This window comes from Xanthomonas sp. GPE 39 (assembly GCF_000963005.1).
Lineage (GTDB): Bacteria > Pseudomonadota > Gammaproteobacteria > Xanthomonadales > Xanthomonadaceae > Xanthomonas_A.
This window is the reverse complement of the sequence record NZ_JZHZ01000007.1, coordinates 1,141,592-1,256,934: the sequence shown is the minus strand read 5'-3', so window position 1 is coordinate 1,256,934 and position 115,343 is coordinate 1,141,592. Positions and strand designations below refer to the sequence as shown.

Annotated in this window: 86 protein-coding genes, 2 tRNA genes, 1 other RNA gene and 2 pseudogenes (1 of these 91 cut by a window edge); 39 read left to right on the top strand and 52 right to left on the bottom strand. The window is 64.1% G+C overall.

All coding sequences use genetic code 11. The features are described 5' to 3' along the window. From XALGPE39_RS05255 to XALGPE39_RS05245, 3 genes are all read right to left on the bottom strand, one after another. Nucleotides 1-841, bottom strand: partial view of a deoxyribodipyrimidine photo-lyase gene (locus XALGPE39_RS05255; protein ID WP_045728987.1) — the 5' portion only. Its footprint begins 581 nt before the window's first position; only the first 841 of its 1,422 coding nucleotides appear in the window; the start codon lies at nt 839-841; its stop codon lies off the left edge, out of view. Between the two features lie 160 nt (nt 842-1,001). Continuing rightward, nucleotides 1,002-2,420 carry a replicative DNA helicase gene (locus tag XALGPE39_RS05250; RefSeq protein WP_045727276.1) on the bottom strand — a complete coding sequence of 473 codons (1,419 nt, stop codon included), beginning with the start codon at nt 2,418-2,420 and terminating at the stop codon, nt 1,002-1,004. A gap of 383 nt (nt 2,421-2,803) precedes the next feature. Beyond that, nucleotides 2,804-3,622: a glycine zipper 2TM domain-containing protein gene (locus XALGPE39_RS05245; protein ID WP_045727275.1), complete on the bottom strand. Its 819-nt coding sequence runs from the start codon at nt 3,620-3,622 to the stop codon at nt 2,804-2,806. Between the two features lie 192 nt (nt 3,623-3,814). On the opposite strand from XALGPE39_RS05245, the gene XALGPE39_RS15515 reads away from it, so the two are divergent. From XALGPE39_RS15515 to XALGPE39_RS05235, 3 genes are all read left to right on the top strand, one after another. Then, complete coding sequence (locus tag XALGPE39_RS15515) at nt 3,815-4,036, top strand: hypothetical protein (RefSeq protein ID WP_152624820.1); 222 nt, start codon at nt 3,815-3,817, stop codon at nt 4,034-4,036. Next, the gene (locus XALGPE39_RS05240; protein ID WP_045727274.1) at nt 4,027-4,812 is read left to right on the top strand and encodes a TatD family hydrolase; all 786 of its coding nucleotides are present in this window, start codon (nt 4,027-4,029) and stop codon (nt 4,810-4,812) included. The genes XALGPE39_RS15515 and XALGPE39_RS05240 overlap by 10 nt, the downstream gene beginning before the upstream one ends. Before the next feature lie 504 nt (nt 4,813-5,316). Further along, a complete protein-coding gene (locus XALGPE39_RS05235; protein ID WP_235429753.1) occupies nt 5,317-6,681 on the top strand; it encodes an EAL domain-containing protein in 1,365 nt (454 codons plus the stop codon). On the opposite strand, the gene XALGPE39_RS05230 is transcribed toward XALGPE39_RS05235, so the two are convergent. Continuing rightward, entirely contained in the window at nt 6,647-7,504 is an 858-nt protein-coding gene (locus XALGPE39_RS05230; protein WP_045727273.1) for a tRNA threonylcarbamoyladenosine dehydratase, read from the bottom strand. The two genes, XALGPE39_RS05235 and XALGPE39_RS05230, sit on opposite strands and share 35 nt — an antisense overlap. 100 nt (nt 7,505-7,604) lie before the next feature. Between XALGPE39_RS05230 and XALGPE39_RS05225 the strand changes: the two genes are divergently transcribed. Together XALGPE39_RS05225 and XALGPE39_RS05220 are read left to right on the top strand one after the other, a co-directional pair. Beyond that, nucleotides 7,605-8,033, top strand: coding sequence for a cytochrome c (locus XALGPE39_RS05225; RefSeq protein ID WP_045728985.1), 429 nt, complete (start codon nt 7,605-7,607; stop codon nt 8,031-8,033). Nucleotides 8,034-8,166: 133 nt separating this feature from the next. Beyond that, entirely contained in the window at nt 8,167-8,634 is a 468-nt protein-coding gene (locus tag XALGPE39_RS05220) for a glycine zipper 2TM domain-containing protein (RefSeq protein WP_045727272.1), read from the top strand. 87 nt (nt 8,635-8,721) lie between these two features. Here the strand turns inward: XALGPE39_RS05220 and XALGPE39_RS05215 are convergent, their stop codons facing one another. After that, a complete protein-coding gene (locus XALGPE39_RS05215) occupies nt 8,722-8,937 on the bottom strand; it encodes a cold-shock protein (protein ID WP_045727271.1) in 216 nt (71 codons plus the stop codon). Between the two features lie 237 nt (nt 8,938-9,174). Here XALGPE39_RS05215 and XALGPE39_RS05210 point away from each other — a divergent pair, with 237 nt between their 5' ends. Both XALGPE39_RS05210 and XALGPE39_RS05205 read left to right on the top strand, forming a co-directional pair. Next, on the top strand, nt 9,175-9,660 hold the full coding sequence (locus tag XALGPE39_RS05210) for a DUF456 domain-containing protein (RefSeq protein WP_045727270.1): 486 nt from the start codon (nt 9,175-9,177) through the stop codon (nt 9,658-9,660). A gap of 133 nt (nt 9,661-9,793) precedes the next feature. Further along, nucleotides 9,794-10,945: a phospholipase A gene (locus XALGPE39_RS05205; protein ID WP_045727269.1), complete on the top strand. Its 1,152-nt coding sequence runs from the start codon at nt 9,794-9,796 to the stop codon at nt 10,943-10,945. A 39-nt stretch (nt 10,946-10,984) separates the two neighbouring features. Here the strand turns inward: XALGPE39_RS05205 and XALGPE39_RS05200 are convergent, their stop codons facing one another. Further along, nucleotides 10,985-12,508, bottom strand: a complete 1,524-nt coding sequence (locus tag XALGPE39_RS05200) for a fumarate hydratase (RefSeq protein WP_045727268.1) — start codon at nt 12,506-12,508, stop codon at nt 10,985-10,987. Nucleotides 12,509-12,662: 154 nt separating this feature from the next. On the opposite strand from XALGPE39_RS05200, the gene XALGPE39_RS05195 reads away from it, so the two are divergent. The 3 genes from XALGPE39_RS05195 to XALGPE39_RS05185 all read left to right on the top strand — a co-directional run bounded on the left by XALGPE39_RS05195 (nt 12,663) and on the right by XALGPE39_RS05185 (nt 15,869). After that, on the top strand, nt 12,663-14,546 hold the full coding sequence (locus XALGPE39_RS05195; RefSeq protein ID WP_045727267.1) for an ABC transporter ATP-binding protein: 1,884 nt from the start codon (nt 12,663-12,665) through the stop codon (nt 14,544-14,546). Then, the gene (locus XALGPE39_RS16190; RefSeq protein ID WP_235429752.1) at nt 14,543-14,977 is read left to right on the top strand and encodes a hypothetical protein; all 435 of its coding nucleotides are present in this window, start codon (nt 14,543-14,545) and stop codon (nt 14,975-14,977) included. Before XALGPE39_RS05195 ends, XALGPE39_RS16190 begins: the two co-directional genes overlap by 4 nt. A 112-nt stretch (nt 14,978-15,089) precedes the next feature. Further along, complete coding sequence (locus tag XALGPE39_RS05185; RefSeq protein ID WP_045727265.1) at nt 15,090-15,869, top strand: ferredoxin--NADP reductase; 780 nt, start codon at nt 15,090-15,092, stop codon at nt 15,867-15,869. A 58-nt stretch (nt 15,870-15,927) separates the two neighbouring features. Here XALGPE39_RS05185 and XALGPE39_RS05180 read toward each other — a convergent pair whose 3' ends face one another. From XALGPE39_RS05180 to XALGPE39_RS05160, 5 genes are all read right to left on the bottom strand, one after another. Beyond that, nucleotides 15,928-16,419, bottom strand: a complete 492-nt coding sequence (locus XALGPE39_RS05180) for a glutathione peroxidase (RefSeq protein WP_045727264.1) — start codon at nt 16,417-16,419, stop codon at nt 15,928-15,930. 240 nt (nt 16,420-16,659) lie between these two features. Next, entirely contained in the window at nt 16,660-17,253 is a 594-nt protein-coding gene (locus tag XALGPE39_RS05175; protein ID WP_045727263.1) for a hypothetical protein, read from the bottom strand. Nucleotides 17,254-17,648: 395 nt separating this feature from the next. Beyond that, a complete protein-coding gene (locus XALGPE39_RS05170; protein WP_045727262.1) occupies nt 17,649-18,155 on the bottom strand; it encodes a MarR family transcriptional regulator in 507 nt (168 codons plus the stop codon). 186 nt (nt 18,156-18,341) lie between these two features. Continuing rightward, nucleotides 18,342-19,070 carry a DUF3298 and DUF4163 domain-containing protein gene (locus XALGPE39_RS05165; protein WP_235429751.1) on the bottom strand — a complete coding sequence of 243 codons (729 nt, stop codon included), beginning with the start codon at nt 19,068-19,070 and terminating at the stop codon, nt 18,342-18,344. Between the two features lie 206 nt (nt 19,071-19,276). Continuing rightward, nucleotides 19,277-19,552, bottom strand: coding sequence for a GNAT family N-acetyltransferase (locus tag XALGPE39_RS05160; RefSeq protein ID WP_045727261.1), 276 nt, complete (start codon nt 19,550-19,552; stop codon nt 19,277-19,279). A gap of 189 nt (nt 19,553-19,741) precedes the next feature. On the opposite strand from XALGPE39_RS05160, the gene XALGPE39_RS05155 reads away from it, so the two are divergent. After that, complete coding sequence (locus tag XALGPE39_RS05155) at nt 19,742-19,942, top strand: hypothetical protein (RefSeq protein ID WP_045727260.1); 201 nt, start codon at nt 19,742-19,744, stop codon at nt 19,940-19,942. Nucleotides 19,943-20,054: 112 nt separating this feature from the next. On the opposite strand, the gene XALGPE39_RS05150 is transcribed toward XALGPE39_RS05155, so the two are convergent. Together XALGPE39_RS05150 and XALGPE39_RS15940 are read right to left on the bottom strand one after the other, a co-directional pair. Then, nucleotides 20,055-20,690 (bottom strand): rhomboid family intramembrane serine protease, encoded by a 636-nt coding sequence (locus XALGPE39_RS05150; RefSeq protein ID WP_045727259.1) that lies wholly within the window; start codon nt 20,688-20,690, stop codon nt 20,055-20,057. An 8-nt stretch (nt 20,691-20,698) separates the two neighbouring features. Further along, nucleotides 20,699-20,857, bottom strand: a complete 159-nt coding sequence (locus XALGPE39_RS15940) for a hypothetical protein (RefSeq protein ID WP_161795323.1) — start codon at nt 20,855-20,857, stop codon at nt 20,699-20,701. 435 nt (nt 20,858-21,292) lie between these two features. On the opposite strand from XALGPE39_RS15940, the pseudogene XALGPE39_RS16395 reads away from it, so the two are divergent. From XALGPE39_RS16395 to XALGPE39_RS05140, 3 genes and pseudogenes are all read left to right on the top strand, one after another. Then, nucleotides 21,293-21,910 (top strand): annotated as a pseudogene (locus XALGPE39_RS16395) (endonuclease/exonuclease/phosphatase family protein); the annotation flags it as partial. A gap of 189 nt (nt 21,911-22,099) precedes the next feature. Further along, nucleotides 22,100-24,268: a glycoside hydrolase family 3 C-terminal domain-containing protein gene (locus XALGPE39_RS05145; RefSeq protein WP_045728983.1), complete on the top strand. Its 2,169-nt coding sequence runs from the start codon at nt 22,100-22,102 to the stop codon at nt 24,266-24,268. 131 nt (nt 24,269-24,399) lie between these two features. Continuing rightward, the gene (locus XALGPE39_RS05140) at nt 24,400-25,272 is read left to right on the top strand and encodes an endonuclease/exonuclease/phosphatase family protein (RefSeq protein ID WP_045727258.1); all 873 of its coding nucleotides are present in this window, start codon (nt 24,400-24,402) and stop codon (nt 25,270-25,272) included. Nucleotides 25,273-25,432: 160 nt separating this feature from the next. On the opposite strand, the gene XALGPE39_RS05135 is transcribed toward XALGPE39_RS05140, so the two are convergent. Further along, the gene (locus tag XALGPE39_RS05135; RefSeq protein WP_045727257.1) at nt 25,433-26,044 is read right to left on the bottom strand and encodes a superoxide dismutase; all 612 of its coding nucleotides are present in this window, start codon (nt 26,042-26,044) and stop codon (nt 25,433-25,435) included. Between the two features lie 373 nt (nt 26,045-26,417). On the opposite strand from XALGPE39_RS05135, the gene XALGPE39_RS05130 reads away from it, so the two are divergent. After that, entirely contained in the window at nt 26,418-26,888 is a 471-nt protein-coding gene (locus XALGPE39_RS05130) for a ribonuclease domain-containing protein (protein ID WP_045727256.1), read from the top strand. Further along, nucleotides 26,885-27,307, top strand: a complete 423-nt coding sequence (locus XALGPE39_RS05125) for a barstar family protein (protein ID WP_045727255.1) — start codon at nt 26,885-26,887, stop codon at nt 27,305-27,307. Before XALGPE39_RS05130 ends, XALGPE39_RS05125 begins: the two co-directional genes overlap by 4 nt. 160 nt (nt 27,308-27,467) lie before the next feature. Here the strand turns inward: XALGPE39_RS05125 and XALGPE39_RS05120 are convergent, their stop codons facing one another. Next, nucleotides 27,468-29,360 (bottom strand): ATP-binding cassette domain-containing protein, encoded by a 1,893-nt coding sequence (locus tag XALGPE39_RS05120; protein WP_045727254.1) that lies wholly within the window; start codon nt 29,358-29,360, stop codon nt 27,468-27,470. A gap of 276 nt (nt 29,361-29,636) precedes the next feature. On the opposite strand from XALGPE39_RS05120, the gene dbpA reads away from it, so the two are divergent. After that, the gene (gene dbpA, locus XALGPE39_RS05115; RefSeq protein ID WP_045727253.1) at nt 29,637-31,013 is read left to right on the top strand and encodes an ATP-dependent RNA helicase DbpA; all 1,377 of its coding nucleotides are present in this window, start codon (nt 29,637-29,639) and stop codon (nt 31,011-31,013) included. 121 nt (nt 31,014-31,134) lie between these two features. On the opposite strand, the gene XALGPE39_RS05110 is transcribed toward dbpA, so the two are convergent. Continuing rightward, the gene (locus XALGPE39_RS05110) at nt 31,135-32,706 is read right to left on the bottom strand and encodes a YdiU family protein (RefSeq protein WP_045727252.1); all 1,572 of its coding nucleotides are present in this window, start codon (nt 32,704-32,706) and stop codon (nt 31,135-31,137) included. A 295-nt stretch (nt 32,707-33,001) separates the two neighbouring features. Here XALGPE39_RS05110 and XALGPE39_RS05105 point away from each other — a divergent pair, with 295 nt between their 5' ends. Further along, nucleotides 33,002-33,895, top strand: coding sequence for an alpha/beta hydrolase (locus XALGPE39_RS05105; protein WP_045727251.1), 894 nt, complete (start codon nt 33,002-33,004; stop codon nt 33,893-33,895). A gap of 45 nt (nt 33,896-33,940) precedes the next feature. Here the strand turns inward: XALGPE39_RS05105 and XALGPE39_RS05100 are convergent, their stop codons facing one another. Then, entirely contained in the window at nt 33,941-34,636 is a 696-nt protein-coding gene (locus XALGPE39_RS05100; protein WP_045727250.1) for a glutathione S-transferase, read from the bottom strand. 192 nt (nt 34,637-34,828) lie between these two features. Continuing rightward, complete coding sequence (locus XALGPE39_RS05095) at nt 34,829-35,068, bottom strand: cold-shock protein (protein WP_045727249.1); 240 nt, start codon at nt 35,066-35,068, stop codon at nt 34,829-34,831. 394 nt (nt 35,069-35,462) lie between these two features. Between XALGPE39_RS05095 and XALGPE39_RS05090 the strand changes: the two genes are divergently transcribed. From XALGPE39_RS05090 to XALGPE39_RS05080, 3 genes are all read left to right on the top strand, one after another. After that, nucleotides 35,463-36,008 (top strand): YaeQ family protein, encoded by a 546-nt coding sequence (locus tag XALGPE39_RS05090; RefSeq protein WP_045727248.1) that lies wholly within the window; start codon nt 35,463-35,465, stop codon nt 36,006-36,008. Next, complete coding sequence (locus tag XALGPE39_RS05085; RefSeq protein ID WP_045727247.1) at nt 36,005-37,201, top strand: NAD(P)/FAD-dependent oxidoreductase; 1,197 nt, start codon at nt 36,005-36,007, stop codon at nt 37,199-37,201. Before XALGPE39_RS05090 ends, XALGPE39_RS05085 begins: the two co-directional genes overlap by 4 nt. Nucleotides 37,202-37,694: 493 nt before the next feature. Further along, nucleotides 37,695-39,767 carry an EAL domain-containing protein gene (locus XALGPE39_RS05080; protein WP_045727246.1) on the top strand — a complete coding sequence of 691 codons (2,073 nt, stop codon included), beginning with the start codon at nt 37,695-37,697 and terminating at the stop codon, nt 39,765-39,767. Between the two features lie 57 nt (nt 39,768-39,824). On the opposite strand, the gene htpX is transcribed toward XALGPE39_RS05080, so the two are convergent. After that, nucleotides 39,825-40,709 carry a protease HtpX gene (gene htpX, locus XALGPE39_RS05075; protein ID WP_045727245.1) on the bottom strand — a complete coding sequence of 295 codons (885 nt, stop codon included), beginning with the start codon at nt 40,707-40,709 and terminating at the stop codon, nt 39,825-39,827. A gap of 104 nt (nt 40,710-40,813) precedes the next feature. On the opposite strand from htpX, the gene gluQRS reads away from it, so the two are divergent. From gluQRS to phaR, 3 genes are all read left to right on the top strand, one after another. Next, nucleotides 40,814-41,698 carry a tRNA glutamyl-Q(34) synthetase GluQRS gene (gene gluQRS / locus XALGPE39_RS05070; RefSeq protein ID WP_045727244.1) on the top strand — a complete coding sequence of 295 codons (885 nt, stop codon included), beginning with the start codon at nt 40,814-40,816 and terminating at the stop codon, nt 41,696-41,698. Between the two features lie 92 nt (nt 41,699-41,790). Next, nucleotides 41,791-42,531, top strand: coding sequence for a beta-ketoacyl-ACP reductase (locus XALGPE39_RS05065; protein ID WP_045727243.1), 741 nt, complete (start codon nt 41,791-41,793; stop codon nt 42,529-42,531). A gap of 200 nt (nt 42,532-42,731) precedes the next feature. Further along, entirely contained in the window at nt 42,732-43,247 is a 516-nt protein-coding gene (gene phaR, locus XALGPE39_RS05060) for a polyhydroxyalkanoate synthesis repressor PhaR (RefSeq protein WP_045727242.1), read from the top strand. Nucleotides 43,248-43,465: 218 nt separating this feature from the next. Here the strand turns inward: phaR and XALGPE39_RS05055 are convergent, their stop codons facing one another. The 6 genes from XALGPE39_RS05055 to XALGPE39_RS05030 all read right to left on the bottom strand — a co-directional run bounded on the left by XALGPE39_RS05055 (nt 43,466) and on the right by XALGPE39_RS05030 (nt 50,989). Then, entirely contained in the window at nt 43,466-44,422 is a 957-nt protein-coding gene (locus tag XALGPE39_RS05055; protein ID WP_082061831.1) for a TraB/GumN family protein, read from the bottom strand. 13 nt (nt 44,423-44,435) lie between these two features. Then, nucleotides 44,436-45,365 carry a DUF1684 domain-containing protein gene (locus XALGPE39_RS05050; protein ID WP_045727241.1) on the bottom strand — a complete coding sequence of 310 codons (930 nt, stop codon included), beginning with the start codon at nt 45,363-45,365 and terminating at the stop codon, nt 44,436-44,438. After that, the gene (gene mutL, locus XALGPE39_RS05045; protein WP_045727240.1) at nt 45,365-47,236 is read right to left on the bottom strand and encodes a DNA mismatch repair endonuclease MutL; all 1,872 of its coding nucleotides are present in this window, start codon (nt 47,234-47,236) and stop codon (nt 45,365-45,367) included. Before mutL ends, XALGPE39_RS05050 begins: the two co-directional genes overlap by 1 nt. A gap of 139 nt (nt 47,237-47,375) precedes the next feature. After that, a complete protein-coding gene (locus tag XALGPE39_RS05040; RefSeq protein ID WP_045727239.1) occupies nt 47,376-48,962 on the bottom strand; it encodes an N-acetylmuramoyl-L-alanine amidase in 1,587 nt (528 codons plus the stop codon). Between the two features lie 81 nt (nt 48,963-49,043). Then, on the bottom strand, nt 49,044-49,529 hold the full coding sequence (tsaE, locus tag XALGPE39_RS05035; protein ID WP_045727238.1) for a tRNA (adenosine(37)-N6)-threonylcarbamoyltransferase complex ATPase subunit type 1 TsaE: 486 nt from the start codon (nt 49,527-49,529) through the stop codon (nt 49,044-49,046). Next, nucleotides 49,526-50,989, bottom strand: a complete 1,464-nt coding sequence (locus tag XALGPE39_RS05030) for a bifunctional ADP-dependent NAD(P)H-hydrate dehydratase/NAD(P)H-hydrate epimerase (RefSeq protein ID WP_045727237.1) — start codon at nt 50,987-50,989, stop codon at nt 49,526-49,528. The genes tsaE and XALGPE39_RS05030 overlap by 4 nt, the downstream gene beginning before the upstream one ends. 148 nt (nt 50,990-51,137) lie before the next feature. Here XALGPE39_RS05030 and xseA point away from each other — a divergent pair, with 148 nt between their 5' ends. Together xseA and XALGPE39_RS05020 are read left to right on the top strand one after the other, a co-directional pair. Then, entirely contained in the window at nt 51,138-52,514 is a 1,377-nt protein-coding gene (gene xseA / locus XALGPE39_RS05025) for an exodeoxyribonuclease VII large subunit (protein WP_045727236.1), read from the top strand. Next, nucleotides 52,507-52,896: a hypothetical protein gene (locus tag XALGPE39_RS05020; RefSeq protein WP_045727235.1), complete on the top strand. Its 390-nt coding sequence runs from the start codon at nt 52,507-52,509 to the stop codon at nt 52,894-52,896. Before xseA ends, XALGPE39_RS05020 begins: the two co-directional genes overlap by 8 nt. A 309-nt stretch (nt 52,897-53,205) precedes the next feature. Here the strand turns inward: XALGPE39_RS05020 and XALGPE39_RS05015 are convergent, their stop codons facing one another. Together XALGPE39_RS05015 and XALGPE39_RS05010 are read right to left on the bottom strand one after the other, a co-directional pair. After that, nucleotides 53,206-53,484, bottom strand: a complete 279-nt coding sequence (locus tag XALGPE39_RS05015) for a hypothetical protein (protein ID WP_161795321.1) — start codon at nt 53,482-53,484, stop codon at nt 53,206-53,208. A 423-nt stretch (nt 53,485-53,907) separates the two neighbouring features. After that, a tRNA-Phe gene (locus tag XALGPE39_RS05010) sits at nt 53,908-53,983 on the bottom strand. 363 nt (nt 53,984-54,346) lie between these two features. Here XALGPE39_RS05010 and XALGPE39_RS05005 point away from each other — a divergent pair. The 4 genes from XALGPE39_RS05005 (at nt 54,347) to dxs (ending at nt 59,730) form a co-directional block, all read left to right on the top strand. Further along, nucleotides 54,347-54,823, top strand: coding sequence for an LEA type 2 family protein (locus XALGPE39_RS05005; RefSeq protein WP_045727233.1), 477 nt, complete (start codon nt 54,347-54,349; stop codon nt 54,821-54,823). A 263-nt stretch (nt 54,824-55,086) separates the two neighbouring features. Next, nucleotides 55,087-56,871 carry an acyl-CoA dehydrogenase C-terminal domain-containing protein gene (locus tag XALGPE39_RS05000; protein ID WP_045727232.1) on the top strand — a complete coding sequence of 595 codons (1,785 nt, stop codon included), beginning with the start codon at nt 55,087-55,089 and terminating at the stop codon, nt 56,869-56,871. 124 nt (nt 56,872-56,995) lie between these two features. Continuing rightward, on the top strand, nt 56,996-57,658 hold the full coding sequence (locus XALGPE39_RS04995) for an HNH endonuclease (protein ID WP_045727231.1): 663 nt from the start codon (nt 56,996-56,998) through the stop codon (nt 57,656-57,658). 161 nt (nt 57,659-57,819) lie between these two features. Next, nucleotides 57,820-59,730, top strand: coding sequence for a 1-deoxy-D-xylulose-5-phosphate synthase (gene dxs / locus XALGPE39_RS04990; protein WP_045727230.1), 1,911 nt, complete (start codon nt 57,820-57,822; stop codon nt 59,728-59,730). Between the two features lie 111 nt (nt 59,731-59,841). Here the strand turns inward: dxs and XALGPE39_RS04985 are convergent, their stop codons facing one another. From XALGPE39_RS04985 to XALGPE39_RS04900, 18 genes are all read right to left on the bottom strand, one after another. Continuing rightward, a complete protein-coding gene (locus XALGPE39_RS04985; RefSeq protein ID WP_045727229.1) occupies nt 59,842-60,309 on the bottom strand; it encodes a cupin domain-containing protein in 468 nt (155 codons plus the stop codon). Between the two features lie 329 nt (nt 60,310-60,638). Beyond that, nucleotides 60,639-60,715 (bottom strand) — tRNA-Pro (locus tag XALGPE39_RS04980). Between the two features lie 75 nt (nt 60,716-60,790). Further along, nucleotides 60,791-61,147 carry a MerR family transcriptional regulator gene (locus tag XALGPE39_RS04975; RefSeq protein WP_045727228.1) on the bottom strand — a complete coding sequence of 119 codons (357 nt, stop codon included), beginning with the start codon at nt 61,145-61,147 and terminating at the stop codon, nt 60,791-60,793. Continuing rightward, on the bottom strand, nt 61,128-61,427 hold the full coding sequence (locus XALGPE39_RS04970) for an integration host factor subunit alpha (protein WP_045727227.1): 300 nt from the start codon (nt 61,425-61,427) through the stop codon (nt 61,128-61,130). Before XALGPE39_RS04970 ends, XALGPE39_RS04975 begins: the two co-directional genes overlap by 20 nt. A 23-nt stretch (nt 61,428-61,450) precedes the next feature. Further along, nucleotides 61,451-63,829, bottom strand: coding sequence for a phenylalanine--tRNA ligase subunit beta (gene pheT / locus XALGPE39_RS04965; protein ID WP_045727226.1), 2,379 nt, complete (start codon nt 63,827-63,829; stop codon nt 61,451-61,453). A gap of 108 nt (nt 63,830-63,937) precedes the next feature. After that, nucleotides 63,938-64,933 (bottom strand): phenylalanine--tRNA ligase subunit alpha, encoded by a 996-nt coding sequence (gene pheS / locus XALGPE39_RS04960; RefSeq protein ID WP_045727225.1) that lies wholly within the window; start codon nt 64,931-64,933, stop codon nt 63,938-63,940. A gap of 204 nt (nt 64,934-65,137) precedes the next feature. Next, nucleotides 65,138-65,497, bottom strand: a complete 360-nt coding sequence (rplT, locus tag XALGPE39_RS04955) for a 50S ribosomal protein L20 (RefSeq protein WP_010342859.1) — start codon at nt 65,495-65,497, stop codon at nt 65,138-65,140. Between the two features lie 10 nt (nt 65,498-65,507). Continuing rightward, complete coding sequence (gene rpmI / locus XALGPE39_RS04950) at nt 65,508-65,705, bottom strand: 50S ribosomal protein L35 (RefSeq protein ID WP_010342861.1); 198 nt, start codon at nt 65,703-65,705, stop codon at nt 65,508-65,510. Nucleotides 65,706-66,034: 329 nt separating this feature from the next. Then, nucleotides 66,035-66,559: a translation initiation factor IF-3 gene (infC, locus tag XALGPE39_RS04945; protein WP_304413342.1), complete on the bottom strand. Its 525-nt coding sequence runs from the start codon at nt 66,557-66,559 to the stop codon at nt 66,035-66,037. A gap of 63 nt (nt 66,560-66,622) precedes the next feature. Then, nucleotides 66,623-68,527, bottom strand: coding sequence for a threonine--tRNA ligase (gene thrS / locus XALGPE39_RS04940; protein ID WP_045728980.1), 1,905 nt, complete (start codon nt 68,525-68,527; stop codon nt 66,623-66,625). A gap of 545 nt (nt 68,528-69,072) precedes the next feature. Continuing rightward, complete coding sequence (locus tag XALGPE39_RS04935) at nt 69,073-69,432, bottom strand: hypothetical protein (protein WP_045727224.1); 360 nt, start codon at nt 69,430-69,432, stop codon at nt 69,073-69,075. 141 nt (nt 69,433-69,573) lie between these two features. Then, entirely contained in the window at nt 69,574-71,613 is a 2,040-nt protein-coding gene (locus XALGPE39_RS15510; protein WP_235429750.1) for an XVIPCD domain-containing protein, read from the bottom strand. A 167-nt stretch (nt 71,614-71,780) separates the two neighbouring features. Continuing rightward, a complete protein-coding gene (locus XALGPE39_RS16185; protein WP_200893861.1) occupies nt 71,781-72,641 on the bottom strand; it encodes a hypothetical protein in 861 nt (286 codons plus the stop codon). 55 nt (nt 72,642-72,696) lie between these two features. Then, the gene (locus XALGPE39_RS15505; protein WP_152624817.1) at nt 72,697-73,974 is read right to left on the bottom strand and encodes a hypothetical protein; all 1,278 of its coding nucleotides are present in this window, start codon (nt 73,972-73,974) and stop codon (nt 72,697-72,699) included. Further along, entirely contained in the window at nt 73,971-74,828 is an 858-nt protein-coding gene (locus XALGPE39_RS16180) for a hypothetical protein (protein WP_200893901.1), read from the bottom strand. The genes XALGPE39_RS15505 and XALGPE39_RS16180 overlap by 4 nt, the downstream gene beginning before the upstream one ends. Nucleotides 74,829-74,883: 55 nt before the next feature. Next, on the bottom strand, nt 74,884-75,177 hold the full coding sequence (locus tag XALGPE39_RS04910; protein WP_045727223.1) for a hypothetical protein: 294 nt from the start codon (nt 75,175-75,177) through the stop codon (nt 74,884-74,886). Between the two features lie 299 nt (nt 75,178-75,476). Then, on the bottom strand, nt 75,477-77,546 hold the full coding sequence (locus tag XALGPE39_RS04905) for a S9 family peptidase (protein WP_045727222.1): 2,070 nt from the start codon (nt 77,544-77,546) through the stop codon (nt 75,477-75,479). A 237-nt stretch (nt 77,547-77,783) separates the two neighbouring features. Further along, nucleotides 77,784-79,742, bottom strand: coding sequence for an oligopeptide transporter, OPT family (locus tag XALGPE39_RS04900; protein ID WP_045727221.1), 1,959 nt, complete (start codon nt 79,740-79,742; stop codon nt 77,784-77,786). 156 nt (nt 79,743-79,898) lie between these two features. Between XALGPE39_RS04900 and XALGPE39_RS04895 the strand changes: the two genes are divergently transcribed. The 4 genes from XALGPE39_RS04895 (at nt 79,899) to XALGPE39_RS04885 (ending at nt 85,139) form a co-directional block, all read left to right on the top strand. Next, on the top strand, nt 79,899-81,665 hold the full coding sequence (locus XALGPE39_RS04895; RefSeq protein WP_045727220.1) for an oligopeptide:H+ symporter: 1,767 nt from the start codon (nt 79,899-79,901) through the stop codon (nt 81,663-81,665). Nucleotides 81,666-81,726: 61 nt separating this feature from the next. Further along, a non-coding RNA gene (locus XALGPE39_RS15125) (sX9 sRNA) lies at nt 81,727-81,802 on the top strand. 137 nt (nt 81,803-81,939) lie between these two features. Continuing rightward, a complete protein-coding gene (locus XALGPE39_RS04890) occupies nt 81,940-83,526 on the top strand; it encodes an MBL fold metallo-hydrolase (protein ID WP_235429748.1) in 1,587 nt (528 codons plus the stop codon). Between the two features lie 14 nt (nt 83,527-83,540). Next, a complete protein-coding gene (locus XALGPE39_RS04885; RefSeq protein WP_045727219.1) occupies nt 83,541-85,139 on the top strand; it encodes an MBL fold metallo-hydrolase in 1,599 nt (532 codons plus the stop codon). A gap of 96 nt (nt 85,140-85,235) precedes the next feature. Here XALGPE39_RS04885 and XALGPE39_RS04880 read toward each other — a convergent pair whose 3' ends face one another. The 7 genes from XALGPE39_RS04880 to dpgA form a co-directional block, all read right to left on the bottom strand. Then, the gene (locus tag XALGPE39_RS04880) at nt 85,236-85,454 is read right to left on the bottom strand and encodes an MbtH family NRPS accessory protein (protein WP_045727218.1); all 219 of its coding nucleotides are present in this window, start codon (nt 85,452-85,454) and stop codon (nt 85,236-85,238) included. A 101-nt stretch (nt 85,455-85,555) separates the two neighbouring features. Next, nucleotides 85,556-87,289: a cyclic peptide export ABC transporter gene (locus XALGPE39_RS04875; RefSeq protein ID WP_082061829.1), complete on the bottom strand. Its 1,734-nt coding sequence runs from the start codon at nt 87,287-87,289 to the stop codon at nt 85,556-85,558. Between the two features lie 28 nt (nt 87,290-87,317). Continuing rightward, nucleotides 87,318-88,106, bottom strand: coding sequence for an enoyl-CoA-hydratase DpgD (gene dpgD, locus XALGPE39_RS04870; RefSeq protein WP_045728973.1), 789 nt, complete (start codon nt 88,104-88,106; stop codon nt 87,318-87,320). A 5-nt stretch (nt 88,107-88,111) separates the two neighbouring features. After that, a complete protein-coding gene (locus tag XALGPE39_RS04865; protein WP_045727217.1) occupies nt 88,112-89,458 on the bottom strand; it encodes a PLP-dependent aminotransferase family protein in 1,347 nt (448 codons plus the stop codon). Further along, entirely contained in the window at nt 89,455-90,732 is a 1,278-nt protein-coding gene (locus XALGPE39_RS04860; RefSeq protein WP_045727216.1) for an enoyl-CoA hydratase/isomerase family protein, read from the bottom strand. The genes XALGPE39_RS04865 and XALGPE39_RS04860 overlap by 4 nt, the downstream gene beginning before the upstream one ends. Next, a complete protein-coding gene (gene dpgB / locus XALGPE39_RS04855; RefSeq protein WP_045727215.1) occupies nt 90,729-91,475 on the bottom strand; it encodes an enoyl-CoA-hydratase DpgB in 747 nt (248 codons plus the stop codon). Before dpgB ends, XALGPE39_RS04860 begins: the two co-directional genes overlap by 4 nt. A 41-nt stretch (nt 91,476-91,516) precedes the next feature. Continuing rightward, nucleotides 91,517-92,620 carry a 3,5-dihydroxyphenylacetyl-CoA synthase DpgA gene (gene dpgA, locus XALGPE39_RS04850; protein WP_045727214.1) on the bottom strand — a complete coding sequence of 368 codons (1,104 nt, stop codon included), beginning with the start codon at nt 92,618-92,620 and terminating at the stop codon, nt 91,517-91,519. 450 nt (nt 92,621-93,070) lie between these two features. Between dpgA and XALGPE39_RS16390 the strand changes: the two are divergent. The 5 genes and pseudogenes from XALGPE39_RS16390 to XALGPE39_RS15935 all read left to right on the top strand — a co-directional run. Beyond that, nucleotides 93,071-100,681, top strand: a pseudogene (locus XALGPE39_RS16390) (amino acid adenylation domain-containing protein); the annotation flags it as partial. Between the two features lie 139 nt (nt 100,682-100,820). Further along, nucleotides 100,821-106,577, top strand: a complete 5,757-nt coding sequence (locus tag XALGPE39_RS16385; protein WP_235429747.1) for a non-ribosomal peptide synthetase — start codon at nt 100,821-100,823, stop codon at nt 106,575-106,577. Next, a complete protein-coding gene (locus XALGPE39_RS16570) occupies nt 106,574-106,696 on the top strand; it encodes a hypothetical protein (protein WP_255352709.1) in 123 nt (40 codons plus the stop codon). The genes XALGPE39_RS16385 and XALGPE39_RS16570 overlap by 4 nt, the downstream gene beginning before the upstream one ends. Next, a complete protein-coding gene (locus XALGPE39_RS04840; RefSeq protein WP_052690000.1) occupies nt 106,693-113,103 on the top strand; it encodes a non-ribosomal peptide synthetase in 6,411 nt (2,136 codons plus the stop codon). Before XALGPE39_RS16570 ends, XALGPE39_RS04840 begins: the two co-directional genes overlap by 4 nt. Before the next feature lie 5 nt (nt 113,104-113,108). Beyond that, nucleotides 113,109-115,343: condensation domain-containing protein (locus tag XALGPE39_RS15935; RefSeq protein WP_161795320.1), on the top strand; the 2,235-nt coding region annotated here is incomplete at its 3' end.

The window sequence follows — 115,343 nt, the reverse complement described above, 5'->3', positions numbered from 1 at the left end:
AATCGCGCCAGCCAAGTTGACGGATATAACCATCGATCGCCGTGGCGGTGGCGGCGCGACGTTGCTGCTGCAGAGCGGCGACGATCCGCCACGGGGCGATTTCACCGAAATGCAGGTGCGGCGACAAACGCGACGTGCCGACCTGATCGGGCCGATCGCGACCGGCGAGGTAATCGCGTAGTGCGCCATCGACAAATACGTCCAGGGCCTCGTGCGCGCCTTGTTCGCCCGGCTGCCAGCACTCCCAGAACCCACGATCCCAATCGTGCGCAGGGGCCAGGCCGAGCGCATCCAGCGCCACGCTGTGCAGTGCCTGCGGCGGTGCCGGCAACGTGGCTGGCGCGGGCATCGGCGCTGGTACCTGCAAGCGACTCAGCGCACTGCGCCAGAACGGGGTGAACACCTTGTACGGTCCACCTTGCTGGGTCGCCAACTGCCACGGCTCGAACAACAACGCGCCATTGTGGCTATGCACCTCCAATCCAAGCGCGCGCAGGTCGTGCTTGAGCCGGGCATCGCGCGGCTGCGTGGCCGGCTCGTAACGACGATTCCAGTACACCGCGACCGCCCCGCATTCGGCGATCACCTGGCGCAGCGCGTGCTCGGCCGGCCCCTGGCGCAGGATCAGGCGCGAACCGCGGGCGCGCAATTGCGCATCCAACGCAGCCAGCGAGCGCTGTAGCCAAGCACACGACGCGGCCCCGGCCGCCCACTCGCCTTCGTCCTCGGGACTGTGCAGGTATACCGGCACGGGGAGATGGCCCGCCGCGAGGGCGGCCTGCAGCGCAGGCTGGTCGTGCAGGCGCAGATCGCGCCGGAACCAGACGATGGCGTAACTCATGCACATGCAGTCGGCAGCGAAAGAGGCGCCATGATACGGATTGATCGCATCGGCCAGGTGAGTGCCGGCAGAACCACATCGGCACTCAAGCACGACTCTCTGGCAAGGCAACGCCTGCCGTATCGGCAATGGCGCAGATGCGGCCTCGCGCGGCGCGCACCTATTCGAAGGAGCCGATCGAATCGTGCGCGAGATTGTCGAAGCGGGTGTATTCGCCGAAGAACTTGAGCTTGCACGACCCGGTCGGGCCACCACGATGCTTGCCGATGATGATCTCGGCCAAGCCCTTGTCCGGGGAGTTTTCCTTGTTGTAGTAGTCGTCGCGGTAGATGAACACGATCATGTCCGCGTCCTGCTCGATAGCGCCGGATTCGCGCAGGTCCGCCATCACCGGGCGCTTGTCGGTGCGCGTCTCCAACGAACGATTGAGCTGCGACAACGCGATCACCGGCACGCCCAATTCCTTGGCCAGGCCCTTGAGCGAACGCGAAATTTCCGAAATCTCGGTGGCGCGGTTCTCGCTGTTGCCGGGAACCGACATCAACTGCAGATAATCGATCACGATCAGACCCAGATCGTGTTCGCGCTTGAGCCGGCGCGCCTTGGAACGCAACACCTCCGGCGACACGCCCGGGGTATCGTCGATGAAGATCTTGGTTTCCTTGAGCATTTTGATCGCGCCAGTGACGCGGGCCCAGTCCTCATCCTCAAGCTGGCCGGTGCGCAGACGCTGGGCGTTGATCCGGCCATTGGAGGAGATCAGGCGCATCGCAAGCTGCGAGGCGGACATTTCCATCGAAAACACCGCCACCGCTTTCTTCGACTTGATCGCCGCGTACTCGGCGATGTTCAACGCCAAGGTGGTCTTACCCATCGCCGGACGCGCGGCGAGGATGATCAAGTCGGTCGGCTGCAGGCCAGCGGTCATCGCGTCGAAATCGCTATAACCAGTCGGCAAGCCGGTGATGTTGCCGCCGCTCTCAAAGCGGCTGCGCAATTCCTCGAACGCGTCTTTCAACGCGCCGGGCATGGCGACGAAATCGCGACGCCCGCGTGCACCGGCCTCGGCGATCTGGAACACCGCCTTCTCCGCCGACGCCAGCAACTCCGCGCTCTCGCGGCCCTCCGGCTGAAAACCGTCGTTGACGATGGCCGTGCCAACTTCGATCAATTGCCGCAACACCGCCTTGTCGCGCACGATTTCGGCATAGGCACCGATGTTGGCGGCCGAAGGCGTGGTGCTGGCCAACTCGATCAGGTAAGCGCCATCGCCGACCGTCTCCAGCTTGCCCTGCGACTCGAACCACTCGCCCAGGGTGACCGCGTCGAACGGACGGTCCTTTTCGGCGAGTTCGCGGATCGCGCGGTAAATCAACTGGTGGTCGCGCCGGTAGAAATCCTTGTCGGTAAGCTGGTCGTTGATCCGGTCGTAGGCCTCCGGCGCCAGCATCAGGCCACCGAGCACGGCCTGCTCGGCCTCGATCGAATGCGGCGGCACGCGCAGTTGATCCAGACGCGGCTCGCTGCGTTCGCCACGCTCGCTTTTGCGATCGCCGCGGTAGCCGGGACGTGCTGACATGGGCAGGGGGTTCTCTCTGGGGACGCGGTCGGCGGGCGCAGCCTCTCACCGCAGCCCGACCGCAGATGCTAATCGACGGTGTCGCAACCAGCCAGGGACAAATCTGTGGACAACCCGTTGAGAACCTGCAAGAACCGTTGCGCGGCAACGGTTTCCCCATTCGAGCCGACCCAGGCCGAGCGGGCAAGTGGCCTTGCGGCCCTCATGCGCGGTTTCGGCGACACACGCGTGCGCAATGCGTGGATGCAGACGCTGCAAGGTCCACCAAACCCATGCAGGAACACGCGGGCCGCGCATCGTCGATGCGCACCTCCATCATGCAGGCCCACACACGCGAAGGCCGGCGCATGCGCCGGCCTTCGTCGGGAACCTTCGCTGCCGAATCAGCGCTGGCTGATGGTGTCAACAGCCGAGGCCGTCTGCGTCACCAACCGCCCATCGAGCACCGGCAGGCGATCACTATTGGGCTTTTGGTCCATGCGCACGGTCTTTTCCAGACCGTCGTAGCGGTAAGTCACGTCGTAGCCCTTGACCACGTCCTGGCTACCCAATTCAATGCGGCTGCCCGGCCGGGTGTCCATGCGCATCGTGCCGGTGGTGCCGTCGTCGTTGCGATAGGTCACGTCGTAGCCGGTGATGCGGGAAGACTCGGCGAGGCCATTCTCGGTGTGGCAACGGCGCACATCACGATCCACCACGCGGCCACCGACGTGATTCTCCTCGATGCGATTGCCGATGTAGCCACCAGCAACCGCGCCGGCCGCCGTCGCGACCCTGCGCCCGCCGCCATGACCAATCTGATTACCTACCAAACCGCCGACCACCGCGCCGAGCACGGTACCGCCGATGTTGTTGACGTCGCGCCGCGGCAGGCGCTCCTGCACCACCACGTCGTGACACACCTGGCGCGGCACGTCGGTGGTGGCGATCTCGCGCAGCGGCTGGACGCCGATCACATCGGCATAGTGCGGCTGCTGCTGGGTGATCGGATCCACCCGCACCACATCGGCGTACTCCAGCCTGCCGCCGACACCGTTGCCGAGCGCACTATCGCCGCGGCTGCCGTCCAGCGACGGACGCACATCAGCGCTGCCGGAGTAATCGTCAGACCTGTTGTGGTTGTTCATGAACGCCGCCGTCGCGGCACCACCGACCAGCAATGCGCCAGCCGCGACCAGAATGGTTGTCGTCGTGGTCTTCATCGTCTCTCTCCTGTCTGTTTTGCGGGCTGGCCGCGTTGTCTACGGTGCTGTGATTACCATGCTGAAGCTGAACCAATCCGCTCCCTATTCAGCGATATTCAGCAATCGACTCTGCCGTCGTCGGCGAGCACGATAAAAACGCCGCCATGACGGGCGTGTTAGCGTTTCCACCCACTGGTCGGAGAACCCTCCATGCCCCATTCGATCATGCTGGCGCTGCCGCGCCGGGCCGAGAAATTGCGCGACCGGAAGGGTTTGCGAATGGCCACCGACGGACTCGCCTCCGGCAGTCACCGCCTGGGCCGGCACCGTTCAGCAAATCGCGCGTGTTCGCGCTGGACACTGCTCCCCTCGCACCTGGATCACCGCTCTTCAGCACGCCTCATCTGCACGATTGAGCGCCGATGGAATTGATCGACAGCCACTGTCATCTGGACGCGGACGCCTTCGATCACGACCGCGCCGCAGTGATCGCCCGCGCACAGGACGCTGGCGTCGTCGCACAGATCGTGCCGGCGGTGACTGCGGCCTGCTGGCCCACACTGCGTGCGGTGTGCGCGACAACGCCAGGGCTGCATCCTGCCTATGGGTTGCATCCGCTGTTCCTGGCACAACATCGGCCCACGCATCTGGAAACACTCGCCGACTGGATCGCCCGCGAGCGCCCCTGCGCAATCGGCGAATGCGGGCTGGATTTCTTCGTCACCGGACTTGACCCCGTCGAGCAACAACGCTACTTCGTCGCACAACTGCATCTGGCACGCACGTTCGACCTACCCGTGATCGTGCATGCGCGGCGCTCAGTCGACGCGGTGATCCTGGCAATCCGCAAGGTGGGACGCCTGCGTGGCGTCGTGCACAGTTTCGCTGGCAGCATCGAGCAAGCCCGGCAATTGCGCGAGCTGGATTTTCTGATCGGCCTCGGTGGTCCAGTCACTTACCCGCGTGCACAACGACTACGGCGCCTGGCTGCCGAACTGCCACTGCAACAGTTACTACTGGAAACAGATGCACCCGACCAACCCGACGCATCGATCCGCGGCCAACGTAACGAACCGGCACGGTTGCGCACGGTGCTGGACACCATTGCCACGCTGCGTGGCGAGCCAGCCACCGCCATCGCCGCGCAGACCACACGCAATGCACGGCAGTTATTCGGACTGCAAACACCCCTCACCGAAGCGTTCTGATCGCTCATTTTTATATATTTAGAGCGAAACTGTGAACTGGGCACCGCGATCGATAGGTTTGCACATCGTCGATTTCAGTTAATGTGAATACAAGGGGAGTGGGACCGGAGTTCGTCTACATCAGTTCGTGTACATCGCGGACTGAGGCGGAAATTCGGTCTAGATTTTGGAGCAACATATTCGGGGGCCGGTATCGTGGCATGCGTTTGGCGTGCCACAACCGGTGAATTTTTCAATCAGGAAATCAACGAGGAAGAGATGTCGCCAGCCGGCACGCAACGCGCGTGCCGTAGATGGCGCACGCTCCAGGAAAACTATATGCCCATGCGCGACAACGTAGCCGCTGCCGACACCCAGCCAGTTGCACAGCGCAATGATTCTTCAACGGCACACCATGCAGAAAGCCGTCGCACAGCACATGACGCGCGCGTGCCTATCACCAACACCAACACCGTACAAACAGGAGAAGGCACGCAAACACCAGCAATCAAGGGATCCACTGGCTTGGAAAAACCATCCTCTCATGGCGAGAGCTGGGTCAATCTGAAATTTCGCGACGCTAACCGAAATCGCAAGGTGCGCACCACGCTCGGACTGGCAGGGGCTTGCTGCACCATCATGGGCCTGGTATGGACCGCATGCTGCCTGCTGTACAACCTGCCAGGACTGGCCGTCACGTTCGTCGGATTGACCGCCGTCGGCCTGCTGGCGATCCACGGGTTCCGGCGTGGCAACGCCACCGCCTTGTCCCTGGTGGCGCACGGCATCTTCGTCGTGGTACTGGTGATTTCATTCGCCGATACGCCAATCGCTCACATTCCAAGATCGACGCACCTGTTCTTCCTGCCACTGGCGGCCAGCATGCTACTCGCGTTCGACCGACGCCATCGCTACAGCGCCAATGTCTTCCCGCTGACGTGCATGGCGATATTCATCGCATTCGGGGTGGGCGCGCTGGATTTCACCCCATTGTTCGCATCGCCACCGCCGCAATTGCGCATGCTCGGCGCAACCTCCAGCATCGCGCTCTCCACCATGCTGCTCGCGGCAATTCTGTACATCTATCGCAGCGATGTCGATGCGCGTCTTTCACTTGAACGCGAACTGGTGCGCGCGGTCAGAAACCAGGAAATCAAGGTGCTCTACCAGCCACAGGTCAGCGAGACCGGCAAGGTACTGGGAGCAGAGGCACTGGTACGGTGGCAACATCCCAGCGGAACGCTGCTGACTCCGGACAAATTCATTCCATTGGCCGAAGAAAATGCCTTGATCCGCGATATCGGCATGGAGGTACTACGCCAGGTGTGCGCAACGCTGCGCAAGTGGTCCCAGGAACCAGAACTATGCGATATGGTCGTGGCGGTGAATGTCAGCCCGGTGCAACTTCTGGATCAGACCTTCGTGACATCGGTGCTGGAGGTGATCGTCGCCGCAGGCGTAAACCCCAGCTTGCTGGAACTGGAACTGACCGAATCGGCTTTGTGCGTGGATATCGAGGCAGTCCGCGAAAAGATGCACGAGTTGAAAGCATTCGGCATCGGCTGGGCGCTGGACGACTTCGGCACGGGCTTCTCGTCGCTGTCGATGTTACGGACTCTGCCCGTCACCAAACTCAAAATCGACCGGCAATTCGTCAACGATGCGATGAGTGAGGACTCTGCACGCCGATTGCTGGCGAAGATCGTCGAGATCTCGGAAGTCATGGGCATGGTCGCACTGGCCGAAGGCATCGAAGAGCCCGCACAGTGCGATATGTTGTCGGCGATGGGCTGTCGGCGGTTCCAAGGATTCTTGTTCGGGCGGCCACAATCGCCACACGATCTGGAACAGTTGGTCACTGCGCAAGCGAACATGCAGCAGGCGCACTAGAAACGCGCGCCGAACGCCCGTCCTCGGCACGATCGGCAGAACGCTTCAGCAGCAGCTCCAGCGCCTTGCCGACAGCGGCAAACGCAAACGCGCCAGTGATGTGCGTCGCCGCGCCCAAACCGGCACCGCAATCCAGTTTCAAGGCCGCATCCGCGCCCAATGTAGGCCGCAGACCGCAGACGCTGCCATCGGCCTGCGGATAGCGCACGTTCTCCAGCGAATACACCGCCGGCACGCCGAAATAGCGTTGCGGATTCTTCGGGAAGTGGAACTCGCTGCGCAGCTTCTTGCGGATCAACGCCAGCATGGCGTCGTGCTCGGTGCGCGAAACATCGCGCACCCGCACCAGGGTCGGATCGGTACGTCCGCCGGCCGAACCCACGGTCAGCAGCGGCAGTTTGCGCCGCCGACACCACGCAATCGTCTCGACCTTGACCCGGAAACTGTCGCACGCATCGATCACCAAATCGAAACCGGCACCAAGCAACTCGGCGATGTTGGACGGGGTCAGAAACGCCTCGACCGCAACCGCCTCGATCATCGGATTGATCTCCACGCAACGTTCGCGCATCGCCACCGCCTTGTTGCGCCCGTACTGTCCTGCCAGCGCCGGCAATTGCCGGTTGGTGTTGGAGACGCAAATGTCGTCGGCATCGATCAAGGTCAGATGGCCGAGCGCCGAACGCGCCAGCGCCTCCACCACCCACGAACCGACCCCGCCCATCCCCACCACCGCCACCCGGCAGCACGCCAGCCGTTCGATGGTGCCGCGCCCGTACAGTCGGTCGATGCCGGCAAAGCGCTCATGCAATTGTTCGTTCATGCGGCCATTTTATGCCATCGATGCTATAGCTCCCGCATCCTCCGCCACGCTGCACGCTTAAGTCGTACCATCTATGTTCACCGCTCCCAAGCGTGGACCCATGACGACGTCGCCACCACACACTGCCGCTTCGCGTTATCTCTTGGTATTGATCGCCGGCATCCTGATCGGCTTGACCGTCACAGTCGTGGGCTTGCGCGTGGTGCAAGCGCGGCAAGATCCGTTTCCGCGCAGTCTGATGCAGGTCATGAGCAAACAATTGAGGCTGCTCGAACGCGCACGCGCGCTACATCACTGCAACACTCCAGACACGCAGGCGCCGCTGCACACGCTGCGCCTGCTCAGTGGCGAGCTGGACACGGCCTTCCCCGAGCTAAACGACGATAGCCGTTTCCGTGAACACGCCGCTGCGTTGCGCGCGCAGGTAGAGACAACGCTTGCAACACCGCCAGCCGACTGCACCGCGCTCGCGCAAGCGCGTCAGGCCATCGAGGGGCGGTGCGACGCCTGCCATCGCGATTTCCGCTGAATTACGCCTGACATCGCAGCCGCTCAGGCTGAACATCAGCACTGGGATTGGTGTTTTATTCACGCTGTAGCCGACACGATTCACTGGAACGCGGCATGCCGCGCCCCATCACCGCCTGTCGAGGAGAGTACGCATGAAGACCCATCTACTTGTCACCGGCGCCATAGCCACCCTGGCTCTGGCAGGCTGCGCTACCTCACCCGGCTACGGCGGCGGCTACCGCCAGCCAGAGCGCAGCTACACCCAAACGCGTTGCTTAGACTGCGGCATTGTGACCCGCATCGACACCGTCTCGTCCGGGCGCACCGCGCCGTCGGCTACCGGCGCGATCCTTGGGGGTATCGTCGGCGCGATCGCCGGCCATGAAATTTCCGATCACACTGGCGGCAGCAAGGGCAACCAAAACGTGTCCGCAGTGGCTGGCGCGGCCGCCGGTGCTCTGGCCGGCAACCAAATCCAGAAGAACGTGACAAGCGACACATACGATATCCACGTGCAGATGGACGACGGCCGGGTACTCGTCGTCAACCAGCGTGACTTGGCCGGCATTGGCGAGAACACCTACGTGCGTGTGGTGAACGGCCGCGTCGTGCCACGCTGATCGCGCTCCCACTAGGTCTTTCCAATGCAAAAAGGCCCGCAGTGCGGGCCTTTTTGCATTGCGGGCCAGGACGCCCGCGGCGGGGATTCAGATCGGCTGAACCGCGTCGGCCTGCAGGCCCTTCTGGCCCTGGACCACGATGAAACTCACCTTCTGACCTTCCTTGAGGCTCTTAAAGCCCTGGGTCTGGATTGCGCGGAAGTGCACGAACACATCCTCGCCGTTCGTGCGGCTGATGAACCCAAAACCTTTGGGGTCATTGAACCATTTGACGAAGCCTTCCTCTCGAACATTGTCACTCATGATTGACTCTCTCCTTGGAACACGTCTCAGGGGGTTACGCCGTGGGTTGCGGCGGCTGGTTGCAAGGAGGAAGCGAGGTACAACGATGTAGCGGATCGGTAGATCTACCGCATCAGGGCACGATTCAGGGTGACCTTTGCAAGCGCAGCGGCTGCAACTTACCCCGGTCAAAATGAAAATGCAATCAACAAAAAAAAACCCGATGTCAACCCCAAAATCACCAACGGAACAAGCCACATGAACCCTGGGTTCATTTACTACCTATGTGCCAGCATGCTGGTGATGATCGGACTGGCCGGCGTCGTGCTACCAGCCCTGCCCGGCACGCCGCTGATATTGGCCGGCATGCTGCTGGCGGCGTGGGCCGATCACTTCGAGCACGTGGGTTGGTCCACGCTGGCCGTGCTGACCCTGCTTACCGCAGCCTCGCTTTTGGTCGACCTGCTCGCCACCGCGTTCGGCGCCAGACGCGTCGGTGCCAGTCGCAAAGCGATGTGGGGCGCCATGCTAGGCAGCATCGCAGGCCTGCTCTGCATGCCAATCGGTCTATTCGTTGGCCCCTTCGTCGGCGCGTTGGTCGGCGAATATTGGCACGGCCGCCAGTTGCGACAAGCCGCCAAGGTAGGGATGGGGACGTGGATGGGCATCGTCCTCGGCATGGCGGCCAAACTCGCCCTGGCACTGAGCATGATCGGTGTATTCATCGCAGCGTGGCTGCTCTGAGAGCGATGTCGACGCCGCACGCTGAGCAGGTGATGACAGGATTGTCGTGGCTTGCTGTATCTTCCTCGCCGATCATTCACTCCAGCAGCGCACCACACACCCACGCTGGCCGCTGCAACTAGAAAGAAAAAAGATGCGCCACCACAAGACTCACCACCTGTTGTTCCTGTCGATCGCAGCCGTGCCTGTGGCACACGCGCAAGAATTCATGCCCACCCCCGCATCACCGGAAGCCTGCGTCGCCATTTCCAGCGATGCCGCGCGCCTGTCTTGTTACGATCAAGCATTGTCGCGTCAAGTTGCCGGCCCGCCAGCAGCCGACGCGGCCACTCGCCCCCCGGGCAAGCGCAATAAACCGCCACTCAACGCCACGTTGCCGGACAGTACCGGCGTCGCAGAGCGTACCCGCCCAGACAAAAATCCACTGTTCAAACAGGATCGTTACGACAGCACCATCGCCAAGACCGGCGATGGTTCGCTGCTGGATAGCCGCTGGGAGCTGGCGCAGGGCTCCAAGCTGGGCACTTTCCAGCTACGCGGCTACAAACCGGTCTATGTGCTACCGGCGTTCTGGACCAGCAAGAAAAACACGCTGCCCTTCTCGCCGAACCCGCTCAACACAGTGACCAAAGCGGAGCAGTTGGACAGCTTGGAATTGAAGTTCCAGATCAGCTTCAAAACCAAGATATTGGAGAACATATTCGGCGACAACGGCGACCTGTGGGGGACTTACACCCAGAGCTCGCACTTGCAGTCCTACAACGGCGCGCAATCGCGGCCATTCCGCGAAACCAACTACGAGCCGGAACTGATCCTGGCGTTCCGCAACGACTACAGCCTGTTCGGCTGGAAGGGCAGGATGAGTGCGCTCCAGTTGACCCACCAGTCCAATGGCCAAAGCGATCCGTTGTCGCGCAGTTGGAACCGGTTGATCCTCAACATCGGCCTGGACCGCGACAACTGGGCGCTGATCCTGCGCCCGTGGTACCGCCTCCCGGAAAACCGCAAGCAGAACGACAACCCCGACATCGAAAACTACATGGGCCGGGGTGATGCGACCTTGATCTACAGCCATGACGGCCAGGAAGTGGCGCTCATGGGGCGGCATTCGCTGCGCGGCGGCGATCGCTCGCACGGCGCAGTGCAACTGGACTGGGGCTTTCCGATCAGCAGCCTGCTACGCGGCCATGTGCAGGTATTCGACGGCTACGGCGAAAGCCTGATCGACTACAACCATCGCGCCACTTACCTCGGCCTGGGCATTTCGCTACTGGAATGGCTCTAAAGCGGCGCCGCATGGCTGACGCCGCCGACCATTACAGACTCAAACAGATTCGACCACCACCGGGATCTTGCCGATACGTGCCTGCCACTCGCGCGGACCGGTCTTGTGCACCGACTCGCCACTGGCATCGACCGCCACGGTCACCGGCATGTCCTTGACCTCGAATTCGTAGATCGCCTCCATGCCCAAGTCCTCGAAGGCCAGCACCTTGCTGGCCTTGATCGCCTTGGACACCAGGTAGGCCGAGCCGCCGACCGCCATCAGATACACCGCCTTGTTATCGCGGATCGCGGCAATCGCCGCGTCGCCGCGCTCGGACTTGCCGACCATACCCAGCAAGCCAGTCTGTTCCAACATCTGCCGGGTGAATTTATCCATGCGCGTGGCGGTGGTCGGACCGGCAGGCCCCACGACCTCGTCGCGTACCGGATCGACCGGACCGACGTAGTAGATGAAGCGGTTGGTGAAATCCACCGGCAAGGTTTCGCCACGGTTGAGCATGTCGATCATGCGCTTGTGCGCGGCATCGCGACCGGTGAGCAATTTGCCGTTGAGCAGAATCACCTCGCCGGGCTTGAAGCTGGCAACCTCCTCGCGGGTGATGGTGTCCAGATCGACCCGACGCGCGTTGGTCGGGTTGTAGGTCAGCGTGGGCCAGTCTTCCAACGACGGCGGATCCAACATCACCGGACCACTGCCATCCAGGGTGAAGTGCGCATGCCGGGTCGCCGCGCAATTGGGAATCATCGCCACCGGCAGGTTGGCGGCGTGGGTCGGGTAGTCCTTGACCTTGATATCCAACACGGTGGTCAGGCCGCCCAAGCCCTGCGCGCCGATGCCCAACGCGTTGACCTTTTCATAGAGCTCCAAGCGCAACTCCTCGGCACGGTTGGAAGCACCACGGGCCTGCAGGTCGACGATGTCGATCGGCTCCATCAACGCCTCCTTGGCCAGCAGCATGGCCTTCTCGGCGGTGCCGCCGATGCCGATGCCGAGCATGCCCGGCGGGCACCAGCCGGCGCCCATCGTCGGCACGGTCTTGAGTACCCAATCGACGATGGAATCGGAAGGGTTGAGCATGGCGAACTTGCTCTTGGCCTCCGAGCCGCCGCCCTTCGCGGCAACGATCACGTCCACACAATCGCCCGGAACGACCTTGACGTTGACGACCGCAGGGGTGTTGTCCTTGGTGTTCTGGCGCTTGCCCGCGGGGTCGGCCAACACCGAGGCGCGCAGTTTGTTATCTGGATAGTTGTAGGCCCGCCGCACACCTTCGTTGACCATGTCCTCCACGCCCATCGTGGCGTCGTCCCAGCGCACCTGCATGCCGATCTCGAGGAACACGGTCACGATGCCGGTGTCCTGACAGATCGGCCGGTGGCCCTCGGCGCACATACGCGAGTTGATCAGAATCTGCGCAATGGCGTCTTTGGCCGCCGGCGACTGCTCGCGCTCGTAGGCCGCCGCCAGGTTCTTGATGTAATCGACCGGGTGGTAGTAGCTGATGTATTGCAGCGCGTCGGCGACGGACTGGATGAGGTCTTCCTGCTTGATCGAGGTCACGGCTGGCTCTGCGGCTGACGGAGGAAACAGCACTATTTTAGGCTAAAGTGGCCTGAGCGCCGTGCATTTGCACCGACACACCCTGTTGCGTGCTTGCGCACGGGCCTGGGCACCGCACACTCCCCGACCACGCCAGTGCCGGCACACTGCGCCGATGACCCCTCCCTCCCCGTCTCATGGCGCCCCACGCGCCGCATCACGCACCGGCCCCAGCCTGCGCGAACGCTTCGAGGCAATGCGCAACCTGCCGCCGTTCCTACGCCAGATCTGGCAGAGCAGCCGCTGGCTAACCCTCAGCAGCATCGGCCTGCGCATCGTCCGCGCACTGCTGCCTGTGGCCGCGCTGTACGTCGGCAAATTATTGATCGACGAGACCATCCACCTGGTCGGGCAATCCCAAGACATCGTCTCCTTCGGCCAGGCGCTGGGCAGCGGCCGGCTGAACCGCCTACTGGAACTGCTGGCGCTGGAACTGACCTTGGCGATCGGCTCGGACCTGCTCGGGCGATTGATCAGCTATGCCGACACGCTGCTCTCGGAACTGTTCAACAACAGCTCCAGCGTGCAATTGATGGAGCATGCCGCACAGTTGGACCTGGAGGATTTCGAAAACCCGGAGCAGCAGGACCGGCTCGACCGCGCGCGGCGTCAGACCATGGGCCGAATGAACCTGATGAGCCAGTTGTTCGGCCAAGTGCAGGATGCGATCACCGTCATCAGTTTCGCGATCGGTCTGTTGGTCTATGCCCCCTGGCTGATCGCACTACTGGCGCTGGCCCTGCTCCCGGCGTTCATCGGCGAAGCGCATTTCAATGCACTGGGTTATGCGCTCAACTTTCAATGGACCGCCGAGCGCCGCCAACTCGACTACCTGCGCCAGCTCGGCGCCAGCGTCGAGACCGCAAAAGAAGTGAAGATCTTCAACCTGCACACGTTTCTGATCACACGCTACCGCACGCTGGCCGAGCGCTTCTTCCAGGCCAACCGCACGCTGGCACGCAAGCGCATGCTCTGGGGCACAGTGCTGGCCGCCCTGGGCACGCTGGGCTACTACGCCGCCTATGGCTACATCGTCTGGCGTACCGTGCGCGGCGATTTCAGCATCGGCGACCTGACCTTCCTGGCCGGCAGTTTCCTGCGCCTGCGCCAATTGTTCGAAGGCTTGCTGATTGGCTTCTCGCAGGTGGCCGGGCAAGCGCTGTATCTGGACGACCTGTACGCGTTCTTTCGCATCGTGCCGGAAATTCGCTCGCGGCCCGACGCCTTGCCGATACCGCGTCCGATCGCGCACGGCATCGTGTTCGAAAATGTCGGCTTCCGCTATCCCGATGCCCAACGATGGGCGGTGCGCGAACTGAATTTCGAACTGCGCGCCGGCGAAGTGCTGGCGCTGGTTGGCGAGAACGGCACCGGCAAAACCACACTGGTCAAACTGCTGGCGCGGCTGTACGACCCCGACGAAGGCCGCATCCTGCTCGATGGCCGCGACCTGCGTGATTACGATCTGGAAGACCTGCGCAGCAACCTCGGGGTGATCTTCCAGGACTTCGTGCGCTACCACTTCAGCGCTGGCGAGAACATCGGCGTTGGCCAGATCGCAGCACTGCACGACGCGCAACGCATCCGCCACGCAGCGCAACGCGCGATGGCTGCCGAGTTGATCGAGAGCCTGCCACAAGGGTACGCGCAGGTGATCGGACGCCGCTTCAAGACTGGCGTGGACCTGTCCGGCGGGCAGTGGCAGAAGATCGCCATCGCCCGCGCCTACATGCGCCAGGCGCAGGTGATGATCCTCGACGAACCGACCGCAGCGCTGGACGCACGCAGCGAATTCGAGGTGTTCCAGCGTTTCAAGGAACTGTCCGCAGACCGCACCGCGGTGCTGATCTCGCACCGTTTCTCCAGCGTGCGCATGGCCGACCGCATCCTGGTACTGGCCGATGGTCGCATCGAAGCCAATGGCACCCATGACGAACTGATGGCACAAGGCGGACGCTACGCGGAACTGTTCGAACTGCAGGCCGCTGGGTATCGTTGAGCCTGATCCCGCTCAATCGGACACCAGCCACGATGCGCCGCTTTCTGTACTGCCTGCTTGCCGCCTTGCCTGCCGCGTCTGCGTCTGCCGCTCCCACCGCCACCACGCCAACGCCGCAAGACTACAGCGCCGCCAAGGCCCTCGCCGACCACGACGAGGCGATGCTGCCGACGTCGCTAAGCGAACGTTTGCACACGCTGCAACGTGCCGCGCTGGAGGAAGGCGTGACCAATTGCGCCACGCCGCGCCCGGACACCTCCGCGTTCGTCATCGTGGTCCAGTTGCAGGCCGACGGCAGTGTCGGGGCGAGCTGGCGCAATGGCACCACGCCACTGGCACAGTGCCTGGAGCGCTTTCTGCGCCAACGCCCGCTGCTGGCGCCGCCGCGGGCACCGCTGTACCTGTCGTATGAAGTTTCGTTCGAGAAGTGAAGCGAGCCGACGCAGGAACAAGGTACCCGGACGCCCACAAATGAGATCGGATATCAGTTGAACAACCATGGGATAGAATAATCTCCGCTCCTTCCCCATTACGATCAACGGCATGTCCTCCGCTTTTGGCCCCGAAACGGTGCTCGATGTCCGTCACTGGACCGACGACTACTTCAGCTTCACCACCACCCGCAACGACGGCTTTCGTTTCGAAAACGGCCAGTTCGTGATGATCGGACTGGAGACGGAGACACGGCCGCTGCTACGCGCCTACTCCATCGCCAGCGCCAACTGGGAGGAGCAGCTGGAGTTCTTCAGCATCAAGGTGCCAAACGGCCCACTGACCTCGCGCCTGCAACACATCAAGCCCGGCGATTCGGTGCTGGTCGGCAAGAAACCCACCGGCACGCTGCTGATCAGCGACCTGCACCCAGGCCGGCATCTGTACCTACTGGGCACCGGGACCGGCTTGGCGCCATGGCTGTCGGTGATCAAGGATCCGGAAACCTACGAGCGCTTCGACAAAGTGATCCTCGCTCACGGCGTGCGCTTGGAGAAGGATCTGGCTTATCGCGACTATGTCGAGAAGGAACTGCCGCAGCACGAATTCCTCGGCGAAACCATCCGCGAGAAACTGCTGTACTACCCGGCGGTGACCCGCGAGGCGTTCTGCAATCATGGCCGCCTGACCGAGTTGATCGTCAACGGCGCGATGCAGCGCACGCTGGGTCTGCCACCGCTGGATCCGGAGCATGACCGCGCGATGATTTGCGGCAGCCCACAAATGCTGGCGGATCTACGCCAAAGCCTGGATGCGCGCGGCTTCGTTGCTTCCCCGCGCATCGGCGCACTGGGCCATTACGTGTTCGAGCGCGCCTTCGTCGAAAAATAGTACGGTCGAGAGCTTTATCCGTCGTCAGGATGCACGACCAAAGCAGGCATCGCCGCGCTCAACCCAACGCGCGCTCGATCTGTACGGCCAGCGCTTCGGGCTTGGTGGTGGGCGCATAGCGCGCCAGCACCTGACCGTTGCGATCAAGCAGAAACTTGCTGAAATTCCATTTGATCGCCGCGATCCCGAACGCCCCCGGCTGTTGCTGCTTGAGCCAGCACCATAACGGATGCGCGTTCTCGCCATTGACCTGCACCTTGGCGAACATCGGGAAATCCACGCCATAATTCAGCGAACAGAATTGCCCAATCTGCTCGGCGTCACCAGGCTCTTGATGACCAAACTGGTCGCACGGAAAACCGAGCACCACCAGGCCACGCTCACGATATCGCTCCCACAGCGCCTGCAAACCGGCATATTGCGGAGTGAAGCCGCATTTGGATGCGACATTGACGATCAGCAGCACCTTGCCTGCGTAATCGACCAGCGACTGCACACGGCCGTCCAGGGTCGTCGCAGTGAAGGCATAAGCATTGGTCTGCATTTCCATGAACCTCGCTTCTCGGGAATGGCGCGAGACCAAGCCTGTACATCGCGCCGCCGCCGTGCCCGGCCACGCGCAGACCAGCGAGCGGCATATTCACTTGCACTGGGCAAACTCACTGCAACAGGATCGGGACAAGCAAAGCGCTCGCACGGACAGCACGACGCCCGGACCAGCCGGGCGTCGTGACCAACCGATTTACCTCAGGCACGCCACAAAGGGCGATGCCAAGACGCACCGATCAGCTTACTTGCCATCGGCCGAGGCACCGGCATCAGCGCCGAGTGAAGCCGAGCCACTCGCCTGCCCGCCCTCCGCGCCCGCCTGACCCGAAGCCGACACGGCACCACCGGCTGCAGCGCCCATGGTCCCGCGATGCGACGCACTCCCCTTAGCGTGACCGTGTGTGTTACCGCTCGCGGCCGCTGCGCCCTCTACACCTCCAGCAGCGTCGCCTGCGGCAGACAGCGCCGCACCGGACTTGGCCGCACCAGACTTGGCTGCGCCGGCAGCAGTATCAAGCGCGCCCTCGGCCTCGTTCATCGCACCGCTCGTCGTCTTGCGTGCCGCCGCCGCACCGTGCGCCGCGCCCGACCGTACATGCCGCGAGGTTTGTTCGATGCCGTCACGGGCATGCTCCAGCGGAGCACCCGCATCCAGTCGGCCTGCACCTGTCGCGTTAGCGCCCAGATTCCCCGCTGCCTGACCGCCCAGCGCGCCGTTCACCGCACCGCCCAAGCCGCCGGCGCCACCCAGTGCCTGCGCACCAGCAGTCGGCGCCAACGCCACCATCGCCACCAGCACCGCGCTCGCCATCAGAGTCTTGGTCTTGCTGTTCATTGTGTTCTCCTCGTTCCGCCACAGGGGATCAGTGGCGTGGTCCCTTATATACGAATCAAAAGCAACGCCACATCAACAGCAATACAGATGCAGACAGGCCGTATTCACCCGCCCGGCACGCGCCACACCGCCTCAGCACACGCCAGAGCTTGCAACTACAGGCATGCCTCGCCGCACTGCTCGATGCAGGCATGCCAACACGCATCTTGACGAATGAAAACGCACGCCAAACAGCATCAGCAGCTGAGGCCGATCAGACGCGCAGCGGCACCGCGATGCAACACGGCAACGCCAGCACTGGTCGATACCAACGTTTGACGACAGAGCACAAGGCCCTGCTGCAAATGCGGAAAATTTGGCTAGCCGTTGAGTGCAAACCGCACGCGCGGCTGCCGCTAGATGACCTGAGCGTGAGAGTCGACACCGCTCAACATCTTTTTCAGCAAATGCTCCAGTTGCTGCTGTTCGTCGACATTCAACCCTGCGGTTTCGGCATATAGAAACTCGCATACATCCGGCAACAACCTTTCGATCAAGGCAATACCGGCTGGCTGCATGGTCATTGCAACCTTGCGGCGGTCTTCATGACTGGCCATGCGCAACAGCAAACCCTTGCTACACAGGCTATCGGTCAGGCGGGTGATGTTGGCCGGTTTTTCACTGGCGGCCTCGGCGACCTCGGTGGGAGTCATGCAGTGCCCGGGGGTACCGTACAGCATCATCAGGATCTCGTACTCCGGCGGACTGATGCCGTAATCCTTAAGCGCCACGGATGCGTTGGTGTGGACGCGCTTGTACAGATGCTTGACCAACCGGATCAGCACCGCCGGAGAGCGTGGAAATCCATGGTAGCGCTCACATGTGTAGACCACACATCGCTCGGTCTGCTCGAAACTGCTCATAGGGAGGGGGATCGCAGGTGAAGTAATGGGGGGGGGGGCGAAGACAACAATGCTGCTCAGTGTGACTGATGCAGAGTAAAGTGAAAACGTCGGCATGCGCGGTTGAACGTTACGCCCTGCTGCCACAAGGCAAGGCGGCGCAAACAGGAACCCGCCACAGGCTGCCGATTCGCCTTGCAAAGCAGGCTAAGCAACAAACAAGCCCGCATATTCGGGCGCAACCAGAGCGCGTAACACACTGGCCGGCACGTCGACTATTTGCGTGCCATCGGAATACGCCCCCACCTGGTACGAAGGAAACACAAAGCGCACTGCGGTGATTTTTCCGCTCGCATCGACCAACGGCTGGAACTGACTGAAATTGCGGGCCTGCGGCGTGGTGCCCTCGGCGATCATCTTGTCGACATTGAGCACCTGCTGGTCGTGATCGTCTGGCGGCAACTGCGCGGCATGGCCGCGTGCGCGCATCGCATGGCGCAGTTGCGCGGCAACGTAAGTCGCTACAGCCTTCCAATGATCGGCATCTGGGATCAATTCCTCGGCGGTCAGCATGCGCTGCTGCTGCGGCAACCATACAAACCGCGCAAGCAGTGGCTCGCCATGCGGGCCACCGGTATAGCGACTACCATCGGCCGCCAACGCGACCAGATCAGGCCGTTCCAGTAGCACATCGAACTGCAGGGATAATTCGTAAGGTGTCCGCGCACGGTCGTGACCGATGCCTTCGACCGCCTGCATCAACTCGCCGCGTGCACGCTGCGCATAGCGATTGGCCGCCTCGGCCAGACCCGGATAGTGGTTGATTGCCGCAGGAAAAGTCATCCCAATCACATAGTTTGGGTTGTGCTCGACGATGTCCTTCAACTCCAATGGTGCGGCCTGGGTTGGTACAGCCGGCACATCGGCCTGGCTCACTGAGAGCGTTGGCGTCACGCTGGGCACGACAGTCGTCTGCTCACGCTTACACCCGGGCGCTGACAATGTCGCTGCCAGTGCGAGCATTGCACATGCCACTTGCCGGTTACGTCTGATTTGCATGCCCTGTCTCACGTCGACCTTCCGGTGTTCTGCTGTGTGTCTGTGCGATGACGCATATCGTGCGATTGCAGCGCCTTGCGCGCTCAGCTGAGCAGCACGGCATATTGCGGGTGGCGTTGAATGAAAACCGCAGCATAGGAACAAGACGGCACGACCTTCATTCCTTGCGACTTTGCATATTCCAACGCCGCCGCCACCAACTGTGCGCCGAGGCCACGGCCACCGATCGCATTCGGCACGCCGGTGTGGACGATCACCATGCGCCCACTCTCCAACACGTAGTCGAGTTCGGCATTGTGACCGTCGAGTTGCAGGATGAAGCGGCGCTGTTGCGGCTCGTGCGCGATGGAAGCAGCCATGAAGATCGAAGGGGGAAGTGCTGTGGGAGCACAGTGTCCACATCCACTCGCCAGTGTGATGTGAAGCAAATCGTGCGCTAAAACGGACTCAAGTCGCGCCATCGCTCGCCGCTATCTTCAGGAAAGGCAAAGTCCTGGCATGGGAGTTGCTTGTCCCATCACGATACGATCCAACAGAGGCAAGGCGTCATGAGCGAGAACAGATACCAGCACGGCGACCCAGATGCCGCCATGTTAGAAGAGATGTTCCAACTCGCACTCAATAGCGACACGCAAGGCGGAAGGTTCAAGCAACTCAGCGACGAGATCTACGAGCGCCTGCGCTGCACCTACGAACATGCTTCCGTCGGTAGCGCCAAGGCGCAGCTACGCGGCCAGCAAATCGCTTGAACTTCACGCACGCCCAGCGTGCGTGGTCAGCCAATCTTGCCTCGTCGCGGGCACAACGAAACAACCCCACTTTGCCCTGAGCAGCCGCAGCACGCGCTGCGGCTTGTGCAACTCAGCCCGGACCAAAGCGCGGGCTTGCCAACTCACGTAGAAAATGCTGCAGCACCGCTGGCTGCATAATCACCAAAAACATCACACCGAACCCCGCGCCGGCCAGGTGCGCGCTGTGATTGACATTATCGCCGCCGCGGCGATCCATCCAGATGCTATAGGCGACGTAGAACACCGCGTAGATGATCGCCGGGATCGGGATCGGGATGAAGAAAAAGAAGATCCCTGTCCACGGCGCTATCAGGATGAAAGCGAACAGCACGGCAGACACCGCGCCGGAAGCTCCCAGGCTCATGAAGTTCGGATTTTTCCGATTCTTTAGGTAACTCGGCAGAATCGAGACCAGCAGCGCTCCAAGGTAAAACAGCGGGTACACCAGCGTGTTGCCGGTCAGACGTTCCATCAGCACTTCAACCGGACCGCCGAAGAAATACAGCGTGACCATGTTGAACAGCAAGTGCGGGAAATCGGCGTGGATGAAGCCATAGGTGACCAATCGATCGTATTGCTTGTGACGGTCGATCGCTGGCGGCCACAGGATCAGCCTATCGAGCAGCCTGCGATTGTTGAACGCCCCCCATGACACCAGCACGGTGAGGACGATGAGAATCAGATTGATGGGGGGAATGGAGGACATGCGAAATCTCAGATGGGGAAGTAATAATCAACCATGCGCTCGTAGCGCAGGGATAGCCCGAACAGGCAGGCGGCAGCGAACGTGACGACCAATAACATCAGGAAGGCAGTCTCGCCAAGCCCGCAGCGGCCGATATGCGCGATGACCCACGCATTGAACAGCAGCATCAGCACCACCCGTCCCGGAATTAGAGACACGCATGATGGGGCCAATGTCGACAAGGCGCCAAGATCATCCGCCACTGGCTGACAGCATCACCACCGGCGATGCGGTCATGCAACACAATCAGGCCGGCGAGATCGCAAGCGACCCTGGTCGAAACCAAACTGCGCCAACACGGCATCGGCTTGCGTCGCCTGCGCATTGGACGACATCGCCCGCAGAGACATTCCGCGCCGACGACGCCAGCTTCGCCAGGCAGGCTCAGGCTCGGCTGCAATTTTCTATCGTTGCCACAGTTCCCCGTACAAGCGTTTTCGGCTATCTCCGATCATGATTGGCGAGGATGCGCCGCCCGAGCAACACCGACTCCATTCCCACGACCGTGAGATGACACTAATGCTACATTCCTCAACCTACCAGAGAAAGGCTGCAGACCCGCTATGAAAGCATCCGTCGCATTGCTTTGCCTCGCACTCGCCTGGCCGGTCCTTGCAGCACAAATGCCAACCGCAGCCACGGATACCCCGACGCTGCGCGTGGTCACGCTGAACCTGTCTGAGCATCAACAAGATTGGCTGCAGCACCGCGACCAAATCGCCGATACGCTGCGCACGCTGCGGCCGGACGCCATCGTTTTGGAAGAGCAGCCACAGGACGAGGCCCTATCGAATCAAGCACAGTGGCTCGCCGCGCAACTCGGCGAGCCGTGGGATGTCGCCAGCGTCGATTCGCCCAGTGCAAGCCAGCGCCACGGTAATGCGCTACTGACCCGACACCCAGTCCTATCGCGCGAACAGATTCGCCTGAACCCACGCGATGACGACAGCAACGCCACGCGCCTACGTCTGGAAGTGGGCACTCGCGTAGTGAATCTCTACGCCACGCAACTGCACTCAAACCACGCTGACGGCCCCCATGCCCAACACCAGTTACACGATGTGCTGGCCTGGATCGCGCGCAGCGCCGACGGCGCACCATCACTGCTGGCCGGTGATTTCAAGACCAACGCCGACGCAGCGGAACTAGCCACGCTCCGCCGCGATTTCGACGACAACGACGCCGGCCTGGACGGGCGCGGCAATCGCCGTCCCGACAACGCGCTGACTTCAAAACTCTCACGGTCCAAGTCCGTCTCCAGGCTATTGTTCCAGCGCGAGCGCTTTGCCCCGGTCGCCAGCCGCAGTTTGCTGCAGACCGCCGACCATCATGGCGCCTGGACTTCGGACGACCTCGCCCAGCTCAACACATTGCGCCTGCTGCCGAACAGCAACGTCGATACACAGCGCCCGTGGGCCGACCGCAGCCTGGCACCAGACCGTCGCGCCACGCTGCTGGTGCAGGCCATGACCCAGGACGAAAAATTCCAGATGGTGCGCAGCTACTTCGGCCTGAGCAAGGACGGCAGTAAGCCTCCCGCTGGCGCGATCGGCTCGGCCGGCTACGTACCGGCGATTGAGCGTCTGGGCATCCATGCGCAGCAACTGGCCGATGCCGGCGTCGGCGTGACCAACCCGGGCAACATCCGCCCTGGCGACCATGCCACGGCATTGCCCTCCACGCTCGCCACGACCTCCACCTGGAATCGCGAACTGGCCCACGCCGGCGGCGTCACCATGGGACGCGAAGCCTGGCAGCAAGGCTTCAACGTGCTGCTGGCCGGCAGCGTCAACCTGCAGCGCGATCCACGCAACGGTCGCAACTTCGAGTACGCCGGCGAAGATCCGTTATTGGCCGGCGTCATGGTCGGCGAATTGATCCGCGGCGTGCAAAGCCAGCATGTGGTCTCGACCATGAAGCATTTCGCGCTCAACGACCTGGAAACCGGGCGCGATAGCCACAGCGCCGATATCGGCGAACAGGCCATGCGCGAATCGGACCTACTGGCCTTCGAGCTGGCGCTGAAGATCGGCGCGCCACAGGCGGTGATGTGTGCGTACAACCGTATCAACGGCGTGTACGCCTGCGAGCACGACCATCTGCTCAACAATGTACTGAAACAGGAATGGAAATTTCCCGGCTACGTGATGTCCGATTGGGGCGCTGTGCATAGCGGTGCCAAGGCGGCGCTGGCCGGCCTGGATCAAGAGTCGGCTGGCGAAGCGTTCGATAAACAAGTGTTCTTCGACCAACCGCTGCGCATGGCCGTGACCGCCGGCAGCGTGCCGCAGACACGCCTGGACGACATGGTGCGGCGGATCCTGCGTGCTTTCATCGCCACCGGCAGCTACGACCACCCGCCGCAACACCAACCAATCGACGATGCCGCTGGCGGACTGGCCGCGCAACGTGTGATCGAGGAAGGCACCGTGCTGCTGCGCAACGAGCAGCAGACGCTGCCGCTACCACGTACCCTGCGCCGCATCGCGGTGATCGGCGGACATGCCGACAAGGGTGTGATCGGCGGTGGCGGTTCATCGATGGTCGGCTTCACCGTCAACGGCGGCAATGCGGTACCGGGTATCGCCCCAACCACATGGCCCGGCCCGGTGATGTTCCACCCCTCCTCGCCGCTGCAGGCGCTGCGCAAGGCACTACCAGAGGCGCAGATCGACTACGCCAGCGGCGATGATCTGGCCGCTGCGGCCAAGCTCGCGCACAGTGCCCAAGCGGTGATCGTATTCGCCACGCAGTGGGCGGCGGAATCGGTAGACCTGCCCGACATCCACCTACCCGGCCAACAGGATGCGCTGATCGCCGCGATGGCCAAGGCCAATCCGCGCACAATCGTGGTCCTGGAGACCAACGGCCCAGTGGCAATGCCGTGGCTAGGCCAGGTACCGGCGGTACTGGAAGCCTGGTACCCCGGCATCCGCGGCGGCGAAGGACTGGCGCGCCTGCTACTGGGCGAGGTCAATCCGTCCGGCCGCCTGCCGGTCACCTGGCTACGCGACGTGGCGCAACTGCCACGCCCCTCGATTCCCGGGCTGGGCCTCACGCCGGCGCAACCGGCCGGCAGCAACGTCGACTACAGCATCGAAGGCGCCAACGTCGGCTATCGCTGGTTCGCCGCGCGCGGCCTGGAACCGCTGTATCCGTTTGGCTACGGCCTGTCTTACACGCAATTCGCCTATACCGGCTTCAGCGTGCGGATGGACGGGGCCAATGTCGTCGCCAGCGTCGAGGTGCGCAATACCGGCACGCGCGAAGGCGCCGATGTCGCCCAACTGTATCTACGCCTGCCGCCAGGGCACTCTACGCCGATTCGCCTGATCGGCTGGGAAAAGGTCATGCTCAAACCAGGCGAAAGCCGTCGCATCAGCATCGTCGCCGAGCCCAAGACCCTGGCCGACTACGACCCGGCGAAACGCCACTGGCACATCGCCGCCGGCACTTACGAATTGATGCTTGGACGTTCGGCGACACAGGCCGAGGCCAGCGCGCCACTGCGGTTGCAAGAAAGAGGACTGTCCCCCTGACAGACGCGAAAATTCCGGCAGCCTGTGTCAAGGGCGGGCACGATGATGGCGTGCGGCTCGCGTCGCTAGACGCGGCCATCGTCTGGCGCCCTACACGCAACGCTGAAGACAGGCGTCCTAACATGGAGCCAATGAGCAGACTTGTTTCTCCATGGCATCGCGCCGGCTGGCTGCTACTGGCCGTGGCGATGCATGCGCGGGCGCTCCCATCGGCGGCACCTGCGATGCCTGGCGCAGCGGGGTCCGCACTCACAATTGTCACGCTCAACCTTGCACAGGAACGCGGCGCTTGGCCTGCCCACGGCGAGCGCCTCGTCGAAGCGCTACAGCGCCTGCATCCCGATGCCATCGCCTTGCAGGAAGTGCTGCAAACCCCCGATATGCCGAACCAGGCACAGTGGCTGGCGGCACGACTGGGCTACCACTGCCACTTCATCAGCCCCGACCCGCCAAGCAGGCCGCAGCGTCGCGGCAATGCACTCCTGACCCGCCTGCCGGTCTTGGAAGAAGCACAGACCTTACTGTATCCATCCGAGGACTACAGCGTGGCGGGACTGGTGCGGGTGAAACTGCATGGACAAGCGGTGAACCTGTATTTCACCCGTTTGCATGCCACGCGCAACGGCAGCGCCAATCGCCGCGAACAGGTAGACGACCTGATGGCTTGGATCCAAGCGACCGCCGAGGGCATTCCCTCGTTGCTCGCCGGCGGGTTCTTTGCCACCGCGCACGCACCGGAACTGACGCCACTGGCCACCCGCTTCGACGATGGCGCCACGTGCGCTCGCGATGCGGTCCCGCGCAACAGCCTGTCACCGCGCGTGCTCGGCAGTGCGGCGGTGGCCGACCATGTGTTCTTCGAACGCGGCCATTTCCTGCCATTACGCAGCGCACGCCTGTTTGCGGGTCAGCCCGCTATCGCGCACGGGACCGCTCCTGGCGGCCTGCTGATAGCACTGCAACCACTGGATCAGATGCCAGAGTCGATGCAATCACTGCCGTAACTGCCGTAACTGCCGTAACTGCCGTGAATGCCAATCGCGCCGCCCGTGCCTGCCCTGCCTGGCCCGGGCAGCAGCAGTAGATCCCCTAAAAAAGAAAGGCCGGGAAAACCCGGCCTCGCTCTTCGCTCTTCGCTCTTCGCTTAGGGCTGATAGTGCGCGATCAGCCGATTGCGGCGTGGTAACGACGTTCCACTTCTTTCCAGTCGATGACATTGAAGAACGCGCCGATGTAGTCCGCACGACGATTCTGGTAATTCAGGTAATACGCGTGTTCCCACACGTCCAGCCCCAGGATCGGCGTATTGCCTTCGAACAGTGGGCTGTCCTGGTTGGCGGTGCTCTCGACCACCAGCGTCTTGCTCGGGGTGACGCTCAGCCAAGCCCAACCGCTGGCGAAACGGGTCAGCGCCGCCTTGATGAAGGCTTCTTTGAACTTCTCGAAGCCGCCAAGCTCACGCTCGATGGCCTTGGCGACGTCGCCGATCGGGGTACCGCCCGCATTAGGCGCCATCACCGTCCAGAACAGCGAGTGATTGGCATGACCGCCACAATTGTTGCGCACCGGCCCCTGCAGATTCTCCGGTAACGATTTGAACTTGGACAGCAGCACCTCCACCGGAAGGTCGGCGTACTCGGTACCCTCCAACGCGGCGTTGCCATTGACGATGTAGGTGTTGTGATGCTTTGAGTGATGGATCTCCATCGTCTGCGCATCGATATGCGGCTCCAGCGCGTCGTAGGCGTAGGGCAGCTTGGGAAGGGTATAGGCCATGCGGTTCTCCTGGACGTTCGCTGTCGAAAAGACAAGCGTTGCGTGAACAATGGTAAGGACAGCTGACGACCTTACCAAGACTGCGAGGAGAGCAACACCCTTTCGTGCCGACGACGCGCCATGCTGCCGGTTCGTCTGCCGTGCGCCGCGACGGCCACCATGCCCCAGCCACTGACGCCTCGGGCATGTGGATCGCAACCTGCTCGGTTGTTTGCTGGCTTGCGGCGTTGGTCTTGGTCGCGTCCTCACCAACGTGAAACGCGCGCAGGACCAATGCAAATGGCAACGTTTAGAGGCCAAACAGGCAGCTTCTCCCATACTGTGCCAATCGCCTCGGTCGCGCGGCGCAATCGCCGTTCCTGCAGGAGTTCCCATGCGCAAACCCGTGCTATTGATTGCCGCACTCGTGTTGCTGATCGGCGGACTGTGGGGTATCCGCGCAGTGCAGCAACCGCCGCATCCACAGTTCGCGCCTGCGCTCAGCGCTGCGGCGCAAACGCCGTATGCCGCCCCACGCAGTCTGCCAAGCACAACACCTGCGGCCACGCCGGCCTGGCCCGCATTTCTGCCAGCGGAAGCCCGCACCACCATCGCGCTAATCCAGCACGGCGGGCCATTCCCGCACCGCCAGGATGGCAGCGTGTTCGGCAACCGCGACAAGCGGCTGCCAGCGCGCCCACCCGGTTATTACCGCGCGTACAGGGTTGACACTGCGACCCCATCGGACCGTGGTACACGCTGGATCGTCACCGGCGGCGATCCACCGGAAACCTGGTATTACAGCGATGACCACAACGCTAGCTTTCGCAACGTTCAGGTCCCTGTGAGCGGGCAAACACAATGACTGGCCAGCCTTTCGCATTGAACCTGGCCGAGCCGGCCAGCTCCGGCGTCTACCGCGTCGGCAACCGCGACCTGGACAGCGTCGCCGCGCTCGCCCGTGGCGCTGGCCTACGGCTGTGCAGGATCGACCTGCACGGCTGCACCGGCAAGGCGATGTTACTGATGCGGATCGCCGCGCAGCTAGACTTTCCCAATGGCTTCGGGCGCAACTGGGATGCAATGAAAAAAGGCCTGCGCGACCTCTCCTGGCTGCCGGCGACGGTCGGCTACGCGCTACTGCTGGAAGATGCTGGCACGCTACAGTCGCTGGCTCACGAAGAATTCGGCGTGCTACTTGAGACACTCGACGATGCGGCCAAACAATGGGCACGGCAGGGCGTCAGTTTCGTCGCCTTCTTGGGGGATCCGCAGGCTCCATAGGACGCAAGGCCGGTGCTCGGCAAGGGCAAGCCCAGCGTCATGGTTGCTTTCCAGCAGCGCGAACGTCGCATCCGATGCAACGATGGGGCCGTGCCGCCGGGCAACACCACACCGTTGCGATTGCCATTACCGGCTCAAACTATCAGCACCGATCCGGGCTTTAGCCATCCAACGTGCTCCACCGCGCATACGCCGCATCAAGTTCCGCCTGTGCCTGCGCCAACAATTGGGTGTGGGCGGTCACTGCGGCGGCATCACCTTGGTAGAACGCGGGATCGGTCATCGCCTCGGTCAGTGTGGCGACCTGCTGTTCCAATGCTTCGATCCGCGCCGGCAGTTGTTCCAGTTCGCGCGCATCCTTGTAACTGAGCTTGCGCTTGGCAGGAGTGGCCACCACTGTCGCGGCGGGCACAGCGGCAGTGGCCACCGCAGTGGCCGAGGCCTTGGCAACCGCCATCGCGCTGGCCGGCGGCGCGGCACGCTGGCGCACCCAATCGCTGTAGCCGCCGACGTACTCGCCAATGTGCCCATCGCCTTCCATGACCATGGTGGAGGTCACGACGTTGTCGATGAAGTCACGGTCGTGGCTGACCAACAACAACGTTCCGGTGTATTCGCCGAGCAACTCTTCCAGCAACTCCAGCGTTTCCACGTCCAGATCGTTGGTCGGTTCGTCCATCACCAGCAGATTGGAGGGTTGCGCGAACAGCCGTGCCAGCAACAAGCGGTTACGCTCGCCACCGGAGAGGCGGGTGATCGGTGCGCGTGCGCGTTCCGGGGTAAACAGGAAATCCTGCAAATAACCGTGCACATGCTTGCGCTTGCCGTTGATCTCGATGAAGTCGCGCCCCTCGGCCACGTTCTCGATCGCATTCCAATCCTCGCGCAAGGTCGCGCGGTACTGATCGAAATAGGCCACCTGCAGATTGGTCCCGGCACACACCTCGCCGCTGTCCGCTGTCAGCTCGCCCAGCAGCAGCTTCAGCAGCGTGGTCTTGCCGCTGCCGTTGGGGCCGATCAGGCCGATCCGGTCGCCACGCAGGATCGTCGTGGAAAAATCGCGCACCATCGCACGCGCGCCGAAGGCGAAGTGTAGTGCCTTGGCTTCGATCACCTTCTTGCCGGAAGAGTCGCCCTGCGCGGCCTCCATGCGCACATTGCCGCCCAGTTCGCGACGCTGGGTGCGCTCGCGGCGCATCGCCTCCAGCCGTCGCACGCGGCCTTCGTCACGGGTCCGACGGGCCTTGATGCCCTGCCGGATCCACACTTCTTCCTGCGCCAGCAGCTTGTCAAAACGCGCGTTCTCCTGCGCCTGCGCATTGAGTCGCTCCTCGCGACGGCGCATGTAGTTGGCCCAATCACCGGGCCAACTGCTGACCTGACCACGGTCGATCTCGACGATGCGCGTGGCCAGCGCACGCAGAAAGCGCCGGTCGTGGGTGACGAACACCACGCTGCCACTCCAGCTTTTCAGGAAACCTTCCAGCCAGTCGATGGCCTCGATGTCGAGATGGTTGGTCGGCTCGTCGAGCAGCAACAGATCCGGCGCCGACACCAGCGCACGCGCAAGTAGCACGCGCCGCTTCATGCCTCCGGACAGGCGCGCGAACTCGGCTTCGCCGTCCAGCTCCAGCCGGGTCAGCGTCTCCTCGACGCGCTGATCCAGGGCCCAGCCATCGGCGCCGTCGATCTTGGATTGCACCGTACCCAGCGCCTCACCGTCGAAGTCCTGCGCATGACTCAGGCGATGGAACTCGGCGAGCCAGTGGCCCAATTCGCCCAGGCCATCGGCCACCACGTCGAACACGCTGCCGGCTGCGCCATGCGGCACCTCCTGCTCCAGTCGCGCGATGCGCACGCCCTGCTGCACGCGGATCTCGCCGTCGTCAGGCTTCAACTCCCCGGCGATCAGCTTCATCAAGGTGGATTTGCCGGCGCCGTTGCGGCCGATCAGGGCAATGCGCTCGCCCGGCTCGATCGTCAGGGCGGTCTTTTCCAGCAACAGTGGGCCGCCGACGCTGTAGTCGAGGTTTTGCAGAGTGATAAGAGGCATTGCGCCATTGTACTTCGAGGTGTCCCGCACCGAATACGCAGCAAGCTGCGCGCATCGACAACCCACGATCTGGCGCTGTCTCTGCGAGCCCAGCGCACAGCACTAAGGATGACGGTCCGGCGCATCGAGAGAGCAGTGCCACACCTGCTGCGAACCGTACCTGCACCCCATAAGCAAGCCATCGCACACAGGTTCCAGAGATCGATCGGCCAGGGCCGCGATGCGCGCACGCTGTCGCATCCCGGTGTTTTGCCTGCATTGCGCTTAAAATGGCGTATGACCGATTTCGACACCTTGTCCCTCTCACCCGCGCTGGCGCCCGGCATCGACGCATTGGGCTACACCACGATGACGCCGGTGCAGGCGCAGAGCCTGCCACCGATCCTCGCCGGCCACGACGTCATCGTGCAGGCGCCCACCGGTAGCGGCAAGACGGCGGCCTTCGGCCTGGGTCTACTGCACAAACTCGATCCAGCCCTGGTCCGCGCGCAGGCGCTGGTACTGTGTCCGACCCGCGAACTGGCCGACCAGGTCGGCAAGCAGGTGCGCAAGCTGGCCACCGGCATTCCCAACATGAAACTGGTGGTACTGACCGGCGGCATGCCGTTGGCACCGCAACTGGCCTCGCTGGAAGCACACGATCCGCAAGTGGTGGTGGGCACACCCGGTCGCATCCAAGAACTGGCACGCAAGCGCGTCTTGCACCTAGGCGGGGTGCGCACGCTGGTGCTGGACGAAGCCGACCGCATGCTCGACATGGGCTTCGAAGAACCGATCCGCGAAATCGCTGGCCGCTGCGACAAACATCGCCAGAGCCTGCTGTTCTCGGCCACGTTCCCCGAAACAATCCGCGCGCTGGCGCGCGAATTGCTTAAGGAACCGACGGAGATCACCATCGCTGGCGCTGAGAGCACACCGGAAATCGATCAGCAGTTCTTCGAGGTCGATCCCAGCTACCGACAAAAGGCCGTGGCCGGCTTGCTGCTGCGTTTCGAACCAGAGTCGAGCGTGGTGTTTTGCAATACCCGCAAGGAAGTCGACGAAGTCGCCAGCTCGCTGCAACAGTTCGGCTTCTCGGCGTTGGCGCTGCATGGCGACATGGAGCAACGTGATCGCGACGAGGTGTTGGTGCGCTTCGTCAACCGCAGTTGCAATGTGCTGGTCGCCAGCGACGTGGCTGCGCGCGGGCTGGACGTGGAGGATCTGGCTGCGGTGCTCAACTACGAACTGCCGACCGACGCCGAGACCTACCGCCATCGTATCGGCCGCACCGCGCGTGCCGGCAAGCATGGCCTGGCCCTGAGTCTGGTGGCACCGCGCGAACTGCCGCGCGCGCAGGCACTGGAAACCGAACACGGTCAGCCACTGCGCTGGTCGCGCGCACCGCTGGCCACCGCGCGCCCGGCGCAATTGCCGCAAGCGGCGATGGTCACGCTGCGCATCGATGGCGGTAAGACCGATAAGCTGCGGCCGGGCGATATTCTCGGCGCATTGACCGGCGACGCTGGCCTGTCCGGCGCGGCCATCGGCAAAATCGCGATCCACCCCACCCGTTCCTATGTCGCCATCGCCCGCGCCCACGCCAGCAAGGCGTTGACCAAACTGCAAGCAGGCAAGATCAAAGGCCGCCGCTTCCGGGTGAGTCCACTCTGACGTCCGCCAGGCCGGCACATGCGAGGCGATGACGCCACACTGTCACTGCGCTAACGCCGGTTGGCGGCCTCGATTCGTGGCCTGATGCTGCTGCGGCAAACCGCAATGCCCGCAGCCGCACTCAGGAACTGCACGAGAGCATCGAACAGCCGGCGCGGGTCCGCGCCCAATCCGGACGCCGCGCCGCGAATGCCTCGCGTCCAGGCTGGTCCTCGTATGGATGACGCATCACCTCCAGCAGTTCGGCGATACCGGCAATATCCCCCTGCTCCGCACGATCAATCGCCTGCTGCGCCAGATAGTTGCGCAGCACGTAGCACGGGTTGGCTGCACGCATCTTTGCCGCGCGCATCGATGCCGACAGCGAATCCCGCCCGAGGCGTTGCGCGTAACGCTGCAACCACGACTCGAACATCGGCGCCTGCGCAGCCAACTGTGCCGGGTCGTAGAACGCGTCGGCCAGCGTCGCCAATGCCTGTGCAGGTGTCCGCGCCTGCAGCGGCTGCGCGCTCAAACCGCGAAACCACAACGTCATATCGACCTCGGCCTGCCGCAGCAATACCTGCAAATCGCGCATCAGCGTCAAGTCCTCGTCCTCGCACTCCGCCAGACCGAGCTTGGCCGCAACGGTATCGCGCTCGGCTTGCGCGTATTCAGCGCTAAAGCGCGCCAGACCGTCCTGCAACGGCGTCACCTCGTCAAACAACGGCACCAGCGCCTGCGCCAACCGCCCCAGGTTCCAGTACGCCACCTGCGGCTGGGTACCGAAGCGGTAGCGACGTCCCTTTGCATCGGTGGTGTTAGGGGTCCAGTCCGGGTCGTAATCATCGATCCAGCCGTAGGGACCATAATCCAGGGTCAGCCCCAGAATCGACATGTTGTCGGTATTCATCACCCCGTGCACGAACCCCACCCGCATCCAGTGCGCGACCATACGAGCCGTGCGCGCGCAGATGTCGGCGAACCAGTCGGCATAACCGTGGTCGCCGCCGGCCTGCAGGTGCGGAAAATCCCGCGCAATGACAAAGTCAGCCAGACGCCGTAGCAAGCGTGTGTCACCGCGCGCGGCAGGCAGCTCGAAACTGCCGAAGCGCACGAACGACGGCGCCACCCGGCAGACCACCGCCCCCGGCTCGGGACGCGGATGGCCGTCGTAGAACATATCGCGCACCACCGTCTCGCCGGTGCCGACCAGGCTAAGCGCGCGCGTGGTGGGCACACCCAGGTGATGCATCGCCTCGCTGCACAGGAATTCGCGGATCGACGAACGTAGGACCGCCCGTCCGTCTGCGCCACGCGAATACGGGGTTGGCCCAGCGCCCTTGAGTTGCAGTTCCCAACGCCGTCCGTCTGCGCCCAACGCCTCGCCCAGGGCGATGGCACGGCCATCGCCCAGTTGCCCGGCCCAGTGCCCGAACTGGTGTCCGCCGTAGTTCGCCGCATACGGTCGCATGCCCGCATCGCAGGCATTGCCGGCAAATACTGCGGCGAAGTGCGGCGCCAGCACCTCCTGCTCGGACAAGCCGAGCATGGCCGCGACTTCGCGCGAGTACGCCAACAGATGCGGCGCCGACACTGGCGTCGGTGCGACCTGCGACCACAACGCGCTCAGCACCTCGCGGCGGCGCGGGCTGGTGTCCGGGTCGCCGGGCAGCTCGGCGGTGAATCGATTGTCAAAGCGTAAGGGAGGCATGCCACCAGCTTAGAGGCAGTGAGCGCCAGCGCCAAACCGGCATCTTGCGACACCGGTTCGTTGCGAACGACACACACACGCGATGCAAGGGCGCAGGCCACCCACCAACACGCGCGATCCGCAACGTCGAGCGCGCAGCGCAATAACCGCCAACCCCGCTGTAGCGTGAAAGCCACAGCTCAAATCGCATGCCGAGATGCTCTAGCTACACCACAGCAGCGCGCGCATGGCGCTGTACACTTCGCGATGACATGCCACTGACGCATCCTTAAAGTCTTTTTCAGGCCTCCATTCCATGTCAAACCATCCGCTGCGGCTACGCTGGGCACGCCACCTACTGATCGCAGTGTCCACGCTGCTCGTCTCGGCTTGCACCAGCGTGTTCTTCGCCGGCCTCAATGCAGGCTCCTCGCGTCATGGATTGAACGAGCAGCGCGGAATCGTGTACGACCCCGCCAACGGTCTGGCGTTGGACGTTTACCGGCCGGTAGCGGCACAGGACGCGCCAGTCGTGGTGTTCTTCCACGGCGGCACCTGGAAGCACGGAACCCGTCAGCAGTACCGCTGGGCAGGAGAAGCCCTGGCGCGGCACGGCGTGGTCGCCATCGTGCCCGACTATCGCAAGTATCCGCAGGTGAGCCTCGACGGCTTCATGCACGACGCCGCCACTGCGGTGGCATGGAGCCAGCGCCATGCCGCCGAGTACGGCGGTGATCCACGACGACTGGTCGTGATGGGCCACTCCGCCGGCGCGCAGATGGCCGCGTTGCTCGCGACCGACAGCCACTGGCTACAGTCACAGGGCCTGTCGCCACGACAACTGTGCGGTTTGGTCGGGCTCGCTGGCCCCTACGATTTCCTGCCGCTGACCGATCCCGACCTGATCGCGATCTTCGGCAGCGATCCCGCGCAACAGCGGCGCTCACAGCCAGTGGCGTTCGTCAACGGCGACGAGCCGCCGGCACTGCTGCTGCACGGCGACGCCGACAAAACCGTACTACCGCGCAACAGCAAGTCGCTACAAGCGGCGTTGCAGGGCGTTGGCGTGCCGGCAGAACTCAAGACCTACAGCGGAGTCAGCCACATGGGCGTGTTGCTGGCGCTACGCAAGGACGATCCAGCGCTGCCGGTGATGACCGACAGCATCGCCTTCGTGCGCCGCTGTCCGGCCCGCCCCGCGCAACCCTGAAGGGGCATGACTCAGGCGCAGATCGCGCCCCCAACCCACTCAAGCTCAGCCATCCGCCCCCGCACCGAGCAAGGCGAATGGACCACCCTGCTGCAGCGCGCGTTGATAGGCAGGGCGCTGCTCGATCCGCTGCACGAACCCGGCCAAGTTCGGATGCGCGTGCAGGCCGATGCGCGCCGCCGCCGCCTGAATCGGGAAACTCATCTGCACATCCACGGCGGTGAAGCGCTCGCCGACGAACCAGCCGGCACCCGCCAGTTCCCGCTCCATCCAATCCAGGTGCAGGCTCAACTGCGGCCCGACAAATCCAGCCATGGCCTTGTCGACGATCGCCTTGGCGATCGGGCGTGCGAAGAACGGCATCTTCGCCGAGCGGATCCGTCCGAACACCAGGCTCATCAGCAACGGCGGCATCGCCGAGCCCTCGGCGTAGTGCATCCAATAGCGATAGCGCAGCCGCTCGGGCGAATCCAGCGGCTGCGGCGGCGGCGACAGTCTGCGCTCGCTGTCATAGCGCTCCACCAGATAGTCAAGGATCGCGCCGGATTCGGCGAGCACATGACCATCGTCCACCAGCACCGGCGACTTGCCCAGCGGATGGATCGCGCGCAGTTCGGGCGGCGCCAACATGGTCCGAGGATCACGCTGGTACTTGACCACCTGGTAGGGCAGCGCCAGCTCCTCCAACAGCCACAACACACGCTGCGACCGGGACTGATTGAGGTGATGCACGGCGATCATGGCAACGGCTCCGACAACACGCGGACCGCCATCGTAGCCCAGCGCGGCATGGTTGCCGGCGCAACATGCGCGGGCACCGCGTCACCGGCGCGGCCACTGCGGGCTGGCGCGGCGTTACGGCACGGACGCACAAACGAAAACGCCGGAAGCTTGCGCTCCCGGCGTTGGGCAACCTTGCGGTAGCGGACGTCCTTAGACGACCTGCACCTGGTCGGCCTGCATGCCCTTCTGGCCCTGAACAGCCACGAAGCTCACCTTCTGGCCTTCCTGCAGCGACTTGAAGCCGGTGCCCTGGATCGCGCGGAAGTGAACGAACAGGTCGCTCAGCTGGCTACCGGCTTCCGGCGTGATGAAGCCGAAACCCTTAGCGTCGTTGAACCACTTCACCGTGCCATAGCAACGTTCGCCCTGATGATTATGATGCGTGCTCATTACAAACTCCTGAAACTATTGATAAATTAAGAAATCGCAGCCACCGGATATCGGGGCCGAGACTGAGTTGCAGGCGTTGGTAATGCGGAACGATGAAGCGGATCTTACGGATCTACTGCACCAAGCCACGATTCACGGTGACTCTAGCAAACACAGTGGGGTCACTGTACGCGGGTAGCAGTCAAAAAGCGACAATTTTATGTAGACAAAGTGCCGGAAATCACAGTAATAACTGTACGGAACTCTAAAGTTAGGCATGGAGCTGCCGATCTCCTTGCCAGCCTATGCAGAAAAATCGCACTGCCGCCACTCCCCAGCGCATTGCAACGCAACCAAACGTCGGATCGGCGACGGCCACGCAGTATCATAGACGCCCTTCGCCACCGGTCGCCGCATGGCCCTCACCGCCACACTCCGCAAAGCGGAACTGCAAATCTCCGACATGGACCGCGCCTACTACGCCGCGCACTCCCTGACGCTGGCACAGCACCCATCCGAGACCGACCAGCGCCTGATGGCACGGCTGCTCGCCTTCGCACTGTACGCCGAAGAACGCCTGCTGTTCGGCAAGGGCCTGAGCAGCGACGACGAGCCGGATCTGTGGCGGATGGACTACACCGGCGCGATCGAGCAATGGATCGAGGTCGGCCAACCCGACGAATCGCGGCTGCGTAAGGCATGCGGCCGCTCCCGCGCGGTGATCGTGGTCAACTACGGCGGTCGCGCAGCGGATATCTGGTGGGACAAGAACGCCAGTGCGTTGCTCAAACTCAAGCCGGTGCAGGTGATCGACCTGCCCGCCGATGCAATTGCCGCCGCCGCCGCGCTGATCGAGCGCAGCATGCGCTTCGATGTGGTCATCCAGGACGGGGAGGTGCAGTTGCTGGGCGACAGTGGCAGCGTCACGTTCACCCCGACGGTGCGCAAAGCCGCAGCATGAACGCGCGAACTGCGCCGAACCGCATCGATGTCGCGGTGATCGGTGCCGGCGCCGCCGGACTGATGTGCGCCCTCACCGCCGGCCAGCGTGGCCGCCGGGTGCAGGTGATCGAGCACGCTAACAAGGTCGGCAAGAAGATCCTGATGTCCGGTGGCGGACGCTGCAACTTCACCAACACAGGCACCGGCCCGGGTAACTTCCTCTCCGCCAATCCGCATTTCTGCAAGTCTGCGCTGGCGCGGTATCGTCCGGCCGATTTCGTCGAGATGGTCGAGCGCCACGGCATCGCCTACCACGAGAAGGAACTTGGCCAGCTGTTCTGCGATATCTCCTCCAAGCAAATCGTGCGCATGTTGGTGGAGGAATGCGAGGCGGCCGGGGTGCACCTGCGCACCCAATGCAGCGTGCACCGGGTGGAGCGCGGCAGCGACGGATTCCACCTCGATACCGACGACGGCCCGGTGCATGCCGCCGCGCTGGTGGTGGCTAGCGGCGGCCTCTCCATCCCGAGCCTGGGCGCGAGCGGCTTCGGTTATGCGCTGGCCCGCCAGTTCGGTCACGCCGTGCTGCCAACTCGCGCCGGATTGGTGCCCCTCACCCTCAGCGGCAAGCACCACGAGCGCCTGCACGATCTATCCGGGCTGGCGCTGCCAGTGGAGGCCAGTTGCAACGGCGCCAGCTTCCGCAACTTCATGCTGATTACCCACCGCGGCATTAGCGGCCCGGCGATTCTGCAGATCTCATCGTACTGGCAGCCGGGCGACGACCTACGTCTGAACCTGCTGCCCGGCCAGGATGCGGCCACCTGGCTGCGTGAGCAAAAGCGCCTGCGCGGCGGCGCCGAGCTGCGCACGGTCCTGGGCGACGCTCTGCCGCGACGCTTCGCGCAGCGCCTGTGCGAGGTGTGGCTGGCGGACAAACCAGTCCGCCAACTGGACGAACCACAACTGCGTGCCGCGGCCGCACTACTCGGCGCTTGGCCGCTAGTGGCCAGCGGCACCGAGGGCTATCGCACCGCCGAGGTCACCCTGGGCGGGGTGGATACCGATGAGGTGTCCTCGACAACGATGGAATCGCGCAAGATTCCCGGTCTGTACTTCGTCGGCGAGGTACTGGACGTCAGCGGCTGGCTGGGCGGCTACAACTTCCAATGGGCCTGGGCCTCGGGCCACGCCGCCGGTAGCGCGGCCTGAATCGGTCCCGCTGGAGGAGATGCCGGCGCACACACTGCCGACACGCAGGTGCACGCGATGGCACACACGACGCAAGCCATGAATCGTCCCGTGTTTTCCAGGCACCTGGCAGCCATGGAGCATGGAAAGCTCGAAGGCTGACATGCGCCACAAACGAGATAAGGACGAATTCAAGATAAAAGCGGCCCACCAGGCAACCTGGTCGCCGATTCAACTTGGGTGGCACAGTGAAAGGCCACCGATTACTTTCCCAAGGAATAAAGACAACATACGCCTTCATGCAGGCGCATCGTCTGCAATTCAGGCTGCGCGTGATGTCCCAGGTGCTATGTGTGAATGGGTTTGGCCACTCCGCTTGAATGTGCTCACCGACTCAGTCGGCACCTCGGCGACGACGCTAGCTTACCGGCCGGGCGAGATACAGATTCTCTGAGCTGACGCATGGACGCCACGGCGGCCCTCGTGTATTAAGATTCCAATCTTGGAGTTCCGAATGCACAACGGCAAAGACACCACCCTGCGCTTGATGATCGTCGACGACAGCGGCGAAGATGCCGAGGGGATCGTCAGCAGCCTGCGTAATAGCGGCATCGCCGTGCGGCCCTCGCGACCGCAACACGCCGACGAACTGGACGCCATGCTCGCCGCACAGCAGATCGACCTGGTACTCAGCGCACACGCACAGGTGATCCCGCTGCCACAGGTGCTGCAACGTGTGGCAGCCAGCGGCAAGGACATTCCCGTCATCATGCTGACCGAACATATCGACGAGAACGTCTGGAGCGACGCACTCTCCAGCGGCGCGCGCGCGATCGCACTGCGGCAACGTCCGGAGCAACTGCTGACAGTGGTGCGGACCACCTGGGCCGATCTGCAAGCACGCCGCGGGTTGCGCCGGATCGAAGCGCAAATGCGCGAGACCGAACGGCGCTGCGACGCACTGATCGCGTCCTCGCGCGATCCGATTGCCTACATCCATGAAGGCATGCATATCCGCGCCAATGACGCGTACCTGGAGATGTTCGGGTTCGTCTCTTTCGATGAGGTCGAAGGCATCTCGCTGCTGGACATGCTCGCTCCGCAGCACGTGGAGGACTTCAAACAATTACTCAAATCGCTAAGCAAGGGAGAGCCGCCCCCAGCGCAGTATCAGGTCGACGCACGCACACTGGAAGGCGAGAGCTTTCCGGCGACGATGGAGTTCGCCACTGCCAGTTACGAAGGCGAAGCCTGCGTGCAGGTGGTGTTCCGGCGCCGCGAGGAGTTCGACCCGGAACTGGCGCGTGAAGTCGAGGGCCTGCGCCAGCGCGATCAGGTCACCGGCCTACTCAACCGCCCAACCTTCATGCTGGCGCTGGAAAACGCGGTCGCCCAAGTCAGCCGCGGCGATGGTCAATTCGGCTTTCTGCTCGTCGAACCGGATCACTACAAGCGGCTGGTGACCGATATCGGCCTGGACTCGGCCGACGTGCTGATCGCCGCACTAGCCAAGCACTTGGCCGCGGCGATCGACAGCGACGTACAGGCGGCGCGTTTCGGCGAACACAATTTTGCACTCCTGCTGAAAGGCGACTACGCGCGCACCTGCGCGCTGGCTCAACGTCTGCTGCATCGCTACGCCAGTCAGGTGCTTAGCGTAGGCGAACGCTCGGCGACGGTGACGGTCAGCATCGGCGGCGTGCAGATCGGCGAGAAGATCGCCAGCGTCGGCCAGATTCTGACCCGTGCCAGCGAAAACGTGCAAACCAACATCGAACTGGGCGGCAACGCCTGCAAGATCTTCGACCCCGCCGCCGCCGACCGTCTGGAAGAAGAGCGCATCCAGCGCTGGGTGCAGTATCTGCGCGAAGCGCTGGCCAATGGTGGCTTCCTGCTCCACTACCAGCCATTGGTGAACCTGCAGGGCGAGCCTCACGAACTTTACGGGGCTTATTTGCGTCTGGAGCTCAACAACGAATTGATTAGACCGGGTAGCTTCCTCGGCATCGCCGACGAGTACGGCATGATGGCGGAGATCGACCGCTGGGTGGTCTCCCACGCGATCGCGGTGATCGGCGAGCGTCAACGCGCGGGGCATACCACCAGCGTACTGGTCAAGATCACCACGGATTCATTCGCCGACGCGCAGATGGTGCAACTGATTCAGCGCGAACTGGCTAAACATAACGTGCCAGGCGAGCGGTTATGGCTGCAGACACCGGAGGCCAGAGTGTTCACCCACCTCCGTAATGCGCAACAGTTTCTCGCCGACGCCGCCGCGCTGGGCTGCAAGGTCGGGCTGGAGCAGTTCGGCTCCGGCCTGGACTCGTTCCAGTTGCTGGCACACTTCCAGCCCGCATTTCTGAAACTGGACCGCGAATTCACACGGGACCTGACCCAGACCCGCGAACACCAGGACAAAATCCAAGAAATCACCGCACGCGCGCAATCGTCTGGCATCCGCACCATCGCCGAATTCGTCTCGGACGCCACCTCGATGAGCCTGCTGTTCAACGCCGGAGTCGACTACATGCAGGGCGAGTTCGTCGGCCTGGCAACAGGGGAAATGAACTTCGACTTCAGCTAACACCCCGCGCCCTTTCGTTTCGGACGCAATGCAGGCGAAAACGCCAAGACGCCCCGATCAGCGCACCGTCGCATTGACTTGCGAAGCGCGCAACGCAGCGATGCGCTCGCTCAACGGCGGATGGCTCATGAACAAGCGACGCAATCCCTGACCCAACCCACCGGCAATCCCGAACGCCTGAACCTGCGACGGCAACGTGCTCTGCCCATGGTTGAGCTCCAACCGCTGCAGCGCTGCGATCATCTTGGCGCGACCGGCCAGACTGGCACCACCAGCATCGGCGCGAAACTCGCGGTAGCGCGAGAACCACATCGCGATCATCGTCGCGAACAGGCCGAACACCAACTCCAGCACCATCACGATCGCGTAGTACGCCAGACCACGGCGGTCATCGCGGTTGCCCCCGAGATAACTGTCCAGCACACCGCCGACCACCCGCGCCAGCACGATCACGAAGGTGTTGAGCACGCCCTGCAGCAAGGCCATCGTCACCATATCGCCATTGGCGATGTGGCTGATTTCGTGGCCGATCACCGCTTCGGCCTCGTCTTCGGTCATGTTGTGCAGCAAACCGGTGGACACCGCCACCAGCGCATTGTTGCGATTGGCCCCCGTGGCAAAGGCGTTGATTTCCGGGCCATCGTAAACCGCCACCTCCGGCATGCCGATGCCAGCGGCCTGCGCCTGACGCCGCACCGTCTGCAGCAACCAACGCTCGGTTTGGTTGCGTGGCTCAGTGATCACCTGCGCGCCGGTGGCGCGCTTGGCCATGAACTTGGACAGCAACAGCGACACCAGCGACCCACCGAAGCCGAACACCGCGGCCATCACCAACAAGCCCCCCATCCGGCTCGGGTTGATGCCGAACACCGCCATGACAATGCCGGCCAGCACGAGCACCGCCAGGTTGGTGATGAGGAACAGGACGAGGCGATTGAACATGTGCGCGTGCGCTCCGCAAGGCGAGAGTGAAGGTCGTTGAGTCGAATCTGCGGTGCGAGCCGCTTGAATTCAAGCACCTAACTGCACGACGATTCAGCTTATCCATGTCCTCGTCTCTCTACCGTGGCCGTTTCGCGCCCTCGCCCAGCGGCCCGCTGCATCTAGGCTCGCTGCTGGCCGCTTTCGGCAGTTGGCTGCTGGCACGCCATGCCGGCGGCGAATGGCTGCTGCGCATCGAGGACGTGGACCGGCCGCGCAGCATCCCCGGTGCCGCCGAACGCCAGCTCGCCAGCCTGCGCGCCTGCGGGTTGGAAGCCGACGGACCAGTCCTGCGCCAGAGCCAGCGCGAGGCGGCCTACCAGGACGCACTACAGCAACTGCTGCAATCCGGGCAAGCGTTCGCCTGCAGTTGCAGTCGCAGCGACCTGGCCGCGCAGGGTGGAGTACATCATCGCTGCGTCGCGACGCAGACACGGCCGAAGCCGGCGCTGCGCCTACGGGTCGCACCCGGCACAGCCAGCGTGGTCGCATTCGACGATGGCCTGCGCGGCACCCTGACTCAGGACGTCCACGCCGAGGTCGGCGACGTCGTGCTGCTGCGCGCCGACGGCTGCTGGGCCTACCAACTGGCCGTGGTGGTCGACGATGCCGCGCAAGGCATTACCGACGTCGTGCGTGGCGCCGACCTGCTCGATTCCACTCCACGGCAAATCCTGCTGCAACGGGCACTGGGTCTACCGACGCCGCGCTATCTGCACCTGCCGCTGCTGCTCGGGGCCGACGGACGCAAACTCTCCAAATCGGACGCGGCGCTGCCGCTGGACGATGCCGACCCGCTGCCCGCGCTGCGCCTGGTCTGGGCGGCGCTGGGGCAGACGCCAGCGGCACTGGCCGGCGTCGGCTCGGTATCGGCACTATTGAAGGCGGCGCAACGCGCGTTCGATCCAGCGCAGTTGCCGACGCAGGAGTTTTTAACACGCCAGATGTAATTTAAGCATCCACAGCGCCCCAAAGGCTGACTAGAATCGCAGGTCCAGTCGCGCTGCGGCACCCTTCCCCCAATTGCTTCGGAGCAAAATTCATGACTTCACGCGTTGCGCTGGTGACCGGCGGTACCGGTGGAATTGGAACCGCGATCTGCGAGCGGCTGGCCGCGCAAGGCCACCGCGTCGCCAGTAATTATCGCGACGCGGCCAAGGCCCAGGCCTGGCAACAACGTATGCGCGAGCGCGGCCACGATGTTGCCATCATCGCCGGCGACGTCGCCTCGCCCGAGCATGCGCAGGCACTGGTGCAAGAGGTCGAACGCCAACTCGGCCCGATCGAGGTGCTGGTCAACAACGCCGGCATCACCCGCGACACCACCTTCCACAAAATGACCGCAGAGCAGTGGCACGAGGTCATCAACACCAATCTCAATTCGGTGTTCAACGTCACCCGCCCGGTGATCGAAGGCATGCGTCGGCAGCGCTGGGGCCGGGTCATCCAGATCAGCTCGATCAACGGCCTCAAGGGCCAGTACGGGCAGGCCAATTACGCCGCTGCCAAGGCCGGCATGCATGGATTCACCATCTCCCTAGCGCGCGAGAATGCCAGCTACGGCATCACCGTCAACACCGTCTCGCCCGGCTATGTGGCCACCGACATGGTCATGGCGGTGCCGGAGGAAGTCCGCGCCAAGATCATCGCCGACATCCCCACCGGACGCCTCGGCAAACCGGAGGAAATCGCCTACGCGGTGGCATTCCTGGTGGCGCAAGAAGCGGCCTGGATCACCGGCTCGAATCTGGACATCAACGGCGGCCACCACATGGGCTGGTGATGCACGAACCACCCGGCATGCGATCAGTGGCAACGCGATAACGCCACAGCGCGCTGTCTACAACCGATGCTGCGCAACGTGCCTGGCATGCTGCGCAGCATTTTTCAGATGAGATCTAAAACATTCCAGGCACTGCGACAGTTGCAAGCCCTGATGCGCTGCGCCATGCTGCGCGCCTACCGTCAAAGAGCGATCGCTTCATGGCTGATATCCGCATCATCAAGAAGTATCCCAATCGCCGCCTCTACGACACCGAAATTTCCAGTTACATCACCATCGAAGACGTCCGCCAGTTGATCATCGACGGCGAGGAGTTCGAGGTGCGCGACGCCAAGACCGGCGAAGACCTCAGTCGCGCGGTCCTGTTGCAAATCATCGCTGACCAGGAACAGGACGGCGAACCGATGCTGTCCACTCAGTTGCTCAGCCAGATCATCCGTTTCTACGGCGACTCGCTGCAGGGCTTCATGGGCAACTATTTGGAACGCAGCATGCAGGTGTTCCTGGATCAGCAGCAACAGTTCCGTCAACAGATGGGTAACTTGCTGGGGCAAACGCCATGGACAATGATGAACCAGCTAACCGAGCGCAACCTGGAGTTGTGGCAAGAGTTCCAGCGCAACCTCGGCAGCGGTTTCGGCCGCCCCGCCGCTGGTGCAAGCAAACCCAGCGAACCACCAACCGGCACCACGTCGACGAAGTCGCGACCACGCTGAACGCATCACGCACACCTGGAAGAACGCGCGCGCGCCAAGGCGCGTGGCGTGTCGTCCCATAGGTGTAACGAACAGCCGGCACAACGGCACTCCAAAGGACGACGCCCTACCGACACCACGTCGGAAATCGTTCAAGGAACTCCGGTAAAGAGCGCCGCTTGCAATCCGCATCCAGCGCTGTCTGTTGTCCAGTCATCGTGCCAGACATGGCACGGCACTTATGAGCGTTGTCGCGCTGGCGCTGTATGGCAACCGGCACACAGCCGCTCGACCTTGTAACCCCGCGCGCGCAGCCCCTCGACCACCCCATCCGGGCCAAGCAGATGCAGCGCACCGACCACCACCAACGTGTCGCCCTGCCCATCCTGCAGGCGTTGCTCCAGTCGCGGCAACCAAGCTCGGTTACGCTCCACGTCGATGCGCTGATACAGACGCGGATAGTCGTGTTTCATCTGCACGCCGAGCTCCTGCCATAGCTGGCGCTCGTCGCCACCACGCCAGGCGTCGTGCAAGCGCAGTGTCTGCGTCGCGCCCTGCTCGGCATCGTCCAGTGCCTCGGTCAGCATCTGCCGCTGCTCCACCGGGTCCATGCCCTGTAGCAAGGCGATCTGTGCCGATGCGCTCTCCAATCCTTCCACCGACTTGCCGGCCTGCACCGCCATCTCCATAAAATGCCGGTCCAGACCGGCATCGGCCTGCAGCCCCTGCGTCTTCATGTCGGCGATGCTGATGCTCAGACCGACGAACCACGGTTCCAAGCCACTCATCTGCGCGAGCGGCAAGCCGTGCCCAGCCGCGTAACGGCGCAAGCGTTGCCAAGTCGCCGGATCCAGATCGTCTTGCAAGCGCTTGCCATCGTGGCGCTGCGCCGCCTGCAGCATCTGCGCGCCCAACTGGGGCGAATCCACATCCTGCGGCGCCAGTTCGAACAACAGTCGCGGCGATGCCGCATATGCGGCATCGACTTCGTGCGCAAGTGGGTAGTCCTGGGGCTTGAGCAGATGAAACGAACCCAGCAGATACAGCGTGCCATGCGGACCACTGACCTTCCACAGCAAGGGCGTGGGCGGCGCAAGCGCCGATGACGCAGGACTTGGACTTGCCAGAAGCGGCAGCGCCAGGGATACCAACATTCCCAGCAGCACGCTGCGCAACCAACGCGGTAATGGATTCATCGAAAGCCTTGCCTCAATGGTGAGCGGCGTAGACCTTCTCGCCAGCATCTACTGTCAGGTCGAGACGATTTTCCGGCGGCGGCAGCGGACAGGTCGCAAACGGGGTGAAGGCACACGGGGGGTTGTAGGCACGGTTGAAGTCCAGCACCACGCTGCCGTCGGCCGCCGGTGCAGGCACATCCAGGAAACGCCCTGCCGGGTAGCTGCCGCGCCCGCTGGTGCGGTCGGCGAACACCACAAACAATGGCTGTCCAGGCGAACCGATCGCCTGCAACCGAAAGCGTCTCCCATCACGCTCGAACTCCAACACGCCGGCATTCGGCGCGGCGGTACTGACGCCGATGATGTCCACGATTTGCAACGTCGTGCCGGGGGGATTGGGCACAAAACGCCCACGCACGCGCCAGGATTCGCTCAGCGGCCAATCCTGCAATCCAGCGAAACCCAGCCGGCTCGGCGCATCGGCGTGCTTGACCCGCAGCGCATAGCGGCCACCGCGTTCGATCAGACTGAGCTTGCCCTTGCCATCATCAAAATCGATCACCGTCGGCTGCGGATCGTGGTCGCTGTAAAAACGAATGCGCCCCTGCAGCGGCGTGCCGTCCACGCGGAGCGCGGCACCGGGCTCGGGGGTCAGATACACCTGTCCCTGCATCTGCGATACCAGTGCCATCCGCGGCGGACCAAACGCCAACCTAATGCCACTGCCTGGGCCGCTCCCGATGTAGTGTTCTTTCAGTTCCAGCCAATGCAGGCCGACCAAGCTGGTCCAGCCATCGGCCGCCTGCAGTTCGCGCAGACGCTGCGCGCGCCAGGCCTGTTCGTCGGCGAGAAAATGCGCGTCCATGGCCTTTGGCGCGCCCGGTGCAGATGCCTGTCTGCCGCACCCACTCATGGCCAGCAGTATCAGCAGCAGAGACAGCGGCTTCGTCCACTTGTGCATCAACGTCCCCGTAAGAACCAACGATCGATTTCAGCCAAGGTAAAGCGTGCCCAGGTCGGACGTCCATGGTTGCATTGTCCGGAGCGTTCGGTCGCCTCCATATCACGCAGCAAGGCATTCATTTCCGGCAACGTAAGACGCCGGTTGGCACGCACCGCGCCGTGACAGGCCATGGTCGACAGCAGCGCGTCGCGCGCGCCAGCGACACGACCGCTGTGGCCATGCTCGCGCAAATCGGTGAGTACATCGCGCAGTAAAGCCTCCGGTTCGGCCTGCGCCAGCAAGGCCGGGATGCTGCGCACGTGCAAGGACTGCGGTCCACTGCGGGTAATCTCGAATCCAAGCGCGGCCAAGGTCTGCGCTTCGCGCTCGGCGGTATCGGCGTCGCGCTCGCCAACCGCCAGGGTGATCGGCACCAGCAGTGGCTGCGTATGCAGGCCAATCCCATCGTGCGCGCTCTTGAGCCGCTCGTAGCCGATACGCTCGTGCGCGGCATGCATGTCGACCACGATCAGACCTTCGGCGTTTTCGGCCAGGATATAGATGCCATGCAATTGCGCGATCGCGTAGCCGAGCGGCGGCACACCGCTGTCGGGCGCAGTGGGCGGCAACCCGCCTGCCGCGTCCTGCGCCTGGCGTGGCAGGTGAGTCGCCGCGCTTGCCGAATCGGCCGACCCCGCGTACAAGGCCGCATACGCCGCAGGTGCCTCCTGCACGCGCAAGCCGAGCGGCGACTGCGCCGACCGCCATTGCGCACCATCTCCCGTACCACCACTACCACCTGCCGATGCGCGCGGCGGCAGCCATGCGCCCGCTCCGGAGCCATGCGTCGGCAATGCCTGCAGCGGCGCATCGGCCGCCGTGCCGGGCAGGCTGCCGGCACGGGTCTGCGCCAACGCGTCCTGCAAGGTGCGGTAAACGAAATCGTGGATCAGCCGCGCATCGCGGAAACGCACCTCGTGCTTGGCCGGATGAACATTGACGTCCACACGCGACGGATCCAACTCCAGGAACAACACATAGGCCGGCTGACGACCATGAAACAGCACGTCGCCATAGGCCATCTTCACCGCGTGCGCGACACTGCGGTCGCGCACCGAACGGCCATTGACGTACAGGTACTGCTGGTCGGCACTGGCACGCGAATAATGCGGTTGTGCGATCCAGCCATGCAGGCGCAGGCCAGCGCCACTGTGATCCACCCGCAACGCCTGCCGGGCGAAATCCTCGCCCAGCGTTTCGCCCAGGCGGGCATCCGAATACAGATCGCCGGGCTTGTAGCGCCGCGACGGTTTGCCATTGTGAGAAACCCGTAGTTCCACATCCGGGCGCGCCAGCGCCAGCGAACGCAGCCATTCCTCGATGTGGCCCAATTCGGTGCGTTCGGCGCGCAGGAATTTGCGCCGCGCCGGCACGTTGTAGAACAGTTCGCGCACTTCCACCGTGGTACCCGGCGACTGCGCGTGCGGCTGCACCGTACCGACTTTGCCCCCTTCCACCTGCAACATGGCGCCATGCGCGTCGTCGGCGCGGCGCGAGGCCAGGCTGAAGCGACTGACCGACGCAATCGAGGGCAAGGCCTCGCCACGAAACCCAAGCGTGCCGACGGTTTCCAAATCGTCCAACGAGGCGATTTTACTGGTTGCGTGCCGCGACACCGCCAATGGCAACTCTTCGGCGGGGATGCCACCACCATCGTCGCGGATGCGAATCAGGCGCACGCCGCCCTCTTCCAGGTCGATGTCCACGCGGTGCGCGCCCGCATCCAGCGCGTTCTCCACCAGCTCCTTGACCACCGAAGCCGGACGCTCCACCACTTCGCCCGCAGCGATCTGGTTAATCAGGATCTCGGGCAATTGACGGATGCTCATACCGACCCCGCAGCACGCACCGGTCTCGGCGCGCTGGTTTCAACGGTAGAACAAGAACACCAGCAAAAAACGAACATCGGCACGGCGCACGGCGCGGACGCCATCATCGAGGATTGGCCGGCCATGATAGCCGAGCGTGTCAGCGGTTGCCGCCAGCGACCGTCCCAGCCGCCGCATCCGCTTCTGCCTGCGCGCGCGCGGCGAACAGCGTGCCGGGAGGCGGTTGCTGGGTAAAGAAGGTGTTCACACCATCAAGCACAGCGCTGGCGATACGGTGCTGATAGGCGGGTTCGGTCAAACGACGCTCTTCTTCCGGGTTGGAAATATAAGCGGTCTCGACCAGCATCGCCGGCATGTCGGAGGTCCGCAGCACGGCAAAATTGGCGCGCTCGATCTCTGGCTTGTGGTTGTTGCCGATTTCCTTCAGCCCGCCCAATACATGCTCGGCCGCATCCTCGGACGCTTTCATGTGCCCGCTCTGGGCCAAGTCGAGCAACACGCTCGCCAAGGTGCTATCGGTTCTCTGCAAACGCACGCCGCCGACCAGATCAGCCGCATTCTCTTTGTCCGCCAGCCAGCGCGCGCGCTGCGACGAAGCGCCTTTGGTCGATAGTACGTACACCGAAGAACCGCTTGCACTGCGATTTTCTGCGGCATCGGCGTGGATCGAGATGAAGATGTCGGCCTTGGCTGCGCGGGCTTTCTGCGCGCGCATCGGCAACGGAATGAACACGTCGGTGCTGCGCGTCATGTATGCCTTCATGCCAGGCGTGGCGTTGATCTGGCGGGCCAGTTCGCGACCGATCGCCAGAGTCACATCCTTCTCGTGCTTGCCGGTAGGGCCGGTAGCTCCGGGATCCTGACCGCCATGACCAGGGTCGATGGCCACGATCAACGGGCGCATGCCCGGCCTCATTCGCACCCGCGACGGCGCACTCGGCATCACCGGCCGCGCTTCAGCCGCTGCGGCCACCGCCATCTCGTCTTGGTCGTTGGCCGGTTCGCTGGCCTGCGGCGGCGCTATCTGGGGCTGACTGGCGCTTTTCTGCGCCACCGTGGCAACGCCAGCGCCCGACTTGGCAAGCGGTACACGCGCCGATTCCGTCAGCGCAGGGACGGCGGCGGCATCGCTTACCGGCGGCGGGGGCGCCACGGCGACCGGCTGTGGCTGGGTCGAATGCTGCACGACAGAAGCGGTCAATGCCGCCGTCGCGCGCGCCGCTTCCGCACGTGGATCCAGGGCAGGCTTGGCAACAGGCGGCGGTAACACAGGCACTGCGGACACCGAGGGCGGCACGGCGCTAGCCGCAACGGACTTACCCATCGCGGCATCGCCCGGCCACTCGATCACCAACACCGAACTACCGCCAATGGTCTGCATCTGCGGCTTGAACGCGACCACCGAATTGCTGAGGTCGAACACGATACGCAAGGTACCCGGCACCGGATGGCCCGTGCGCACGGCACTGACCACACCGCTGCCGGCGGGTAGCTTCAAACCCTTGACGGCGGAAGAGTCGGCAAAATCCACCACCAGCCGATCAGGGTGAGCCAAGGAGATGGTGCTGAAGCCGCCGTTGCCCTGCAAACGGATCTCTGCGCGGGTGCCGGTTGCACCGTTATCCAGCGATACCGACTGAACCTCGCCCGCAAACGCCAAATGCGCCGCCAGGCACCAGCCTGCGGCGATGGCGGAACAGGCAAAAACTCGGATCCCCTGGCGCATACCATCGATTCAAGCATCGTAACGATACAAATGCAAGCAATTTTCCCTTAATAATCCATAACCTGCTTCCACTTTTTAGCGTCAGCTCAGAAAAAGTTGGCGCAAGTCATCTTGCTCGACGATCCGGCTCAGCCACACCTGCCCTGCCGCAGTGCCGGCCCGCACCTGCGCCATGCGCCCACTCTCGTGCAGGGCCAGCAAGACATGCAGATCCGCCGGGGCCAGCACGTCACCGCCGCGCTCGGGCCATTCCACCAGCCACAGATTGGCGCTTGCTTCGTCCAGGCCCAGAAAATCCAACTCGCCAGAGGCTCCTATACGGTACAGATCCAGATGCCATGCCTCACCGTCGGCCAGCGGATAACGCTCCAACAAGGTGTAGGTGGGGCTGCGGATCGCACCCTGGACGCCCAACGCACGCAGCAAAGCGCGCGCCAAGGTCGATTTGCCTGCACCCAGATCACCGTGTAAATGCACGACGGCCTGCGCTGGTCGCGTGGCGGCGAGTACGCGCCCGAAGCGCTCGGTGGCGTCGCTGTCGGGCAGAAACATTTGCAAGGTCATCATTCAAATTCCGGGTTGGAAAGACGCCGCAACGCATGCAGCAAGTCGGAAGGCAGCAAGCCACGTTCGCCACCGGCCGCAGCAGCGCGGTCACCGGCGCAGGCGTGCAGCAGCGCGCCCACGCTGGCCGCTTCGAACGCAGCCAGCCCCTGGGCACGTAGCGAAGCGATCACGCCGGTCAACAGATCGCCCATACCGCCGACCGCCATACCTGGATTACCGGCGGCGATAACGCGGGGCAATTGGCCTGGCGCGGCGACAATACTGCCAGCGCCCTTCAGTACCACCGCAGCCTGGTAGCGGTCGGCCAGCAGCGCAGCGGCGGCAAAGCGGTCGCGCTGCACCTGCGCAGTGGTCAGACCGAGCAGCCGCCCGGCTTCGCCCGGATGCGGCGTCAACACCGCCTGCGCCAGCAGATTCAACGCATCGGCATCGACCACCAACGCGACATCGCTGGCGAGCACGGCATGCCATAACGCCTGCGCCCAGTCGTCTTGACCAAGACCCGGACCGAGCGCCACCACATCGGCCTTGCACAAGAGCGGCATCAACGCCTCCGCGTCCTCGACTGCATGCGCCATAGCCTCCGGGCAACGCGCCAGCAGCGGCGCAACATGCATACGACGGGTCGCAACGCTGAGCAATCCTGCACCGCTGCGCAACGCCGACTCGGCGGTCAGCATGACCGCACCACCGCTGCCATGATTTCCACCGATGCACAGCACATGCCCGGCATCACCCTTGTGACTGTCGCGGCGCCGGGGGGCGAGATATCGACACAACGCGGCAACGCCCCAGGCCGTTGCAAACGGCACGCAACCAGCGAACGCAGCCGCAGGCACCTGCAACGTCGCCAGAGCACGCTCGCCGACATAGTTCAGCGCAGCACCCGTATACAGCCCGGCATGGGCCACGATGAACTGCAGGGTCAACGTCGCCGACAACGCCGCACCCGGGACGCTACCGGACTGCGCATCCACGCCACTAGGCACATCCAGCGCCAACACCGGCGCACCAAGCTCAGACAGCGCACCAAGCAACCGGGTCAATTCAGCATCTGGCGCGCGATTCAAGCCAATGCCGAGCAATCCATCGACCACCACATCGGCAGGTTCCAGCACGCCATCGAACACGACGATACGACCACCGACGCCGATGTAGTCGTTGCAGGCACGTTGCGCCAGTGACGACTGCGGCCCACACCCCGGCAACTGCACCACGCTTACCCGATACCCGGCACAATGCGCCAAGCGCGCCAGCACGTAGCCATCGCCGCCGTTGTTGCCACTGCCGCAGGCCACCATAATGCGCTGCGCCTGCGGCCAACGCTGCAACAGCGTCTGCCACGCCGCCTGCCCGGCACGCTGCATCAGCGCATCAGCGCCCCCGCCCAGCAATGCAATGGCCTGTGCGTCGATGCGACGCGCGGCGGTGACGGTATGGAGATCGCGGCATTCGGACATGCGCAGAATTCTATACTTGCGCCATGTCCGCCCACGTCGCTGGCGTTGCCGACCTGGGAGCAAGACAGCGCAGCCGACACCAGACACAGACACAGACACAGACACAGACATGCGAGGATAGCCGCCAGCACGCCACCGCATCACCTGCATGCCCAATCGCACCGACCAGATCCTCACCCCAAGCCAGCTCAATACGCTGGCCCGCGACCTGCTGGAAAGCACGTTCCCCCTGGCATGGGTGGAAGGCGAGCTGGGCAACGTGACCCGCCCCACCTCCGGGCACCTGTACTTCACCCTCAAGGATGCGCGCGCACAAGTGCGCTGCGCGATGTTCAAGCCCAAAAGCCAATGGCTACCGTTCGTGCCACGCGAGGGGCTGCGCGTCCTCGCACGCGGCCGCCTCACTTTGTACGAGGCACGCGGAGACTATCAACTAGTACTGGAACACCTGGAAGAAGCAGGCGAAGGCGCGCTGCGCCGCGCGTTCGAAGCGCTCAAGGCCAAACTCACTGACGAAGGCCTGTTCGCGACCGAACGCAAGCGCCCCCTGCCGGCTTTCGTGCACCGCCTGGCCGTCATCACCTCACCCAGCGGCGCCGCAGTGCGCGATGTGCTAAGCGTACTCGGCCGGCGCATGCCACTACTGCAAGTGGATATTCTGCCGACCCTGGTACAGGGCGACAGCGCCGCCGCGCAGATCGCAACATTGCTGCAGCAGGCCGATGCCTGCAATCGCTACGACGTGATCCTGCTGACCCGCGGCGGCGGTTCGCTGGAAGACCTTTGGGCGTTCAACGACGAGCATCTGGTGCGCACCATCGCCGCCTCGAATACGCCGGTGGTGTCGGCGGTCGGCCACGAAACCGACGTGACGCTGGCCGATTTCGCCGCCGACCTACGCGCGCCGACACCGTCGGTCGCGGCAGAGTTACTGGTCCCCGACCAACGCGACATCACCATTCGGTTATCCGCCCAACACCACGCATTGCAGCGTTGGCAGCGGCACCTCCTGCGCCAGGCACAACAACGCGCCGACCAGGCAATGCTCAGGCTGCAAGCACAAAGCCCACAGATGCAACTGCAACTACTGCAACGCCGCCAACGCGATGCCGCGCGCCGACTGACCACACTGTGGATGCAGCAGCAAGAACGCCGACAGGCGCAGTTGCGCCATGCTGCCGCGATCCTACGCGCCTCCCAGCCACAGCATCGGCTTACGATGCTAGGCAACCGCCTGCAAGCGCTCGGCCAGCATCTGCCTGTCGCGATGGGGCGACGCTTGCAAGTCCAGACACAACACTTACGCGCGCTGGCGCGCGCAATGGAGGCGATCAGTCCGCTCGCCACAGTGGCACGCGGCTATACCATCCTGACCCACGCCGGCACTGGCAACGTCGTGCGCTCGGTCACACAAGTCGAACCAGGCGCCCCATTGCGAGCACGCCTAGTCGACGGCGAGCTGGACCTGCACGTCGATTCGCCATCACCGGCGCGCTCTGCCAAACTACCCGACAATCATGACTGACATGCCCCACGAAAATCGCATCAAGGCCGTACTGCATGGCATGCGCCGCGCCGAACGGCACAAGGCAGGCAGGCTGGCAAACACCAGCGACATGCTGTCGCTGATCGATGGCGCAGCCTACGGTGCGCCCGAGGATGCGCAACGCGCACTCGACTGGCTCGCCCGCGATGGCACCCTTGGATACCTGAACGAGAACGACCTCAGTAACATCGGCGAGACCATCTGCATTGTCTGGAACGGCTGCGGCGGCGACTTCCCCGCAATGGCGCAATGGCTCACCACGATACAACTGACCGGCGACCGCACAGCGTTGCAAGCCCTGCGCGAAGGCGACAGCCCGGACCTGCTCGCTGCAGCACGCGCGGCCTTCATTGCAGCTTAGATCGAATTCAGCCACCGAATTGGCCAACTGCACGGCACACAGCGGCAGCGGCAGCGGCAATGTCAGGCCAAACTATAGAGAACAACGACAGCATCTGGATCGGTGGAAGACCCAGGCGTCGACTCGGAGAGAAAAATCTTCAGCTTGGTCAATGTTTAGGGTGAGAGCAAAATCGACTCAACCAGCAAAAACCTGACTTTCAGCCAAGCAAACCATCGACACTGTCTTGAGGACCAGAGGAAGCGCGCCGCCAAATAGGCGTACGCCATCGTCTGTATCAGGCAGGCCCAAGAGAGCCTGCACGCCGACTCACTTGGCGAGCTTGGCCAGCGATCGACCATCCTGCTGATCGGCACACTCCACCGGCTCACGCAGGACCACACGCTTAGACACACCATCGTGCTGCTGCAGGTACGTGTTGACCATCATGCACTCGGACCCAATCTGTTCGATGTAAGGACCCTCTGCCTCCGGATGATCCTGATCGGCCACAAGCCCTGCTTTCATTTCAGCCCCAGCAAAAGCATCGCCGGCAGCAACCAAAGCCAGGACCCCAGACAGGACAATCAATGGAAATTTAACACTCATTACTACCCCCCAGATTGGCCGTTTCTATGATCCCCATCGGCCGCGTACATGATTACGACCGCGCACGCCATCTGTTGAGTGAATCGTCACGAAAGCATGATCACTTTTCGCATCTGTCTACATCCGTAGACCATAATTTCACGGGAGCGTGCCGAAAGAGCTGCTGTAGTGGCCAGACCTCTGTGCTGCAAAGCAGCAGGCTGCCACTGTAAGGCTCGCGCGGGCAAATCGGCATCGCGAGAAGCATCACCGCATGCCAAACTCTACCAATTGCAACAGCCGTGCCATCGCGTCTTGAGATGGCTGACAAACTGATCCGCAAACCCAGCGGGAGAGCAATCCATACAAAGTAGGATTGGTGCAAAAAAGGATCAAGCCAAGAAGGGATAGAGGTTATACCTCTATGCAAAGCGTTGATTCATATGGTGGCCGAGGACGGAATCGAACCGCCGACACGGGGATTTTCAATCCCCTGCTCTACCAACTGAGCTACTCGGCCACTGCGCAACGCGGCAGTACCGGTGCGAGGCGCGCATCATAGCGATGCAATCGAGATTGGGCAAGCCACGCTGTTTCGACCTTGCAGATGCTGGCCGGCACAGCACGGGCCAGCCTGACCAAAACCAAGTTCCTCGGCAGCGGATCGGCTCAGGGTACGGACGTCGCCCGCCGCACCATCTAGGACTGTGGTGGCTTTTCTTCTTGCGCCGCACACTCCGTCACGGTCAGACCTAAGCACATGCCAGTCAAAGCCGGAGAGGCTTGGCGTTCGTCGAGTACACGGCAATGTCGCCATGACACAGCCGCTTTCCGGGGTGCGTAGTATTCTTCGCCGGTTTCCACACGCCACCGGACTTCGCTCATGCCCCGCCCCCTTCGCCTCGGCTTGCTGATGATGTGCACGACACTCCTGAGCGCGTGCGGAGACGGCATGGTGCGGCGCGTGTCCGACCCGGCTGCGAGCTTGCAGCAACTCACCGTCAATCCCGATGGCAGTTGGAAAGTGGAGTTACGACTGCAGAACTACAGCAGCATTCCCATGCGCTATGACAGTCTGCGCCTGGACCTGGGCGTGGGTGGCGAAGCCGCAGGCACTATGCAGGCAACCCCCGCAATCTCGATCGGCCCGGAAACGGCGGATGTGGTCAACGTCGCCGTGCGACCCAGTTCCGCCGCGCGTTTGGCCATCGCCGATGCGCTGGCAAGCCACCACAGCCTGGAATACACGCTCAAAGGCAGCATCGCGGCCACCCCCGAAGAAAAGAAACAGCGCACCTTCACCATCGATACGCACAACACGCTCTCGCCAGCGCCCGGCCTGGACGGCGTGCTGCGCTGATCGCCTCGCCGTAACCCGACCACTGCACCAACTCTGGTGCGCCTCCATACCGGGCATGCCGGTCTCTGCGCGCGAGTATGCACCGACGTCCTCTGTGACCGACGTTAGGCACGCTAAAGGGGACATACGCACCTTGCATCACAGGGCATACGACGATCCCGACACGATCCGCGCCTTCGAAACGCTCCCTCGGCAGCACACCCCATACGCAGTAGTATCCTGACACTCTCGGCCGCACTGCGGCCCATGGCACGAGCGATCGCATGAGCACCTACCAGGCCCCGTTGAACGATCTTCGCTTCGCCCTGTACGACGTTTTGCAAGTGGAAGCACTATTCGCCCGTCTCGGCCATGCCGAGGCCAACGCCGAACTGATCGACGCGGTACTGGAAGAAGCCGCGCGCTTCACCGGCACCGTGCTGGCGCCGCTGAACCGGGTCGGCGACGAACATGGGTGCACGCTGGACAAGAACACCGGCGCGGTGACTACCGCACCCGGCTTTCGCGACGCCTACCGACAATTCGCCGAGGGTGGCTGGACCGGGCTGACCGCGCCCGTCGCGTTCGGCGGCCAGGGCATGCCGCATACGCTGGGTGCGCCGTTGAACGAGATGATCAACGCCGCCAATCTCGCCTGGGGTAACTTCCCACTACTGTCGCACGGTGCCGTGGAGGCACTCAAGCAGCATGGCGACTCCTGGCAACAAGAGATCTTCCTCAAGCCATTGGTGGAGGGCCGCTGGACCGGCACCATGTGCCTGACCGAACCGCACTGCGGCACCGACCTGGGCCTGCTCAAGACCCGGGCCGAACCCAACGCCGACGGCACGTGGTCGGTCAGCGGCACCAAGATCTTCATCACCGCCGGCGAGCACGATCTCACCGACAACATCGTGCATCTGGTGCTGGCAAGGCTGCCGGACGCGCCACCCGGGGCCAAAGGCATCTCGCTGCTGGTGGTGCCGAAATACAGCGTCGCGCACGACGGCAGCCTCGGCGAACGCAATGCGCTGCGCTGCGGCGCGTTGGAACACAAGATGGGCATCCATGGTTCAGCCACCTGCGTGATGAACTTCGATGGTGCCCAGGGCTATCTGATCGGCCCGCCGCACAAAGGCCTACAGGCGATGTTTACCATGATGAACTCGGCGCGACTCGGCGTCGGGTTGCAGGGCCTGGGGCTGTCCGAGCGCGCTTACCAGAACGCCCTGCGCTATGCCCGCGAGCGCCTGCAATCACGCTCACTCAGCGGTGCTAAACAGCCCGAAAAACCCGCCGATCCGATTCTGGTGCATCCGGACGTGCGTCGCATGCTGCTCACGGTGAAGGCGCTGACCGAAGGCAGCCGCCTGCTGGCACTGCATGCCGCCAGCCTGATCGATATCGCCCACAGCGCCACCGACCCAACCGAGCGCGAACAGGCCGACGTGCTAGTCAGCTTCCTGACCCCGATCGCCAAGGCCTGCCAGACCGAATGGTCGGTGGAAACCACCTACCATGCGCTGCAATGCTTCGGCGGCCACGGCTACATTCACGAATACGGCATGGAACAGCTAGCACGCGACGCGCGCATCACCACCTTGTACGAGGGCACCACCGGCATCCAGGCGCTGGACCTGATCGGGCGCAAGACCGCCTCCAGCCAGGGCGCTGGACTGACGCTGTTCCTGGCACAGATCCAGGCATTCCTCAACGAACACCACGACACGCCAGCGGTGGCAGAGTTCATCGCGCCGCTGCGCGAGAAAGCACAGGAATGGGCAGCGCTGACCAAGCGCATCCTGCAGCGCGCCGCCAGCAACCCCGACGAACTCGGCGCGGCGAGCTACGACTACGTGTTCTATTCCGGCTATGTGGTGCTGGCGTACTGGTGGGCGCGCAGTGTCGCCGCAGCCGCGGCCTCGACACATACCGAAGCATTCAAACAATCCAAATGCGAAACCGCCCGCTTCTACTACGCCAAGTTGCTGCCACGCACGCTGACCCACGCCGCGGTGATCGATGCCGGCGCACAGCCGCTGATGGCATTGGCCGACGCACAGTTCTGAGCCGGTCCATGGGGTAAAGCGGCAAGGCGCATCACCGCTGGCGCGCAGAGACAACCAGACATGCAAATCCGCCGCACGGGCGGATACACAAACCGTCACCAATCGGGTATAAGCTGTTTTCTCGATGGAAACAGACACAACCACGCTTGGTCTGATCGATACCGGGGCCCATGCCGCGTCGGAGGCAGTTCCGACGGCGCCCTATCCGCCCTCCACTCACCTGCCTTCGGTGCGTCTGCTGTCGCTGGACGCGCATGGTCGTGTCCTGGACTGGATCAACTGGCAAGACGCCGCCTGCCTCTACGCACGCGGCGCAGTGGCATGGACCCTGGGCGAGCCATGCATGGAGATCCACGGCGGTCTGTCGCGCGCCAGCGGCGAGCGCAGCGTGCTGCACCTGCACCCGATCATCGCCGCGCGCGGCCATGCACGCTCACGCGCGCTGGACCCCACTCCCACGCTGACCAACACCGCACTGTTCGCCCGCGACGCACAACTGTGCATGTATTGCGGCCAGCAATTCAGCCGCCCACAACTGACCCGCGACCATGTCCTGCCGGTCTCCAAAGGCGGGCGCGACATCTGGGAAAACGTGGTCACTGCGTGTTTCCACTGCAACTCGCGCAAGGGCAACCGCACACCGCAACAAGCGTCGATGCCGCTGCTGGCGGTGCCATACCGACCGAGCTGGATCGAACACCTGATCCTGTCAAACCGCAACATCCTTGCCGACCAGATGTCGTTTCTGAAGGCGCAACTGCCCAAGCGCTCCAAACTTTCGCGGTAAATTCGCGTTAAATCAGCACCCAACGCGCGCCACGCCGCGCCCTGCGACTAATTGCCACACCCCGGCGATCATTCATGCCACCACGTTTGTCCGTTGGACGGGTTGCTTGCCCATGCCCGGAATGGGGAGGAAAATATCGCGGTCGCTGACCCTGCATTCCGATGATCGACTCCACCCGCTATCCGCGCCTTGCGCGCATCCAGTTCCCCGCCGACCTGCGCGGTTTCGAAACATCGGAATTGCCAGCCATCGCCGAGGAGCTGCGCTCCTACCTGATCGAATGCGTCGGCAAAAGTGGCGGCCACTTCGGCGCTGGGCTAGGCGTGATCGAACTCACCGTCGCTCTGCATTATCTCTACGACACTCCGGTGGACCAACTGGTGTGGGACGTTGGCCACCAAACCTATCCGCACAAGATCCTCACCGGACGTCGCGACTGCATCCACACCGTCAAGCAGGCCGATGGTGTATCGCCATTCCCCAAACGCGAAGAAAGCGAGTACGACACGTTCGGTGTCGGCCATTCCTCCACGTCGATCTCCGCCGCACTCGGCATGGCCGTGGCGTTGCAACGCATGGGCGACGAACGCAAGGTGGTAGCGGTGATCGGCGACGGCGCGATGACTGCGGGCATGGCCTACGAGGCGCTGAACCACGCCGGCGGCATGGACCCGGAACCAAACCTGCTGGTGATCCTCAACGACAACCGCATGTCGATCTCCGAGGCGGTTGGCGGTGTCACCAAGATGCTCGGACGCATGACCGGCAGCAAGACCCTCAATGCGATCCGCGAAAGCGGCAAAAAAATTCTCGGCGACAAGAAACGCAACCGGACCGCGCGTTTCATGCGGCGCTGGGAGGAACACTGGAAAGGCATGTTCGTGCCCTCCACGCTGTTCGAGGAAATGGGGTTCCACTACACCGGGCCGATCGACGGTCATGACCTGCCGGCCCTGCTCGGCGCGTTGAAGACGCTCAAGACGCTGAAAGGCGCGCAGTTGCTGCACGTCATCACCACCAAGGGCAAGGGCTACGAATTGGCCGAGGGCGACCAGATCGGTTACCACGCAGTCGGCCCGTTCGATCCGAGCAAAGGTCTGGTGTCCAAAGAAGGAACCAAGGCACCGACCTACACCGATGTGTTCAGCAATTGGATCTGCGACATGGCCGCGGCCGAACCGGCGCTGCTGGCAATCACACCGGCGATGCGCGAAGGTTCGGGTCTGGTGCGTTTCAGCAAGGAATATCCGCAACGCTATTTCGACGTAGCTATCGCCGAACAGCACGCGGTCACGCTGGCCGCCGGCATGGCCGTCCACGGCGCCAAGCCGGTGGTGGCGATCTATTCCACGTTTCTGCAGCGCGGCTACGATCAACTGATACACGACGTGGCGCTGCAACAGCTCGACGTGCTGTTCGCGATTGATCGCGGCGGTGTGGTCGGACCCGATGGCGCCACCCATGCCGGCAATCTGGACCTGAGTTTCCTGCGCTGCGTGCCGCACTTGGTGGTGATGGCCCCAGCCGATGAAGCCGAATGCCGGCAGATGCTCAGCACAGGCCTGCGCCATCGTGGCCCCGCAGCGGTACGCTACCCGCGCGGCACCGGCCCCGGCATCGCTACTGCAGCGACGCTGGATACTCTGCCGATCGGCAAGGCGCAGCGCCGTACACAGGGCACGACGCTCGCGCTGCTGGCGTTCGGCGCAACACTGACAGCAGCCGAACAAGTTGGCCGCGAACTCGGCCTGAGCGTGGTCAACATGCGTTTCGTCAAACCGCTGGATCGCGCGCTATTGCTGGAACTGGCGCACAGCCACGAGGGGTTCGTGACCATTGAGGACAACGTGGTCGCTGGCGGCGCCGGCTCCGGCGTGGCGGAACTGCTCAACGCCGAGGGGGTGTCGCTTCCGCTGCTGCACCTGGGCTTGCCCGATGCCTTCCAGCATCACGCCAGCCGCGAACAACTTCTGGCAGAAGCCGGGATCGACGCCGCAGGCATCCGCGCCGCAGTGCTGGCGCGCTGGCCGCAACTCGGCAGCATCACCCGGCCGCTGAGCGCCGCAAGCTGAGGCCCACGCAGGTAAGCGACAGCGAACACAATGCACTGGCGCCGTTCGTAAGCCGCAAGGCATCGGCACATGCGCAACACAGCGCATTACAGGCATCGCGGCGATGCCGCCTCAGTCGACCAACTTGGGCAAATGCGCGGCCAGTGGATCACTGTCCGCAAGCAACTCGAAGGTTTCCCACAGGAACCCGGGCGCCACCACGCAACCCAACAGGCAATATCGGCCCAGCGGGCGCGCTGCCTGCCAAGTCCCCGCCGGGATCACGACCGAGGGCATGCCGCCGCGCACGCTGGCGTCCAACTGGTAGCGCTGCAAACCGTAGTGTGGGTCGAAGCTGAGCAATTCCAGCGTACTGCCCTCTTCCCAATGCCAGGTCACATCCGCATCGATCCGGTGCCAATGACTGATCTCGCCGCGCTCCAGCAGCAGCCGGATCGCAGTACAGGCCGGTCGCTCGCGCTCCCCATGCCGCACCAGCAGCGCAGAAGTATGCACGCGCGCATAGCGCCCACCTTCCGGATGCGGCAGCAGCGACAACTCGCGCAGCAAGGTGGCGATACGGGCGGCAACACTGGGCATGCGCACAGTCTAATCGTGTTGCGACAGCCTTATGTGTCAAGCCCTGCGACACTTGACCATCTGCAGCCGAGAATCGAGCCGGCGCAGTTGAGATTGTCGGCGAGGCAGGCAGGCACCAGTGGCATGCTCAGATCGATGCAGCGAGGCAATTCGCTCTGGCATCTTGGCGGCATCCATTTGGCGGCATGGCCCCGTCATAGCCCGCCGGATACCACCAACCGGGCCGCCGAACCTACTCGGTATCCCGTATTGCAAAGCATCAGACAAAGAAAAACCCCGGATTTCTCAGGGGTTTTCGTGATATCCGGTGACATGCCGGTATATGTAATTGGTCGGGGTAGCCGGATTTGAACCGACGACCACTAGTCCCCCAGACTAGTGCGCTACCAGGCTGCGCTATACCCCGGTGTGTACATCCACCATGGCGGCGGATCCGCCTAACGGCGCGCCGACGAGTATAGCGGGTTTGGCCCGACTAACGCTATCGACGCAGCAGTTGCAGCACTTCTTCCAACTCTTGCCGCACCTGTTTGATGATCTGATTGCTCAACGCCGATTCTTGTCGTGCGCCCTCGCCATCCAGACGTAGCCTAGCGCCGCCAATCGTGTATCCCTGTTCGTACAACAGACTCCGAATCTGCCGCACCATCAGTACATCGTGGCGCTGGTAATAGCGGCGATTGCCGCGCCGTTTGACCGGCTCCAGGCTGGGAAATTCGGTCTCCCAATAGCGCAGCACGTGCGGCTTGACGTCGCACAACTCGCTCACCTCACCGATGGTGAAGTAACGTTTGGCCGGAATCGGCGGAAGTTCGCGGTTACTGCCCGGATCCAGCATATGCCTCCACGCGCTCTTTGAGCTTTTGTCCCGGGCGGAAGGTCACCACCGTCCGTGCCGAAATCGGGATTTCCTCGCCAGTCTTGGGATTGCGACCAGGCCGTTGGTTCTTGCGACGCAGATCGAAGTTGCCAAAACCGGACAGTTTCACCTGCCGCCCTTGTTGCAACGCATCGCGCAGCACGTCGAAGAAAGCATCGACGAACTCCTTGGCCTCGCGCTTGTTCAGCCCGACTTCGTCGAACAACCGTTCGGCCATTTCCGCTTTGGTCAACGCCATTGCCCTGCTATCCCCTTTCCGTCTCAGCTACGCAGCCGCGCATCGTGTTCGCGGGCCAGCGCCGCGACCGCATCGGCGACCACCGCTTCCACATCGCGATCTGTCAGAGTGCGCGAGTTGTCCTGCAAAATCAAGCCCATAGCAAGACTCTTGCAACCCGCCTCGACCCCTGGACCGACATAGCGGTCGAATAGCACCACCTCCCGCAGCAGTGGACCGACCGCAGTACGCACGCTCTGTGCCACCTGCATCCAGTGCACTGCCTCCGGCACCACGACGGCCAGATCGCGACGCACCGAGGGGAACCGCGACAATTCGGCAGCGCGCGGCAAGGCCCGCGCCACCAGCGGCGCCAGATCCAGTTCGAAGCCAATCACCTCCACATCGATCTGCATCGCCTGCAGCAAGCGCGGATGCAACTGACCGATCCAACCGATCCGCGCCCCGTCCCGGTAAACGTCGGCAGAACGCGTGGGATGCGCAAACGGCAATGCCGACGCGCGGTACTCCAGGCGTGCGCCGGACGCAGCGGCCAAGGCCTCCAGATCGCCCTTGAGGTCGTGGAAATCGACCTTGCGCGCCGGCAAGCCCCATTGCAGCGCATCGGCATCGCCGCACACCGCCGCGGCCACGCGCTGCGTTTCGCTCGGCGCCGCATCGACACTGGTCGCGGCGGCGAAGACCTTACCGATCTCGAACAGCCGCACCCGCCCAGCCTGACGCGCCACATTCCGGCCCAGCGCGGCGACCACGCCCGGCAACAGCGACGGGCGCATGACCGCCAACTCGGCACTGAGCGGATTGGCCAGCGGCACACGCCCGTCGCATAGACCCCATTGGTCCAGCAGGGTCGCATCGACGAAGGCGTAGTTGATGGTTTCCAGCAAATCGCGGGCGACCAACTGTGCGCGTACGCTGCGCTCGTCCACGCAGGTCTCGCTACCCATAGCGATGCGCGCCGCGCCGCTGGGCAAGGTGGTCGGCAGACGATCGTAGCCGTGGATGCGGGCCAATTCCTCGATCAGATCCTCTTCCAGCGCGATGTCGAAGCGGCGGCTCGGCGCAGTGACCTGCCAGCCATGGGCCGAGGCCATCACCTCCATGCCTAGCGCTTGCAGAATGCGCTGCACTTCGGCATCGGCGATCTCGATGCCTAGCACGCGGGCAATACGCGCACGGCGCAGCGTGATCGGTGCCGGTGTCGGCAGAAATTCGTTGCGCTCGACCTCCACCACTGGACCCGCACGTCCGCCCGCCAGTTCCAGCACCAGCCGCGTCGCCATTTCCAACGCCTGCTTCGGCAATGCTGGATCCACGCCGCGTTCGAAGCGATGGCCGGCATCGGTATGCAAGCCCAGCTTGCGACCACGGCCCATGATCGCCGCTGGGGCGAAATGCGCGGCTTCCAGGAAGACATGGCGGGTGGCCTCGGTGACACGGGTGGCGTGGCCGCCCATCAATCCCGCCAGCGCGACCACGCAATCGGCGTCGGTCACGACCAGGAAGCCAGGGTCGAGCACGGCCTCGCGACCGTCGAGCAGAGTCAGCGTCTCGCCAGCACGCGCGTGGCGCACGCCGATCGGGCCATGCAAGGTCTCCAGATCGAAGGCATGCATCGGCTGGCCCAGTTCCAGCATCACGTACTGGGTGATATCCACCAGCAACGCCACCGGGCGCACACCACTGCGGCGCAGACGCTCGGCCATCCACAGCGGCGTCTTCGCGCTCGGATCGAGATCCTCGACCACGCGACCGCAATAGCGTGGTGCCGCAGCGCCGGCATCCAGACGCACCTGCAGTGTGCGTGCACTGGCTTGCGCCACCGGCGCGAGCGCAAGCGGCAACACCTCGCTGCCGCAGGCCGCAGCCACGTCGTAGGCGATACCGCGCACGCCGAAGCAGTCCGCGCGGTTGGGAGTGAGCTTGATCTCGATACTGGCGTCGGGCAGGCCCAGATAATCGACCAGCAACTGCCCGACCGGTGCATCGTCGGGCAGTTCGAACAAACCGGACGCATCGCTGTCCAGCCCAAGTTCCTTGGCCGAGCACAACATGCCGTTGGAGGCGATGCCACGCAGTGTGGCGGGCTTGATCGCGATGCCGCCGACCTGCGCACCGACCAGCGCCAGCGGCGCGACCAGCCCAGGCCGGGCGTTGGGTGCACCACAGACGATCTGCAGCGCATCGCCCTGCCCGGCATCGACCTGACACACCTGCAGCCGGTCCGCCTCAGGATGCGGCGATGTCGCGACGATTCGCGCCACCACCACCTGCTGCAACGACTCGCCGAGCGGCACGACCTCCTCGACTTCCAGGCCGATAGCGGTCAGGGTGGCCGCGAGCTGCTCGCGCGTGGCCTGGGTGGGAACGTGGCTGCGCAGCCAGTTTTCAGAGAATTTCATGCTGTTTCCGGGACTCGGGATTCTGGACTCAGGACTCGGATGGCACCTCGCGCGAACCACCGGAGCCGATGCTCCGGCGTGTCCAGCGCCCCGAGTCCGGGCGGAAATTCAGGCGAACTGGCGCAAGAAGCGCACATCGTTCTCGAAGAACGCGCGCAGGTCATTGACGCCGTAACGCAGCATCGCAAACCGCTCCACGCCCATGCCGAAGGCAAAGCCGGTGTAACGCTCCGGATCGATGCCGACACTGCGCAACACGTTCGGATGCACCATGCCGCAGCCCAGCACCTCCAGCCAGCGGGTACTGCCATCTGGCTGTTGCCAGGCGATATCGACCTCGGCGCCGGGTTCGACGAACGGGAAATAGCTGGGACGCAAGCGCATCTGGAAATCGCGCTCGAAGAACGCGCGCACGAACTCGGACAAGGTGCCCTTGAGATCGGCAAAAGTTGAATGCTCGTCCACCAGCAAGCCCTCGACCTGGTGGAACATCGGCGAGTGGGTCTGATCGCTGTCGCTGCGGTAGACCTTTCCGGCTGCGATCATGCGCAACGGCGGTGCATGCTTGCCCATGTAGCGTACCTGCACACCGGAAGTGTGAGTCCGCAACAGGCGACCATCGCCGAAGTAAAACGTATCGTGCATCGCCCGCGCCGGATGGTGCGGCGGGAAATTCAACGCTTCGAAGTTATGCCAGTCGTCCTCAATCTCCGGACCATCGGCCAGTTCGTAGCCCAAGCGCGCGAAGATCTCGGTGATGCGCTCCAGCGTGCGCGTGACCGGATGCAGCCCGCCGCGTTCGCCGCGCCGCCCCGGCAAGGTCACATCGATGCGTTCGACCGCCAGGCGCGCGTCCAGTGCGGCGGTGTCCAGCAGCGCACGACGCTCGGCCAGCGCCGCAGACACGGTATCGCGCACGCGGTTGATCGCCTCGCCGGCCTGCTTGCGCTGCTCCGGCGCCAAGCCACCGAGCTGCTTGAGTTGAGCGGTGATGCTGCCGCTCTTGCCCAACAGGGCGACCCGCAACTGCTCCAGCGCTTCCGGACTTTGCGCTGCGGCGATGTCCGCCAGCGCCTGTCCGCACAGGGAATCGATTTCACTCATTGCACTCGCGCCTCACCTGCTCCGATCGAACCCGTTGCCCCTGTTGCCGCCAACGCGGGACCATCCCGCACCCTGGCAGACGCCCCACCTGCGGGACACCCAAAACGCAAAAGGGGAAGGACTCGCGCCCTTCCCCCGCATGCTTGCGATTGCACCCCGTCAAAACCCGCACTCACGATGCGGGTTCCTACCAGGGGCTCGCATTTATGCCGCCAGCGCGCCCTTCGCCTTCTCCGCCAGGGCGGCAAAGCCCTGGGCGTCGTGCACGGCGATATCCGCCAGCACCTTGCGGTCGAGGGTGATGCCCGCCTTGAGCAGGCCGTTCATGAAACGGCTGTAGCTCATGCCGTTGATGCGAGCCGCCGCATTGATGCGGGTGATCCACAACGAACGGAAATTGCGCTTCTTCTGCTTACGGCCGATGTAGGCGTACTGCTGCGCCTTGATCACCGCCTGCTTGGCAACGCGGAAGACCTTGCGACGGGCGTTGTAGTAGCCCTTGGCGAGGTTCAGAACTTTCTTGTGACGACGACGCGCCTGGACGCCACGCTTAACTCGAGCCATGGTTCAGTCCTCAGAGGTAGGGAAGCATACGGTCAAGACGGCCTGCGTCCTCGGCACGAACGTGGTTCGTCTGCCGCAGGTTGCGCTTGCGCTTGGTCGCTTTCTTGGTGAGGATGTGGCTACGGTTGGCGTGGCCAGCCTTGTACTTGCCGGAGGCAGTCTTGCGGAAACGCTTGGCCGCCGCCCGGTTGGTCTTGATCTTGGGCATTGCAATGTCCTTGAGGATGTTTTGTCACTGGTCAGGGCGGTGGCGGCGCCACGCTTTCCATCCTTGCCCTTACCGGCTTGTAAGCCCTTGATCCGCAAAGGATCAGAGCAGGTCCTGATTACCGCGCGAACGGCAAACCCAGCGAACTGGGCCGCCTATTATGCCAGGGCTTGGAATGCCTTGCAAATCATGCAGTTCGTTGCAAGCGTGGAGCACAACCGACCCTCGCGGCACCGGCATGTGCAGCCGTCTAGGCGTCCTAGGGGCTTTCCACCATCCCGACCGCGGCCTCGCCGCGATTGACGCGACGCGACCGCAAGTGCCTGGGATCAGCGCTTCTTCGGCGCGATCATCATCACCATCTGCCGCCCTTCCAGACGCGGACGCGATTCGATGACGATCTCTTCGCCCAGGTCGGCCTCGATCCGGGCCGCCATCTCGCGACCGAGCTCCTGGTGGCTCATTTCACGACCACGGAAGCGGATATTGACCTTGACCTTGTCGCCCTCTTCGAGGAAGCGGCGCATGTTGCGCAGCTTGATCTGGTAATCGCCTTCGTCGGTGACCGGACGGAACTTGATTTCCTTGATCTCGACCTGCTTGGTCTTTTTCTTGGCCTCGTTGGCCTTTTTCTGCTGTTCGAACTTGAACTTGCCGAAGTCCATGATCTTGCACACTGGCGGATCGGCCTGCGGCTGGATCTCGACCAGGTCCAGGCCGTCTTCTTCGGCCATCGCCAGCGCTTCGTCGCGGCTCAACACGCCCACCATCTCGCCATCGGCACCGATCACGCGGACACGGGGAACGCGGATCTCTTGGTTCTTGCGGTTCTGTTTGTTGTCAGGGGTACTGATGTTGCAATCTCCCAGGGGAATCGGAATGCCGCGAGCGGAAATTTCGCCCGCGGCAGGATGATCTTACGCCGACTGCTCGGCACGCAGACGTTCGGCGAAAGCGGCAACCGACATGGTCCCCAAGTCTTCCCCCGAGCGCGTGCGTACTGCAATGGCGCCGTTTTCCTTTTCGCGGTCGCCCACGACAAGCAGATACGGCACCCGCTGCAGCGTATGTTCGCGAATCTTATAGCCGATTTTTTCGTTCCGCAAATCGGCCTCGATGCGGAAGCCTTGATTTGCAAGGAGTTTCCGCACGTTGTCTACATAGTCAGCCTGCGCATCGGTGATATTCATGACCATCGCCTGCACCGGGGCCAGCCAGGCCGGGAAGACGCCGGCGTGGTGCTCGATCAGGATGCCGATGAAGCGCTCCATCGAGCCGACGATGGCCCGATGCAGCATCACCGGATGTCGCTTCTGGCTGTGTTCGTCCACGTACTCGGCACCGAGGCGGCCAGGCATCATGAAATCGACCTGCATGGTGCCGAGCTGCCAGGTGCGACCGATCGCATCCTTCAGGTGATACTCGATCTTCGGGCCGTAGAACGCACCCTCGCCCGGTAGTTCCTGCCATTCCACCCCACAGGCACCAAGCGCGGCGCGCAACGCGGCTTCGGCCTTGTCCCAGGTCGCATCCTCACCCAGGCGCTTGTCCGGGCGCAGGGCGATCTTGATCTGGATGTCGTCGAAACCGAAATCCGTGTACACCTTCAGCGCCTGACGATGGAAGGCGGTGACCTCGGCCTCGATCTGCTGCTCGGTACAGAAGATATGACCATCGTCCTGGGTGAACCCGCGCACCCGCAGGATGCCGTGCAACGCACCGGACGGCTCGTTGCGGTGGCAGGCACCGAACTCGCCGTAGCGGATCGGCAAGTCGCGATAGCTGTGCAGGCCCTGATTGAACACCTGCACATGGCCCGGGCAGTTCATCGGCTTGACCGCGTAAGTGCGCTTCTCCGACTCGGTGAAGAACATGTTGTCCTGGTAGTTGTCCCAGTGACCGGACTGCTGCCACAGCGACACGTCCAGAATCTGCGGGCAACGCACCTCGCCGTAGCCGTTGTCGCGGTACACCTTGCGCATGTACTGCTCGACCACCTGCCAGATCGACCACCCCTTGGGATGCCAGAACACCAACCCCGGCCCTTCTTCCTGCAAATGGAACAGGTCCAGCGCCTTGGCGATCTTGCGATGGTCGCGCTTGTCCGCCTCTTCCATGCGCAGGATGTAGGCATCGAGTTGCTTCTTGTCGGCCCAGGCGGTGCCGTAAATGCGCTGCAACTGCTCGTTCTTGGCATCGCCACGCCAGTAGGCGCCGGAGATGCGGGTCAGCTTGAACGCCTTGAGGAAACGCGTGTTCGGCACGTGCGGCCCGCGGCACATGTCCACGTATTCCTGGTGGTAGTACAGGCCCATGGCGGTGACGTCTTCGGGCATGTCCGCGATCAAGCGTAGCTTGTAATCCTCGCCGCGCTGCTGGAACACCTCGATCACCTCCGCACGCGGGGTGACCTTTTTGATCACGTCGTAATCCTGCGCGATCAGTTCCTGCATGCGCCGCTCGATCGCCGCCATGTCCTCGGGGGTGAACGGACGCGCGCTGTAGATGTCGTAGTAGAACCCCTCGGCGATGACCGGCCCGATCACCATCTTGGCCTCGGGGTACAACTGCTTGACCGCGTGGCCGACCAGATGCGCGCAGGAGTGGCGAATGATGTCCACGCCCTCCTCGTCCTTGGCGGTGATGAGACGCAGGCTGGCATCGTGATCGATGAGGTCGCAGGCATCGACCAGGCGGCCGTCGACCTGGCCGGCGATGGTCGCCTTGGCCAGGCCCGGACCAATGGACTGAGCCACGTCCATGGGGCTAACAGGATGTTCGAAATCACGGCGGCTGCCGTCGGGAAGCGTGATCGTAATCATGGGCGTCGGCAATAAGGAAAATGGAAACAGGCGAGCGGCTTGCACGTCGGCTTGGCGATCCGCCATGGCAGGACGTGGGACATAAAAGAAGGCGCCACAAGGGCGCCTGCTCGGATAGCCTTGTGCGGAAATTCAAACGGAAGCGGTGGTAGTGCTCATGTCGCACGCTCGGCCGGCGTCGCCGCGGGCCACCCATGTTTGGCATCTGATGATGCGCAAAATGGTAAACCAGTTGCGATCAAATTGGTAATCCGCATCACCGCCTGCGCCAGCCCTGCCTGGTGATTTACGGCCAGATGGGGAGCAGAAAGCCTGACTCCCGACAGCGCAAAACGCCTATGCTACGCATGTGCAATGTCCCACTTGATGTCCTGCTCAGCGGTGACTGAAACGCCTCCGCGTGGCGAAGGCAGGCTGACTTGCGCGAGTCAGGCGCTCATAGCCCGATCTGCCGACAGGCACGCGCGCATCGGCGTGCGGGATGACGACGAGGAACGCGAGCCGGCATCGACCGTTGAGAACGGCGCTCAACGCCCTCCTGGCATCTACGCCTGCTGGGCCTGCAACTGTTGCTGTTGCGTCAGGTATACGGCGTGATCGATGGCCTCGACGTGATCGAATTGCTGCACATCATGCATCGTCTGCTGCACGCTCGGGCGCGGTTTAATGAGATCGAGCATGGCAGGCAAGCCGAAGCCGCAGATACCCGACAGCTTGATTTTCGGCGCATACGGATGCCACGCTGGCTGATCCACCACCTGCCAATAGCACCAATAGGTCAGTAGTTGGACCTGTGCGTGTTCTCCGAGCAGAGTCAGCACCAAAAAGTCAGACAGATACAGCCCAGCGATGGCAACGGGTAGCAACGCGATGACGGCGGTAATGCCTTTGGTACGCGAATTCATCGGGGGACTCTTCCTTGGGAAATCGGGCGAAATCGAGCGTGATGGATGCTGCAACGCCTTGGGTGGGTGAAGTCGTCGGGCGCGGTGCGGTTCAGCGCATGGCTGTCCATTCGGCGTGCCTGGATGGCCTACGGTTGCCGCCTACAGCTTCATGACCATGCCCTGCCCTTGCATCTGCGCCGCGCGCTGGGCCTGCATCGCCTGCTCGGCGAGGTTCTGCTGCTCCACCGTCTGCAATTGCTGGCTGGCCTGGGCCACGTTCGGCGCTTGCGCCAGGTCCGGCGCAAAGATACGCGCCACTATCTTCCCCTCCGCTTGCACCGCGTAATTCGGTGTCTGGGTCGCATACCCCTGCGGCATCCCCAGGTGGACACGCTCCACTTCGGTATGACCGAACTTGCGCGCCTCCACCACAACGTGCGCCGCATGACGGTCCAACTGTTCCGGATCCGGTGCCGGTCGGCCCCACCTTTCATTGGCATTGGCGATGGCACTGCGGGCCTGTTCGAACATCGCATGGCGCGGATGCGCGGGATGGCGCATGTCCTCGGCGGTGACCGTGATCGGGGCAATGACGCGGCTTGGCGGCTCTGGGTGGGATGCTTCCCGCGCCTTCCAGCTCGCGGCATGCTGCTCGGGCGACTTCACCAATGCCTGTTCGGGATCGATCCGTAACACGTTGCTCTTTACGTTGAATGAGTACGGCTGGTCATAGGCCAGCAGTTGGCCCTGATGCTGCTTGAAGCCTCTGATGCTGTGTTCGTAATGCGGATCAATGCCGAGGGCGTCGGTGAACCCAGCGGCCAGCCGTTCCTGCTGTGCGGGGCCGTAGGGCAATTTATCGCCATTTATCGGCAATGTATGGGATTGTTCCAGCGCATTCTTGAACTGCGTATAGCGCGAGTGCATTGGGTGGTCAGGTTGCCGGAAGTCTTGGAGGTGTGCGTCCGAACGCGGCGGGCGTGTCGGCGGGGTGTACTGCACGGGCGCGGCCGCCTGACGTTGTTCGTGTCCGTGCGGTCGGGGGTCCTGGGTTTGCCGCTGTTCGTGTTCGCGTTGCTGCGCATCCATAGCTTGGCGGTGCAACTGGGCATGTTGCTGCGCGAGGTGGTGTTGCTGCTCGCGCGCTGCCTGCGCTTGCTGTTCCTGCTGCTGGAGTTGCGCGATCCGTGCCTGTTCCTGTGTATCCACGCTGGCCGGTTGTTCCGGGGCCGCAGTGCTGTGCTGTGGCGGCGGTGCATGTCTCTGCGTGGGGGGCTGCACCAAATGCGGCGCCTGGTGTTGCTGCGCCTGTGGCGTGGGTGCGGCTGGCGTGCTCTGCCCGAACCACTGCCCTGGATGGGTGACGGTCTCGTAAGCTTGGCCGCCAGCATGTTCGACCGCATGGATGCCGCGCTCCACGGTTTGACGACCGGCATCGTAGGCATGTTCGGCACGCACCTGCACCGCCAGCGCTTCCGCCTTCGCCGCCATGGCGGCAGTCGCGACAGGATTCAGAGCCATCCTCAGTAGCTCGCGGTCCTGATGGATGTCATGGCGCAAATGGTCAAAGGCGGCCTTGTTCTGCGCGTAGTTGGCCTGGTGCTGCGCCAGCCTCTCCGGGAACAGCACGCTCTGCGGGCCAGTGAAGTGCATGCCGCTGTGATCGCCCATGCGCATCGCCTGTAACGGATTGGGTGGCGATGCGCTGTGGCTGGCGTCGAGGTAGTGCGCGTCTTTGAGCGCTTGCACATCCTCTGGCGTCGCCAGGGTCACCACCGTGCCGTAGTGCCGACTGGCCGCACTCACCGGATCCCCTGCCAGGACGTAATTGGTCACCTGCGTGCCACCTTCCGGCACGTGGTGGCGCAGGCTCACCGCACCGTAAGCGTTGAAGGTGGCGCCGCGCAGGCCGAATTCCGCCGCCTCGATCTGCGCCAGCGCGCCGCCGAGGGAGTGGCCGGCGACGGTCACCTGGTCTTTGGGGATGCCCTGCTTGGCTGCCTTCGCGAGCATCTGGGCGGTGAACGCATCTGCGGCGGCCTTTTGTGGGTTGACGGCATCACGCACCATCGTGGCATCAACGGCGATGTCCTGGAGTGTGGTGAGCGCATGGCTTGCTTTTTCCGCCTTGGTCTCACCGGTAAATAGACCTGGGTCGGTGCCGCGATAGGCGATGATGATGTGATGTGGCTTCTCCACAGTCTGATATGCCGTGGCATGAAAACCGGTTATAGGATCGTTTGCGTAACCAAATACTTGGTGCCAGTGCCCATTGAGAAGAACTTTTACCTGCTTCTCAACATCACTTTGTGAACGGTTTAAATATGAGTCATTGGCAGCATCAGCGCGTGCTTGATCGACAGGATTCATTGCTTGGCTTCCTTGACAGCGATGGTGACTGAGAAATGAGCATCTGGATGCTGAATTACCTCATCATCTTCTCCAGTGAGGGTTGGAGCGCCATAGGGAGCGAAAGAAGTATCCCCATACACGCTTTTCTTGAAGTAGTAGGTCTCCTGACTTTCTCGCAGGAGTTGTTCAAACGCACCACTCCAGGCAAATCTAACGCCTTTCGCTATGGCACTGGCGCTAACGCTGGTGACATCCCAGTGGCACACGCCGAGCTTGAAGTAGTCCTCATCCAGCAACGCGTCGCGATAGAAATATCCCTTCCACGTGTGATCGTCCACGCGGGTCATGGGAACATCGAGCCCGGTATTGGGCATGTGCTGCTCGCCAATAAACGGGATCATCGGCACGCATTTCGGATTGATCACGTCGTAGTGGATGTAGGCCCCCTCAAACGCATCCCACGGCCCCGGCGCATGGGAGGTGGCAATCACTTCGTAGCGTTTGACCGGGTGCGGATTGAGGTGCCCGGTGGCGCCGTCATTGCCGACATCGATGCCTTTGGAGCACCCGGCAGCGGTCAGGGCCAACGGCATGAGGGCGGTGGCGGCCAGGTGGTGCAGTTTCATCGGGTCGTCCTCGGGGGGATTGGTCGCGGATGCGGCGGTCGATTGGGACGGCCACGGCGCGGGTTTGCGCTTGGGTTCCACCGGCAATCCGCCAGGTGGCAGTGGCCCCAGCTCGGCGCGCACCCGCGCATTGATGATCGCCATATCGCGCAGAAGTTGCAGATCGTGCAGCGGATCGCGCACCTTGAGTTTGCGCGGGCGATAGGGATTGTCGCTGTGATCGTCGTGATCGTCGGTGTCCTGGCTCATCGCGCGTGAACTCGGCCTTGGAGAAGGGGGGATGCCATCAGAGCAGATCGTACTTTCATTGTGCAGGGTTGCTGTGAACAGGTGGCGGCGGTGTCTGTCGGTGGGTTTGTGCCAGGTGTGGGGCGTGCTGCTGCGCCTGTTGGATGCGTTCGTGCTGCTGTTGGGCGGCGTGGTCTTCCTGCAGTCCCGTGCGCCTGTCCATCGCCGGGGACAATGTGGACGCGGCAGCGGATGAGGATGAAGAGGAGGAGGACGTGTCCGCGTTCGTCGATGTGGGAGGGAGGGAAGCTGCTGGCGTGCTCTGCCCGAACCACTGCCCTGGATGAGTGACGGTCTCGTAAGCTTGGCCGCCAGCATGTTCGACCGCATGGATGCCGCGCTCCACGGTTTGACGACCGGCATCGTAGGCATGTTCGGCACGCCTCTGCACCGCCAGTACTTCCGCCTTCGCCGCCATGGCGGCAGTCGCGACAGGATTCAGGGCCATCCTCAGTAGCTCGCGGTCTTGATGGATGTCCTGGCGCAAATGGTCAAAGGCGGCCTTGTTCTGCGCGTAGTTGGCCTGGTGCTGCGCCAGCCTCTCCGGGAACAGCACGCTCTGCGGGCCACTGAAGTGCGTGACGCTGTGATCGCCCATGCGCATCGCCTGTAACGGATTGGGCGGCGATGCGCCGTGGCTGGCGTCGAGGTAGTGCGCGTCTTTGAGCGCTTGCACATCCTCTGGCGTCGCCAGGGTCACCACCGTGCCGTAATGCCGACTGGCCGCGCTCACAACATCGCCCGCCATCACGTAATTGGTCACCTGCGTGCCACCTTCCGGCACGTGGTGGCGCAGGCTCACCGCGCCGTAAGCGTTGAAGGTGGCGCCGCGCAGGCCGAATTCCGCTGCCTCGATCTGCGCCAGCGCGCCGCCGAGGGAATGGCCGGCGACGGTCACGTGGTCTTTTGGGATGCCCTGCTCAGCCGCCTTGGCGAGCATCTGTGCTGTGAACGCATCGGCGGCGGCCTTTTGTGGATTGATGGCATCACGCACCATCGTGGCATCGACTGCGATGTCTTGGATGGTGGTGAGCGCATGCTGCGCTTTTTCCGCCTTGGTCTCGCCGGTAAATAAAGCCGTATCGGTGCCGCGGTAGGCGATGATGATCTCTTGTGTATCTCTATTTCTGTAGGCAGTAGCATGAAAGCCGGTTATAGGATCGTTCGCGTAGCCGAAGACGGTATATTTCGCATTACCTAGATATATGCGCTTGGGACTGTCAACTTCACTCTGCGAACGGTTTCTATAGGAATTAATAGCAGCGTCGGCATGTGCTTGATCGGCAGGGTTCATGGCTTGGCTTCCTTGACAGCGATGGTGACTTGGAAATACACATCAGGATGTTGAAGCACATTATGGTCAGTAGGACTAAAATCAGGTGCCCCATAAGGAGCCAAAGATCTGTCTCCGTATGCGCTCTTCTTGAAGTAGCTCGCCTCAGGACTGTCGTGCAGTAATTCTTGCAACATACCGCCCCAATTGAACCTAACTCCCTTGGCAATCGCCGAAATGCCAGCACCGGTCGCATCCCAGTGGCACACACCAAGCTTGAAGTAATCCTCATCGAGCAAGGCATCTCGATAGAAATACCCCTTCCACGTGTGATCGTCGACCTGTGTCATGGGAACATCGAGCCCGGTACCAGGCACTTGCCGCACACCAACGAACGGCATCATCGGCACACATTTCTCATTGATGACGTCATACCCGATGTATGCCTTGATCGCATCCCACGGCCCCGGCGCATGGGAGGTGGCAATCACTTCGTAGCGTTTGACCGGGTGCGGATTGAGGTGCCCGGTGGCGCCGTCATTGCCGACATCGATGCCTTTGGAGCACCCCGCAGCGGTCAGGGCCAGCGGCATGAGGGCGGTGGCGGCAAGGTGGTGCAGTTTCATCGGGTCGTCCTCGGGGGGATGGGTCGCGGATGCGGCGGTCGATTGGGACGGCCACGGCGCGGGTTTGCGCTTGGGTTCCACCGGCAATCCGCCAGGTGGCAGTGGCCCCAGCTCGGCGCGCACCCGCGCATTAATGATCGCCATATCGCGCAGAAGTTGCAGATCGTGCAGCGGATCGCGCACCTTGAGTTTGCGCGGGCGATAGGGATTGTCGCTGTGATCGTCGTGATCGTCGGTGTCCTGGCTCATCGCGCGTGACCTCTCCTTTGAATTTTGACCAACCCTCTCCCCTGCACCTGCGATCTTACGCAACAGTGGCGTGCAGCAATTCAGGCTTGGGCTTGAACAGCGCAATCAGCACGCTCAGCCAGGCCAGCAGCGGCGCGCCGAAGCCGAGCGCGCCAATCAGCTCGACCTTCCCCGCACAGGGTAGATACGCAGACTGGTGGATGACCTTGAGATACTCGATCCAGATATTCCACACCAGCGACGTATGCACGCTCAACAGCGTGCGCAATCGCCAGCCGGCGAGGTACAGGCCAGCGACCGCCATCGCCAGAAATACAACACCGGCACCTGCCCATTTGACTCCCTTCATTCCTGCCGCCATCCCTGTTTCGCCGGATTGAAACCCCATGCTGAGCCAGGTGCGGTAATACTGTCAATACCAAGTATGGTAAATCCGGCAATTCCACCCATGCGATGTCGGCGGCGAATGCGACGCCGCGTCGAGCTTGGCTTGCCAAGCCATGGTATGCCGCGCGCCTATTCACAAAAGGTCGCGCGGTTGCGGTGCGGTTTGTTCGAGGCGCTCCGCCATCAGGGCGCGTGCCGGCCCGATGGCAGATGTTGCGGATGCGCTCTACGGGAATACGGAATCCGCGTCCCCGACTGCATTCATTCCCCGAGATGTTGCTTCAACCATCCATTGACGGTGTCGTGCCACAAAATGCTGTTCTGCGGTTTGAGCACCCAATGATTTTCGTCGGGGAAATACAGAAACTTGGATTCGATGCCTTTGCGCTGCAATGCGCCGAACGCCGCCAAGCCCTGCTCCATCGGAATACGGAAATCCTGCTGGCCGTGGATCACCAGCATCGGCACTTTCCATTTATCCACGTGCGCAATCGGGTTGAACTTTTCGTAGCCAGCCGGGTTCTGCCACGGCGTCCCGCCATTTTCCCATTCGCTGAACCACAATTCCTCGGTGGCATAGCCCATCATGCGGTTGTCGAACACGCCATCGTGATCGACCAGGCACTTCCAGGGTTGGTTCCAGTTGCCGGCCATCCAGTACACCATGTAGCCGCCGTAGCTGGCACCGAGCGCGCAGGCTTTGCTGCCATTGAGGAAGCGATATTTTTTCAGCGCCGCCTCCCAGCCTTTTTGCAGGTCTTCCAGCGGGCGGTCGCCCCAGTGCTGGCTGATCGCGTCGGTGAAGGCCTGGCCGTAGCCGGTGGAGCCGTGGAAGTCGATCATCACCACGGCGTAGCCCTGCCCCGCATACGTCTGCGGGTTCCAGCGGTAACTCCAGCCGTTGCCGAACGTGCCTTGCGGGCCGCCGTGGATGAGGAACGCGACCGGATAGGTTTTGCCTTCCTGGTAGTTGTACGGCTTGACCACGTAGCCGTGCACCGTGTCGTTGTTCCAGCCCTTGAAGGCGAACTGCTCGTAGTCGCCGAAGGCCACGCCAGGCAGCAGCTCGCTGGCGCTGGGGGTGATGGCACGGGCGTGCTGGCCATCGGTGTCGGCGACGACGATCTGGTCGCCGCTCTTGAGGCTGTCACGGGTGAAGGCCAAGGTGCCGCCGGCCACCACCGGAGTGCCGATGGTGCCGTCCGCGACGAGGCGACGAACCTGGCCGCTGGCGAGATCGACCGCGAACAGCGGATGCTGGCCCATGTCGTCGGCGGTGGTGTACAGGGTGGCGCCATTGGCCGAGAGCACGATGCCGGCGGCCGAGCGGTCCCACTGTGGGGCGATCGCGCGGGTCTTGCCGCTGGCCACGTCCATCGCCATCAGCTCGAATCGGTCGGCTTCGAAACCCGGTCGCTTCATCGCGCGGTAGTACAGGGTCTTGCCGTCGGCGGAGAACACCGGGCCGGCATCCCAGGCCGGATTGGATGCGGTCAGATCGACCGGCGCCGCCTTGCCGGCGGGGTCCAGCCGGTACAGGTCGAAGTTGGTCGACCATGGTTCCTGGCGGCCCGCGACGCGCACGCTGGCGACCAGCGATTGCCCATCCGGGGCCCAGGTGTAGTCCTCGCCACCGCCGAACGGCTTGGACGGGATGTCGCCGTCCAGGGTGACACTGACCGCCTTGGCGGCAATCGCCGGCTTGGCCTTGGCCCCGCCCGGCAGCGGGGCGATGAACAGGCTGTTACGGCGACCATCGTTCCAGGCGTCCCAGTGGCGCACGAACAGATGATCGAATACCTCGCCGCTGGCCTTGGCTTGTTTCTTGGCATCCAGACGTTTCTGGGTGCAACCCAGGTCCGACAGGCAGTCCTGGAACACGGCGGCACTGAAGGCGACGCGGTCGCCCTGCGGCGCGACGTGGTAGCTGTCCACATCCAGCGGGACATCGGTGAGCTGACGCGGCGTGCCACCGGCCAGCGGCAGCGCATACACCTGTTGCCGACCAGACTTGGCGCTGAGGAAGTACACGGTCTTGCCGTCGGCCGACAGCTCCGGCGTATTGACGTTCCAGCCCTCCGGGGTCAGCCGCTTGGCCGTGGCCGCGTCGCCGCCGCGCAGATCGCGCAGCCATAACGCGGTGCTGGCCTTGTCGGTACTCTTGTCCATCTGCCGCTTGGCGAAGATCACGTTGCGGCCATCGGGGGTCAACAACGGCGAGGACACCCGATCCAGCGCGACCATGTCGTGGACATCGAAACCGCGCGGGGCCGCCAGCGCGGGCAACGCGGTCAGCAGGGCCAAGGGCAATAGGGCATAGCGCAAGATCATCGAGGGTGTCTCCGGAGCGGGGCAAAAAATTGATGGTAGGCGTGGCGGGGGCCGTAGCGCAAAGAGCATGACGTCATGGCAAAGCGCTGAACTGGGGCGTGCCCGAGGGAACCTGTGAATGAGGCGAACAGCCGTGCAGCGTCGACCCGCATGGCGCACGTCGGCGCGGCTGCGCCAGCCGCACACCCGCCGCGCGGCAGAGATGAGCGGCGACGGCACAACGCCATGGCACAGGCCTCACCCCTGCGGCGGAACAGCCACTTCCCCCTTGCGGCCAGTACGGTAGAGCAAGCCACCGACGAGCGCGAGCAGGGCAAGGCCGTACCACTGGTTCAGATGGAATGCGCCCGGTAGCGCAAGCACGTCGGCACGGCCGGAGAGCACGATCGGCACGGCGATGGCGATCCCCATCAACGCCTCGCCGGTAATCAGGCCGGCGGAGAACAGCACGCCGGGACGATGCACGCGGTCGCGCCCGGCTTCGTCGTCGGCGTGGATGTGGTGGAAGCGCTCGACCAAATGCGCGATCAAACCACCGAGAAAAATCGGCACCATCAGCTCCAGCGGCAGGTAGATGCCGATGGCCGCCGCCAGCACCGGCGCACGGAAGCGCTTACCGGCCCGCTTGAGCCACCCATCCAAGGCAATGATCGCCGCACCAACCCCCATGCCGATCCAGATCATGGTCCAGGGCAGTTCGCCGCCGAACAAGCCCTTGGCCACCGATGCCATCAGCGTGGCTTGCGGCGCGGCCAGCGCATTGGGATGCTGCGGTGTCGCCGCACCGATGCCATAGGCCTGTGCCAGCAGGTTCAAGACCGGGGCCATGATCAACGCGCAGGAGAACGCGCCGATGGCCAGCATCAATTGCTGTTTCCACGGCGTCGCCCCGACCAAATAGCCGGCTTTCAGATCTTGCAGATTGTCGCCACCGACCGCAGCGGCGCAGCACACCACCGCCCCGATCATGATCGCGGCGACCGCGCCGATGGGCGAATCGCGACCGAGCAGCAGCACCAGCACCGCCGAAGCAAACAAAATGGTGGAGATGGTGATGCCCGATACCGGGTTGTTCGACGAGCCGATCAAACCCGCCAGGTACCCGGAGACCGAGACGAACAAAAAGCCGGCGACGATCATGATGACGGTCATCGGCACGCTGACATGCCACTGGCCGACGATGGTCTGGTACAAGCCCAGCAGCGGCAGCGTGCACAGCAGCAGCGCCAACAGCATCCACTTCATCGGCAGGTCGCGGTCGGTGTCGGCGACGAGGCCGCCGTCGCTGCGCTTGCGCGCGGCGGCGAAGCCGCTCTTGATTCCGGACAGTAGCGAGCGACGCAGCGAGAACAGCGTCCACACGCCGCCGATCAGCATGGCGCCCACGCCGAGGTAGCGCACTTTGGCGGCCCAGATGCCGAACGCCGCCTCGGCCGCCGACGCGCCCGCCAGACTGTGCGCCAGCACCGGGTCGGTGCTCATGAAATACTGCTGGTACAGCGGAATGGCCAGATGCCAGGACAGGATCGAGCCGAACAGCACCACGATGCCGACGTTCAATCCGACGATATAGCCCACGCCCAGCAGTGCCGGCGACAGGCTGGTGCCGACGTAGCCGACCATCTTGCTGCCAGCCAGATAAGTCGCCTGCGCCCAGGTATCGGGAATGACCTTCAAACCACTGGCCGCGCCGAGTTTGACCAGCCCGCCGATGGCAGCCGACACGCTCAGGATCTTCAGCCCGGGACCGGGGTTCTCACCGGCCTTGAGGACTTCTGCGGCAGCCTTGCCCTCGGGAAACGGCAGCGGATCCTCGACGATCATCGCCCGGCGCAGCGGCACCGAGAACAACACCCCGAGCAGGCCGCCCATGCCCGCGATGCCCAGCACCCACCAATACTTGAAGTCCGGCCAGTACCCCATGATGACCAGCGCCGGGATGGTGAAGATCACCCCGGCCGCAATCGACGAGCCGGCCGATGCGCCGGTCTGCACGATGTTGTTTTCCAGAATGGTGCCGCCGCCGAGCAGGCGCAGCACCCCCATCGACACCACCGCCGCCGGAATTGCGGTGGCGATGGTCAGCCCGGCGAACAGACCGAGATAAGCATTGGCGGCAGACAGCACCACGGCCAGCACAATCGACAGCACGACCGCACGGAAGGTGAGCTGACGCGGCGCGGCAGTGGTCTTCATGGTAATCCCCGAAACGAAAAACGCCCTGCACGCTAGCGGCTGGGGCGTGGCAAGTCCAGTGCGCGGGCGCTCGGCTGGCGGCACACACCGCGCGCATAGCAGGCAGAAGCGGCGGCAGACATAATACTGCGCGGTTGCTGCCTGTTGAGATCCCCTGTGCCTGTGTCCTCGCTCCCGCTGCGCGATACGCGCGACGACTTCCTCGGTCATCCCAAGGGCGTCTACGTCTGTTTCTTCACCGAGATGTGGGAACGTTTTTCCTTCTACGGGATGAAGGCGTTGTTGCTGCTGTACCTGACCAAATACCACCTGTTCGGCGACAAGGCCGGGCTCGACCTGCTCGGTGCCTACGGTGGACTGGTGTACTGCGTGCCGGTGCTGGGCGGGCTGCTCGCCGACCGCTGGCTGGGCATGCGCAAGGCGGTTGTGTTCGGCGGTCTGTTACTGGTGCTCGGCCACCTGGGCATGGCGTTCGAGGGCCATTCCGCCACCCGGGTGCAGGGCGTGGTCGTGCGTGATACCGCGTCGTTGGGGGTGACCTATCTGTCGCTGGCGCTGATCATCATGGGCGTGGGCTTCCTCAAGCCGAACATCTCCACCATCGTCGGCAAGCTCTATTGCGCAGACGATCCGCGCCGCGATGCCGGGTTCTCGCTGTTCTATGCCGGGATCAATCTCGGCGCGCTGTTCGCCTCGCTGGTCTGCGGCTTCCTCGGCGAAGCCTATGGCTGGCGCTACGGTTTCGGCGCCGCCGGCATCGGCATGTTGCTCGGCCTGGGCATGTTCCTGTGGGGACAGAAATATCTGCACGGGCATGCCGAACCGGCACAGCCGGCGCTGCTGCGTGAACGTGTGCTCGGGCTGCAACGCGAATGGGCCATTTACCTGACGGCGATACTGGGCGTGGTGCCGGTCGCCGCACTGATGTGGGCCGCGGCCAACGGTGCCTTCAGCCTGGGCGGGGAAATCTCGCTGGCCTTGTTGCTGATGCTGCTGGTGCTCGGCGCGGTGCTGTTGTGGTTCGCCTGGTTTACCGGCACGCAATGCACGCCGGTGCAGCGCCAGCAGATGATCGCGCTGATGGTGCTGATCGCCATGGCGCTGGTGTATTTCACCCTGTACGAGCAGACCTATGGGTCGTGGGTCACCTTCACCGACCGATTGATGACCAAGGATATCGTCCCGATGCTGGTGATCCGCGACGGCACGCCGCTGCCGTGGTCGATCGCCTCACTGTTGCTGGCGCCGCTGGGCTTCATGCTGGCCGCCGTGCTCTCCGAGCGCCGCCCAGACTCAGCCGCGCCGCGCACGCTGTTCGTCGCGGTCAGTGCGTTGATGCTGCTGTTCCTGCTCCGCGACTGCCTGGTGTTACCGCAGACCGCCGGTTCGCTGACCTACCTGGGCGCGCTGTTCCTGGTGCTGCTGGCACCGCTGTTCGCGGCGCTGTGGGCGTGGCTGGCGCGGCGCGGGTGCGAACCGTCCAAGCCGGCCAAGTCGGCGCTGGGCCTGCTACTGGCCGGACTCTCGTTCATCCCGTTGGCACTGGCCGCGCAGCAGGTAGGCAGCAGCGGGCAGGTTGCCAGCGTCTGGTGGCTGGTGCTGGCCTACTTTGTGCTGGAGGTCGGCGAGATGTGCCTGTCACCGGTCGGCCTATCGGCGGTGAGCCAACTTGCGATGCCGCGCGTGGTCAGCCTGATGATGGGCACCTGGTTCCTGGCGACCGCGTTCTCGGAGACGCTGGCGGCGCTGTTCGGCAAGCTGGCTGCGATCGAGGTGCCGGATGGTCAGTCGCTCGACCTCGCCGACGCCGCCGCCAAGTACGCGCATCTGTTCTGGCTGATGTTGTGGATCGGCGCCGGCTGTGCGGTGCTGGCCTTCCTCGCCGCCCCGCTATTGCGGCGGATGATGCACGGGGTGCGCTAAGAGGAGCTCACAAAACGACTGCGTCGCCGCCGCAGGGGCGCGGGCAGTGCTCGGAATCGGTATGGACCGCCTGTACACGGCGCTTCCTGCGCGCTGTCCGCACCCACCCGACAGCGACTGGCGAGGTTTTATTAGCCACTCTAAAAATCCCGAACCGCACCTGCCCCCCCGCGTGGCGCGCTGCGGCAAGCCGCTGCCACGATGGTGCAAGCCGCCGCGCGCCCTGCAATGCCAAACTGCACGCCCACGCTGCCGCACGTTTCTAGGCCCGCCCATGATGACATCCCCCTGGTTCCGGCTCTCCGAGCATGTCCGTCTGCTTCCGCGCGTCAACGGCTGGTTTGCGCATCCCTATCTGATCTCGCCGTTGACCTTCGGCCTGTACACGCAACACTCGCATCTATCGATGATGGAGTCGTTTCTGGAGGATCCGGAGCAGCACCGGGCGGCGCTGCGCGAGCCGGACATGCGCGGCGGCCCCTTCATCGATCATGCCGGCGATGTGGCCGACATCCGCGCTTTCCGCGACCAGACCCTACAACGCTGCGCGACGCAGTTGCAGTATGCCGATGCGATCAGCGCGGTCTACAGTGTGTTGCAGAGCGAGGCCAAGGGTGCCGGCCTGGCCGGGCTATACGCCAAGTTCGACCCGCTGATCCGCGACAAGCTGGAAATCTTCTACGACGTCAGCAAGCAGCCTGGCGTGCGCTTCATGGAGCGCCAGTTCTACGCCAGCAGCGCCTACGACCCCAGCCTGCAGAGTGCGGTGCTGGAACCGGTCAGCGACCAGGAGCGCGCGTTCGCGCTCAGCACGCCGCAATTGCCATCGGCCGCCGGCTCGCTGGAATTGAACGCGCCGTTCGCCGACCCGTTCTGGGACCAGTTGTGCGGCGGCATGGCCGATGCCGAGGCGCTGATCGATCTGATCCTGAGTCACGCGCCGAGCGGCACCACGCGCGAGGACGCCCGCGCGTTGCTGACCGACGCGCCGCTGCCCGAACATCCGGCGCCGGACGGCGTGCGCGTGCGTTACTTCGGCCATGCCTGCGTGCTGATCGAAGGCGCGGGCGTGAGCATCCTGATCGATCCGCTGATCAGCTACCCCGGCGAATGCGCCATCGACCATTTCACCTTCGACGATCTACCGGCGAAGATCGATTACCTGCTGATTACCCATCCGCACCAGGACCATGTGGTGATGGAATCGCTGCTGCGCATCCGTCACCGCGTCGGCACCGTGGTGGTGGGACGCGCCGGCGGCGGCGATTTGCAGGATATCTCGCTGAAGCTGTGCCTGGAGCAATGCGGCTTTGCCCATGTGGTGGAACTGGCCGACTACGAAGAACTGCGCTTCCCGCGCGGAAGAATCGTCGGCGCACCGTTCTACGGCGAGCATGCGGATCTGGATATCCGCGCCAAACTGGTTCACGCAGTGGAATTGGATGGGAAGGTCTGCGTGCTGTTCGCCGACTCGCGTCCACCGACAGTCGAATGCTATGCGCAACTGAAAGCCATGTTTCCGCAGATCCACTGCATGTTCCTGGGCATGGAGTGTGTCGGCGCGCCAGCGACCTGGCTGTACGGCCCGCTGCTGCAGAAGATGCTGACCCGTGGCGAGGATCAATCGCGCCGGCTCGATGGCTGCGACCACGCCCTGGCCAGCGCGCTGCAGGCGTTCTTCCTACCCGAGCGGCTCTACGTCTACGCCATGGGTGCCGAACCCTGGGTGACCCACATCACCAGCATCCTGTATTCGGAGGATCTGCCGCAATTCCGCGAAGCACGCCAATTGGAAGCGACCGCACGCGCAGCGGGCCAGCATGCCGAACTGCTATTCGGCCGTTGCGAAATCACCCTCTGAGTCAGGCACGCGCCATGTCCGATGCACGCGGTTACTTGCGCGCCAATGCGGTGGCGCGCCCATTGCTGAACCACTGGATTCTATGGGACATGCTGATTCCACCGGCGCAGGCGGCGCTGGTGGTGGCCAAGCAGCAAGTGCCGATTCTGGAATCGTATCTGCGCGCGCCCGAACAGCATGCGCAGGCGGCGCGGAACCCGGCGCTGATGGGGGGGCCATGGATCAACTACCCCACCCCCAAGACTGCCGAGATCGGCCAGTTGCTCGAACGCACCCGCGCCGTGCAAGCCGATGCACTCGCCCTGGCGGCGGCGCTGCAAGCACTGGACGACCTGCTGCGCCAACAGGCCACCGGGCAATCGCTGGAAGCGCTGTACGCGCAGATTCCCGACACGCTGGCCGGACTGGTGGAACTGGTCTACGACCTCAACGATCATCCCGGCTTGCGTGTCCTGGAAGGCGTGCTGTATCGCAGCCGGTTCTATCGACGCGACCTGCAACAGTTCGCCTTCGACCTGGTCGAGCACGATTGGTTGCCCTACGAACGCAGCACCCCGGTACTGGAATCACCCGATACGCCAGTGCTGACCCTGCCGTGGAACGATGATCGGCTGGACATGCTGTTTTCCGCCGAGCGCACTCCCGTCGTGATCGACGCCTTGGCCGAGCAGCTCGGCATCAGCGCAACGCAGCGCGCCGGATTCGCGCGTTTGTTCGATACCGCGCCGCCCACGCAACGGCATTCCCCACCCGCGGCCGGCATGCGGATCCGTTATTTCGGCCATGCTTGCCTGTTGATCGAGTCGGCGCATACCAGCATCCTCACCGATCCGTTCGTCGCCTACGACTATCCGGCCGACCCGCCACGCTACACGCTGGCCGACCTGCCCGCGCGCATCGACTATGCGCTCATCACACATGGTCATAGCGACCATATCCGTCCGGAAATCCTGCTGCGGCTCCGGCATCGGATCGGCACCGTGGTGGTGCCACACAGCGCCGGGCGGCGCCTGCAGGACCCCTCGCTGAAACTGATGCTGCATGCGCTGGGCTTCGAGCGGGTGATCGAGCTGCACGAGTTCGAACGCATCGCACTGGCCGATGGCGCGATCACCGCGCTGCCGTTCCTCGGCGAACACAGCGATCTGGATATCCAGGGCAAGGCCGGCTACCACATTCGTCTGCAAGGCCATAGCGCGGCCTGCCTGGCCGACTCCTGCAACCTCGATCCGCATCTCTACCGGCATGTGGCCGCCGAGCTTGGCCCCATCGATGCCCTGTTCCTGGGGATGGAATGCGAAGGGTCGCCGCTGAGCTGGGGCTATGGGCATTTATTGAGCCGACGCATCGATCCGAAACTCGATCGCAGCCGACGCGATCGCGGCTCGCATGCGGACGAAGCCATCGCCCTGATCGCATGCTGGCCGGCGCGCAGCGCTTACGTGTATGCAATGGGCCAGGAGCCCTGGCTGAATCATGTGCTGGCGATCAACCAATCCGGCGAACACTTGGGCTTGCGTGAGGCCGAGCGGTTCCTGAGCCACTGCCGCACCCACGGCATCGACGGTGAGCGCCTGTTCGCGATGCGGGAACTGGTGCTGTCGGCGCATTGAGCAGGAGCAACACAACGGCGCATGGCGCGCGCCCTCACCAGCCGCCCCCTCCCGACGACGACACACGCCACCAGGAGGGGGAACGCGATGAGACGTTCAGTGTCCCGCCGCCGCCATCGCGTCGCGCAGGCTTTTCGGACGCATATCGGTCCAGTGCTCGTTGACATAGTCCAGGCAGGCCTGCTTCGGATTCGAGCCGAACACCACCGACCACCCGTTCGGGACCTCGGCATAATCCGGCCACAATGCATATTGCTCCTCGTGGTTGATTACCACGACGTAGTTCTGATCTTGTTCGTCGTCTTGGCTTGACATCTGTGCGTCCTCCGTTAGGAATGAGTGGCGGCATGTTGCACGCATCTGACGATGCGCGGGGCGCCGGCCGCACGTTCGACGCGCCCGTGAATCCGGTTCGATCAGGCGCCCGACACGATACCCTGAGCCTGTCGGCCGTGCAGCGTCGGTGCCTCGGTGTGCGGGTCGCCTGGTTCCTTATGCGGCAGCGACGATTCGGCCAGGCATCCATAGTCCAGCGCCAACACACGGTCGGCGACCTGGCGGTAACCCTGGTCGTGGGTGACCAACACCAATGTCTTGCCACTGGCGCGCAATGCCGGCAACAACACCGTATAGAAGCGCTCGCGAAACGCCTGGTCCTGATCGGCGGTGAGTTCGTCGAACAGCATGATCTGACGGTCGTCCAAGCACGCTTGCACCAGGGCCAGGCGCTTGCGCTGCCCCTGCGACAACTCCACCTGCGAGAACACACCGTGGATGTGATCGAAATTAACCTTCGCATCCAGATTCACCCGCTCCAGCCAAGCCTGCACCTGGGCCGGATCGGCCGGCGCGGCATCGGCGCCGATCACGTGTTCGAACAACATGAAATCGAAGAAGACCGCGCTGAACATGGTCCGATATTGCGCCAACGCAAGATCTTCGCCCAGCACGCGGCCATCGACGAGAATGCGCCCCTCGCTGGGCTGCAGCAATCCGCTGAGCAACAACAACAACGTCGATTTGCCGCTGCCATTACCGCCGGTGACGAACACGGTCTCGCCGCGCCGCACGCTCAGATCCACCGGACCGAACTGAAAGTGGTCGCCATTGGCGCCGGTATAGCGATAGATCACCCGCTCCAGACGCAGCGTGGTCCATGTGGCCTCCACCGATACGGGCACGCGGTCGGCCTGGGCGTGCGCGGCCAGTGCGGGAGCAGGCGGTACGCTCGCCGCATCGTCGAGCCCCACCTCGCGCAGATGCCGCACGCTCGCCGATGCGCCACTGACTTGCGCGCCAAGATCGAACAACGCATTGAGCGGGCCGCTGATGAACAAGCCGGTGATGACGAAGTGCAAAATCGTCGGCGACGGTACCGCGAACAGATAACGCCCTGCCAGGATCGCCGCCAATACCCAGCCATACCCGATCAACTCGGCGCAGGCATCGCTGATGCCCCAATGCATGCTGGTGTCGAACTGCGTCCGGCGCGCGTTCTCGATTGCCGGGCGCAACTGCATGTGCGTGAAATGCCCGGCACGCGCCGGCGACAAGGTCAGTTCCTTCTTGCCCTCCACCAACGTGCGCAGCAGTCCATTGAGGCGCTCCTCGGCCTTGCGCATGCGGTCGAAAGCCGGCCCGGTGAAGCGCCGAGTGAAATAGAACAACACACCCGACAGGCCGATGAACGGCACCACCACCGCGAACAACGGCAGCGAAACCCAGGACAGATACAGCAGCCCTCCCACCGACAGCAGGCTATTGGTCAACAGCACCGGCCCCATCTGGATCATCTGCGTCAGCCGACCGACATCGCCGATCAGCGCGCCGAACACGGCGTGCTTGCGATGCATCAATTGCTCCAGCGGCAACTCCAGAAAACGCGTGGACAGTTCCCCGCGCAGTTCCGCCATCAATCCGCTGCCCACGTGCGCCGCAAGGCGCGCGGACAACAGGCGCACCACCAGCGCGGTGCCAAGCAGCAACGCACCGTGCAGCAGCGCGGCGCCCATCGGCGTGTGCAGCAGGTTGGTCGCGGTCGCGTTGAGATAATCCAGCAGCAACATCGAGGCGCCCGCACTGGCCGCCGACAGCAGCGACATGCCCGCCAAGGTCACGGCATGACGGCGTAGATAGCACCGAATGAACATCAGACCACTCCCTCTGGCAAGCGCGCGCTCATTGCCCACTCCAACGCGGCGGACGCTTTTCCACGAAGGCCAGCGGCCCTTCGCGGCTGTCCTGACTGAGGCGCCGTCGTTCTTCCCAGGAATACCGGGTGGCGAACGCCTCGGCCAGCGGCAGGTTGGCCGACGCCGCCGCGGCTTGTTTGATCGCGCGCAGCGACAGCGGCGCGCACGCCAGTAGGTCCTGCACCCAGCGCTCCACGCAGGCATCCAACTGGTCCGCCGCGACCACCTCGTTGACCAATCCCAAGTCCAAGGCCCGCGCGGCCGGCATCCGCCGACCGCTCAGCAGATAGCCCATCGCGGTGCGATACGGCAGCTGCCGGGTCAGGCGGAACACGCCACCGGCACCGGGGATCAGGCCGAGCCGCGCCTCGGGCAAGGCGAATTCGGCGGTGTCCGCGGCGACGATGATGTCGCACGCCAAAGCCAACTCGAAGCCACCGCCCAGCGCCAGGCCATTGACCTTGGCGATCACCGGCTTACACAGATCAAAGCGCTCGGTCAGACGTGGCCAACCCGGCGCGCCCTGACTGCCGAACGACGACGACGGCGCACCGGCGTGCAGACGCACCGCCAATTCCTTCAAATCCTGTCCGACCGAGAACGCGCGCTCGCCACTGCCGCTGAGCACCGCCACCCACAGCGTGTCGTCGCGCTCGAAGCTGTCCCAGGCATCGGCCAACGCCGCATGCGTGGCCAGATCGAGCGCATTCAACACCCGCGGACGGTTAAGGGTGATACGCGCGACATGTCCATCGCGTTCGAACACTACCGGCATCGCCTTCATCCGAGCACCCGCGGATCGCACAGGAACCGGCGCAGACGCTTCACGCCCTCTTCGATTTGCGCATCGCTCAGATAACTGCACGACAGACGCAGCGTCTGCTGCCCGCCCTCGTCCACATAGAACATCCGCATCGGTGTCCACAGCACGCCGTAATCGCGCGCGGCCAGCTCCAGTAAGGCCGTATCCACCGTCACCCCCAGGTGCAGGCAGACGAAAAACCCACCTTGTGGCCGGTTCCAATGCAAGGCCGGATGTCTGGCGACCACATCGCCGAGTTCGCGCTGCAACGCCGCCAACAGACAAGCCAGCTTGCCCCGATAGAACACCGCGCGATCCGCACCCAAGGCCGCGAGCGAACCGCCACTGGCCAGCAGCATGCCCGCGGCAATCGCCTGGCAGACCGGCGAGGTATTGACCGTCACCATGCTTTTGAGCGCGGACAGCGCATCGGCCAGCACGCGCGGCGGCTGCCCGGCCACGTCCTGATCGGCGATCACGAAACCGACGCGGATGCCCGGCAAGGCAATCTTGGCGAACGTGCCTAGATGGATCACGCGCCCGCTGCGGTCCATCGCCTTCAACGAGGGAACCGCATGCTCGGGGCGGAGGGTAAAACCGTAGGTGCTGTCTTCCAGCACGTAGAAATCGTGCGCGTCTGCCGCATCCAGCAAGGCCTGGCGCTGCGCGCGATCCAGCAGACTGCCGGAGGGATTGGAGATATCCGGCGCCACGTACAATGCGCGTACCCGGCGGCCCTGCGCACGCGACTCGGTACAGGCGCGATGCAGGCGATCCAGATCGACGCGACCGTCGACCTCGTCGATGCCCAGCAGCGGGATCGCGAGGGTGCGCGCCGCGCCCATCGCACCGACGAAACACGGCTGCACCACCGCCAGGACGTCGCTTGACTGGGCGAACAAGGCCCGTAACACCAGGAACATCGCTTCCTGAAAACCCACGGTGACCACGATGTGCGACGGCGCGACGTCCAGCCCTTGATCCTGGCGCAGCGCCTGCGCGAGCAGCGCATTGATGATGCCGCGACTGGGGCCGTACTGAAACAGACGCCGCCGCACCTGCTGTTCGGTGAGCCCCTCGACACGCATCAGATGTGCGAGATAGCCCTGCAGATAAACATTCAGATCCAACGCTTCCAGCAACGTCGCCGCCGGTGCGCCAGGCGCGAACGAGATCGCCTCCGGATAGCGATCGATCACCTCGTTGAGAAAATCGATCGCTCCCAGCACCGGCTCGTCGAGGCAGGGATGCAACTCGGCCGGCTCCAGCATCGCCGGTGCAGGCGGTGGCACAGCGGCCACGCCGGCATCGCCTTGCCCACTCATGCGGCCCACCGCTGACGCAGACGGGCCAGCACATCGTTGGCATAGATACGACTGGATTGCACCAACACGAACTCGGCCATGTAACGGCGGAAATCCTCCGGCGATTCTTCCGCCACCCGCAACATGCGCCGATTGGGCGCCACCGCCTCGCTACGCATGCGCTGCACGGCATGGGCGATGGTCGCGTCCATGGCATCGCTGGCGACGACGTCGTCGGCCAGGCCCGCGGCATCGGGTTCCTCGGCCTGGATGATGCGTCCGCGCAGGATCATGTCGCGACTGACCCGATGCCCCACCCGCGCGCCTAAACGCAGATTGGCCGAACCCGGCACGATGCCCTCCTTGGCCGCGGGCAGCACGAAATAGGCCTGGCGTTCGGCCACCACATGATCGAAGGTCAACATCAATTGCAGGCCGCCGCCAATGGCGAACGCATCCACCGCCGCCACCCAGGGTTTCTCGATGCCCTGCTCGCGCACATCCGCGCCCGGCCAGCACAGGCCACGGCGAATCTTATTGAGATAGGTGAACTCGCGGCGCAGCAGGAAATCGACGAAGGAAATATTTCCCTGGTACAGATGCTGCAGATTGATCCCAGAGCAGAACACCCGTCGATCGCGGTACTTGGGGTGTTCCATCGGACCGCCACGCACGACCCCGACCATCACCTCATCGTCGAGCAGGGCGAGATCGACCGCCACTTCCATCGCCTCGACCAGTGCATTGTCCTCGGCATTCAGGCCAGTCTGATTGGCGACGGTCAACCAGGCCGCGCCATCGTGACGCTGCACATGCACCGGCCCGATCTGCACCTGCGCGTCATTACGGAACTGCGGCAGCAACGCCAACGCGCGCGCGGTCGGACGCAACATGCTGTCGATCAGATGGTGGCCGCAGTCGGGCAGGCGCAACACGCCCCACAGGACGATGGCCTGTTCGATCTCCCAGCCCTCTTTTTCGGCCTGGATGCAAGCGTGTTCGCGCGCCCATTGCGCCTGACTCGGCAACAAGCCGGGCACCGCATCGGCAGCGGCACGCAAGACCTCGTCCAGGCGCAGCGACAACCCATGCGCCTGAGTGAGCGCCGCGTACAACCAGCCACCATGTTGGCGCATGAACTCCATCCGCACGGCCCTGCAACGCGCATGTACCGCGGCGGCGCGCTGCGCCTGCCCTTGGTCGCGTTGCGCAGGGGCCGGCAAGGCAAGCAGTTGCTGCTCGCCCCAGGCCGCCACTGCGCGCACTTGCGCCAGTTGCTCGGCCAGTGGGGTCATGCCGACGCCATCGGCATGCAGGTGCCGTGCGGATGTTCGGCGGTGGCCTGTGCCGCCAGCCGCCGCTGGCGGCGACGCAGTTCCATGTCGCACGCGGCCAGGTGTTGACCCACGGCCTGCTCGTAGGAATGGGCCGCTCCTTCGAGCAGCAACAAGCGCCGGCCGGGCAGCGCCTGTAGGTCCACCTCCGCCAACGACGCCAGCCATGCGCCAATCGCGCCCTGAGCATCCTCGCTGACTTGATCGACCACGCCCAACTGCGCCATCCGCGCGCAACCCAATTGCGTTTCAAACAGGAACACCGTGCGCGCAGCGTCGATGCCCATCCGCGTGCTCATGCGCCGCATCGCCATGCTCGGCCACGCGGCTTCGCCGCGGCTGTGCATCCGGATACTGGCACCAGGCACCGCGATGCGTCGGTCCACCGCCAGCAGCAGATCCAACATCCCCGCGGTGCAGGCATTGTCGATGCAGGCCAAGGACACTCCCTCCAGCCGCTCGAAGCGACGCATGGCCTTTTCCCAGCGACCGATCACATCCAGATTCACTGGCCCCGGCCACGATGCCTCAACCGGCAGCGTGGCCGCACCACGCAGGTGCAGGAGCAACACGGCAGGTGTGCTCGCATCCTCCACCTCATCGCAGGCGCGACCGAGCCGTTGAGTCAATTCGTCGCTCAGCACACTGGTGGCGTCAATCTCCAGATGGACGAGATGCAAGACGGGACTAGAAGAGTCGCTCATGAAAAATCCGCAAGATCGATAGAACGGGGGCCAGGGACAACTTACCAGCGCAACAAGGCCGTCTCGATCGACGATCCCGGCCCCATCGTCATCATCACGCCCCAATCGCCGGGGCGGATCTGCCCCTCATCGAGCAGTCGCGCGTAAGAGAACAGGAACGAACCGCTGGACATATTGCCGTGCTCGCGCAACACCTCGATGGTATGGCGCATGTCGTGACTGGTCAGCATCAAGTTGGCGCAGATCGCATCGATGACCTTGCGCCCGCCCGAATGCACCAACCAGTGGGCGATATCGCGGCGACGCAGGCCAGTCCCCTCCAGCAAACGCTGCACCACGGTGGGCGCATTGGCCCCCACCACGTAAGGCACGTCTTTATGCAGACGGAAATGGAACTTGCCATGGGTTTCATCCCAGGCGAAGCGCATGGCATCCAGCGCTTCGGGAATCACCTGGCTGGCGAATTTGCACACGCGCGGCCCGGCATGAACATCGCCACGCTCATCGCCATCGGCGATCACCGCCAGAGCCGCCGCGCCATCGCCGAACAGGCTGTTGACGACCGCCGTTTCGATCCCGTCATCGTCGACATACGCCGCCGAACACACTTCGATGCACAACAGGACCGCGAGTTTCCCCGCATTGGCATGCGTCCAGTTGACCGCCGCATTGAAGCCGTTGAGGCCGGCGTTGCAGCCCATCCCGACCACATCCAGGCGCACGCAGTCCTGACGCATTCCCAAGCGCTGGATCAGCAACGAACTGAAGCCAGGGGTGAGCAAGCCGGTGGTGGTCACGCAACACAGATAGCGCACGTCGTCCAGCGAGGCGCCAATGGACTGCAGACAGCGGGTCAAGGCGCGCTCGCCGATTTCCAGGCCGATATCGCGGTGTTTGTCGAGCAGGCGCGCCTGCGTTTCGCGCGGCGCGTTGCCTGCTTCGTCGCTCTCCGGCAACGCCAGATGACGCGAGTCGATCCCATTGTTTAAAAACACCTGACGCCGACGCCGATCTTCGATACCGAAGCGCCTCAGCACATCCGATTGCGAATAACGGCGCGCCGGGGTGGCGGTACCAACACCGCGAATGCGCGACGCGATGAATGTCGGCGTGCTCGTCGATGCAACATGTGCATTGAAGTTCATGCTTATCCGAATTCCAGCGTTGTCCAAGGTGGATCGCCAAGCTGTTGGAGCGACCGAGGTGCACGACTATGGTGGGTGAGACCCCGGCAGTGCACTTGCTCGTGTGCGCCGATGAGTTGCCTATCAGCGTCATCGTGCAGCGCGCACATGGTGTACCGCACATTGGCCCGAGGAACAGCATATTTCCTGCAGTCTAGCCACGCCATGTGACGGAACGACGATCCACAGGCCAGGCCACCCAAGACAAACCTTCGTCACTGCCAGTCAAGCGCATGCAAGGGCGAACGCCTACAAATCCACTCTACGCAACCCTCAGTCGAGTCAGACACGTGCAACGGCCGATGTCGATGATCTTGCTTCACTGCGACAAACACCCACTGCGCTCTTGGTCGTGCTCCAACAAAACGGCCTTCCAGTCGCCGTTTCGCTTGCTGGAGGGTCGTGCGCATCATGGATAACTCCGCCAAGAGCCTGCCCGCCTCGTTCGTACAAAAGCGGATGTGGTTGCTCGCCAGGCTGGACCCACAGGCGTCCGTCACTTACCACATCGCCAATGGCGTTCGCCTGACCGGCGCGTTGGACATCCACGCCCTGCAAGCGGCGCTGGACCGCATCGTCGCGCGACACGAAGTGCTGCGTACCAGCCTGATCGAGGTGAATGGACAGATTCGTCAGCGAATCCACCCGAGCATGCGCTTCACGCTGGTCCATGAGGATGCGAGGGCTTGCGCGACAGATCCCGCCGCGCTCGCGCGCATCGCGCAACAGGAGGCGGTGCGCCGGTTCGACTTCACACTGGGCGCCCCGGTGCGCGGACGTCTGCTGCGTCTTGCCGCACAAGAGCACATCCTGTTGTTGACCTTCCATCACATCGCCTGCGATGGCTGGTCAATCGGCGTCTTGTTGCGCGAACTGGAAAGCCTGTATGGCGCCTTTGTCCGACAGCAAGCGGACACCTTGCCGCCCTTGCCGATCCAGTACGCGGACTACGCGATCTGGCAGAGCGAGCAATTGCAAGGCGATACGCTCGAGGCACAACTGCGCTTCTGGACCACGCAACTGGCGGATGCACCGACGCTGCTGCCACTGCCGACCGACCGCGCCCGCCCCCCCCTTCAGGATTACCGCGGCGCGAGCGTAGACACCCTGCTCCCACCGGCATTGGGACAACAGCTCAATGCCCTGGCACGGCGGCATGGCTGCTCGTTATTCGCCACGGTGCTGGCCGGATGGGCGCTGCTGCTGACGCGCATCAGTGCGAGCAACGATGTGGTGATCGGCACGCCGACCGCCGGACGCACGCATCCGGACCTGGAAGCGTTGATCGGCTGCTTCATCAACACGCTGGCGCTGCGCTTCACCCTGCGCGGCACACCGACGGTGGCGCAATGGCTGGCACACGTCCGCGAGGTGGTCCTGAATGCGCAGGATCACCAGGAATTGCCGTTCGAGCGCGTCGTCGAAGCGCTGCAACCCAGCCGTAGCCTCAGCCATACACCGATCTTCCAGACACTTTTCAGTCTGGACGGTTTCAGTCGCCAACAGTCGCTGCAACTGCCCGGATTGCACCTGGAACCGTTGCCGGACACGGCGGACATGTGCGCGTTCGACCTGATCCTGACGATGCAGGAATCCGAGACGGGGCTGCGGGCACGGCTCAAATACCCGGTTGCGCTGTTCGACCGCGACACCATGGAACGGCGTCTGGCGCAGTTCGTCACGCTATTGCAGGCCATGGTCGCCGACGACACGCAATCCGTCGCGCAACTGCCGCTGTTGCCGCCGCAAGAGCGCACCCAACTCCAGCACATGAGCCAAAGCGCGCCCGCAGTGGACCTGCCGCAGGCAAGCCTGCACGCATTGTTCGCACAGCAGGCCGCGCGCACGCCCGAGGCCCCGGCCATCGTCAGCGCGACCGGGACGCTGTCCTACGCCGCCGTGCTCGCCCAGGCGCACGCCGTGGCCCAGCAACTCATCGCCATCGGCGTGCGCCCCGGCGATCGCGTGGCGGTGGTGCTGCCGCGCGCTGCGCACTTGATCGTCGCCGAACTGGGCGTGCTCCACTGTGGTGCCGCCTATGTGCCGCTGGATCCGGCGCATCCAAGCGAACGCCTGGCCGAACTCGTCACGCACTGCGCCGCCTGCGCGGTGCTGAGCGAACGCGCGATCGCCCTGCCGCCATTGCAACAACCACGCCTGGATCTGGATCAGTTACCACCTGCCGACGCCTCACCCATTCCCGCGCCGACGCTCCCCGCGCGCAGTCCCGCTTACGTGATCTACACCTCTGGATCCACCGGCGCACCCAAGGGCGTGGTGGTCGCCCATGACGCCGTGGTCGCCTTCGCCATGGGCGGCGGACATGCACATCTCCAGGCCGACGACCGGGTCGCCTTTGTCGCCAATCCCGCCTTCGACGCGGCGACCTTCGAGGTCTGGACCACCTTGCTGCATGGCGCCAGCCTGGTCATCGTCGAGCAGCACCTGTTGCTCGATCCGCCGGCCCTGGCGCGGCATCTTGCCGCGCATGCCGTCAGCATCCTGCACCTGACCGCCGGACTGTTGCCCGGCTACTGGCAGGCCCTGGCCGCCTGGCTACCGCGACTGCGCTGCCTGTTGACCGGCGGCGACCGCGTCGATGCGCGCACCATCGCCCAACTGCTCGCGCACGCGCCGCCGCAACGCCTGCTGCACTGCTATGGCCCGACCGAGACCACCGTGTTCTGCGTGACCCATCCGATCGCACAGGTCGAACCCGGCAGCGAACGTCTGCCGCTGGGCCGGCCATTGCCCGGCACCCGCGCCTACGTTCTGGATGCGCAAGGACAACCCAGCCCGATCGGCAGCAGCGGCGAACTGCATCTGGCCGGTCCACAACTGGCACAGGGCTATCTGCACTTGCCGGCGGCGACCGCCGAACGCTTCGTCCCCGATCCGTTCGCCGAACACCCCGGCCAGCGCATGTACCGCACCGGCGACCTGGCGCGCTGGCGCAGCGACGGCACACTGGAATTCCTCGGCCGCAACGACGCGCAGGTCAAGATCCGGGGCTTCCGCGTAGAGCCGGCCGAGGTCGAAGCGGCGCTGCGCGACTGTCCCGGCGTGCGCGAAGCGCTGGTACTGACCGACACACCACGCCAGGGCGAACATCGCCTGGTGGCCTATGTCGTCGGCAACGCGAGCACTCCCGACACCCTGCGCACCCGGCTGAGTGCGCGACTGCCGGCCTACATGGTGCCGGCCGCCTATGTCCTGCTCGATGCACTGCCGATCACACCCAACGGTAAGCTCGACCGCCGGGCACTGCCGACGCCGGAGACGGATGCATTCGCCCTGCAGACCTACGCCGCACCCGAAGGCGAACTGGAAACCCTGCTCGCCAATGTGTGGCGCGAATTGCTCGACCTCGAACAGGTCGGTCGCCACGACGACTTCTTCGCCCTCGGTGGACACTCGCTGCTGGCCGTGCAGTTGGCCTCGCGCGTGCGGCAACGGCTCGGCGTGGCCGTCGGCCTGACCGAGATCTTCGCGCACCCGCGCCTGGCCGATCTGGCCAATGCCTTGACCCTGGCCTCGGTCGAGACCCTACCGGCCATCGTACCCAGTCCGCACAACGGACCACTGCCGCTGTCCTTCGCGCAGCAGCGACTGTGGTTCCTGGACACGCACGGCCACAGCGGCAGCGCCTACTCGCTCACCTACGCATTGCAACTGCGCGGGCCGCTCGACAGCGCCGCCTTGCACCGCGCGCTAGACCGGATCGTCGCACGCCACGAGGTGCTACGTACCCGCTTCGCGATGGTGGCGGGACAACCGCAGCAGGTGATTGCCTCGGCCGATTGCGGATTTGCGCTGATCCGGCACGATCTCAGTGGAGAAAGCGATCCGTTGCAAGCCGCGCACGCGCACGCCGATGCGCAAGCGCAGGCGCCGTTCGATCTGGAAAACGGGCCGTTGCTGCGCGGTCACCTGCTACGCCTGGGCGAGCGCGACCATGTCTTGCTGTTGACCGCCCATCACATCATTGCCGATGCCTGGTCCGGCGCGGTCCTGGTCAACGAGCTGACCGCCCTGTACGCAGCGTTCGCGCAGGGAATGGCCGACCCGTTGCCCGCGCTGCCGATCCAGTACGCCGACTTCGCCCTCTGGCAACGGCGCTGGATCGCCGGCGAGCGTTTGCAGGGTCAACTGGCGCATTGGCTCACGCATCTACGCGGCGCTCCAACACTGCTCGAATTACCGACCGACTTCCCACGCCCGGCGCAGCCGGACTATCGCGGCGAAGTGGTGCCATTCCACCTGGATGCCGCGCAAACGGCCGCACTCAAAGCACTGGCCCGACGCCACGGCGCCACGTTGTTCATGGTGATCCTGGCCGGCTGGGCGACCTTGCTGGCACGCCTGTCCGGCCAGCGCGAGGTGGTGATCGGCACGCCGATCGCCAATCGCCATCATGCCGAACTGGAGCCGTTGATCGGTCTGTTCGTCAATTCGCTCGCGCTGCGCATCGATCTGCACCAGGAGCAGAGCGTGGCCGCGCTGCTTGCGCAGACCCGGGCAACGGCACTGGCGGCGCAGGCATGCCAGGACATTCCGTTCGAACATGTGGTCGAAGCACTCAATCCGGTGCGCAGCAACGCGCACAACCCGATCTTCCAGGTGATGTTCGCCTGGCAGAACGCGCCGGAAGGTCAACTCACGCTGCCGCAACTGACGCTGGAAACCTTGCAAGCCACCCATCGCAACGCGCAGTTCGATCTGGAACTGTCGATGCAGGAAAGCGGCGATGGCATCGTCGGCAGTCTGGGTTTCGCCACGGCGTTATTCGCGCGCACGCGCATCCAACGCCATGTGCAGCAGTTGCGAACCATGCTGGTGCGGATGGCCACCGACGACACCAGCACGCTCCACGCGCTGTCGGCCATCGCGCCACAAGAGCGAGCGCTGCTGCAGGACTTCAATGCCACCGACACGCCGATCGCCGCTGGCGTGGGTGTGCATGCGCTGTTCGCGCAACAGGTCCAGCGCACACCGACGGCCACTGCCCTGGTGGATGCCGAGCGCAGCCTCTCTTATGCCGAACTCGATGCCCAGGCCAATCGTCTGGCGCGGCACCTGATCGCACTGGGCGTTGGCCCGGATGAGCGGGTGGCTCTGTATCTGAGCCGTCGCATCGACCTGGTCGTGGCGATGTTGGCGACGCTGAAAGCCGGCGGCGCCTATGTGCCGCTGGATCCGACCTACCCACTGCAGCGCGTGGCGTTCATGCTCGCCGATAGCGCGCCGTGCGTGATGCTGACCGATGCACAAGGCGCGGCCCAGTTGCGTGGACACGCCCGGACACCCGTGGTGTTGCTGGATCAGGCGCAACCGGCCTGGACACAGTACCCTTCCACCGCGCCCAGCGTGCCGGCGCTGCAAGCACAGCATCTGGCGTATGTGATCTACACGTCAGGCTCGACCGGCACGCCCAAGGGCGTGGCGGTGGAGCATGGCGGACTGCGCAACTATTGCGTGGCCGCCGCCACCCGCTATGGCCTGCGCAGCGGCGACCGGGTGCTGCAATGCAGTTCGCCCAGCTTCGATATCGCCGTGGACGAAATCTTCGCCACGCTCTCCAGCGGCGCCACCCTGGTCCTGCTGCCCAGCCTGCGCCTGCCGGCCATCGCCGAATTCGTGCGGGTGATCGCGCAGCAACAGATCAACGTGCTCAATCTACCCACCGCCTACTGGCATGCGTGGATGGCCGAGCACACCGCGACGCTGCCGACGTGCCTGCGACTGGTGATCTGCGGCGGCGAAGCGCCGAACCCGGCGCACATCGCACACTGGCATGCGCTAGCGCAGGGACAGGTGCCACTGCTCAACGCCTATGGCCCGACCGAGACGGTCTCCGGGGTCAGCTTCGGCGCGTTGGCGCCCGGTGAGCCAGCACATATCGGCGGACCGATTGCCAATGTGCGCCTGCACGTGCTCGATCGGTACCGGCAACCGCTCCCCATCGGCGTCAACGGCGAACTGTATATCGCCGGTGCGCAGTTGGCGCGCGGATATCTGGGCCGTGCGGATCTGACCGCCGAACGCTTCGTCCCCGATCCGTTCGCACCGGTGGCCGGCGCACGCATGTACCGCAGCGGCGATGTGGCGCGTTGGCGCGAGGATGGCACGCTACTGTTCGTCGGTCGCGACGACCATCAAATCAAACTGCGCGGTTTCCGCATCGAGCCGAGCGAAATCGAAGCCGTGCTACGCACGGCGGCAGACGTGCAGGATGCGGCGGTGCTGCTGCGCGAAGACCGGCCCGGCGAACGCATGCTGGTCGCCTATGTGGCGACGCCGTCGCTGGCGGTGGATGCCATGCGCGCGCATCTGGCGACACGGCTGCCGGACTACATGGTACCGACCCGTTACGTGCGACTGGAGGCGCTGCCGCTCACGCCCAACGGCAAACTCGACCGCCAGGCGCTGCCGGCGCCGGAGAGCGAGCGCAGCGATCCCGCCGCGACGACGACGCAAGGCCACTACGAGCAAATCCTGGCGCAGGTCTGGTGCGAGTTACTCGGAATCGACCGGGTCGAGCGCGACGACGATTTCTTCGACCTGGGCGGACACTCGCTGCTGGCGGTGCAATTGATCGCACGCGTCCGCGACAGCTTCGGCGTGGAATTGCAGATCGGCGATGTGTTCACCCACACCCAATTGCAGGCACTGGCACGACACCTGGAGCACAGCGACCCTCATGCGCGTAGCGATGCCGCGTCGATCGTCGCGGTGGAACGCGGCGCGGCGCTGCCGCTGTCCTTCGCGCAGCAGCGGCTTTGGTTCCTGGACCGCTTCGACCCCAATAGCCAGCTCGCCTATTTGATGCCCGGTGGCGTGCGCTTGCGCGGCCCGCTGGACAGCCTGGCATTGCGTCGCGCCCTGGACCGTATCGTGTTCCGGCACGAAGCCCTGCGGACCCACTTCGCGGTGGAACACGACGCCCCGGTCCAGCGCATCGCCGATGCGCAGACCGGCTTTGCCCTGCAACGTATCGACCTGCGCGCCCTGCCCGATCCAGAAGCGGCGGCGCACGCACACGCCGAAGAAGAAGCCAGCACCCGTTTGGACCTGGAACATGGCCCCTTGGTGCGTGGCCGGCTGCTACGCCTGGCCGACCAGGACCATCTGCTGCTGGTGACGATGCATCACATCGTTTCCGACGGTTGGTCGATGGGCGTGCTGATCCGCGAACTGGGCGCCCTGTACACCGCGTTCGCCGAAGGCCTCAGCGACCCGCTGCCACCGCTACACGTGCAGTACGCCGACTACAGCAGTTGGCAACGTCGCCGGATCAGCGGCGAGATGCTGGAACAACAACGCGACTTCTGGCGCAATCACCTGCAAGGCGCGCCGGCGCTGCTGGAATTGCCGACCGACCACCCTCGCCCGGCACGCCAGGACTATGCCGGCGACATCGTCCCATTCGCGCTGGATCATGTGCAAAGCGCAGCGCTCAAGCAACTCGGCCAACGTCATGGCACCACCGGGTACATGACCCTGCTGGCCGCCTGGGCGGTGCTGCTGTCGCGCCTGTCCGGCCAATCCGATGTCGTGATCGGCACGCCGGTGGCCAACCGCACCCATGCCGAACTGGAACCGCTGATCGGCTTCTTCGTCAACACCCAGGCCCTGCGCGTGGATCTGTCGCGCAACCCGAGCGTGGCAGAACTTTTGTCGCAGGTGCGCGCGACCGCCCTGGCGGCGCAAACCCACCAGGATCTCCCGTTCGAGCAACTCATCGAAACACTCAACCCCGACCGCAACCTCGCCGCACACCCGCTGTTCCAGGCGATGTTGAGTTGGGAAAACCTGCCGGAGGCGGAACTGCAGCTTCCCGGCCTGCAATTGCAGGGATTCGGCCTGCCAGCACAGACGATCAAGTTCGACCTGAGCATGAACGTGCAGGAACACGATGGCAGCATCGTCGGTACGCTCGGCTATGCCACCGCGCTGTTCGAGCGCGACACGATCCAGCGCCATGTCGCGCAGTTCCTGGAACTGCTGCAGGCCATGGTCGCCGACGACACGCAGCGCGTCGCGCAACTGCCGCTGTTGCCGCCACAAGAGCGCACCCAACTCCAGCACATGAGCCAAAGCGCGCCCGCAGTGGACCTGCCGCAGGCAAGCCTGCACGCATTGTTCGCACAGCAGGCCGNGCGTGGCGGTGGTGCTGCCGCGCGCTGCGCACTTGATCGTCGCCGAACTGGGCGTGCTCCACTGTGGCGCCGCCTATGTGCCGCTGGATCCGGCGCATCCAAGCGAACGCCTGGCCGAACTCCTCGCGCACTGCGCCGCCTGCGCGGTGCTGAGCGAACGCGCGATCGCCCTGCCGCCATTGCAACAACCACGCCTGGATCTGGATCAGTTACCACCTGCCGACGCCTCACCCATTCCCGCGCCGACGCTCCCCGCGCGCAGTCCCGCTTACGTGATCTACACCTCTGGATCCACCGGCGCACCCAAGGGCGTGGTGGTCGCCCATGACGCCGTGGTCGCCTTCGCCATGGGCGGCGGACATGCACATCTCCAGGCCGACGACCGGGTCGCCTTTGTCGCCAATCCCGCCTTCGACGCGGCGACCTTCGAGGTCTGGACCACCTTGCTGCATGGCGCCAGCCTGGTCATCGTCGAGCAGCACCTGTTGCTCGATCCGCCGGCCCTGGCGCGGCATCTTGCCGCGCATGCCGTCAGCATCCTGCACCTGACCGCCGGACTGTTGCCCGGCTACTGGCAGGCCCTGGCCGCCTGGCTACCGCGACTGCGCTGCCTGTTGACCGGCGGCGACCGCGTCGATGCGCGCACCATCGCCCAACTGCTCGCGCACGCGCCGCCGCAACGCCTGCTGCACTGCTATGGCCCGACCGAGACCACCGTGTTCTGCGTGACCCATCCGATCGCACAGGTCGAACCCGGCAGCGAACGTCTGCCGCTGGGCCGGCCATTGCCCGGCACCCGCGCCTACGTTCTGGATGCGCAAGGACAACCCAGCCCGATCGGCAGCAGCGGCGAACTGCATCTGGCCGGTCCACAACTGGCACAGGGCTATCTGCACTTGCCGGCGGCGACCGCCGAACGCTTCGTCCCCGATCCGTTCGCCGAACACCCCGGCCAGCGCATGTACCGCACCGGCGACCTGGCGCGCTGGCGCAGCGACGGCACGCTGGAATTCCTCGGCCGCAACGACGCGCAGGTCAAGATCCGCGGCTTCCGCGTGGAGCCGGCCGAGGTCGAAGCGGCGCTGCGCGACTGTCCCGGCGTGCGCGAAGCGCTGGTACTGACCGACACACCACGCCAGGGCGAACATCGCCTGGTGGCCTATGTCGTCGGCAACGCGAGCACTCCCGACACCCTGCGCACACGGCTGAGTGCGCGACTGCCGGCCTACATGGTGCCGGCCGCCTATGTCCTGCTCGATGCACTGCCGCTCACACCCAACGGTAAGCTCGACCGCCGGGCGCTGCCGACGCCGGAGCACGACACCCACGCCGATGAGGCCTATGTCGCGCCGCAAGGCCTGCTCGAACAGACCCTGGCGACGCTGTGGTGCGATCTGCTCGGTGTCGCCCGGGTCGGTCGTCACGATAATTTCTTCGCGCTCGGCGGGCATTCGCTGCTGGCGGTCACCCTGATCGAACGGCTGCGTCGGCATGGCTGGCAGGTGGACGTGCGCAGCCTGTTCGGCACACCGACGCTGTCCAGCCTGGCCGCCAATCTGCAAACCACCCGCAGCGTGATCGTCCCGCCCAACCGCATCGGCGCGGACTGCCCTCGCATCACTCCGGAGCTGCTGCCATTGGCAGACCTCACCCAGGCCGAGATCGACCTGGTGGTGGACAGCGTGGAAGGCGGCGCGGCTAACGTGCAGGACATCTATCCGCTGGCGCCATTGCAGGAAGGCCTGCTGTTCCATCACCTGACCGATCCGGAGCACGATCCATACCTGCAACACACGCTGTTGTCCTGTGCCACGCGTGCACACCTGGACCGTGTGCTGGACGCGCTGCAAACGCTGATCGCCCGCCACGACATCCTGCGCACCGCCATCGTCTGGGAACGCCTGCGCGCGCCGCTGCAGGTGGTCTGGCGCCACGCACCATTGCCGGTGCAAACACACGCATGGAGTGGCTCGCCCGATGACGTGCAACAGGCCATCGCCGCACAGCCCCCCATCTGCCTGCAGCGGGCACCGTTGTTGCGCGCGCACGTGGTGCACGACCCGGACCAGGATCGCTGGCTGCTGGGTCTGCAACACCACCACATGGTGATGGACCACACCACACTGGAACTGGCGATGGAAGAACTGCAGGCTTGCCTAAGCGGCCGCCAGGACCGCTTGCCGCCACCGCTGCCGTTCCGCGACTTCATCGCGCATGCGCAGTTGGGCGTGCCGGCAGCGGAACACCAAGCGTTCTTCACCGAGATGCTGGCCGATGTCCAGGCTCCCACCGCGCCGTTCGGGCTGACCACCATCGCCGATGCCGCGGTGCACAGCGAACAAGCGCAGTTGCCGTTGCATGCGTCGCTCGGCCAGCGCCTGCGCGCGCATGCCAGCGGCATGGGCGTCAGTGTCGCGACCCTGTTCCATCTGGCCTATGCGTTGATCGTAGCGCGCAGCAGCGGGCGCGATACGGTGGTGTTCGGTACAGTGCTGTTCGGGCGGATGTGGGCCGGCGACGGCGCCGACCGGGTGCTCGGCATGTTCCTCAACACCTTGCCACTGCGGCTGGATTGCGACGGCACCGAGCTGACCCAGGCAATCCACGCCCTGCAACACCGCCTTGCCCGCCTGTTGCGACACGAGCACGCGCCCTTGGCCCTGGCGCAACGCTGCAGCGGCGTGCGCCCTCCCGCGCCCTTGTTCACCGCCGTACTGAATTACCGCCATGCCGGCAGTGCGCGCGCGACCGAGACCGACAACGACAGCGACCACGCCTGGGAAGGCATCGAGACGCTGCCGGTACAGGAGCACACCCACTACGCGATCTTGCTGTCGGTCAACGACCACGGCGAAACCGGCGACTTTTCGCTGAGTGTGCAGGCACTGCCGAGGATCGGCGCCCAGCGCGTGGCCCGGATGATGCTGCAGGCGTTGACGTCGCTGGACGAAGCCTTACGCCTGGCACCGACGACGCCACTGCATGCGCTGGACGTGGTACCAGCCGAAGACGTCGCCGGCCCGCCCACTGTCGCAACCACACCGGTGCCGACAGTGATGGCGTCCTGCGTGCATCCGCTATTCGAACAGCAGGTGGCACGCCATCCGCAGGCCATCGCGGTGCAATCGGGCGAGCGCACACTTTCCTACGCCCAACTCAATGCACAGGCCAATCGTCTTGCCCATCACCTGATCGCCCTCGGGGTGGGTCCGGACATGCGGGTGGCGCTGTGTCTGGAGCGCAGTGTGGAGATGATGGTCGCAGTGTTGGCGATCCTCAAGGCCGGTGCCGCCTACGTACCGTTGGACCCGACCTATCCACCGCAACGCCTGGCCTTCATGCTCCAGGACAGCGCACCGCATTACCTGCTCAGCCACACCGCACTGCGCGCGCGGCTGCCGCACGGCCATGTCCCGATCCTGTGGCTGGATGCGGACGCCGCCTGGGCGCAACAGCCCGAACACAATCCCGATCCCGCCGCGCAGGGTCTCGGCCCGCAGCACCTGGCCTATGTGATCTACACCTCCGGTTCCAGCGGACGTCCCAAGGGCGTAATGGTCACGCACGCGTCCGTGGTCAATCTCTGGCAGGCGCTGCGTCCGATCATGCAGACGGATACGGCGTCCACGCCAGCGCGTGTCTCACTCAATGCGGCGTTGTCGTTCGACGCCTCGGTCAAGATGTGGGTGCAACTGCTCTCCGGCGCCTGCCTGGTGATCGTGCCGCAGGAACTTCGCCTGGACGGCACGGCGCTGCTGGCCTGGCTGCGGCAGATGCGTCTGGATGTGCTCGATTGCACACCGGCGCAACTGCACCTGCTGCTCGATCACGGCATGCTCGACGCAGCGGACGGGATGCCCAAACACGTGCTGATCGGTGGCGAAGCGATCCCACCGACGCTGTGGCAACGCCTGCGTGCGTGCGCGCAGATCGCGTTTTTCAATGTGTACGGCCCGACCGAATGCACGGTGGATGTCACCGTCGCGGCGATCCAGGACAGCACCCCGCAGCCCACGCTGGGCCGACCACTGCCCAACGTGCCCCTGCGCCTGCTCGACCACCGAGGCCGGCCGGTCCCGGTTGGCGTCGTCGGCGAACTCATGGTCGGTGGCGTGCAGGTGTCGCGTGGCTATCTGCACCGTCCGGGCTTGAGCGCCGAGCGCTTCATTCCCGACCCCTTCGCGACGCAGCCCGGCCAGCGCATGTACCGCACCGGCGACCTGGCACGCTGGTGCGCCGATGGCACGCTCGAATTCCTCGGCCGTGGCGATCAGCAAATCAAACTGCGCGGTTTCCGTATCGAACTGGGCGACATCGTCGCGGCACTACGCAGTTGCGATGGCGTGCGTGAAGCGGTCGTGGTCGACCACGAGGACGGCCACGGCGATACGCGCCTGGTCGCATATTGGGTCGGCGACGCGAGCGCTACCGACGGCGAGCATCTGCGTGCGCAACTGGCCGCGCATCTGCCCGACTACATGCTCCCCAGTACCTATCTGCGACTGGACAGCTTACCGCTGAACGCCAACGGCAAACTCGACCGTGAAGCGTTACCGCCGCCGCAGAGCGCAACGCCGGCCAATGCCGCCTACGTACCACCGGCCACACCCATCGAGCGTCGTCTGGCCAAACTCTGGGCCAGCGTGCTGGGGCCGCAGCGGATCGGCCGCAACGACCATTTCTTCGAATTGGGCGGACATTCGATGTCGGTGGTGCGCTTGATCGCCGCCGCCAAACGCAGCAACTTCGAGCTGACCGTGCAGATGGTGTACGCCGCGCCGACGCTGCAAGCCCAAGCCGCGTGCCTGAGCGGGGACACGCAGGCGCTCGGGCCGCACATCGTGGCCGCGCGCCGCCACGGCAAGCGCCCGCCGGTGTTCGTGGTGCCGACCGGCGTTGGCGACATCACTTATGCGTTCGAACTGGCCGCCCACCTCGATGCGGACATTCCGGTCTACGCCCTACCGTGGCCGGAGCCGCTCCCGGCCACGATGGAAGCACTCGCCGCGCAGATGGTCGAGTGGATCCAGGCGGTGCAGCCGCACGGTCCATATCACCTGCTCGGCTATTCCTCCGGTGGCCTGCTCGCTTACGCCATCGCCCAGCACTTCGGCCAGCAGGCCCAGCCTGTCGCCTTCCTGGGGCTGCTCGATTGCGACGTCCCGGTCGCAACGGCGAACACCGACACGCTCGAAGTGGCGATCGCCCAGGCATTACTGCGCCAACTGGAAGGATTGCGGCGCTATCGTCCCTATCTGGACCGCCGCGACATCCAAGCGGGACTGGACGCACTGCTGGAACGCATCGGCGACAGTGCATACGCGGAGATGGCGGCGGCCTGCGCAGACGATCCGACACTGGCGCAGTTGGCGATGGAAGAACAAACCACGGTCGCGGACCTGCTGCAAAACTGCGTCATCAGCACCTGCTTCAATCGCTTGTGGCCGACGTTCACCGCACAGCCATTGTCGGCGGAGTGCAGGCTGTCTCTCTTCCAGGCCATCGAACCGGAGCCGGCCACCGATGCCTATGGCTGGCAACACCTGCTGCCGGCGACGCAGATCGAACGGATCCCGGTCGGCGGCGAACACACCACGCTGATCGAGGCCGAGCACATCGGCGGGCTCGCACGCCGCATCGAGGAGGCGCTCGACACCACCGTGCACCCATCGCCCAACAAGCGCGACAGCAAGAGCGCCACCGTCGCTGCACCCCACGCCGCGGACACCGACCGCATGACCGACCCCGCCACGCCATGAACGCCATGATCGTCTTCGCCCGACCTTTCGCCACAAGACCCATGCCATGCAGATGCGCCGGCGGCGGCGGCATGGCCGTGATGGCACGCGGCACGCCCGATCACCGGGAGATCGCATGAGCGCTACCGCCTTGTCCACTCCCGTGGATGCGGTGCTGCATCCGCTCAGTTCGGCACAGCAAGGCATCTGGCTCGGGCAACTGCTCGCACCGGAACAGCCGAGCTACACCATCGGCTGTGCGATGACTTTCGATGGCACCCTGCAACGCGCGCGATGGGAACGCGCCATCGCCATCACGATCGCCCGCCACGACGCCCTGCGCACCGTGTTGGTCGAAGCATGCGACGGTTCGCCACTGCCTGCTCAACGTGTACTCGACACGCTGCCCTTCTCGCTTCCTTGGCACGACTACAGCGCCAACGCCGATGGCGAGCAGTGCGTGCATGAGCACATCCAGCACGCCCTCACCCGTTCGTTCGCGCATTACGGCCAACCGCTCTGGGATATCCAATGGCTGCAGGCCACCGCCACACGCGGGTATTGCCTGTACCTGTGCCATCACATCTGCATGGATGGCGTCTCGTTAGGCATGCTGTCCCAGCAAATCGTCGACTGCTACAACCGCCTACTGCGTGGAGAAACCGATCCAGCAACACCAGCGCCCTCGTTTCTGCGCGCAGTGGAGAGCGACCGGAACTACCTGGACTCCAACCGTTACCGTCGCGATCTTGACTACTGGTGTTCCCATCTGGCCGCGCGACCAGAACCGCGTTATCCCGGCGCGGCATCCGTGCGCGGACGCCAGCCCACCGTTCAATTACGTTGCACGCTGGAACCGCATATTTTCCCGGCATTGAGCGCGCTGGCCGAACGCCTGAATGGATCGTTCACCACGCTCGTCACCGCCTGCCTCGCGATCTGCCTGACCAGACTGAGTCACCAGGATGCTTCTATCGCGCTTGGTCTAACCGTACACAATCGCCACAACGCCGCCGAGCGCGACATGCTCGGCATGCTGTCCACGCAATTGCCGCTCTACCTGAGCGTGCAGGCGCAGGCGGAGATCGGCACCACCATGCGCGATGTCGTCGGCGCATTACGCCAGGCCATGCGCCACGCCCGCTTCCCCTTGCAACACGCCGTGCATCACCTGCGCCAAGCCGGACAACAAGCGCTGCGACCATTCGATATCAGCATCTCGGTCGAGGACTTCAGCGCGTTCGGCGATCACCCGATCGAAGGAGGGGTGAGATCCATGCGCGCGTTGCATGCCGGTTACGAGGACAGCGCACTGAATGTGTTCGTGCGGCGCTATAACGCGCAGTCTCCAACCCTGCTGGAATTCAACGTCAACCCGGACCGATTGCCTCTGCCACTGGCCGAGAGCACCATGGCCGCATTACCGCAGATGCTGCTGGCGTTGCTGCAAGACCCGCAGATGCCGGTGTGGCGCATTCCCTTGTTGCCCCCAACGCAACGCCAGCAATTGCTTGGCGCGTTCAACACGCCTGCGGCACACGCGCCACACGATACGCAGGTCCACCATGCCTTCGAGCGTCAGGCCGCCGCCACCCCGGAGGCCATCGCGCTCATCTGCGACGACGTCGCGCTCCACTATGCCGCACTGGAAGCTCAGGCCAACCAACTGGCGCATCACCTGCACGCATTGGGCGTGGCCCCCGACGACCGGGTGGCGATCCGCCTGCCGCGCGGGGTCGCCATGGTGGTGGCTGTCCTCGCCACGCTCAAGGCCGGCGCAGCCTACGTCCCACTGGACCCGACCTACCCGGCCGAGCGCCAGGCCTACATGCTGCAGGATTGCTGGGCACAGGTACTGCTGACCACGGGCGCAGATGCCGCGACGTCGAGCTGGCCGGATGCACCGCGGGTGGTGTACCTCGACGCCCCGCAACCGGCCTGGCATACCCTGCCGACCACGCCACCGGCACGAGTCGGATCGCCTCTGCACGCGGCCTACATCATCTACACCTCCGGTTCCACCGGCCAACCCAAAGGCGTGGTGATGCCGCACGGCGCACTGCTCAACCTGCTGCAATGGGAAGCCGCGCAGGGCCTCGCCGACGGCCTGCAAGCATTGCGCACACTGCAATATTCGCCGCTCGGCTTCGATGCCAGCTTCCAGGAAATCTTCAGCACCCTCGGCACCGGCGGCACCTTGGTGCTGATCGACGATGTGCAACGCCGCGATACCCATGCGCTGTACCAACGCCTCTGCGCCCAGCGTATCGAGCGCCTATATGTGCCGTACATCGCGCTGCAAGCGCTGGCCGACACGGTGCTGGCCGATCCCGCACTGGACACGCTGGACTGCCACCTGCAACAGGTACTCACCGCCGGCGAACAACTGCGCATCACCCCGAGCATCCGCGCCTTCTTCGCCAAGCGCGCAGCGTGCCGGTTGCATAACTACTACGGCCCCACCGAAACCCACGTCGCCTCCGCCCATCGGCTGCCCGCCGACACGACGCAATGGCCGTTGCTGCCGCCAATCGGCAACGCCCTGCCACGCACGCCGTTGTATGTACTGGATCGCCACCGCCAACCATTACCCATCGGCGCCACCGGCGAGCTCTATCTGGCCGGCGTGCAGGTCGCACGCGGCTATCTGCACCGGCCAGCACTGACCGCCGAGCGCTTCGTGCCCGATCCATTCACCGAAGATGCCGGCCAACGCATGTACAAGACCGGCGATCTCGCCCGCTGGCGCGCCGATGGCAGCGTGGAATTCCTCGGCCGCAACGACGATCAGATCAAACTGCGTGGCTTTCGGATCGAACCGGGCGAGATCGAAGCGGCACTGCATGCCTGTCCCGGCGTGCGCGAGGCGGCGGTCCTGCTACGCGGCGATCGCCCCGGCGACACACGTTTGGTGGCCTATCTGACCGGCCAGGGAGTCCACGTGGAACAGGTCCGCGATCACCTGCTCGCACGCCTGCCCGAGTACATGGTCCCGAGCGCGTATGTCGTGCTCGCCAGCATTCCGACCACGCCCCACGGCAAACTCGATCGCCACGCATTGCCGCTGCCGGATGCCAGCGCCCTGGCCGCGCAGGCCTATGTCGCCCCGCGAGGCGAAGCGGAAACGTGCTTGGCCATGCTGTGGTGCGAGCTGCTCGGCGTCCGACAGGTCGGTCGTCACGACGACTTCTTCGCCCTGGGCGGTCACTCGCTGCTGGCCGTGCAATTGATCGCCCGGCTGCGTGCCTGCCGCGGCGTCGACCTCGCCTTGCGCACGTTCTTCGCCCACCCGCGCCTGGCCGATCTGGCCCGCGCGCTCGCACACGCGCCGCCCAGCACGCTGCCGACCATCGTACCGGTGCCGCATCCTGACCCACTCCCGCTATCCTTCGCCCAACAGCGCCTGTGGGTGCTGGCGCAGTTCGATGCACGTGCCAATCTGGCCTATCTGATGCCCGGCGTCGTGACCTTGCGCGGCATCTTGAACCCGATCGCGCTGCGGCAGGCACTGGACCGCCTGCTCGCCCGCCACGATGCACTGCGCACCCACTTCGTCAGCACCGATGCCGGCCCCGCCCAGGTGATCGCACCGCCGCACATCGCCATGCCACTGGAGTGCATCGACCTGCGTCACCACGCCGATCCGCAGGCTGCCGCCCAGCGTTATATCGAGCAGGAAACCACCACCGCCTTCGCGCTGGAACATGGCCCGCTCTTGCGCGGACGCCTGCTGCAACTGGCCGAAGACGAACACCTGTTGCTGGTGACCCTGCATCATCTGATCGCCGATGGTTGGTCGATCGGCGTATTGCTGCGCGAACTCGGCGCGCTCTACCGCGCCTTCGTCCACGGCCAGCCCGATCCATTGCCAGCGCTGCCGATCCAATATCCCGACTACACCCTGTGGCAGCGTCGCTGGATCGATGGCCCGCTGCTGCAACAACAGCGCCAGTTCTGGTGCGAGCATCTGCGCGATGCCCCCGCCCTGCTGACCCTGCCCACCGACCGCCCGCGTCCGCCCGAACAAGACTACGCAGGCGACGCCGTGCCGGTCGCCATCGATGCCGCACGCACCCAGGCACTGATCGCACTGAGCCAGCGCCACGGCACCACCCTCTTCATGACCCTGCTCGCGGCCTGGGGCGTGCTGCTGGCGCGCCTGGCCGGCCAGAGCCAGGTGGTCATCGGCACCCCAATCGCCCAGCGCACGCGGCGCGAACTGGAGCCGTTGATCGGCTTGTTCGTCAACACCCAGGCCTTGCACCTGGACCTGCGCGCCGACCCCTGCGTGGCCGACCTCCTGGCCCAGGTGCGCGCCACCGCCCTGGCCGCGCAAGCACATCAGGATCTGCCCTTCGAACAGGTGATCGAAGCGCTCAACCCCGTGCGCAGCCTGGCCCATGCACCGCTGTTCCAGGTCATGTTCACCTGGCAGAACACCCCGCAGGTCGCCCTCGCCCTGCCCGATCTACAGTGCCAGCTACTGCCCGCAGCGACCCGCGAGGCCAAGTACGACCTGGACCTGGACCTGCACCTGGAACACGGCTGCATCGTCGGTAGCCTGCGCTTTGCCACCGCCTTGTTCGACGCCGCCACACTACAACGGCAATGGGACACCCTCGGCGTGCTGCTCGACGGCATGCTCGCCGACGACCGCGCGCACGTGTGCAAACTGCCGTTGCTCTCGCCCGCTCAACGCCAGCATCTGCACACCTTCACCGGGCATGACGCAGCCGCCACCGATCCGCGCAGTCTGCCGCAGTGGTTCGCCCAACAGGCCGCCGCGACACCGCACACCATCGCCCTGGTCGATGGCGATAACACACTCAGTTACCAACAACTCGACCGCCAGACCAACCGCCTGGCCCACCACCTCATCGCGCTGGGTGCACGGCCCGAGCACTGCGTGGCACTGTGCCTGCAACGCGGTATCGCACAGATCCTCGCCGTGCTCGCCGTGCTCAAGGCAGGCGCCGCCTACCTACCGCTGGATCCCAGCCAGCCGCGCGAACGCATCGCCACCGTGTTGGCCGATGCGCAGCCGGTGTTTGTGCTTGTCGACGACGCCGATCACATCGCCAGGCCAGCGACACTCAGCGCTCCCATTGTCGCCATCGCCGCCGCACAGGCCGCCGCCATCGACGCGCCCGAGCACGCCCCGGTGCTGCCGCCGCTATGCGCGCAACACTTGGCGTATGTCATCTACACCTCCGGCTCGACCGGCAAACCCAAGGGCGTGATGGTCTCCCACCACGCACTGACCACGCGCCTGCACGCACTGATCGACCTGTACCGGCTAGGACCACAGGAGCGCGTGCTGCAATTTGCTTCACTGGCTTTCGATGTCTCCGCCGAAGAGCTCTTCGGCACTTTGTGCAGCGGCGCCACCCTGGTCCTGCGCGACGACACCTGGCTGGACACCGAGCGGTTCTGGCCACAGTGCGCGCAAGCCGGCATCAGCGTGGTCAACCTGCCCACCCGCTTCTGGGCACAGCTCTGCGCACAGTCGCTGGCGATTCCCGCCTGCGTGCGTCAGGTCATCATCGGCGGCGAAGCGCTGACGCCCGCCATGCGCCAACACTGGATCCAGCACACACGCATCCCCCTGCTGGATGCCTATGGCCCGACCGAGGCCGTCATGGCGGCCACCACTCAGGCCGTCGCCGCCGACACCCCGAGCGGCATTGGACGCCCACTCGCGGCCACCCGAGCCTATGTACTGGATGGCGCCGCCCAGCCACTGCCGATCGGCGCCTGCGGCGAACTGTCTCTGGGTGGAGTGGCAGTCGCGCGCGGCTACCTGGGCCGCCCCGACCTGACCGCCGAACGCTTCGTCCCCGATCCGTTCGCCACACAGCCCGGCGCACGCATGTATCGCAGTGGCGATCTGGCCTGCTGGCGCGCCGATGGCACCCTGGAATACCTCGGCCGCAACGACCAACAACTGAAGCTGCGCGGCTTCCGCATCGAACCTGGCGAGATCGAAGCGGCCCTGCGCAGTTGCCACGGCGTTGAGGATGCGTTGGTCTTGGCGCACGACGGCGCCGCCGACGGGCCACGGCTGGTGGCGTATGTGATGCCTGCGCACAACGACCTCCCGGCCGTGCGTACGCAACTGCGCGAGCGTCTGCCCGACTACATGCAACCGGCGGCCTATGTGCTGCTGGACAGCCTGCCGCTGACACCTGGCGGCAAAGTGGACCACCGCGCCTTGCCGGAACCACACGACGACGCGTTCGGACACCCCGCGTACGAAGCCCCCGATGGTCCGCTCGAACAAGCACTGGCGCAGCTGTGGCGCGAGCTGCTCGGCATCGAGCGCGTCGGTCGCCACGATAGCTTCCTCGACCTGGGCGGGCATTCCCTGCTCGCCGTGCGGCTAGCCGCCGCGATTCGTCGCACCCTGCACTGCGATCTGCCGATCCAGCAACTGTTCGCACAACCGACCCTGCAGCGAATGGCCAACCTGGTGCTCGGCACGCGGCTTGCGCAATTGCAACGCGACACCGCGACCTCCCTCCTCTCCAAAGTTCAAGTGGAACGCTAACCACCATGTCCTCTTCCAGCATGTTTCCGCAGGATATCTCGACCCTGACCCGCGAGGAGACACATCGTCTCTGGGCCTTGTTGACCGAGACAGCACCTGCTGCGGAAGAGACGATCCAACCCCGCGACGACGACGCGCCACTGCCCCTGTCCTTCGCGCAACAACGGCTATGGTTCCTGGCGCAATTCGACAACCGCGCCGCGCAGGCCTACACCCTGGCCGGTGGCGTGGACCTGCACGGCGTGCTGGATGTGCCCGCACTGCAACAGGCACTGGATCGCATCGTCGCTCGCCACGAGGTGCTGCGCACGTGCTTCGTCGCCAGCGACGATGGCGCCACCCAGGTGATCGCGCCGGCCGATGCCGGCTTCGCGCTGACCTGCATCGATTTACGCCACACCGCCGATGCCGAGGTTGCCGCGCACGCCTATGCCGAACAGGCAGCCCGCACGCCCTTCGATCTGAGCCGTGGTCCATTGATCCGTGGTTGCCTGTTACAACTGGCCGAGCAGCAACAGCGCCTGCTGATCGGCATGCACCACAGCATCTCCGATGGCTGGTCCATCGGCATCCTGTTGCGCGAGCTTGGCGCGCTGTATGCCGCCTTCGCGCAAGGCCAGCCCGATCCGCTGCCGCCGCTGCCGATCCAATACGCCGACTACAGCCTGTGGCAACGCCGCTGGCTCGATGGGCCGCTGCTGCAACGGCAACTCGCGTTCTGGCGTGCACATCTGCATGGCGCACCGGCGCTGCTGGAACTGCCCACCGATCACCCGCGTCCGGCATTGCAGGATTATCGCGGCGATAGTGTCGAGATCGCCCTCGATGGCGACCTCACCGCCGCGTTGCGTGCGCTGAGCCAACGCCACGGCACCACCGTGTTCATGACCGTGCTGGCCGGCTGGGCCGTGCTGTTGTCGCGACTGTCCGGTCAAGATCAGGTCGTGATCGGCGCGCCTGTCGCCAACCGCACGCGCAGCGAACTCGAAGGATTGATCGGCTTCTTCGTCAACGCCCAGGCGCTGCGCATCGACCTGCGCGGCGCGCCCAGCGTCACCGATCTGTTGACGCAGGTGCGTGCCACCGCACTGGCAGCGCAGGATCATCAGGACGTGCCGTTCGAACAGGTGATCGAGGCGCTCAATCCCGAGCGGAGTCTGTCCGCGCAACCGGTGTTCCAGGTGGTGCTCACCTGGCAGAACGTCCCCGATGCCGAGTTGGTGCTGCCCGATATGCGCTTGCAGCCCATCCCCGCACAGGGCGGCGATGCTAAGTTTGATCTGGAGTTCTCGCTGCACGAACAGCACGAGCGCATCGTCGGCAGCCTGGGGTATGCCACGGCGCTGTTCGAGCGCAGCACCATCGAACGCCATCTGGCCCAGTTCGTGACCCTGTTGCAAGGCATGGTCGCCGACGACCACGCCCGTGTCGCGCAACTGCCGCTATTGCCTGCCGACGAACGCACGCAATTGCAACGCTTCACCGTCACCGAGACCGCGCCGCTGGCTCCGGCCACCTGCATCCATCGCTTGTTCGAAGCGCAGGTGCAACGCACGCCCGATGCCATCGCACTGCGAGAAGGACAACGCCTGCTGCGCTACGCCGAACTGGATGCCCGCGCCAATCGGCTTGCTCAGAGTCTGCGTCGCTCCGGTGTCGGTGTGGAAAATCGTGTCGCGTTGTACCTGCCGCGCGGCATCGAACAAGTGGTCGCGGTGCTCGCCACGCTCAAAGCGGGCGCGGCGTATGTGCCGCTGGATCCGGAACTGCCCAGCGAACGTCTGGCCTTCCTGCTGGAAGACAGCCGTCCACGCGCAGTGCTGACCTGCACCGATCTGCAGGATCGTCTGCCGGCCAGCCGCGCGATGCTGCGCGTGAGTGTGCTGACACTCGACGACAGCACGGACACGCACAGCGATGATCCCGGCGCACCGGATGTTCCCGGCCTGTGCCCGGACAATCTGGCCTACATCATCTACACCTCCGGTTCCACCGGCAAACCCAAGGGCACCTTGCTCACGCATGCCGGTGCGGCGCATTACCTGCAATGGGCCATCGCCACCTATCGCCCGCAGCCCAGCGCGGTGGTGTCCTCGTCGTTGTCCTTCGACGCGACCTTGACGAGTCTGCTTGCTCCGCTGCTGTGCGGTGCGCAGGTCGAACTGCTACCCGAACACGACACGCTCGACGCCCTGCGGCAACGTCTGTGTGATCCGACCCCGCTGGGCCTGGTCAAACTC

Bases quoted from the DNA above. Each gene is read 5' to 3' on its own strand.
- XALGPE39_RS05135 (WP_045727257.1), bottom strand. From the start codon at position 26,044: ATGGCCTATACCCTTCCCAAGCTGCCCTACGCCTACGACGCGCTGGAG.
- XALGPE39_RS05110 (WP_045727252.1), bottom strand. From the start codon at position 32,706: ATGCCTCCCTTACGCTTTGACAATCGATTCACCGCCGAGCTGCCCGGC.
- XALGPE39_RS05055 (WP_082061831.1), bottom strand. From the start codon at position 44,422: ATGAATCCATTACCGCGTTGGTTGCGCAGCGTGCTGCTGGGAATGTTG.
- XALGPE39_RS04910 (WP_045727223.1), bottom strand. From the start codon at position 75,177: ATGAAGGGAGTCAAATGGGCAGGTGCCGGTGTTGTATTTCTGGCGATG.
- XALGPE39_RS04935 (WP_045727224.1), bottom strand. From the start codon at position 69,432: ATGAATTCGCGTACCAAAGGCATTACCGCCGTCATCGCGTTGCTACCC.
- gluQRS (WP_045727244.1), top strand. From the start codon at position 40,814: ATGTCCTCGTCTCTCTACCGTGGCCGTTTCGCGCCCTCGCCCAGCGGC.
- XALGPE39_RS05240 (WP_045727274.1), top strand. From the start codon at position 4,027: ATGGAATTGATCGACAGCCACTGTCATCTGGACGCGGACGCCTTCGAT.
- XALGPE39_RS05085 (WP_045727247.1), top strand. From the start codon at position 36,005: ATGAACGCGCGAACTGCGCCGAACCGCATCGATGTCGCGGTGATCGGT.
- XALGPE39_RS16570 (WP_255352709.1), top strand. From the start codon at position 106,574: ATGAACGCCATGATCGTCTTCGCCCGACCTTTCGCCACAAGACCCATG.
- dbpA (WP_045727253.1), top strand. From the start codon at position 29,637: ATGACCGATTTCGACACCTTGTCCCTCTCACCCGCGCTGGCGCCCGGC.
- XALGPE39_RS05155 (WP_045727260.1), top strand. From the start codon at position 19,742: ATGAGCGAGAACAGATACCAGCACGGCGACCCAGATGCCGCCATGTTA.
- XALGPE39_RS05250 (WP_045727276.1), bottom strand. From the start codon at position 2,420: ATGTCAGCACGTCCCGGCTACCGCGGCGATCGCAAAAGCGAGCGTGGC.
- XALGPE39_RS05020 (WP_045727235.1), top strand. From the start codon at position 52,507: ATGACTGACATGCCCCACGAAAATCGCATCAAGGCCGTACTGCATGGC.
- XALGPE39_RS04865 (WP_045727217.1), bottom strand. From the start codon at position 89,458: ATGAGTGGGCAAGGCGATGCCGGCGTGGCCGCTGTGCCACCGCCTGCA.
- XALGPE39_RS05095 (WP_045727249.1), bottom strand. From the start codon at position 35,068: ATGAGCACGCATCATAATCATCAGGGCGAACGTTGCTATGGCACGGTG.
- XALGPE39_RS04985 (WP_045727229.1), bottom strand. From the start codon at position 60,309: ATGCCCAGTGTTGCCGCCCGTATCGCCACCTTGCTGCGCGAGTTGTCG.
- tsaE (WP_045727238.1), bottom strand. From the start codon at position 49,529: ATGATGACCTTGCAAATGTTTCTGCCCGACAGCGACGCCACCGAGCGC.
- XALGPE39_RS05030 (WP_045727237.1), bottom strand. From the start codon at position 50,989: ATGTCCGAATGCCGCGATCTCCATACCGTCACCGCCGCGCGTCGCATC.
- mutL (WP_045727240.1), bottom strand. From the start codon at position 47,236: ATGAGCATCCGTCAATTGCCCGAGATCCTGATTAACCAGATCGCTGCG.
- XALGPE39_RS04860 (WP_045727216.1), bottom strand. From the start codon at position 90,732: ATGACCCCACTGGCCGAGCAACTGGCGCAAGTGCGCGCAGTGGCGGCC.
- XALGPE39_RS05105 (WP_045727251.1), top strand. From the start codon at position 33,002: ATGTCAAACCATCCGCTGCGGCTACGCTGGGCACGCCACCTACTGATC.
- XALGPE39_RS04890 (WP_235429748.1), top strand. From the start codon at position 81,940: ATGATGACATCCCCCTGGTTCCGGCTCTCCGAGCATGTCCGTCTGCTT.
- XALGPE39_RS15515 (WP_152624820.1), top strand. From the start codon at position 3,815: ATGCCCCATTCGATCATGCTGGCGCTGCCGCGCCGGGCCGAGAAATTG.
- XALGPE39_RS15505 (WP_152624817.1), bottom strand. From the start codon at position 73,974: ATGAACCCTGCCGATCAAGCACATGCCGACGCTGCTATTAATTCCTAT.
- XALGPE39_RS05140 (WP_045727258.1), top strand. From the start codon at position 24,400: ATGAGCAGACTTGTTTCTCCATGGCATCGCGCCGGCTGGCTGCTACTG.
- XALGPE39_RS05215 (WP_045727271.1), bottom strand. From the start codon at position 8,937: ATGAGTGACAATGTTCGAGAGGAAGGCTTCGTCAAATGGTTCAATGAC.
- XALGPE39_RS04885 (WP_045727219.1), top strand. From the start codon at position 83,541: ATGTCCGATGCACGCGGTTACTTGCGCGCCAATGCGGTGGCGCGCCCA.
- rplT (WP_010342859.1), bottom strand. From the start codon at position 65,497: ATGGCTCGAGTTAAGCGTGGCGTCCAGGCGCGTCGTCGTCACAAGAAA.
- XALGPE39_RS05150 (WP_045727259.1), bottom strand. From the start codon at position 20,690: ATGTCCTCCATTCCCCCCATCAATCTGATTCTCATCGTCCTCACCGTG.
- XALGPE39_RS05225 (WP_045728985.1), top strand. From the start codon at position 7,605: ATGACGACGTCGCCACCACACACTGCCGCTTCGCGTTATCTCTTGGTA.
- XALGPE39_RS05230 (WP_045727273.1), bottom strand. From the start codon at position 7,504: ATGAACGAACAATTGCATGAGCGCTTTGCCGGCATCGACCGACTGTAC.
- XALGPE39_RS05210 (WP_045727270.1), top strand. From the start codon at position 9,175: ATGAACCCTGGGTTCATTTACTACCTATGTGCCAGCATGCTGGTGATG.
- XALGPE39_RS05015 (WP_161795321.1), bottom strand. From the start codon at position 53,484: ATGAGTGTTAAATTTCCATTGATTGTCCTGTCTGGGGTCCTGGCTTTG.
- XALGPE39_RS04995 (WP_045727231.1), top strand. From the start codon at position 56,996: ATGGAAACAGACACAACCACGCTTGGTCTGATCGATACCGGGGCCCAT.
- dpgD (WP_045728973.1), bottom strand. From the start codon at position 88,106: ATGCCGGTAGTGTTCGAACGCGATGGACATGTCGCGCGTATCACCCTT.
- XALGPE39_RS04970 (WP_045727227.1), bottom strand. From the start codon at position 61,427: ATGGCGTTGACCAAAGCGGAAATGGCCGAACGGTTGTTCGACGAAGTC.
- dpgB (WP_045727215.1), bottom strand. From the start codon at position 91,475: ATGAGCGACTCTTCTAGTCCCGTCTTGCATCTCGTCCATCTGGAGATT.
- XALGPE39_RS05130 (WP_045727256.1), top strand. From the start codon at position 26,418: ATGCGCAAACCCGTGCTATTGATTGCCGCACTCGTGTTGCTGATCGGC.
- rpmI (WP_010342861.1), bottom strand. From the start codon at position 65,705: ATGCCCAAGATCAAGACCAACCGGGCGGCGGCCAAGCGTTTCCGCAAG.
- XALGPE39_RS04840 (WP_052690000.1), top strand. From the start codon at position 106,693: ATGAGCGCTACCGCCTTGTCCACTCCCGTGGATGCGGTGCTGCATCCG.
- XALGPE39_RS05125 (WP_045727255.1), top strand. From the start codon at position 26,885: ATGACTGGCCAGCCTTTCGCATTGAACCTGGCCGAGCCGGCCAGCTCC.
- XALGPE39_RS05220 (WP_045727272.1), top strand. From the start codon at position 8,167: ATGAAGACCCATCTACTTGTCACCGGCGCCATAGCCACCCTGGCTCTG.
- XALGPE39_RS05040 (WP_045727239.1), bottom strand. From the start codon at position 48,962: ATGCGCCAGGGGATCCGAGTTTTTGCCTGTTCCGCCATCGCCGCAGGC.
- XALGPE39_RS05195 (WP_045727267.1), top strand. From the start codon at position 12,663: ATGACCCCTCCCTCCCCGTCTCATGGCGCCCCACGCGCCGCATCACGC.
- XALGPE39_RS05120 (WP_045727254.1), bottom strand. From the start codon at position 29,360: ATGCCTCTTATCACTCTGCAAAACCTCGACTACAGCGTCGGCGGCCCA.
- XALGPE39_RS05050 (WP_045727241.1), bottom strand. From the start codon at position 45,365: ATGCACAAGTGGACGAAGCCGCTGTCTCTGCTGCTGATACTGCTGGCC.
- XALGPE39_RS05185 (WP_045727265.1), top strand. From the start codon at position 15,090: ATGTCCTCCGCTTTTGGCCCCGAAACGGTGCTCGATGTCCGTCACTGG.
- XALGPE39_RS15940 (WP_161795323.1), bottom strand. From the start codon at position 20,857: ATGCTGCTGTTCAATGCGTGGGTCATCGCGCATATCGGCCGCTGCGGG.
- XALGPE39_RS05175 (WP_045727263.1), bottom strand. From the start codon at position 17,253: ATGAACAGCAAGACCAAGACTCTGATGGCGAGCGCGGTGCTGGTGGCG.
- XALGPE39_RS04975 (WP_045727228.1), bottom strand. From the start codon at position 61,147: ATGCTGGATCCGGGCAGTAACCGCGAACTTCCGCCGATTCCGGCCAAA.
- XALGPE39_RS05090 (WP_045727248.1), top strand. From the start codon at position 35,463: ATGGCCCTCACCGCCACACTCCGCAAAGCGGAACTGCAAATCTCCGAC.
- XALGPE39_RS05065 (WP_045727243.1), top strand. From the start codon at position 41,791: ATGACTTCACGCGTTGCGCTGGTGACCGGCGGTACCGGTGGAATTGGA.
- pheT (WP_045727226.1), bottom strand. From the start codon at position 63,829: ATGAAATTCTCTGAAAACTGGCTGCGCAGCCACGTTCCCACCCAGGCC.
- xseA (WP_045727236.1), top strand. From the start codon at position 51,138: ATGCCCAATCGCACCGACCAGATCCTCACCCCAAGCCAGCTCAATACG.
- XALGPE39_RS16185 (WP_200893861.1), bottom strand. From the start codon at position 72,641: ATGAGCCAGGACACCGACGATCACGACGATCACAGCGACAATCCCTAT.
- XALGPE39_RS05080 (WP_045727246.1), top strand. From the start codon at position 37,695: ATGCACAACGGCAAAGACACCACCCTGCGCTTGATGATCGTCGACGAC.
- XALGPE39_RS04905 (WP_045727222.1), bottom strand. From the start codon at position 77,546: ATGATCTTGCGCTATGCCCTATTGCCCTTGGCCCTGCTGACCGCGTTG.
- XALGPE39_RS04880 (WP_045727218.1), bottom strand. From the start codon at position 85,454: ATGTCAAGCCAAGACGACGAACAAGATCAGAACTACGTCGTGGTAATC.
- XALGPE39_RS04900 (WP_045727221.1), bottom strand. From the start codon at position 79,742: ATGAAGACCACTGCCGCGCCGCGTCAGCTCACCTTCCGTGCGGTCGTG.
- dpgA (WP_045727214.1), bottom strand. From the start codon at position 92,620: ATGAACTTCAATGCACATGTTGCATCGACGAGCACGCCGACATTCATC.
- XALGPE39_RS05100 (WP_045727250.1), bottom strand. From the start codon at position 34,636: ATGATCGCCGTGCATCACCTCAATCAGTCCCGGTCGCAGCGTGTGTTG.
- dxs (WP_045727230.1), top strand. From the start codon at position 57,820: ATGATCGACTCCACCCGCTATCCGCGCCTTGCGCGCATCCAGTTCCCC.
- XALGPE39_RS16180 (WP_200893901.1), bottom strand. From the start codon at position 74,828: ATGAGCCAGGACACCGACGATCACGACGATCACAGCGACAATCCCTAT.
- XALGPE39_RS05005 (WP_045727233.1), top strand. From the start codon at position 54,347: ATGCCCCGCCCCCTTCGCCTCGGCTTGCTGATGATGTGCACGACACTC.
- XALGPE39_RS04875 (WP_082061829.1), bottom strand. From the start codon at position 87,289: ATGTTCATTCGGTGCTATCTACGCCGTCATGCCGTGACCTTGGCGGGC.
- phaR (WP_045727242.1), top strand. From the start codon at position 42,732: ATGGCTGATATCCGCATCATCAAGAAGTATCCCAATCGCCGCCTCTAC.
- XALGPE39_RS05160 (WP_045727261.1), bottom strand. From the start codon at position 19,552: ATGGCTGCTTCCATCGCGCACGAGCCGCAACAGCGCCGCTTCATCCTG.
- XALGPE39_RS05170 (WP_045727262.1), bottom strand. From the start codon at position 18,155: ATGAGCAGTTTCGAGCAGACCGAGCGATGTGTGGTCTACACATGTGAG.
- XALGPE39_RS05180 (WP_045727264.1), bottom strand. From the start codon at position 16,419: ATGGAAATGCAGACCAATGCTTATGCCTTCACTGCGACGACCCTGGAC.
- XALGPE39_RS05000 (WP_045727232.1), top strand. From the start codon at position 55,087: ATGAGCACCTACCAGGCCCCGTTGAACGATCTTCGCTTCGCCCTGTAC.
- thrS (WP_045728980.1), bottom strand. From the start codon at position 68,527: ATGATTACGATCACGCTTCCCGACGGCAGCCGCCGTGATTTCGAACAT.
- pheS (WP_045727225.1), bottom strand. From the start codon at position 64,933: ATGAGTGAAATCGATTCCCTGTGCGGACAGGCGCTGGCGGACATCGCC.
- XALGPE39_RS05205 (WP_045727269.1), top strand. From the start codon at position 9,794: ATGCGCCACCACAAGACTCACCACCTGTTGTTCCTGTCGATCGCAGCC.
- htpX (WP_045727245.1), bottom strand. From the start codon at position 40,709: ATGTTCAATCGCCTCGTCCTGTTCCTCATCACCAACCTGGCGGTGCTC.
- XALGPE39_RS05245 (WP_045727275.1), bottom strand. From the start codon at position 3,622: ATGAAGACCACGACGACAACCATTCTGGTCGCGGCTGGCGCATTGCTG.